The sequence below is a fragment of the Rossellomorea sp. ABR4_004 genome (assembly GCF_056159585.1).
Genome location: NZ_JBSWVM010000001.1, coordinates 1,841,078 through 1,956,420, shown reverse-complemented (window position 1 = coordinate 1,956,420; position 115,343 = coordinate 1,841,078). Strand labels below are relative to the sequence as shown.

General features: G+C 43.9%; 80 protein-coding genes, 24 tRNA genes, 6 rRNA genes, 1 pseudogene and 2 riboswitches (2 of these 113 running past the window's edge). Of the genes and pseudogenes, 91 read left to right on the top strand and 20 right to left on the bottom strand.

The window, feature by feature from the left end:
• From ACXAF2_RS10030 to ACXAF2_RS09975, 12 genes are all read left to right on the top strand, one after another.
• A protein-coding gene (locus ACXAF2_RS10030; protein WP_475138411.1) for an alpha/beta hydrolase-fold protein crosses the window boundary here: on the top strand, window positions 1-215 show its 3' end. The gene continues 538 nt to the left of window position 1, outside the view; 215 of the gene's 753 nt are visible here — the last part of the coding sequence; its start codon lies beyond the left edge, outside the window; the stop codon is at window positions 213-215.
• Complete coding sequence (locus tag ACXAF2_RS10025; RefSeq protein WP_475138409.1) at window positions 199-1,515, top strand: ABC transporter substrate-binding protein; 1,317 nt, start codon at window positions 199-201, stop codon at window positions 1,513-1,515. Before ACXAF2_RS10030 ends, ACXAF2_RS10025 begins: the two co-directional genes overlap by 17 nt.
• 67 nt (window positions 1,516-1,582) lie before the next feature.
• The gene (locus ACXAF2_RS10020; protein WP_475138408.1) at window positions 1,583-2,329 is read left to right on the top strand and encodes an N-acetylmannosamine-6-phosphate 2-epimerase; all 747 of its coding nucleotides are present in this window, start codon (window positions 1,583-1,585) and stop codon (window positions 2,327-2,329) included.
• Window positions 2,283-3,137: a MurR/RpiR family transcriptional regulator gene (locus tag ACXAF2_RS10015; protein WP_427599703.1), complete on the top strand. Its 855-nt coding sequence runs from the start codon at window positions 2,283-2,285 to the stop codon at window positions 3,135-3,137. Before ACXAF2_RS10020 ends, ACXAF2_RS10015 begins: the two co-directional genes overlap by 47 nt.
• 28 nt (window positions 3,138-3,165) lie before the next feature.
• Window positions 3,166-4,080, top strand: coding sequence for an ROK family protein (locus ACXAF2_RS10010; protein WP_475138406.1), 915 nt, complete (start codon window positions 3,166-3,168; stop codon window positions 4,078-4,080).
• Window positions 4,070-4,945, top strand: a complete 876-nt coding sequence (locus ACXAF2_RS10005; protein ID WP_324745641.1) for a carbohydrate ABC transporter permease — start codon at window positions 4,070-4,072, stop codon at window positions 4,943-4,945. Before ACXAF2_RS10010 ends, ACXAF2_RS10005 begins: the two co-directional genes overlap by 11 nt.
• A 6-nt stretch (window positions 4,946-4,951) precedes the next feature.
• Complete coding sequence (locus ACXAF2_RS10000) at window positions 4,952-5,845, top strand: carbohydrate ABC transporter permease (RefSeq protein WP_315635565.1); 894 nt, start codon at window positions 4,952-4,954, stop codon at window positions 5,843-5,845.
• Window positions 5,842-8,406, top strand: coding sequence for an alpha-mannosidase (locus tag ACXAF2_RS09995; protein WP_475138404.1), 2,565 nt, complete (start codon window positions 5,842-5,844; stop codon window positions 8,404-8,406). Before ACXAF2_RS10000 ends, ACXAF2_RS09995 begins: the two co-directional genes overlap by 4 nt.
• Window positions 8,403-9,923 carry a DUF4127 family protein gene (locus ACXAF2_RS09990; RefSeq protein WP_475138403.1) on the top strand — a complete coding sequence of 507 codons (1,521 nt, stop codon included), beginning with the start codon at window positions 8,403-8,405 and terminating at the stop codon, window positions 9,921-9,923. Before ACXAF2_RS09995 ends, ACXAF2_RS09990 begins: the two co-directional genes overlap by 4 nt.
• Window positions 9,913-10,113: a hypothetical protein gene (locus ACXAF2_RS09985; RefSeq protein ID WP_475138401.1), complete on the top strand. Its 201-nt coding sequence runs from the start codon at window positions 9,913-9,915 to the stop codon at window positions 10,111-10,113. The genes ACXAF2_RS09990 and ACXAF2_RS09985 overlap by 11 nt, the downstream gene beginning before the upstream one ends.
• 64 nt (window positions 10,114-10,177) lie before the next feature.
• Window positions 10,178-11,749, top strand: coding sequence for an FAD-dependent oxidoreductase (locus ACXAF2_RS09980; RefSeq protein ID WP_475138400.1), 1,572 nt, complete (start codon window positions 10,178-10,180; stop codon window positions 11,747-11,749).
• Window positions 11,750-11,996: 247 nt separating this feature from the next.
• On the top strand, window positions 11,997-14,357 hold the full coding sequence (locus ACXAF2_RS09975) for a family 10 glycosylhydrolase (RefSeq protein WP_475138398.1): 2,361 nt from the start codon (window positions 11,997-11,999) through the stop codon (window positions 14,355-14,357).
• A gap of 225 nt (window positions 14,358-14,582) precedes the next feature.
• On the opposite strand, the gene ACXAF2_RS09970 is transcribed toward ACXAF2_RS09975, so the two are convergent.
• From ACXAF2_RS09970 to pgaC, 3 genes are all read right to left on the bottom strand, one after another.
• Window positions 14,583-15,479 (bottom strand): tetratricopeptide repeat protein, encoded by an 897-nt coding sequence (locus ACXAF2_RS09970; RefSeq protein WP_475138396.1) that lies wholly within the window; start codon window positions 15,477-15,479, stop codon window positions 14,583-14,585.
• Window positions 15,480-15,614: 135 nt separating this feature from the next.
• Complete coding sequence (gene pgaD, locus ACXAF2_RS09965) at window positions 15,615-15,971, bottom strand: poly-beta-1,6-N-acetyl-D-glucosamine biosynthesis protein PgaD (protein WP_475138395.1); 357 nt, start codon at window positions 15,969-15,971, stop codon at window positions 15,615-15,617.
• Entirely contained in the window at window positions 15,968-17,203 is a 1,236-nt protein-coding gene (pgaC, locus tag ACXAF2_RS09960; RefSeq protein ID WP_262372017.1) for a poly-beta-1,6-N-acetyl-D-glucosamine synthase, read from the bottom strand. The genes pgaD and pgaC overlap by 4 nt, the downstream gene beginning before the upstream one ends.
• 477 nt (window positions 17,204-17,680) lie before the next feature.
• Here pgaC and ACXAF2_RS09955 point away from each other — a divergent pair, with 477 nt between their 5' ends.
• The 10 genes from ACXAF2_RS09955 to nagA all read left to right on the top strand — a co-directional run bounded on the left by ACXAF2_RS09955 (window position 17,681) and on the right by nagA (window position 28,099).
• Window positions 17,681-18,928 carry an ABC transporter substrate-binding protein gene (locus tag ACXAF2_RS09955; RefSeq protein ID WP_475138393.1) on the top strand — a complete coding sequence of 416 codons (1,248 nt, stop codon included), beginning with the start codon at window positions 17,681-17,683 and terminating at the stop codon, window positions 18,926-18,928.
• 61 nt (window positions 18,929-18,989) lie between these two features.
• Window positions 18,990-19,931, top strand: coding sequence for a carbohydrate ABC transporter permease (locus ACXAF2_RS09950; RefSeq protein WP_475138392.1), 942 nt, complete (start codon window positions 18,990-18,992; stop codon window positions 19,929-19,931).
• Between the two features lie 14 nt (window positions 19,932-19,945).
• Window positions 19,946-20,779 carry a carbohydrate ABC transporter permease gene (locus tag ACXAF2_RS09945; RefSeq protein WP_475138390.1) on the top strand — a complete coding sequence of 278 codons (834 nt, stop codon included), beginning with the start codon at window positions 19,946-19,948 and terminating at the stop codon, window positions 20,777-20,779.
• Window positions 20,780-20,808: 29 nt separating this feature from the next.
• The gene (locus tag ACXAF2_RS09940; RefSeq protein ID WP_475138389.1) at window positions 20,809-22,068 is read left to right on the top strand and encodes a Gfo/Idh/MocA family protein; all 1,260 of its coding nucleotides are present in this window, start codon (window positions 20,809-20,811) and stop codon (window positions 22,066-22,068) included.
• A 99-nt stretch (window positions 22,069-22,167) separates the two neighbouring features.
• Window positions 22,168-22,887 (top strand): GntR family transcriptional regulator, encoded by a 720-nt coding sequence (locus ACXAF2_RS09935; RefSeq protein ID WP_475138387.1) that lies wholly within the window; start codon window positions 22,168-22,170, stop codon window positions 22,885-22,887.
• Between the two features lie 65 nt (window positions 22,888-22,952).
• Window positions 22,953-24,152, top strand: coding sequence for an SIS domain-containing protein (locus ACXAF2_RS09930; RefSeq protein WP_475138386.1), 1,200 nt, complete (start codon window positions 22,953-22,955; stop codon window positions 24,150-24,152).
• Window positions 24,149-25,000 carry a tagatose-bisphosphate aldolase subunit GatY gene (gene gatY / locus ACXAF2_RS09925; protein ID WP_475138384.1) on the top strand — a complete coding sequence of 284 codons (852 nt, stop codon included), beginning with the start codon at window positions 24,149-24,151 and terminating at the stop codon, window positions 24,998-25,000. The genes ACXAF2_RS09930 and gatY overlap by 4 nt, the downstream gene beginning before the upstream one ends.
• Window positions 24,993-25,925 carry a 1-phosphofructokinase gene (gene pfkB, locus ACXAF2_RS09920; protein ID WP_475138383.1) on the top strand — a complete coding sequence of 311 codons (933 nt, stop codon included), beginning with the start codon at window positions 24,993-24,995 and terminating at the stop codon, window positions 25,923-25,925. The genes gatY and pfkB overlap by 8 nt, the downstream gene beginning before the upstream one ends.
• A 16-nt stretch (window positions 25,926-25,941) precedes the next feature.
• Window positions 25,942-26,868, top strand: a complete 927-nt coding sequence (locus ACXAF2_RS09915) for an ROK family protein (RefSeq protein ID WP_475138381.1) — start codon at window positions 25,942-25,944, stop codon at window positions 26,866-26,868.
• Between the two features lie 61 nt (window positions 26,869-26,929).
• Window positions 26,930-28,099, top strand: a complete 1,170-nt coding sequence (nagA, locus tag ACXAF2_RS09910; protein ID WP_475138379.1) for an N-acetylglucosamine-6-phosphate deacetylase — start codon at window positions 26,930-26,932, stop codon at window positions 28,097-28,099.
• A gap of 102 nt (window positions 28,100-28,201) precedes the next feature.
• Here nagA and ACXAF2_RS09905 read toward each other — a convergent pair whose 3' ends face one another.
• Window positions 28,202-30,304 carry a GDYXXLXY domain-containing protein gene (locus ACXAF2_RS09905; RefSeq protein ID WP_475138377.1) on the bottom strand — a complete coding sequence of 701 codons (2,103 nt, stop codon included), beginning with the start codon at window positions 30,302-30,304 and terminating at the stop codon, window positions 28,202-28,204.
• Window positions 30,305-30,644: 340 nt separating this feature from the next.
• Here ACXAF2_RS09905 and ACXAF2_RS09900 point away from each other — a divergent pair, with 340 nt between their 5' ends.
• The 6 genes from ACXAF2_RS09900 to ACXAF2_RS09875 all read left to right on the top strand — a co-directional run bounded on the left by ACXAF2_RS09900 (window position 30,645) and on the right by ACXAF2_RS09875 (window position 42,660).
• Window positions 30,645-31,241 carry a CalY family protein gene (locus ACXAF2_RS09900; protein ID WP_475138375.1) on the top strand — a complete coding sequence of 199 codons (597 nt, stop codon included), beginning with the start codon at window positions 30,645-30,647 and terminating at the stop codon, window positions 31,239-31,241.
• 126 nt (window positions 31,242-31,367) lie between these two features.
• Window positions 31,368-32,225: an amyloid fiber anchoring/assembly protein TapA gene (tapA, locus tag ACXAF2_RS09895; protein WP_475138373.1), complete on the top strand. Its 858-nt coding sequence runs from the start codon at window positions 31,368-31,370 to the stop codon at window positions 32,223-32,225.
• 24 nt (window positions 32,226-32,249) lie between these two features.
• Window positions 32,250-32,822, top strand: a complete 573-nt coding sequence (sipW, locus tag ACXAF2_RS09890; protein ID WP_475138371.1) for a signal peptidase I SipW — start codon at window positions 32,250-32,252, stop codon at window positions 32,820-32,822.
• 515 nt (window positions 32,823-33,337) lie between these two features.
• Window positions 33,338-34,276, top strand: a complete 939-nt coding sequence (locus tag ACXAF2_RS09885) for a DUF1672 family protein (protein WP_315635599.1) — start codon at window positions 33,338-33,340, stop codon at window positions 34,274-34,276.
• A 14-nt stretch (window positions 34,277-34,290) separates the two neighbouring features.
• Window positions 34,291-36,393 carry an SA1320 family protein gene (locus ACXAF2_RS09880; RefSeq protein WP_475138370.1) on the top strand — a complete coding sequence of 701 codons (2,103 nt, stop codon included), beginning with the start codon at window positions 34,291-34,293 and terminating at the stop codon, window positions 36,391-36,393.
• Between the two features lie 669 nt (window positions 36,394-37,062).
• On the top strand, window positions 37,063-42,660 hold the full coding sequence (locus ACXAF2_RS09875; RefSeq protein WP_475138368.1) for a pullulanase: 5,598 nt from the start codon (window positions 37,063-37,065) through the stop codon (window positions 42,658-42,660).
• 447 nt (window positions 42,661-43,107) lie between these two features.
• Window positions 43,108-43,193, top strand: a riboswitch (cyclic di-GMP riboswitch).
• Window positions 43,194-43,479: 286 nt separating this feature from the next.
• On the opposite strand, the gene ACXAF2_RS09870 is transcribed toward ACXAF2_RS09875, so the two are convergent.
• Window positions 43,480-45,555, bottom strand: a complete 2,076-nt coding sequence (locus ACXAF2_RS09870) for a metallophosphoesterase family protein (protein WP_475138367.1) — start codon at window positions 45,553-45,555, stop codon at window positions 43,480-43,482.
• 526 nt (window positions 45,556-46,081) lie between these two features.
• Between ACXAF2_RS09870 and ACXAF2_RS09865 the strand changes: the two genes are divergently transcribed.
• The 33 genes from ACXAF2_RS09865 (at window position 46,082) to ACXAF2_RS09705 (ending at window position 63,595) form a co-directional block, all read left to right on the top strand.
• A tRNA-Glu gene (locus ACXAF2_RS09865) sits at window positions 46,082-46,156 on the top strand.
• Between the two features lie 4 nt (window positions 46,157-46,160).
• Window positions 46,161-46,236, top strand: a tRNA-Val gene (locus tag ACXAF2_RS09860).
• Between the two features lie 119 nt (window positions 46,237-46,355).
• Window positions 46,356-46,431 (top strand) — tRNA-Thr (locus tag ACXAF2_RS09855).
• Window positions 46,432-46,453: 22 nt separating this feature from the next.
• Window positions 46,454-46,529: transfer RNA gene (locus ACXAF2_RS09850), tRNA-Lys, on the top strand.
• Between the two features lie 38 nt (window positions 46,530-46,567).
• Window positions 46,568-46,652 (top strand) — tRNA-Leu (locus tag ACXAF2_RS09845).
• Window positions 46,653-46,659: 7 nt separating this feature from the next.
• Window positions 46,660-46,734: transfer RNA gene (locus tag ACXAF2_RS09840), tRNA-Gly, on the top strand.
• Window positions 46,735-46,739: 5 nt separating this feature from the next.
• Window positions 46,740-46,828, top strand: a tRNA-Leu gene (locus tag ACXAF2_RS09835).
• 56 nt (window positions 46,829-46,884) lie between these two features.
• Window positions 46,885-46,961 (top strand) — tRNA-Arg (locus tag ACXAF2_RS09830).
• A gap of 7 nt (window positions 46,962-46,968) precedes the next feature.
• Window positions 46,969-47,045, top strand: a tRNA-Pro gene (locus ACXAF2_RS09825).
• A gap of 8 nt (window positions 47,046-47,053) precedes the next feature.
• A tRNA-Ala gene (locus ACXAF2_RS09820) sits at window positions 47,054-47,129 on the top strand.
• A gap of 75 nt (window positions 47,130-47,204) precedes the next feature.
• Window positions 47,205-47,278 (top strand) — tRNA-Met (locus tag ACXAF2_RS09815).
• Between the two features lie 28 nt (window positions 47,279-47,306).
• Window positions 47,307-47,380, top strand: a tRNA-Ile gene (locus ACXAF2_RS09810).
• 8 nt (window positions 47,381-47,388) lie between these two features.
• A tRNA-Ser gene (locus tag ACXAF2_RS09805) sits at window positions 47,389-47,481 on the top strand.
• Between the two features lie 27 nt (window positions 47,482-47,508).
• Window positions 47,509-47,582 (top strand) — tRNA-Met (locus ACXAF2_RS09800).
• Window positions 47,583-47,700: 118 nt separating this feature from the next.
• Window positions 47,701-47,777: transfer RNA gene (locus ACXAF2_RS09795), tRNA-Asp, on the top strand.
• A gap of 60 nt (window positions 47,778-47,837) precedes the next feature.
• A tRNA-Phe gene (locus ACXAF2_RS09790) sits at window positions 47,838-47,913 on the top strand.
• A gap of 36 nt (window positions 47,914-47,949) precedes the next feature.
• Window positions 47,950-48,033 (top strand) — tRNA-Tyr (locus ACXAF2_RS09785).
• Window positions 48,034-48,059: 26 nt separating this feature from the next.
• Window positions 48,060-48,133, top strand: a tRNA-Trp gene (locus ACXAF2_RS09780).
• A 17-nt stretch (window positions 48,134-48,150) separates the two neighbouring features.
• Window positions 48,151-48,223: transfer RNA gene (locus tag ACXAF2_RS09775), tRNA-His, on the top strand.
• Between the two features lie 8 nt (window positions 48,224-48,231).
• Window positions 48,232-48,306 (top strand) — tRNA-Gln (locus ACXAF2_RS09770).
• A 2-nt stretch (window positions 48,307-48,308) separates the two neighbouring features.
• A tRNA-Cys gene (locus tag ACXAF2_RS09765) sits at window positions 48,309-48,382 on the top strand.
• 9 nt (window positions 48,383-48,391) lie between these two features.
• Window positions 48,392-48,465 (top strand) — tRNA-Gly (locus tag ACXAF2_RS09760).
• Between the two features lie 9 nt (window positions 48,466-48,474).
• Window positions 48,475-48,551 (top strand) — tRNA-Ile (locus ACXAF2_RS09755).
• A gap of 9 nt (window positions 48,552-48,560) precedes the next feature.
• A tRNA-Asn gene (locus ACXAF2_RS09750) sits at window positions 48,561-48,635 on the top strand.
• Between the two features lie 304 nt (window positions 48,636-48,939).
• Window positions 48,940-50,491: ribosomal RNA gene (locus ACXAF2_RS09745) — 16S ribosomal RNA — on the top strand.
• A 224-nt stretch (window positions 50,492-50,715) separates the two neighbouring features.
• A 23S ribosomal RNA gene (locus ACXAF2_RS09740) occupies window positions 50,716-53,651 on the top strand.
• A 102-nt stretch (window positions 53,652-53,753) separates the two neighbouring features.
• Window positions 53,754-53,870, top strand: a 5S ribosomal RNA gene (rrf, locus tag ACXAF2_RS09735).
• A gap of 1,175 nt (window positions 53,871-55,045) precedes the next feature.
• A 16S ribosomal RNA gene (locus tag ACXAF2_RS09730) occupies window positions 55,046-56,597 on the top strand.
• 224 nt (window positions 56,598-56,821) lie between these two features.
• A 23S ribosomal RNA gene (locus ACXAF2_RS09725) occupies window positions 56,822-59,757 on the top strand.
• Window positions 59,758-59,858: 101 nt separating this feature from the next.
• Window positions 59,859-59,975 (top strand): 5S ribosomal RNA (rrf, locus tag ACXAF2_RS09720).
• The 16S, 23S and 5S rRNA genes sit together here with 24 tRNA genes alongside, the layout of an rRNA operon.
• Window positions 59,976-60,126: 151 nt before the next feature.
• Window positions 60,127-60,966 (top strand): tyrosine-type recombinase/integrase, encoded by an 840-nt coding sequence (locus ACXAF2_RS09715; protein ID WP_475138365.1) that lies wholly within the window; start codon window positions 60,127-60,129, stop codon window positions 60,964-60,966.
• Between the two features lie 281 nt (window positions 60,967-61,247).
• Window positions 61,248-61,691 carry a hypothetical protein gene (locus ACXAF2_RS09710; protein ID WP_475138364.1) on the top strand — a complete coding sequence of 148 codons (444 nt, stop codon included), beginning with the start codon at window positions 61,248-61,250 and terminating at the stop codon, window positions 61,689-61,691.
• Window positions 61,692-61,936: 245 nt separating this feature from the next.
• Window positions 61,937-63,595: a hypothetical protein gene (locus ACXAF2_RS09705; protein WP_475138363.1), complete on the top strand. Its 1,659-nt coding sequence runs from the start codon at window positions 61,937-61,939 to the stop codon at window positions 63,593-63,595.
• 60 nt (window positions 63,596-63,655) lie between these two features.
• Here the strand turns inward: ACXAF2_RS09705 and ACXAF2_RS09700 are convergent, their stop codons facing one another.
• Window positions 63,656-64,810, bottom strand: coding sequence for a c-type cytochrome (locus tag ACXAF2_RS09700; RefSeq protein WP_475138362.1), 1,155 nt, complete (start codon window positions 64,808-64,810; stop codon window positions 63,656-63,658).
• 193 nt (window positions 64,811-65,003) lie between these two features.
• Between ACXAF2_RS09700 and ACXAF2_RS09695 the strand changes: the two genes are divergently transcribed.
• On the top strand, window positions 65,004-65,834 hold the full coding sequence (locus ACXAF2_RS09695) for an SGNH/GDSL hydrolase family protein (protein WP_475138361.1): 831 nt from the start codon (window positions 65,004-65,006) through the stop codon (window positions 65,832-65,834).
• A 103-nt stretch (window positions 65,835-65,937) separates the two neighbouring features.
• Here ACXAF2_RS09695 and ACXAF2_RS09690 read toward each other — a convergent pair whose 3' ends face one another.
• Complete coding sequence (locus tag ACXAF2_RS09690) at window positions 65,938-66,063, bottom strand: hypothetical protein (protein ID WP_475138360.1); 126 nt, start codon at window positions 66,061-66,063, stop codon at window positions 65,938-65,940.
• 225 nt (window positions 66,064-66,288) lie between these two features.
• On the opposite strand from ACXAF2_RS09690, the gene ACXAF2_RS09685 reads away from it, so the two are divergent.
• From ACXAF2_RS09685 to ACXAF2_RS09645, 9 genes are all read left to right on the top strand, one after another.
• On the top strand, window positions 66,289-67,917 hold the full coding sequence (locus ACXAF2_RS09685; RefSeq protein WP_475138359.1) for a cell wall-binding repeat-containing protein: 1,629 nt from the start codon (window positions 66,289-66,291) through the stop codon (window positions 67,915-67,917).
• A gap of 333 nt (window positions 67,918-68,250) precedes the next feature.
• Complete coding sequence (locus ACXAF2_RS09680) at window positions 68,251-71,331, top strand: cell wall-binding repeat-containing protein (protein ID WP_475138358.1); 3,081 nt, start codon at window positions 68,251-68,253, stop codon at window positions 71,329-71,331.
• A 286-nt stretch (window positions 71,332-71,617) separates the two neighbouring features.
• Window positions 71,618-72,178 carry a competence protein ComK gene (locus ACXAF2_RS09675; RefSeq protein WP_475138357.1) on the top strand — a complete coding sequence of 187 codons (561 nt, stop codon included), beginning with the start codon at window positions 71,618-71,620 and terminating at the stop codon, window positions 72,176-72,178.
• A 259-nt stretch (window positions 72,179-72,437) separates the two neighbouring features.
• Entirely contained in the window at window positions 72,438-73,337 is a 900-nt protein-coding gene (murQ, locus tag ACXAF2_RS09670) for an N-acetylmuramic acid 6-phosphate etherase (RefSeq protein WP_475138356.1), read from the top strand.
• A 91-nt stretch (window positions 73,338-73,428) separates the two neighbouring features.
• The gene (locus ACXAF2_RS09665; protein WP_475138355.1) at window positions 73,429-74,787 is read left to right on the top strand and encodes a PTS transporter subunit EIIC; all 1,359 of its coding nucleotides are present in this window, start codon (window positions 73,429-73,431) and stop codon (window positions 74,785-74,787) included.
• Entirely contained in the window at window positions 74,784-75,812 is a 1,029-nt protein-coding gene (locus ACXAF2_RS09660) for a MupG family TIM beta-alpha barrel fold protein (protein WP_475138354.1), read from the top strand. The genes ACXAF2_RS09665 and ACXAF2_RS09660 overlap by 4 nt, the downstream gene beginning before the upstream one ends.
• A 131-nt stretch (window positions 75,813-75,943) precedes the next feature.
• Window positions 75,944-77,710 carry a laminin G domain-containing metallophosphoesterase family protein gene (locus ACXAF2_RS09655; protein ID WP_475138353.1) on the top strand — a complete coding sequence of 589 codons (1,767 nt, stop codon included), beginning with the start codon at window positions 75,944-75,946 and terminating at the stop codon, window positions 77,708-77,710.
• Between the two features lie 870 nt (window positions 77,711-78,580).
• Window positions 78,581-80,047, top strand: a complete 1,467-nt coding sequence (locus tag ACXAF2_RS09650) for a cell wall-binding repeat-containing protein (RefSeq protein WP_475138352.1) — start codon at window positions 78,581-78,583, stop codon at window positions 80,045-80,047.
• A gap of 201 nt (window positions 80,048-80,248) precedes the next feature.
• Window positions 80,249-81,352, top strand: coding sequence for a histidine kinase N-terminal domain-containing protein (locus tag ACXAF2_RS09645; RefSeq protein ID WP_475138351.1), 1,104 nt, complete (start codon window positions 80,249-80,251; stop codon window positions 81,350-81,352).
• 104 nt (window positions 81,353-81,456) lie between these two features.
• Here the strand turns inward: ACXAF2_RS09645 and ACXAF2_RS09640 are convergent.
• Window positions 81,457-83,222, bottom strand: a pseudogene (locus ACXAF2_RS09640) (M4 family metallopeptidase).
• 245 nt (window positions 83,223-83,467) lie between these two features.
• Between ACXAF2_RS09640 and ACXAF2_RS09635 the strand changes: the two are divergent.
• The 3 genes from ACXAF2_RS09635 (at window position 83,468) to ACXAF2_RS09625 (ending at window position 85,368) form a co-directional block, all read left to right on the top strand.
• Window positions 83,468-84,154: a hypothetical protein gene (locus ACXAF2_RS09635; protein ID WP_475138350.1), complete on the top strand. Its 687-nt coding sequence runs from the start codon at window positions 83,468-83,470 to the stop codon at window positions 84,152-84,154.
• Window positions 84,151-84,696 (top strand): signal peptidase I SipW, encoded by a 546-nt coding sequence (gene sipW / locus ACXAF2_RS09630; protein WP_475138349.1) that lies wholly within the window; start codon window positions 84,151-84,153, stop codon window positions 84,694-84,696. Before ACXAF2_RS09635 ends, sipW (ACXAF2_RS09630) begins: the two co-directional genes overlap by 4 nt.
• Before the next feature lie 69 nt (window positions 84,697-84,765).
• On the top strand, window positions 84,766-85,368 hold the full coding sequence (locus tag ACXAF2_RS09625; protein WP_475138348.1) for a TasA family protein: 603 nt from the start codon (window positions 84,766-84,768) through the stop codon (window positions 85,366-85,368).
• Between the two features lie 124 nt (window positions 85,369-85,492).
• Here ACXAF2_RS09625 and ACXAF2_RS09620 read toward each other — a convergent pair whose 3' ends face one another.
• The 5 genes from ACXAF2_RS09620 to ACXAF2_RS09600 all read right to left on the bottom strand — a co-directional run bounded on the left by ACXAF2_RS09620 (window position 85,493) and on the right by ACXAF2_RS09600 (window position 90,349).
• Window positions 85,493-86,725 (bottom strand): helix-turn-helix domain-containing protein, encoded by a 1,233-nt coding sequence (locus ACXAF2_RS09620; RefSeq protein ID WP_475138347.1) that lies wholly within the window; start codon window positions 86,723-86,725, stop codon window positions 85,493-85,495.
• A 378-nt stretch (window positions 86,726-87,103) separates the two neighbouring features.
• The gene (locus ACXAF2_RS09615; protein WP_475138346.1) at window positions 87,104-87,694 is read right to left on the bottom strand and encodes an SCO family protein; all 591 of its coding nucleotides are present in this window, start codon (window positions 87,692-87,694) and stop codon (window positions 87,104-87,106) included.
• A gap of 65 nt (window positions 87,695-87,759) precedes the next feature.
• Window positions 87,760-88,755 carry an aliphatic sulfonate ABC transporter substrate-binding protein gene (locus ACXAF2_RS09610; protein WP_475138345.1) on the bottom strand — a complete coding sequence of 332 codons (996 nt, stop codon included), beginning with the start codon at window positions 88,753-88,755 and terminating at the stop codon, window positions 87,760-87,762.
• A gap of 66 nt (window positions 88,756-88,821) precedes the next feature.
• Window positions 88,822-89,577, bottom strand: a complete 756-nt coding sequence (locus ACXAF2_RS09605) for an ABC transporter permease (RefSeq protein WP_149156444.1) — start codon at window positions 89,575-89,577, stop codon at window positions 88,822-88,824.
• A complete protein-coding gene (locus ACXAF2_RS09600; protein WP_475138344.1) occupies window positions 89,561-90,349 on the bottom strand; it encodes an ABC transporter ATP-binding protein in 789 nt (262 codons plus the stop codon). Before ACXAF2_RS09600 ends, ACXAF2_RS09605 begins: the two co-directional genes overlap by 17 nt.
• A gap of 233 nt (window positions 90,350-90,582) precedes the next feature.
• On the opposite strand from ACXAF2_RS09600, the gene ACXAF2_RS09595 reads away from it, so the two are divergent.
• The 5 genes from ACXAF2_RS09595 to ACXAF2_RS09575 all read left to right on the top strand — a co-directional run bounded on the left by ACXAF2_RS09595 (window position 90,583) and on the right by ACXAF2_RS09575 (window position 94,784).
• On the top strand, window positions 90,583-91,101 hold the full coding sequence (locus ACXAF2_RS09595) for an RNA polymerase sigma factor (protein ID WP_475138343.1): 519 nt from the start codon (window positions 90,583-90,585) through the stop codon (window positions 91,099-91,101).
• On the top strand, window positions 91,088-92,494 hold the full coding sequence (locus ACXAF2_RS09590; RefSeq protein WP_475138342.1) for a hypothetical protein: 1,407 nt from the start codon (window positions 91,088-91,090) through the stop codon (window positions 92,492-92,494). Before ACXAF2_RS09595 ends, ACXAF2_RS09590 begins: the two co-directional genes overlap by 14 nt.
• A gap of 304 nt (window positions 92,495-92,798) precedes the next feature.
• Window positions 92,799-94,178: a Glu/Leu/Phe/Val family dehydrogenase gene (locus ACXAF2_RS09585; protein ID WP_475138341.1), complete on the top strand. Its 1,380-nt coding sequence runs from the start codon at window positions 92,799-92,801 to the stop codon at window positions 94,176-94,178.
• Window positions 94,179-94,306: 128 nt separating this feature from the next.
• A complete protein-coding gene (locus tag ACXAF2_RS09580) occupies window positions 94,307-94,525 on the top strand; it encodes a DUF1659 domain-containing protein (protein ID WP_113970394.1) in 219 nt (72 codons plus the stop codon).
• A 40-nt stretch (window positions 94,526-94,565) separates the two neighbouring features.
• Window positions 94,566-94,784: a DUF2922 domain-containing protein gene (locus tag ACXAF2_RS09575; RefSeq protein WP_282138643.1), complete on the top strand. Its 219-nt coding sequence runs from the start codon at window positions 94,566-94,568 to the stop codon at window positions 94,782-94,784.
• Between the two features lie 99 nt (window positions 94,785-94,883).
• Here ACXAF2_RS09575 and ACXAF2_RS09570 read toward each other — a convergent pair whose 3' ends face one another.
• From ACXAF2_RS09570 to ACXAF2_RS09555, 4 genes are read right to left on the bottom strand one after another with little or no spacing between them, the layout of a single operon-like run.
• A complete protein-coding gene (locus tag ACXAF2_RS09570; RefSeq protein ID WP_475138340.1) occupies window positions 94,884-95,189 on the bottom strand; it encodes a PTS sugar transporter subunit IIB in 306 nt (101 codons plus the stop codon).
• Window positions 95,190-95,201: 12 nt separating this feature from the next.
• Window positions 95,202-95,522 carry a PTS sugar transporter subunit IIA gene (locus ACXAF2_RS09565; protein WP_430314205.1) on the bottom strand — a complete coding sequence of 107 codons (321 nt, stop codon included), beginning with the start codon at window positions 95,520-95,522 and terminating at the stop codon, window positions 95,202-95,204.
• Window positions 95,519-96,811 carry a PTS cellobiose transporter subunit IIC gene (gene celB, locus ACXAF2_RS09560; protein WP_475138339.1) on the bottom strand — a complete coding sequence of 431 codons (1,293 nt, stop codon included), beginning with the start codon at window positions 96,809-96,811 and terminating at the stop codon, window positions 95,519-95,521. Before celB ends, ACXAF2_RS09565 begins: the two co-directional genes overlap by 4 nt.
• A 23-nt stretch (window positions 96,812-96,834) precedes the next feature.
• Entirely contained in the window at window positions 96,835-98,142 is a 1,308-nt protein-coding gene (locus tag ACXAF2_RS09555; RefSeq protein ID WP_475138338.1) for a 6-phospho-beta-glucosidase, read from the bottom strand.
• A 219-nt stretch (window positions 98,143-98,361) separates the two neighbouring features.
• Between ACXAF2_RS09555 and ACXAF2_RS09550 the strand changes: the two genes are divergently transcribed.
• The 5 genes from ACXAF2_RS09550 (at window position 98,362) to ACXAF2_RS09530 (ending at window position 102,949) form a co-directional block, all read left to right on the top strand.
• Window positions 98,362-99,087, top strand: coding sequence for a GntR family transcriptional regulator (locus ACXAF2_RS09550; RefSeq protein ID WP_475138337.1), 726 nt, complete (start codon window positions 98,362-98,364; stop codon window positions 99,085-99,087).
• 20 nt (window positions 99,088-99,107) lie between these two features.
• Window positions 99,108-99,803, top strand: a complete 696-nt coding sequence (gene chbG, locus ACXAF2_RS09545) for a chitin disaccharide deacetylase (RefSeq protein WP_475138336.1) — start codon at window positions 99,108-99,110, stop codon at window positions 99,801-99,803.
• Between the two features lie 456 nt (window positions 99,804-100,259).
• Window positions 100,260-100,365: riboswitch (SAM riboswitch) on the top strand.
• A gap of 72 nt (window positions 100,366-100,437) precedes the next feature.
• A complete protein-coding gene (locus ACXAF2_RS09540; RefSeq protein WP_475138335.1) occupies window positions 100,438-101,451 on the top strand; it encodes a methionine ABC transporter ATP-binding protein in 1,014 nt (337 codons plus the stop codon).
• Window positions 101,441-102,106 carry a methionine ABC transporter permease gene (locus ACXAF2_RS09535; protein ID WP_475138334.1) on the top strand — a complete coding sequence of 222 codons (666 nt, stop codon included), beginning with the start codon at window positions 101,441-101,443 and terminating at the stop codon, window positions 102,104-102,106. The genes ACXAF2_RS09540 and ACXAF2_RS09535 overlap by 11 nt, the downstream gene beginning before the upstream one ends.
• A 60-nt stretch (window positions 102,107-102,166) precedes the next feature.
• Entirely contained in the window at window positions 102,167-102,949 is a 783-nt protein-coding gene (locus tag ACXAF2_RS09530; protein ID WP_475139168.1) for a MetQ/NlpA family ABC transporter substrate-binding protein, read from the top strand.
• Window positions 102,950-103,043: 94 nt separating this feature from the next.
• Here ACXAF2_RS09530 and ACXAF2_RS09525 read toward each other — a convergent pair whose 3' ends face one another.
• Window positions 103,044-104,216 (bottom strand): HEAT repeat domain-containing protein, encoded by a 1,173-nt coding sequence (locus tag ACXAF2_RS09525; RefSeq protein ID WP_475138333.1) that lies wholly within the window; start codon window positions 104,214-104,216, stop codon window positions 103,044-103,046.
• A gap of 297 nt (window positions 104,217-104,513) precedes the next feature.
• Here ACXAF2_RS09525 and ACXAF2_RS09520 point away from each other — a divergent pair, with 297 nt between their 5' ends.
• The gene (locus ACXAF2_RS09520) at window positions 104,514-105,101 is read left to right on the top strand and encodes a hypothetical protein (protein ID WP_475138332.1); all 588 of its coding nucleotides are present in this window, start codon (window positions 104,514-104,516) and stop codon (window positions 105,099-105,101) included.
• A gap of 64 nt (window positions 105,102-105,165) precedes the next feature.
• On the opposite strand, the gene ACXAF2_RS09515 is transcribed toward ACXAF2_RS09520, so the two are convergent.
• Together ACXAF2_RS09515 and ACXAF2_RS09510 are read right to left on the bottom strand one after the other, a co-directional pair.
• Window positions 105,166-105,645, bottom strand: a complete 480-nt coding sequence (locus tag ACXAF2_RS09515) for a DUF3278 domain-containing protein (protein WP_475138331.1) — start codon at window positions 105,643-105,645, stop codon at window positions 105,166-105,168.
• Window positions 105,645-105,845, bottom strand: a complete 201-nt coding sequence (locus ACXAF2_RS09510) for a helix-turn-helix transcriptional regulator (protein ID WP_374054984.1) — start codon at window positions 105,843-105,845, stop codon at window positions 105,645-105,647. The genes ACXAF2_RS09515 and ACXAF2_RS09510 overlap by 1 nt, the downstream gene beginning before the upstream one ends.
• 359 nt (window positions 105,846-106,204) lie before the next feature.
• On the opposite strand from ACXAF2_RS09510, the gene ACXAF2_RS09505 reads away from it, so the two are divergent.
• The 6 genes from ACXAF2_RS09505 to ACXAF2_RS09480 all read left to right on the top strand — a co-directional run.
• A complete protein-coding gene (locus ACXAF2_RS09505; protein WP_475138330.1) occupies window positions 106,205-107,407 on the top strand; it encodes a M20 metallopeptidase family protein in 1,203 nt (400 codons plus the stop codon).
• The gene (locus tag ACXAF2_RS09500) at window positions 107,404-108,726 is read left to right on the top strand and encodes an amidohydrolase (protein ID WP_475138329.1); all 1,323 of its coding nucleotides are present in this window, start codon (window positions 107,404-107,406) and stop codon (window positions 108,724-108,726) included. Before ACXAF2_RS09505 ends, ACXAF2_RS09500 begins: the two co-directional genes overlap by 4 nt.
• The gene (locus ACXAF2_RS09495) at window positions 108,723-109,955 is read left to right on the top strand and encodes a M20 family metallo-hydrolase (protein WP_475138328.1); all 1,233 of its coding nucleotides are present in this window, start codon (window positions 108,723-108,725) and stop codon (window positions 109,953-109,955) included. The genes ACXAF2_RS09500 and ACXAF2_RS09495 overlap by 4 nt, the downstream gene beginning before the upstream one ends.
• Window positions 109,956-109,958: 3 nt before the next feature.
• Window positions 109,959-111,269 (top strand): hypothetical protein, encoded by a 1,311-nt coding sequence (locus tag ACXAF2_RS09490; protein ID WP_475138327.1) that lies wholly within the window; start codon window positions 109,959-109,961, stop codon window positions 111,267-111,269.
• Window positions 111,270-111,463: 194 nt separating this feature from the next.
• A complete protein-coding gene (locus ACXAF2_RS09485; RefSeq protein WP_475138326.1) occupies window positions 111,464-112,993 on the top strand; it encodes an AbgT family transporter in 1,530 nt (509 codons plus the stop codon).
• A 240-nt stretch (window positions 112,994-113,233) separates the two neighbouring features.
• Window positions 113,234-115,343, top strand: partial view of a cell wall-binding repeat-containing protein gene (locus ACXAF2_RS09480; RefSeq protein WP_475138325.1) — the 5' portion only. It continues 1,862 nt past the right edge of the window; only the first 2,110 of its 3,972 coding nucleotides appear in the window; its start codon is at window positions 113,234-113,236; its stop codon lies beyond the right edge, outside the window.

The following is a 115,343-nucleotide window of genomic DNA, read 5'->3' as shown; positions in this document are numbered from 1 at the left end:
AAGCGGTTACCTATCCACTAACAGGAGAAAACCTTCCAATCCTATCTTACAACCGAAGTCTTCACAAACAACTTCAATCCATCACAGATACCATTACATACTACGAAGAAGACGAGCAGCATCTCTGGGATTTTTGGCGCAGGGACTTACCACGTGCAATCAGCTTTTTTGTTGAAACAAATATAAAAGGGGAAAGGGATGAACGAAATGTTTAAAAATGGAAAGTTTTTATTAACGCTTATGTTGGTGTTTGCTATGCTATTTACAGCTGCTTGTAACAGCAGCAGCTCAAGCTCTTCTGAAGGACAGAAAGAGGGAACGGAAGAGGAACCAGTGGAGATTGAATTCTGGACCATGCAGTTATCTCCAACATTTGATGATTATTTAAATGGGGTCATCGCCGATTTTGAAAAGGAAAACCCAAATGTGAAAGTGAAATGGGTCGACATTCCTTGGGGTGATATGGAAACAAAGATCCTTTCAGCCGTCGCTTCCAAGACGGCTCCCGACGTAGCGAACCTGAATCCTCAATTCGCTGCAAAATTAGCAGAGCTTGATGCATTAGTGAATATGGATGAAATGGTTCCGGAAGATGTAAAAAGTAAATACTTCGAGAACATCTGGGCATCCAACACGTTTGACGGAAAAACATTCGGTATCCCTTGGTACCTTTCCTCTCAAGTAACGATGTACAACTCAGAGATCTTCAAGGAAGCAGGATTGGATCCCGAGAAAGCTCCAGCCACTTTTGATGAGCTGAAAGAAGTTTCTAAAACAATCAAAGACAAAACGGGTAAATACGCATTCTTCCCGGCCCTTGATGGAAGTCATCTTTTAGAAACAATGGTCATGATGGGTGTAGACTTAACAAATGAAGATATGACGAAAGCAACGTTCAACACAGCTGAAGGCAAAGAGTCCTTCAATTTCTTCGTGGACCTATATAAGGATGGTTTAATTCCTCGTGAAGTCTTAACAGAAGGTCACTCTAAAGCCGTTGACTTATACCAGGCGGGTGAAATCGCGATCTTGGCATCCGGTCCCCAATTCCTGACAATTGTAGAGGAAAATGCTCCTGATATTTTAAAAGCAACGAAAACGGCACCAATCATCACTGGTGAAACGAATAAGAAGAATGTAGCAGCGATGAACGTGGTTGTGCCGAAGCAATCCGAGCATCAGCAAGCAGCAGTAGACTTCTCGATTTTCTTAACAAATGCTGAAAACCAAGTGGAGTTTGATAAACAAACGGCGATTCTTCCATCCATTGAAACAGCTTTAGATGATCCTTACTTTAGTGAAGAGCCGGCAGATGCTACTCCAATTGATAAAGCACGTATCGTATCAGCTGGTCAATTGAAGGACAGTGAAGTGTTGATTCCGCCAATGAGCAATTTCGAAGAGCTGCGCACAGCTATGAACGAAGCCCTTCATGCTGCGATGCTTGGAGATGTGACAGTGGATGAAGCATTAGAGCAAGCAGAGATGAAATGGAACGAAACACTATCTAAATAAGGGAAATGAAGGAAAGGGAGTTTATCTCCCTTTCTCTCATTTCAATGAAAGCACGGTGATGAAAAAAATGATTAGTAAGGAAATTGTATTCAATCAACTGAAAGGGAAGCTCGTGGTTTCCTGCCAGGCACTACAGGATGAACCATTGCACGGCTCGGATGTAATGGGGAAAATGGCAAAAGCGGCTCACGTTGGAGGCGCGTCCGGGATAAGAGCAAACAGTGCAGTCGACATTGAAGCCATCAAGGGCTATGTGGACCTACCCATTATTGGCTTGGTGAAGAGAGACTACCCCCAAAGTGATGTCTACATAACAGCCACCAGAAAAGAGGTTGATGAACTGATAGGAGCAGAGGTAGATATCATTGCCATCGATGCAACTGACAGACCTCGTCCAAACGGTGAGTCCTTGGAAAGCTTGATCGCTTATTTAAAGGCAAAAGGACAAACCATTATGGCGGACGTTTCTACATTTGATGAGGCGTTGAAGGCTGTGAAGCTTGGTGTGGATTGTGTCAGCACGACGATGTCGGGATACACCCCATACTCTCCTCAGCAATGCAATCCGGATTTTATTTTATTAAAGAGATTGGTTGATACCCTGCAAATTCCTGTATTTGCTGAAGGAAGAATCTCTACGCCGGAGGATGTGAAGCGGGCGATGGATATAGGAGCTCACGCAGTTGTAGTGGGATCAGCAATTACAAGACCTCAGGAAATCACGAAGAAGTTTGTTCAATCAATTCAGAGTAGAGGAGAGAAACAAGATGAACACACAAACGGCGTCCAAGAGCAAGTTAGGCGGATTAATTAATAGTTACTTTCCTTCGTTAACGAAATCAGAGCAAAAAGTGGCTGCAGTCGTGCTGGAACAGATGGAAAAGGCCCTTTATTATTCCGTCACCGACCTTGCCGATGTGGCGGAAGTGGGAGAGACGACGGTTTTACGGTTTTGCCGGAAGATCGGAATGAAAGGGTATCAGGAATTCAAGTTGGCGATTGCCAAGGATTTATCCTCCCTTTCACAAGAAGAGGAAGCGGATCCCAGCAAGCCTTCAGGTTTCATTCAATCGATTGCTTCCTACACAAAGAATGCCATTGATGAAACCGTTAATAAACTGGATGATGAAACATTAGATCGAGCGATTCAGCTATTATCAGGCGCAAAGTCCATCCACTTCTTTGGAGTTGGAACATCTGGACTGACGGCACTAGATGCGAAGAATCGTTTTTTACGGATCGGCTACCGGTCCGATGCAGTGATCGATCCTCATATTCAGTCGATGACGGCTGCCACAGTTGGGGCGGGGGATGTTGTCATTGGATTGAGTATTTCAGGGAGTACAAAGGACACCATTGATTCTCTGACGTTAGCGAAAGAAAATGGAGCGAATGTGATTGCAATTACGTATTACGCCAGGTCCCCGATTACGAAGCTTGCCGATGCTGTCCTCTTAAGCGGAGGGAAAGAATCACCTCTTGAAGGCGGATCCATGATTGCGAAGATCTCACAGCTGTTTGTCATTGATATGCTATGTACAGGCCTTGCCCTTCATAATAAAGAGTACTCTCTTGGAATGAAAGAAAAAACAGCAAGAGCCGTAGTGGAGAAAATCTACTAATCTCTTAATAGAGAAAGCGGGTGATGGGATGAAGGTCATCGGAATAGATGTTGGGGGAACGGGAGTCAAAGGCTCCGTTGTGAATGAAGATGGGGACATTTTATTTGAAGAAAAGATTCCAACCGATATTTCAAAAGGAAGAGATGGAATACTGGAATCAATTCACACTGTGATTGATTCTTTAATGAAGGAAGACAGTGCCATCTTGGGAATCGGCATTGGCACGGCAGGTCGGGTGAATGTTCATAGTGGTGAAATCGTATTCGCTACAGCGAATTTACCATCCTGGCAGGGAACCAATGTGAAAGAAGAAATCGAATCGAGGTACAGCTTACCTTGCGTTGTTGAAAATGATGCCAACACTGCTCTCATCGGAGAGCTATGGAAGTCACAGAGAAAACCTCAATCGGCGGTCATGATCACACTCGGTACCGGGGTTGGAGGAGCAAATGCTATAAATGGCGAGGTCTTAAATGGCTATCATCATCAAAGTGGAGAATGGGGACATATGGTTCTCGTTCCAAATGGAAAGCTATGCAATTGCGGGAAGAAAGGGTGCATCGAGCAATACCTTTCGGGTACTGCGTTAGTGCAAGCCGTTTTCACCGAAACGGAGCTCTCTTTCAGGCATGGCTCAGAGATTTTCGAGGAATATTCAAAGGGAAATCAACAGGTCAAACAGGTGATTGACCGATACTTAGATTATTTAGCGATTACGATGTATAACATCTCGGTGTCCATCGACCCGGAAATGATTTTCATAGGAGGCGGGGTCATTGATTCCAAGCGTCATTGGTGGACCTTATTCCAAGAAAAATTAAAAGAATATTGCGTTAATACGAGTGTTCACCCTGCTTCTTTGGGTAATAAAGCAGGCATGTTCGGAGCAGCTAAGCTCATATTTCAAGTGATAGAGAAAAGAGGGGAGCACATTGAAAAGTAATCCTTTAACACCGTTTCTGTTTCTGATACCGGGAGTCATCATTCTTGGTGCATTCATCTTCTACCCCATGCTTAACGCGATTTGGCTGAGCTTTACAGATTACAATATCGTTGCTGACGCAGAGTTTATTGGTTTGGAGAATTATAAAGAACTATTTGCCGATGCATTGTTCTGGAAAGTGTTAGGTCAGACCTTATTATACTTAATCATTGTTGTACCGGCACTCGTCATCCTGCCGATCTTCCTTGCGATTCTTGTGAACCAACAGGTGAAGGGCATTGGATTCTTCCGTTCAGCTTATTATGTTCCTGTTGTGACCTCGATGGTTGTTGTGGGGATTGCCTGGAAATGGGTGTATGCAGACCGCGGTATTTTAAACTACATATTGGAATCGTTCGGGTTGATTGATGAACCGATCAATTGGTTGACTTCAACATCAACGTCGATCTTTGCCGTCATGGTGGTCACCATTTGGAAAGGGTTGGGGTATTACATGGTCATTTACCTCGCGGGCTTACAATCCATACCGGATGATTTATATGAAGCAGCTGATATTGATGGTGCGACCAAATGGAAGCAAATCTGGCATATTACCATTCCTTTATTAATGCCTTCAATCATGATTGTTACGATCATGTCTTCTATCTCAGCCATGAAGGTCTTCGAAGAAATCTACGTCATGACGGGTGGGGGACCACTAAACAGTTCGAAGACATTGGTATTCTATATTTATGAAGAAGCCTTTGACAAGCTGCAGATGGGCTATGCCAGTGCAGCCGGAGTTGTCTTGTTCGTGATTACACTTATCTTTTCCGTCATAAACATCAAATTTATGAGCAAAAAAGAATCTGATATAAAGGGGTGATTCTCCATGAGTTCTCCTTCTCTTGGAACCAGCAAAGAAAATCCAACCGTACTACCTTCAAAAAGACCAATTAATGTGAAAAAAATAGCCAAACGCGCTCTTCAATACGGAACGCTCTTATTTGTCACACTCATCATGGTCGGACCATTCTTATGGCTCCTGGCGACGTCATTAAAATCAGGCAGCGAGAATATCTTCGCGTACCCGCCTCAATTTATTCCAGAAAAAATAACGTTTGGAAACTATGTCGAAGTCATGGAATTCTTTCCGTTTTGGCGGTACTTATTCAACAGTGTCGTGGTATCTGTTGTGACCGTTCTATTAAATATCGTGTTCTGTTCATTGGCGGCTTATCCTCTAGCACGGATGAACTTCCGCGGTAAGAACATTGTATTCGTTTTGATCCTTAGTACGATGATGGTTCCGTTTCAGCTGTTGATGATTCCCATCTATTTATTAGCGCTGGATTTAGGGCTTCAAAACACGTATGCAGGATTGATACTCCCTCATGCGACGACAGCCTTTGGAATCTTCCTGATGCGTCAGGCGTTCCTGACGATTCCGTATGAACTGGATGAATCAGCCCGCATGGACGGAGCGAACGCCTTTCAGATCTGGTGGAGGGTGCTCATGCCTTTAGTGAAGCCTTCTCTCGTCACACTTGCGATTTTCACGTTCATGATGGCGTGGGGGGATTTCCTCTGGCCGCTGATTATCCTGAATGATACAAGTATGTACACGTTACCTCTCGGCGTCAATACTCTTGCCGGTTCGTTCTCGGCCAACTGGCGCTATATCGCAGCCGGATCAATCATTTCGATCCTTCCAATCATCATCATCTTCGCCATCCTGCAACGACACTTCATCGCAGGTGCCATGAAAGGGGCTGTGAAAGGATGACGGGCAAAAAAGTCACATGTCATATCGTTTTTCAAACCCACTGGGACCGGGAATGGTATTTGCCATTTGAAGTATTTCGTCATCGATTGGTACAAGTGATGGATCGGATCGTTTCAGGTCTTGAAACAGGTGAACTAAAGCAATTCGTCCTGGATGGTCAAATGGCCGCTTTAGAGGATTACTTTGACGTTTGTGAAGAAGAAATGAAGGGAAAAGTGCTCCATTTAATAGAGGAAAAGAAAATCATTATCGGCCCATGGTATGTTCTCGCTGATGAGTTCCTGGTGAGCGGGGAGTCCCTGATCCGGAATCTTGAAGTGGGGATGAAGCTGGCCGGTCAGTATGGGGAATCCCAGAAGGTCGGTTACTTACCGGATACATTCGGTCATGTGAGCCAGATGCCTCAGCTATTAAAAGGCTTCGGAATTGATAACTCGATTTTATGGCGTGGTATTAAACCCGAGACGTCTGAATTTACCTGGGAGGCACCAAATGGCTCCCGGGTCTTTACGGCCTTTTTGCCGGAAGGGTACTATCAGCCATTATTGAATGAAGACAATGTAGAAGAGCAATTGAAGACATATGTGGAGAAAATCACGCCTTATGCGACAACTTCTCATGTTCTGTTAACCAACGGTGGCGACCACTTGATGCCGAAGCATGGAAATCTGCTGGGACAAATCAATGATCTTCAAGGTGAAGTGGAGTATGTATCGAGTACGTATGAAGAATTCTTAACCAATGTCCAGGCCGAGTCTTCAATTGACCTCCCCGTGTATGTAGGAGAAATGAGAAGTAATGAACATATCTATGTTCTTCCGAATGTACTTTCTACGAGAAGCTATCTAAAGCAGCAGAATCAGGAGATGGAAGACGAGCTTGCAGGATACACCGAACCGCTTGCCTCTCTTTGCAGCAAAGGGAAGTATCCGGAACGATATTTAGAGGAATCTTGGAAACTGTTAATGCAGAATCATCCCCATGACAGTATATGTGGCTGCAGTATCGATGAGGTCCATCGGGAAATGGAGACCAGGACGATGATGCTGAAGCAAAGACTGGAGTCCATCCAAATGGGGTCCCTTTCTCATGCCGGTGTCCAAGATCCGATGTTTTCAGGAACCGGATTGAGAAAGCCATTTGAAGATAATAGCGCGTTTACCGTCTTCAATCCTCATCCAAGGTCGTTTACCGGCTGGGTTTCGGGAGAAATCTGGCTTAAAGAAGATAGGTCGTTCCGATTGAAAGATCGCAATGGAGAGCTGTATATCCCGGTCATCAAGAAGAAACGGAATGGCAGACATTTTGCTTCGCCTCTCGATGCGTTTCCTGATTTTAAAGAAGGGACGTTTTACGACATTGAGTTTTATGTTGAGAATCTTCCCGGGACCTCCCTTTCGAGCTTCAGCGTGTCAGAGGGGGATTACGGGGAATTTGTGGAAACAAATCTCCAGACCGTTGAAAATGAGTTTTACTCTATTGAATTGAGTGGGGAAGGAACCATTGTGTTAGTAGATAAAGAGACAGGCAGGAAGCATGCTGGATTACAACGCTTCTATAGTTCGCTGGACGCTGGGGATGAGTACAACTATTCCCCACCGGTTCACGATGTGAAGACGTATGCTGAGCTATTTTCTTTACCAACCGTGAGGAAGTCCTCCGGCATTCAAGAAATGACTTATATGCTGAAGCTTGAAACACCTGAGGGACTTGATCAGGAAAGAACCGGTCCATCTGCAGAAACCGTTATAACTACTATACATGTCACGATTACCTTACGTTCTGGTGATCGAAAGATGTATGTGAAATACACCATCGATAACCACTCGAAGGATCAACGTCTTCGCGTTCAATATCCTCTAGGAGATTCCGCCCGGTACACGTATAGCGATACAGCATTTGATGTGGTGAAGCGAAGAACGAAGACAGAGGAAGAATTGGATGCTCCAAAGCAGAAAGAAGTTCCAGTGGTAGTCGAGCCTTCTCTTTCTTTCATTCGGGCTGAAAGAGGGTTCACGTTCTATCATCGGGGTTTACAGGAATATCAGGTTACAAGTTCTGGAGAAAAAGATGCGTTGGACGTTACGTTGATCAGGAGTGTCGGCTGGCTGTCCCGGGATGATCTAAGGACCCGTGGCGGAGGGGCTGGTCCGAATATGGAAACGCCAGAAGCTCAATGTATCGGACAATATACGTTTCATGCTGCATTTGAATTCACACCTGATAAAAGTCTGGGCCAGGTAGCAACGGATGCTCACATTTACCGTATACCGCCCAGGATTTATTCCGGGGAAACAAGAGAAAATGAGTTAACGGGTTTGATCGAATTCGATAATGGAGAAGTGCAGTGGAGCTCACTTAGACGAGTGCCTGATGGAGTGGAGCTGCGTTTATGGAATCCGACAGATCGAGTTCAGGCTGTAACGTTCAAATCTGGAGCTGAGAGAATAGAACGGGTTGATTTTCTTCATGCCCGAGTGAAAATAGTGGAAAACCTTACGGACCACCTGAACCCGAAAGAAATTAGTACTTACCTATTAAAAGGGGGAAGGAATGCATGAACAGAAAGATTGCCCTCCTGCCTGTTGATGGTAGACCTGTGACAAGAGAGCTTCCAAAGCAGATTGCATCGATCGGAAATTGGGAGGTGCTTATCCCTCATAAAGACTTACTAGGTTTTTTGAAAGAGCCGGGGGATATGGCTGCACTGGAAAAGTGGATGTGGAAAGTGGCGCCTGAAGTAGATGGATTTGTCCTTTCGATTGATATGCTCGGCTACGGCGGCCTTGTTCCGTCCCGTGTGTGCATGGATGGGAAAGAAACGATCATACAACGAATCGGCATCCTCCGTGCATTAAAAGAGAAATATCCTGATAAAGCATTGATGGCATTTAGCTCGACTATGAGAATTTCCAATAACTATGTAAACGAAGAAGAGAAGGAATACTGGTGTGACTATGGAGTCGAGCTTTGGGAGTATTCCTATCACTTTCACCGCTTTGAAAAAACGGGGCATGATGACTCCAATCTAAGGGTTCGGGAGTTACAGAATAAAATCCCTTCAGACATTCTGGAAGACTATTTATCAACCAGACTGAAAAATTATCAGGTGAATGAATCCCTGTTGGAGATGGTAGAAGACAAGACTATTGATGTCCTTGTCTTTCCGCAAGATGATACCTCTGAATATGGCCTTAATATTGGTGAGCAGGAAGAGCTCTCAGATAAGGTGGCACATCGGGAATTATTCCAGAATGTATTCATCTATCCCGGAGCCGATGAGGTCGCCAATACGCTTGTGGCAAAGATGATTTATCAACTGGAACAAGTGGAGTTTCCAACCTTTTACCCTATTTATAGTGGAGAAACAGGGGCATTGTCGACTGCAATGTACGAAGACCGTCCGATTTGTGAATCCGTGAAGGGTCAGATTTATGCCTTTGGAGGATATACAGTCGATCAAGCGGGAGAGGCGGATATCGTGTTCGCTGTCAATGTTCCAGGAAAACGCCAAGGAGATCTTGCTCTGCAAAAATTCCTTGGGGAAGTGGATACGCCTCATCGGAATATCGGTGAGTGGATCAAGCGCATCGCTCATTATCTTCGCCGGGATAAACTGGTAGCGGTAGCCGACACGGCCTATGCCAACGGAGTGGACCCGAGAATGCTCCCTAGACTGCTGGGAGAGATAGAGGTTTCCCAATTAGCGGGATTCGGGGGCTGGAATACAGCGGGGAACACTTTGGGCACGGTCGTTGCACAGGCAGCTATGGTCCATTTGCAGGTAAAGAAGCCCTCTTTTCCTCAAGAAGAGGTAAAAGCAATAGTACTTGAAGAAATGACATTGCGATTGTTAGATGACTACGTCTATCAGTCGATTGTCCGACAGCAAGTGCGTGCCGGGACAGATGAGTCAGCAGTGAGTCATGAAGAGCTTCTGAATCGAGTGAAAGAATTGTTCTTAAAAGAGTCCGTGACGTTTCTTACGAAGTATGGTCTTGATTTCCCCCTTAAAGAAATCTATCTGCCCTGGAAGCGAACCTTTGAGATTGGCTTAGGCAGGAGGGATGAATCATGACGTTAAGGATCGGTGTCGATTTGCGGGACCAATATTAGAGCAGCTCTTCTCGACGAAAAGGGAACGATTCTCAGGGGAGGGGGCAAATGGATACACCGGATATCTGGGTATAGCCATTGCCAACCTGACCCATGCGATTAATCAGCTTGGATCGAATTCAGGTGTGATTGGAGCAGGATTTATCATTTAATCAAACGTTTGTTTAATGTTTTTACCAAAGGGAGTAGCTTACTTTTTCAAAAAGAGGTGAAAAGATGTCAGAGAATTTAAAAACAGATATTGTCATCATTGGCGGAGGAATCGGCGGTTGTACGGCCGCTTTAGCTGCCTCAAAACGCGGACATAGAATCATTATGACAGAGGAAACGGATTGGATTGGCGGACAGTTGACCAGCCAAGCGGTCCCGCCGGATGAACATCAGTGGATTGAACAATTCGGCTGTACCAAAACGTATCGTCAATTTCGGAATCGGGTCAGAGACTATTACCGGTCGCACTACCCTTTAAAAGAAGAAGCTCGTCAAAATGACAGGCTGAATCCCGGAAATGGTTGGGTCAGCAGGCTATGTCATGAGCCGAAAGTGGCTCTTACCGTTCTTCAGGAGATGCTCGTTCCTTATACAAGTAGTGGGAGGTTACAGATCTACACCAACTACAAAGCCATTCAGGCCTCCGTTGAAGGAGATGATGTTTTCTCTGTAACCGTTCAACATACCGAAAACGAGAAGAGAATGAAGCTGGAGGGACAATATTATCTGGATGCAACAGAAGTAGGGAATTTACTTCCTTTAGCTGGTGTTGAATATGTGACAGGTGCCGAATCCAAACGGGATACAGGAGAGCTTCACGCACCAGAAGAGGGAAGACCACAGGATATGCAGTCGTTTACCTATGTGTTTGCCGTGGATTATGTAGAGGGTGGGAATTTCGTCATCGAAAAACCAGAGAAGTATGATTTCTGGAAAGATTACCAGGCACCATTCCTGCAACACAAGCAGCTAAGCTGGTTCGCACCCGATGCCCATACGGGAGGTTCGAAGGAATTCGCCATGTTTCATCATGAAGACATCTGGGGACTGTGGGATTACCGTCGCATCATAGACCCGTCTTTATTTCAGGAGGGAACGTATGATGGGGATATTTCGTTAATCAACTGGCCACAGAACGATTATTGGTCAGGCTCGATCATTGACGTCAATGAAGAAGAGTATGAAACACATATTCATGAATCTAAACAATTAAGTCTATCACTTCTTTATTGGCTGCAAACCGAAGCGCCTAGACCGGATGGTGGAAAAGGGTATCCGGGCGTGCGTCTGCGAGGGGATATTTTAGGAGCAGAGGATGGTCTGGCCAAGTACCCTTATATTCGTGAATCAAGGAGGATCAAGGCCGTCACGACTGTTGTGGAAGAGCATATCAATGCCAATGTCAGAGGCGATCGAGGCATCGAGCACTTTGAAGACTCCGTGGGGATCGGCTGCTACCGGATTGACCTTCATCCGACGACAGAAACCAATACTTTTTTCTATGCAGAAAGCTATCCGTTTGAAATTCCATTAGGTGCCCTGCTGCCGGTAAGAGTGAACAATGTATTACCAGCGTGTAAGAATATTGGCTCAACTCATATTACGAACGGCTGCTTTCGAGTTCATCCTGTGGAATGGAATATCGGTGAATCAGCGGGGTATCTGGCCGCTTTTGCTATTGAGAAGGGTGTTCTCCCTCGCAAGGTGAGAGAGGATAAAGTGTTGTTGGAAGAATTTCAAGAGATGCTTGTAGTGGCAGGTATTGAATTGCGCTGGCCTGAGCTAGGGCCAATTTGATTCGAACTTATGAAGTTGATGACATCTGGTAGAACCCTTTATAAAATGGTTTCTACCAGAGGGGTGTCCTCTGGAACATATAATGTATCTATATTCACTTATATCTTTTTGACTATTTATGAAGAATTAATCCAACTAAACTATCTTTTGTGAAGAATTATTCCTTTTATTCTGAAAATTATGATAGTATTTAATTGCCGCATCATGTTAGTGCATACATACAAAAACGATTATTTGGAGGTATTGTATGGAAAAGTGGTTGGTAGGAAAGAAAATGGCTGTGCCTGCTATGGCCATGGCATTGGTCGTCCCTGCATTTCAAGCCCCGGCACTACAAGTGGAAGCAGATGAAAGTGAAGCAATGAAGGTAGTCGATGAGGATGGTATCAGCATCACTGTGGATGCAGAAAACAATCGCAATAACACGAACAAGCTGGTGTTATTTGATCCTACGTTCAGTTATTTCACGGAAACCAATGGATCATCTTATGAGGTGATCCTGGAGCATGAAGAAGGCTCAAGCTATCACGTGGTGGAGTCGGGTAAAGGAGACAGTGCGATTCCTGAAGATGGCGTTGTCCTATCCACGGGTCCAGAGACGACAGATGAAATTATGACGTTCTTAAAGAGCCTTGATGAAGGAGAAACGGTTTGGATTAATGAGCCAGTTGAAAGAACCTACTCGGCTGTCCTAGATGACGTTGATCCAACAGATGAATCCAATCCGGATGGTGCGCCGTTCCCGGGTAACCGTGGAGCAAATCAACTTCTTGTCTATACACCGGCATTCGGGACCAGTACCGGTACCAATCCTTACGGGTATGAAATCACGGTAACCGGTGGAGTGGTCACGAAAGTCGGTGGAGGAGACAGTGCGATTCCGGCTGATGGGTTTGTCGTGAGTGGTCACGGAACAGAAGCCGAATACTTGAAAAATGCTGAAATCGGTATGAAGGTTGAGTATGATGCTGAAGGGAATATCGAGTTGATCCGCGATGCGTCCACTTATATATTCAAGAGCGAACAGAATTTACAGGAAGCGAAGCAAAGTATCTCTCATGCAGAAGAGAACTACATCGATGCAGCCTTTGAAGAGGCGAATGCTTCTGTCGAGCTGGCAGAAGAGCTCCTTCAAAAAGCGGATGACATTCAAAATGAGGATCCGCAAAAGGCTTTGGAATATACAGAGCAAGCCACTCAGGCTGCTTACGACGCATATTATTATTCCCTGCCATCTGAAGTAGGTGAGCAGAGAGCCATCTGGTATCGCCCTGAAGAGAAGGATCTGGATGATGTCATCACGACATTGGACCGCATGGAGGAAGCGGGATTCAATTCCCTTTATCTTGAAACAACATTCTGGGGATATACAATCTTCCCGAGTGACAAAATGGAAGACTACGGTTTGCCAAAGCAACATCCGAATTTCGCTGACCAAGACTATGGAAAGTACGGATCAGATATCCTGAAAGCCTTTATTGAAGAAGGAAAAGAACGGGGCATTACGGTTCAATCATGGACAGATGGTTTCATGATCGGTCACAGCAGCCTTGGACTTCCATCTCAGTTCAAAAAGTATCCTGAGTGGAGCGCGGTTCAACGGAATGATGAGCCGGGAACACCCGGAAGCGATTCAGGCAGTAATTATTATTGGTTAGATATTGCCAATCCAGAGGTACAAGAATTCATGCTGGAAATCTATAAAGAACAGCAGGAGGACTACAAAATCACTGGTGTCAATATAGACTATATGCGCTATCCGCACCATTCTTTTGATAAGAGTTATGGATTTAGTGCATCGAACCGCGAACGTTTTGAAGAAGAATTCGGTGTAGACCCTATGAATCTAGAAGAATCTGATGAACTATGGGAAGAATGGGAGCTTTGGTTACGTGAACAAGAGAATGCTTTCGTGGAGAAGCTTCATGATCAGAGTAAAGGAATCGACCCTGCATTTATGATGACGGCTACCCCTGAGCCAGGACCTGAAGCCGTATTGATCAGCGACTGGGTTGAGGATATCGATGGTGTTATCCCGCAAGCCTATGGCCATGACTTTAATAGTATTCAGTCTACCGTTGTAGCAAGTAAAAAGCTGACACCACCTTCTATGATGTATTACACAGGAATCTATTCCTTCTATCACCATCTGGGGGAAAAAGCAGCCGTGAACGATGTACTGGCTGCCGCCTACGGTACATCAGGAGTAAACATGTTTGCCTTTGGTCAAGCAAGTGCTCCTTCTGTGGATGCCTTGGGGAAAGGACCATGGAGAAACACTGCCGTCAATCCTGGAGAAACGCCGAAAGAAGCTGTACTGGCAACAGTAAAACAATTGAAGGAACAGACAACCTCCATTTATATTCCTAAAGGCGCAGTGGACAAAAGAGAAGGTAAAAAGCTTGAAAACAACCTGCGTAAGTGGGAGAAGATGATGGAGCGTCCTGATCATTCGTTAAAGAAAGACAAAGTAGAAAAAGAGTTTGAGAAGACGGTTGAACTGATCCAATCAATGGATAGCTTGAATGAAGTAGTAAAAGAACGTATGTTAGAAAAGATGAACAAAGTGCATAAGTGGTTGAGTTATTATTATGAGAAACAGCAGTAAATGATAAAGTGGGACCAGGAGAAAAATACCTGGTCTCATTTTTCTGATTCCCTATTAATATTATCCAACCCATGTGAACAATTGAAATTTAAAACAACATACAAAAGCTCCGCACTCACTAAAAGAGGTTAGGGATGCTGATCCATGAAAGAAGAAGTTCTGTCACTTAAGTAATACGAATTGATTCGCGCAGTGAACGACCAACCAGTATTGAATGCTTCCCTCTCAATCCCCTCCTTTTATCTTGCTCACAATCTCTCTTTTCCTTCGCTCAAGAAACTCGAGATGAGTATCATCATTCCTCAAAATAAACAATTGGATGGCTTGGTCCACATAAGGAAGTGCCTTTTCAAAATCCCCGATTTTTTCGTAATTATAGCCTATATGATAGTGAAGCTCTCCCAGCCCCCATAAATGCTCTTCTTCCAAACACCAATTTATGCCTTTATGACAATAAGCAATAGACTCTTCATAGTTTCCTATTTGGGTCAGGACGCGGGCAATATTATATAATAATCGTGTATTGATGGATTGATCATTCAAGTGTTCCATTTGTTTGAGGATATCTTCGACTTTATGATAATAATGGAGCGCCTTATCATTGTTGTGTAGTAACTTCTCCCATGTTCCAAACGTCATCAGGATTTCCAATTCTCTTTCAGAGGGTGCTTTTTTTTGATGGGCTGTCAGCTCATACGCCTGGCGCAATACGGAAAAGGCGGACGCGTGGTCTTCTTCGACCTCGAATAGATAGATGGCTTTATGCCAGCTGAGGAGCTGCAGCTTTTCGTTATCCTTGTAGAAAAATGGATTTTTTTCTTCCGTCCTTACCATTTCGATCATTTCTGTAAATTTTCGTTTAAACCTCAGAGTTTTTAATTGTCTTTCAACCTCTCGGACATAATCAATACGGGGCGTCGTTCCGATTTCAAAGAAGTAGTTCACATCCACTCCAAGCTTCATGGCGATTTGATATAACGCAGTAGCACTTGGGTAAATATCCCCTTTCTCGATCCGGCTGATCAGCGCTTGGGTGCAAATTCCTTCAGCCAAATCACCCTGGGTCAGTCCTACCGCTTTCCTTAATTCTTTAATCTTCTTTCCTATCACTGAATAATCCAATTCCTCACCCCTCTGAACAAGTCATCTTTTCCTATTTTAACAGATGGATGGGAAGGGTGAGCAGGCATCCTTTGCATTTAGAAATGCCTCGTACTTTATTGAAGGGACACACGGTTCCACGTGTATCCCTTCTATTTACCCAATATTCGTCCATTTCTGTGATTGAAGTTCCGTAAGGGTCTCATTCCTTTCAGGGATTGCTTCTTCGAGGTCTTCCAGTGTTACTTCATCAGGCATTCTACGCCTGTTTAGCTTGCCAAAACGTTTTTTATTATAGAAGCTCCACCCAAATGATAGGATCGCGATGAAAATGATAAACATGACAGTCAAAGGGAGGGCAAATTGTAAAAAGGCAATGTGACTGAATGATGTGATAAAGTCAAAGGCTGGAGTGAAAAGGAATCCGTTTAATACTATGATGATTAACCATATCAATCCACTGATGAGATGGGCAATCACTCGCTTATTCTTCTGTTTTCTTTCGATCATCATGTCTGTTTTCCTCTATCCGGACTTTCCCAAATGGCATATTCCGATTTCTTTGATGTGAGTATTCTAAAGGCTTTCGGGATGGCTGGAACCAGTGCGAATATACTGACCATCCAGTAAACCATTGGATACCATCCTGCCCACCATACGTATTGGAGGAGTTTCTCTTCGTAATGTCTATCAATGAATAAAGCGACCATTAATTGAATTAATGAGATGAAGGCAATATAGGCACCGTAGAACAGCATAGAAGGAGAAAATCCAAAGAATACTAGGTAAATGAGATAGAACATCCAAGATATTGACCATAGGATGCTCAGAGTCTGTTCGATATAAACGGGATATAATCTTCTTTGTCTGAAATCCTTAAAGATGGATCGATGCCTTATGAGCACTTCCATTCCCCCTTGCGCCCATCTGATCCTCTGATTTAATAAACCTTTTAGCGTTTCCGGGACCAACATCCAGCACAATGCTCTTGGTTCGTACCGTACATCCCAGAACCGTTCCTGAAGTTTCCAGGTGATTCCGATATCATCCGTGATTAAATCCTTGTCCCAAAAGTTGACGTCAAGAAGAGCTTTTTTCCGAAAGGCAACGAAAACTCCTGAAACGGTCATCATCTTGCCTAAAATCCTTTGAGATCGTTTAATTAAGCCTATAATGGAAGAGTATTCCACCACCTGGATTTTTCCCAATAAGGATTGCCTGTTACGAACACGAGGATTCCCGGTAACTGCCCCTACACGTTCACTATTTCTGGGAGTTGTGAAATGAGGGATCATATAGAGTAACGCATTTCTATCCAACATGGCATCACTATCCATCGTCACTACAATTTCACCTTTCGAGGCGATGGTTCCATAATATAAGGCATTTGCCTTTCCTTTGTTTTCTATAATGTTGATTACTTTTAGCCGATCAATCGAGCGGGTCAACACGGATAAAATGTCTTGTGTTCCATCAGTGCTGCCATCGTTGATCACGATTATTTCATAATGTTTATAGTTGATGTTATTTAATTCCTTAACCGTCTTCTCAATGTGAGCTTCTTCATTGTAACAAGGCAAAAGAATCGAGACGAAAGGAAGCTCCTCCAAGTTGTCTTGTATGTCCATCGGTTTTCTTTCACGTCTAATATAGAAGAGTAGACCCGAAATGATCCAAACAAGGCTCATGAACAAAGGATAAATGAAAAGAAAGTTTCCAACGGAATGTATGATTGTACTGAGCAATTTCTGACCTCCTTCACGATGCAATGATTCAATAGATAAGTAAGCGGGGCTATGAATAGTAGAATGATAGGGTCTTTTATTATTTAACGTACATTCTGGTTATGTTTTCGATAGGTTAAGTGAAAACAGCTTCTAGATGATTGAATCATATAAAGGGGGCCAATGAAACTCTTTGAACGGTCTTTCGTCGTTACTTGATGAAAATATTGTTGGTGTAATTGGGATATTAATGAAAAAGGAGTTTTGTAGAATCCTGTCGATATAATTTTTAGAAAATTTAAATAAAAACGTTCATCTTCTGGATTGAAGGTGATATACTTTATTTAACTGGTAATGACATCATTACTAAGACGGAGCATCCTCGGGTTCTTACCAGGTCATACAACGCCTTATACTTTAACTGGTAATAACATCATGACAATCAGTAAGGCAAATAGCTGTATACGAATATCACTTGAAGAAAGAGGGGGAAACATGGTGAGAAAGGGTCTTATGGTATTATTATCGTTCGTGCTTGGGGTGTTTGGGGTGCTGGCAGGGTGCAGTGACAGCTCTTCAGGGGAATCGAAGGATGGAAAGATCGAGATCAGTTATGGGTTCTGGGATAAGAAGCAAGTACCTGCGATTGAGGAGATCATTAAACAGTTTAATGAAGAACATCCGGACATTAAGGTGAAGACGGAACTGATCCCATACGGGCAGTATTTTCAGAAGCTTGAAACTGCCGCAACCGGAGGGGCATTGCCTGATGTGTTATGGATGAATGGTCCTCATATTGTTCAATATGCGGAAGGGAAGGTGCTTCTGCCACTGAGCGACCTTGCTGAGAAAGATGATTACAGCTTGGATAATTATCCCGAGTCGCTCATTGATCTGTATACGGTGAATGATGAGGTATATGGAATACCTAAGGATTATGATACGACGGGATTATGGTATAACAAGAAAATCTTTGACGAGGCTGGTGTCCCTTATCCTGATGATACATGGGATTGGGATATGTTAAAGAAAGCGGCAAAGAAACTGACGAACAAGGATAAAGGGGTATGGGGCTTTGCTGCCGTGATGGGGAATCAAGGTGGTTACTACGATTTGATTTGGCAAAACGGTGGACACGTAATTTCAGAGGATGGAAAATCGGTAGGGTTTGATCAGCCTGAAGCGATCGAGGCATTGAAATACAATATTAGTTTCATAGAAGAGGGAATGTCTCCGACTCAAGCCCAGATGAATGAAACGGCAGCATCGGATCTGTTCTCATCCCGAAAGATCGCCATGATGTTCGATGGTCCCTGGATGGTACCGGAATATAAGAAGAATCCTGATTTGGACGTAGCGGTTCTGCCAAAAGGGAAGCAGAGGGCTGTTTCGATTCATGGATTGTCCAATGTCATCGCGGCCAATACCAAGCATAAAGAAGCTGCGTGGGAGTTTGTGAAATTCCTTGGTTCGAAAGAGGCAGCGGAAGTGTTTGCCGAAACAGGTACAGTCATTCCTGCCTTTAACGGAACGCAGGAGGCCTGGTTGAATTCTGTTCCGGAGTTGAACCTTCAAGCGTATATCGACGGAGCTGAATATTCCAATCCACTTCCAAGTGTGAAGAACACAGGGGCCATCTGGCAGCATGAAACGGATATCCTCAAGAAGGCCTGGGCCGGTGAAGAAAGTGTGGAGAAGGTAGTAAAGGAGCTTGCGGATAAAGCAAATAAAGAACTGGAAGAGTAGGAAAGGGAAGAAGGGAAGAGTGTTTCTTCTCTTCATTTCCTGACAAAGGAGGAGAATAGAAATGGAACCGCTTCCTCTCCAGGTTGAAACAAAACGAAAACTTCACGTGCTTTCTTATGCAAGAACGAAGAAACGTTCTGACTATTTATGGGCGTATATCATGATCGCTCCGACGATGATAGGTCTCTTTGTTTTTTATTTATGGCCGATGCTTCAGACCTTTTACTTCAGCTTTACCGAGTGGGGGGCATTTGGGACATACGAGTGGATCGGGCTGAAGAATTATACAAGGATGCTTTCGGATGTGAATCTTCTGCAATCATTCAAGAATACAGGGATCTATATCCTATTTACCGTTCCGTTTGGTATTTTCCTTTCGATTCTTGTCGCCGTTTTGCTCAATCAAAAGATTAAAGGGACGACGATTTATCGAACGTTGTATTTCCTGCCCGTCATTACCATGCCGGCAGCGATCGCCATGGTGTGGAAATGGTTATACAATTCGGATTTCGGCTTATTGAATTACCTGTTGTCCTTTATCGGGATAGAAGGTCCACAATGGTTGACGAATCCCAATATCGCGCTGTATTCCATTATTGCCGTGGCGATTTGGAGCGGGATCGGGTACAACATGGTCATTTTTTTATCGGGCCTGCAGGGGATCCCGAAAACGTATTACGAAGCAGCCGAAATGGATGGGGCAGGTCCTGTTACGATGTTCTTTAAAATTACCTTGCCGCTACTATCACCGGTCATTTTCTTCGTGTCGATCATGTCGTTGATCGGAGCCTTTCAATTCTTCGACCTGATCTTTATGATGATCAGTAAAAGCAGTACGGCGCTTGAGAATACTCAATCCATTGTGTATTTGTTCTATCAGCATGCCTTTGTATTAAATGATAAGGGATATGCAGCAGCCATTGCGGTGTTATTACTAGTGGTGATTCTCATCATCACGGTGATCCAGATGGCCCTGCAAAAGAAGTGGGTCCATTATGATTGAGGAGGGAATGACCTATGCAGAAATCGATTCAGTTTGTAAGGAGTAAGACGTTTCTCATCCATTTCATCCTGATCATGGGCTCGATTATCATGTTGTTTCCCTTTGTCTGGATGATTCTGACCTCACTGAAAACCTATGCAGAGTCCATTCAGGTTCCGCCGGTGATGATACCGGAAGACTTTCAGTGGAAAAATTATCAGGAGGTATTCACTCTGCTGCCATTCTTCAAATTTATGATGAACACATTTATCATCACGGTACTCCGAACGGCGGGACAGTTATTTCTCTGCTCTCTGGCTGCCTATGCCTTTGCGCGGATCGTGTTTCCAGGAAGAAATCTTCTGTTCGTGCTGGCTTTGTCCGTATTGATGGTCCCTGGCCAGGTATTCCTGCTTCCCCAATACATGATCATGGTGAAGCTGGGATGGCTCAATACGCTGCAAGCCGTTGTGGTCCCAGGGCTGTTTAGTGCATTTGGAACATTTCTCTTACGGCAATTCTTCATGGGATTACCGAAGGAGCTTGAGGAGGCGGCCCGACTTGACGGATGCAACCATTTTCAAATCTATTGGCGCATTATGCTGCCACTCGCCAAGCCTGGCTTGATCGCCCTGGGGATCTTCACGATTCTATGGTCGTGGAATGAACTGATGTGGCCGATGATCGTGAATAGTTCACCGGATGCCATGACATTGGCCGTAGGATTATCTTCTTTACAGGGGCAGTATGGCACCAACTATCCGATCTTAATGGCAGGCTCATTCTTGGCTGTGTTACCGATGTTGATTCTATTTATCATATTACAGAAGCAATTTATAGAAGGAATTGCGATTACCGGTGGAAAATAAGTTGATAGGCTACCGAGGGAGGAATGACAATGAAAGCAGCACTAATAGGGGCTGGAAGCAGGGGATTTTATGCATATGGATCTTATGCCCTCCAGTATCCTCATGAAATCGAGTTTATCGCGGTAGCAGAACCGGATAAAGAAAAGCGGGAGAAATTTGCGGAAGCACATGGAATCCCTGAGAATATGAGATTTGAAGACTGGCCGGACCTGTTGGAACAAGAAAGGGTATGTGAAGCCCTGCTTATATGCAGCCCTGACCGGGATCATTATAAACCTGTCATGCGTGCCATTGAAAAGGGATATAGCATTCTACTGGAGAAACCGATGTCACCGAGCCCCATTGAAACGTTGGCCATCGCAGAAGCGGCCGAGAAGCATGACACGCTCCTCAGTGTATGCCACGTGATGAGATATGCTCCGTTCTATCAGTCTCTTAAAGAAGTGATTGATCGAAAGGTGATCGGGGATATTGTCTCGGTTCAATGGAATGAGAATGTCGGCTATTTCCATCAGGCACACAGCTTTGTCCGTGGGAATTGGCGCAATTCGAAGGAATCAAGTCCGATGATTCTTCAGAAGAGCTGTCATGATATGGATATGCTCGCCTGGTTGATCGGAACGGAATGCAAGAGCGTTTCGTCTTATGGAAGTCTCACCTATTTTAAAGAGGAGAACGCTCCTGAGGGATCGGCCCACCGCTGTCTGGACGGCTGTAAGGTGGAGAAAGAATGTCCGTATTCCGCTGCAAAGTGGTACCTTCATGACCGGGATGTGTGGCCAGCGAATGTTGTGTCAGCGAATCCAAGTATTGAAAGCCGCTTGAAGGCGATCCAGGAAGGTCCTTACGGCCGCTGCGTGTACCGGTGTGACAATGATGTGGTGGACCATCAAGTCGTCAATTTATTGTTTGAAGGGCATGTGACGGTTTCGTTCACGATGACGGCCTTTACGAAGGAAACGTATCGTAACTTCAAAATCATGGGGACAAAAGGGGAAATCACCGGGCATGACGCAAATAATGAATTAATCATCAAGCATTTTGCCGGTCAGAAGGAAGTGATCTATCCTCCAACCGTGGATGGCGGTCACATGGGTGCTGATACGAGTATCATGCAGGATTTTATCAACCGGGTCCGCACGAAGGATAAAGGGACATTAACATCTGCCAGAGCTTCTTCTCAAAGTCATTTGATTGCCTTTGCAGCGGAGGAATCGAGACTGTCTGGTGCGACGATCGAATTGAAAAGTTATATGGATGAATTGGAGAAGATAAAAGAAAATGCTTAATCAAAACTTCTATCATGGCATCAAGTGATAATTGTCGCAATTTTATGTATAATGAGTATACAAATGGTTATGACAAAGATACCACTAAAGGAGTTTAACATGATAGAAAAAGATAATCGCTTACCGTTATATTATCAGCTGATGGATATCCTTCTCGAAAAGATCGAAAAGGGTGAACTTGCGGAGCAGGAGCAGTTACCCTCTGAGCGGGAGCTGTGTGAAACATACAAAGTGAGCCGGACGACGGTGAGGCAAACGATGCAGGAGCTTGAAAAGGGCGGCTACATCTATAAGGTTCACGGTAAGGGATCCTATGTTTCGCCGAAGACCTATAAGCAGAGCCTTGTTGAATTCTACAGCTTCACAGAGGAAATGAAGAAAATTGGGAAACATCCTTCCACACAGGTCGTTTCATTTGAAAAAGTACCTTGTGACACCACCATTTCGAAGTCTATGAAACTGCCGGTGGAAGAAGAAGTATTCAAGATTACGAGACTGAGACTTGCTGACGAAGAACCGATGATTTATGAAACCTCTTATGTTCCCGTAAGGCGTTTTACCAATCTCACGAAGGAACAATTGGAATATACGCCAATGTATGAAATCTTTCGGTCCCAATACGATGTGACGATTACAAGAGCAATGGAAAGCTTCAATGCGGTCAGCGCCGAAAAACGGGCAGCCGACATGCTGAGTATTGAAGAACACTCACCGTGTCTCAGACTGGAGCGTATTACGTATGAGGATCAAGACGTTATTGAATATACCATCTCCATCGCAAGGGGAGATAAATTTACGTACACAGTTGAATTGAAGTAGGTGCTTTCGAGTATCTATTTCGCTTAACTGGTAATGATGACATTAACAGTTTTGGAGGAATGGGTATGGAACTTATACAATCAAACAAATGGGAACCAAATAATCCCGGTGCCATCCATACAACAAGAGAAATAGCTCAACAACCAAGACTTTGGAAAGAAACCGTTGAAATCCTGCTTGAACATAGAGATACACTGATGAAATTTTTCAAGAAATTGGAGGAAAGACATCCTCATCTTCGAGTGATTTTGACTGGAGCGGGAACGTCTGCTTTTGTCGGGGAAACCGTTCTTACGTCCATAAAGGCAATGGTCAAGAATAAGAAATGGACGGTAGAAAGCATCGCCACGACCGATATTGTCTCCAAACCATATGAGTATTTGAACAAGGATTTTCCGACCCTGATGATTTCTTTTGCCCGTTCCGGTAACAGCCCTGAAAGCGTTGGGGCAGTTGAGTTGGGGGAGCAAATCATTGATGATTTTTACGGAATCGCCCTTACGTGTAATCGTGATGGTTTACTGGCTGAGAAGAAGAAGGGGGATCCGGATCACTTGGTCATCTACATGCCGAAGGAAGCGAATGATCAAGGGTTTGCGATGACAAGCAGCTTTACGACCATGCTCCTTTCGGTTCTGCTCCTTTTCCAGCCGGAGCACATTCATACTCTAGAGAAGACTGTGAAGGAAATAGGTTCGGCAGGTAAAAAAATTATCGAGAAAGGAAAGACAAAGATAGAATCGCTTGCGTCCTCCACTTTTTCGAAGGTTGTATATTTAGGCTCAGGCGTTTTTCAGGGACTTGCAAGGGAGTCCTCTTTAAAACTGTTGGAATTAACGGGAGGTACGATTCCGGCATTCTTTGATTCTCCATTGGGATTCCGTCACGGCCCGAAATCGATCTTAGATGAAGAGACAATCGTCTTCGTATTCTTATCCTGTCATCCGTACACAAGAAAATATGATTTGGATTTATTGAAGGAGCTATACCATGAACAAAAGCGAGGGAAGGTGGTGGCGATCTCTTCTTATCAGGATGATGTCGCCGAACGCTACAGTGACCTGTTCTTGAGTACCGGATTGGAGACGGTTCAAGAGGATATATTCCTTGCATTTCCATATGTCATGTATGCCCAGCAGTTTGCCCTGTGTAAATCCATGCATCTGGGACTTTCCCCGGATAATCCATCTCCCTCGGGGCTCGTCAACCGGGTCGTAAAAGGTGTCACGATCTATCCTTATCAGAATGGAGGAGAAAGGGTATGATTGTTTCTAGAAGTAGGATTCTCGTGGAGGCTCAGTCGAAAGGCTATGCGGTGCCTGCCTTTAATATTCATAATCTTGAGACGCTCAAAGCGGTTCTGGAAACGGCTCTGGACCTCCGTTCGCCCGTCATGATCGCGGCTACGCCCGGTACCGTCCGGTATATGGGGAAAGAGTTCTTGGTCAAGATGATGGAAGCGGCAAGGAAGAGCTATGATATCCCGGTTTGCTTTCATCTTGATCATCATGAAAACCTGGATGATATCAAGAATCTCATCCATATGGGTGTTCCATCTGTCATGATCGATGCCTCCCATTATTCGTTCGACGAGAACATCCGGATTGTCAGGGAAATTGTAGAGTATGCTGCCCCGTTCGGTGTGACGGTTGAAGCGGAGCTCGGTCGTCTAAGTGGAATGGAAGATGATTTGGTAGTGAACGAAAGGGATCAGATCTATACCAACCCCAAACAGGCAAAGGAGTTTGTAGCGAGAACCGGCATTGATTCTCTGGCTGTGGCAATCGGGACGGCTCATGGACTTTATAAAGGTGAACCTAAGCTCGATATCGACCGCTTGTCGGCAATCCAGCAGGAAGTCGATATCCCCCTTGTTCTCCACGGGGCATCGGGATTGCCCGATGAGCTTGTCCGCAAGACCATTGAGCGTGGCATTTGCAAGGTGAATGTGGCGACGGAGCTGAAGATGGCATTTGTAAAAGGGCTCCGCAGCTATCTGAACGCAAACCCGGAAGCCAATGATCCCCGCTATTATTTCACGGATGCCGTCGCTGGGATGAAAAAGGTTGTAGCAGACAAAATCAAGCTGTGCGGCAGCTTTAATCGTGGCTAGTCCCATGATTGCAACGGTCACTTTAAATCCGGCGATAGACGTTAGATATGCACTGCCCCAGTTTCAAGTGGATGAGGTCAATCGTGTTTCTTCCATTGAAAAATCGGCAGGTGGTAAAGGTCTTAACGTCACCCGGGTTCTATCCCGATTGGGGCAGAAGGTTACGTGTACCGGTTTCCTGGGTGGAAAGAGCGGGGAGTGGATTGAAAGCGAATTATCTCATTTGAAGATACACACTTCATTTGTCCCCATTAAAGGAGAGACTAGAACGTGTCTGGCCATTCTATCAAAGGAAGGTCAGACCGAGATTCTGGAAACGGGTCCCTTAATTTCAAGCAATGAGTTAGAAATGTTTGATCGAACATTCTCTTCGATTCTGGATACCGTAGATTTTGTCGTCGTTTCCGGTAGTTTGCCTGAAGGGGTCCCTACTGCCTTGTACAGTGAGCTTTCAAAGAAGGCAAATCAAAAAGGAGTTCGCTTGCTATTGGATACAAGTGGACCGGGACTTGCCGCAGGTATCGCAGGCAAACCCTTTTTAATTAAGCCGAACAAAGAAGAATTTGCTAGGTTGATAGGGAGAACATTTGACTCTGCCGATGACATGTTACGGCATGCCCAAACTATTTGTCATAAAGGAATACATTATGTGCTTCTTTCTCTGGGGGAAGAAGGGGCCTTTTTAGTGAGTGAAAAAAGAGTTCTGAGGGCAGTGGTTCCTAAAGTGAAAGCAGTGAATCCCGTTGGTTCCGGAGATAGCATGCTCGCCGGGTTTACCTATGCGTATTCCCATGGATTCCCGATTGAAGAAGTCTTGAAATGGGCTTGTGCTTGTGGAATGTCAAACGCCATAATGGAAAAAACGGGTGAGGTTAACCTGTTGGACATTCGACGATTCATGAAGGAAATAGATGTAGTTGAATGAATAGGGGGGATGGAAAATGAGTCATATCGTCTGTTTTGACATCGGAGGAACGTTTATTAAATATGGCGTGTTTGATCCAAAGGGTCACCTTCTTTTTAAAAGTAAAATGGCAACCCCCATAAGCCATGAGATCCCTGACGTATTAAATGAAAAAGTGAAATCGCTTAAGCATGATTTTCACCTCTCTGCCATTGGCATATCCTCTTGTGGTCTCGTGGATCGTGAGAAAGGAATGATATTATTCTCGAATAATATTCAAGGGTATAGTGGAATGAAGCTGGGAGAGATATTATTTTCACTCACCAAATTACCGGTATCAGTTGAAAACGATGTGAAAAGTGCTTGCCTTGGCGAGATGTGGAAAGGTGCTGTCAAGGGTATGAGAAACGCCGTCTTCTTAACACTGGGTACTGGAATTGGCAGCAGCATCGTGATGGATGGAAGGATCGTCAATGGATCTTCGGGACTTGCGGGTGAGCTGGGCCATACCGTCATTGTTACAGGTGGGAAACCGTGCAGCTGCGGCAGAAAAGGCTGCCTTGAACGATATGCGTCCACTTCTGCTTTTGTTCAAGACTATAAGGAGGAAGCCCTGCAAAAAGGAGTTGCGGTTGAGAACGTTTCCGGCGAAACAATTATGGAGCTTGTCAAGCAGGGAGATCCAGTTGCTTTGCTCGTATATGAACGGTTTATTCATTCTATTAGTATGGGATTAACGAATGTCATCCATCTTCTCAACCCCGAAAAGATCATCATTGGGGGCGGTATCACGGAAGGTGAGGGTCCTTTTATTCAAGATATCAATAGACAATTAAGGAATGAAGTAATGGATGTGTATGGGAATGAGGATACGGTCATTGCTTCTACTCTGGGAAATGACGCAGGATTATACGGAGCCTGTTACTTGGCTTTAAACCGGATGAACATGAAAGAATCAGTGTAGGAAGCAGCACCCATGAAGGTGTTGCTTGTTCTGTTTATTTTAATAAAAGGGGATGAGGATAATGAAAGCCGTGAAGGCCGGCCGCATTTATACACCTGAAGGAATCGTTGAAAATGGGTATCTGCTCTTGGAAGAGAGGCGCATTTCAGGCGTTACTAAGAAAACTCCTCCATGTGACATCGTCGAATTCCCCGGTTGTTCCGCCATACCTGGCATGATTGACCTGCATATCCATGGCATAGCGGGACATGACACCATGGATGGGAGTGTCCATTCTTTACAGGAGATGTCTAACTCTCTTGTGACATACGGAGTAACAGGATTCCTGCCCACCACACTCACCCATGATCTGGAAAGTATCCGGAAGGCAGTTGAGGCAGTAAGTACAGCAATCGGTCAAACAACTGGAGCCGAAATCCTGGGATCCTATGTGGAAGGTCCTTATATTACACCCGAACATAAAGGGGCCCATCCCGTGGAGTACATGCGAGAGCTATCAATCGAGGAGATAGAAGGGCTGATCAATGCTTCAAATAACACGATAAAAGTACTGACGATCGCCCCTGAAAAAGAACATGCCATGGAGATCATCGATTATCTCACAGGTATGGGAATCCACGTTTCGATGGGGCATACCAACGCAGATTATGAAACAACGAATCTTGCTATCTCCCAAGGGGCAAGAATCGCAGTCCATACGTTTAACGGAATGAGAGGATTCAAGCACCGCGATCCGGGATGCGTCGGGGCCGTCCTGACCAATGATGACTGCCTTTGTGAATGCATTGCCGACCTCCATCACGTCCACCCAGGCGCCATCAAACTATTACATAAAACAAAAGGAAGCGATAAAATCCTTTTAATCAGCGATTCCATGGCTGCAGCCGACTTGCCGGACGGTCATTACACCCTCGGTACAATGAAAGTGAAAGTCCAAGATCGAATCGCGAGGACCGTGGACACCGGCTCCTTGGCAGGAAGTACAACCAACTTACTGGAGTGCCTTAAAAATATGAAAGAAGTATTGAAGGTTCCCCTTGAGGAGGTTTTACCAATGGTTGGTCTAAACCAAGCAAAGCTGCTCAATATTGACCACGAGGTTGGCAGCTTAGAGATTGGGAAAAAGGCCAATATTGCGTTGATTGATGAAAAGTGGAACGTTCGAGCAACCTTTGTCGGTGGGGAAATGGTGTGGGGTGGCCAAGGGGACAGGTTAATGGGCTCTTATTGAGAGAAGCAAGGGGACGGTTCTCTTGCTTCTTTTTTGTTCACGTTTTTCACAAAAATGGTGAGTGATTGGAAGCATAAGAACCGTCCCTATGCTTCTACTCCTCTAGTCAAGCAACCGTTCCAATATCCCGTCCCCCTTATCACTCACTTTCACCTCGGCAGACTTCACTTTTCCTTCCAAATCCAGGCCCGTTCCTTCCGGGATGAAGAAATGTTCGATTCCGTAGACGACCTGGACCGTGTTATCCCAATAGCTTGTTACCTTTCCATTTAAGAGGACATCACCAGTCTTCTTTTCGTAAGGGGTATTCCAGTTTTCATTGAATCGATATACACCGGAATATTCGTGGATTCCCTGTGTATTTTTCCTCAGCACAATGGTGATGGGGCCTTTGTCCTCGATGGAAGGTTCTTGAAGCTGGGAGATCGTGTAGTTCAATTCCACATAGTCACCTTGCAAGAGGGATCTTGGATCAACAGGCTGCAGCTCCAATAGGACCGTTTCACCATTTTGTAAAAGGGTTTCGTTTGTATAGACCTGGTACCCGATCCATCCTGCTTGAAGACAGATGATGAGGACAATACCCATCCTTTTCCCTGCAAGCAACGAGTGTGATCTTGTTTCATGCCCAACCTTCCTGTCCAGGTAAACTGCCACCATGAAGAAGAGGAGGCCGAGCACGGCAAAGAGCAGGGATTTATGAACGAGCTTCCAGGCTAAATCGTAATAGAGTTGAACGATGAGCAGGAACCAGAACACCAGCGATGAAACCCAATAGAAGGTGCGATCCTGCTTTTTGAAAAAATAGACGCATCCCGTAGCGGTGAGGAAGAACAGAGCAGTATAGATAATATGAAGCGTCGATGAAAGATTGACGGCAGTTAACGAGAAAAAGGCAAAGAATCCAATGAGAAACGCTCCATATTGGATGACGTGCTTTTGATTCAGAGCAAGGTACACTGCAACATTCAGGAGCACCATCACGACAAGGAGAGCATGAGTGCCTAAGTCCAAGGTTTGCCCTAAGAAGATCGCTGTGTTCAATTGAAACAGAACGTAGAATACAAACCTCGCGGCGAACTGTTTCTCCACATAAAACACATAGGCCAGAACGAAGAACATAACAAAGGGAAATTCATCAAACGTACTTGCGATCATCCCTATAACAATACCGGTCATCATGAGTGAATACTTTACAGGGGACGGCCAGCTGGATAGAGTACTTGGAACGACAAGGAATACCGTCGCGAATACAAATAAAGTGACCATTGAGACATCCACCATGAGAAGTGAGAGCAGTCCGAAAACAGATGCTATGATGAAAACAGAGGCAATGGTCGTGACACTTGCAACGAAAACCGCCTTTGTCCAATGACGGGAAGAGGAATGCTTCCGTAAATAGTTCACAAGGAATACACTTCCCGCTAATAAGAGAATAGCGGCTAATAACAGACCGACAAAGAAAAGGCTGGTTACATACTGTGCCATCAACTCGAACATTTTGATGATGATGAAGCCCGTTCCGAATATCGAAAGAATGATAAAGATGGATGTTTCTTTTTGAAAGTAACGATACACCCCAAGCCCTAGTGTTAAAGAATAAAACAGGGTGAAGAAAACGGAATACTCATTATCGAATGCAGTGACCATGAGGAGAAGATTGGCTGAGATCAGGCTCAGATAAAGCAGCGGTTTTGAATGGATGTAGCCTTTTTTTATGATCAGAAATAAGAGAGTGTTTACAATTCCGACTCCGAACGCGATCCATGTATGGGTGAGTGTCCATTGGGCAAATGGAGAAGAAGGGAAGAGGTAAAAATATATCGCCAAATGGATGAGTATATGGGTTAATACGTAAAACCCGCTGTACCTTGTGTTCAAGCTGAATAGGAAGGCCGGTATGGCCCAAATTAGAAACAATAAATAGCTGTCCGCGTGGGAATTGTAAAGCTGCCCGAGTAATGCAACGGACAAGCCAAAGGAGATCACCCCGCTGACCAGCAACCAGTTTGAAAGGAAATGGGCTCCCTTTAAAACACGGTCCAACAGAAAAGCTGATCCATAGAACATTACAATCAAAGATCCTCCTAAAGCGACTTTCTCCAATCGGGAAAACATCTGCCAGTTGGAAGCGAAAAAATAAAGAGCACTTTCTAATAGGAACACAACTCCGAAAAAATACGTTAGTGAAATTAATTTCTTCATACACTTCACACTCCTTATCCTATTATATGAGGGAAAGGGAAATATAAGCATGTGGGGTAGGGAGGGAATTAAACCCCTTCTCGGTTCTCTAACTTCTTCCAGCATTATTGTGCATTATAAAGAACATATTGTTCTTAATAATAAATAAAAAAGTACGATATACAGAGTTAAATAGAGAGAAATAACGTATTTTGTTCTTTTTAACGAATAAATAGCCAAATTTGGGGTTTTTCAACCTGTGACATTTGTCTTATACTTCAAATGTAAGGTTCGTTAAAAAGAACAAAAGAGACTTTAGAACGAACCAAAAAATAGAGTGAAAACGAGGAGGAATTTAGAAATGGGTATTAAGCAAAAATTAGGTTTAGGCGTAGCATCAGCGGCACTAGGATTGGCATTAGTTGGAGGAGGTACATATGCTTATTTTAGTGACAGCGTAGATACAAGTGCTTCATTTGCAGCAGGAACCTTAGACTTAAATGCTGCACCAACAGAGATTATAAATGTGGAGAATATCAAACCCGGGGATACTATGCTTCGTTCATTTAAACTATTAAATAATGGAACACTTGATATTGCAACTATTGATCTAGCTACAGACTATACTGTGGCGGATGCTAATAGTAATAATAATAATGATGATTTAGGTAAACATATTCGAGTAAACTTCCTTTGGAACATTGACAAAGTAGATGAACCGATCTTTAGTACAACACTAGCTGATTTGAAAAATATGTCTCCAGATGTAATTGAAGGTAATATTTTCTCAGCATGGTTAGGAGAACGAGGAGGGAAATTAGCTGCTGGCACAAATGACACTTTGTTAGTTCAGTACGAATTTGTAGACAATGGTAGCGAACAAAACCATTTCCAAGGAGACTCTTTAGAACTTAAATGGACCTTTGAAGGTAAGCAAGGAGCAGGCGAAGCACGCTAACATAATTGAAAGGTGGGTCCCCACCCACCTTTCTTCTATTAAATATCAATTTGATTTCCTGAAGAAGCCAGAAAAATCTAACTTCTGGTTTCTTCAAGAAATTAATCTATCACATATCCAAAGGATGTGATCTCCATAAGATACTCAAGAACAAGAAAACACAAAACCCCGACAAAAAAGTGGAAGCTGCTCTGTCAGCTAATGGCCATCTGGTATGCCACTACCATTACGACTTCATTCATAGACGGCAGCACCGGAGCCTATTTTAACGACCAAGACCATGTAACAGGTGTCATAACTGCAGGCACTTGGAGTATCTGGGATAAAAGTTCATTAAACTTCCCTGATGAAAAAGTGGATCGAACAGTAAATGCATGTTCTCCAGTAGACGTTTCAGCCAGAATTATGAATACAGGAAGTGCAATGCAAGGTACGACAGAATTCGTAGCGTATTATGCAGCCAAAGGAAATCCTAAGGACGGAAAAATCGTATTTAGTGGAGAGATTCAACCTATCAATAAAGGTGAAATAGCTACTTTAAAAGCTAATGTCAATCAATCTGGAAACTACAAATTCAAAGCACTCCAGCGCCCAGGCCACGGAAACAAAGAAGACACCAGACATGAATTATGGAGTGAAACAATTACAATAAAATGTGAACAAGAAAAACCAAAATCTCCGGATAAGGGAGGGGATGAAAGTAAAACCGAGCCTCCTGATAAAAAAGAAGAGCAGGAAGTAACCGTACCTGATACAAATAATGATCCAACTAATGAGAAAATCGAGGAAGAACCTCCACCACAGGAAGAGACAAAGCAAGAATCCGAGGAGCCTGTAGTCCCTGCTGAGCCAGAACCGGAAGTGGAAGAACAACCCGAAGTTACTGAAGCCAGTGTCCAGGATTCAGAACCACCGCCAGCCAAGGAAGAAGAGCAGTTAGAACCATCTCCTGCTTCACCTGAAAAAACTAGTAATCAAGAGTAAAAGAAAGGTAAGGTTGATGAAAAAATGAAGCTAGCCAAAAAAATACTAAGTACGAGTATAACGGTCGTTCTGTATGCGGTATTGTTTATGATGATATTTGTTGTCGTTTCATCCAAGGCAGCCGGTGGGGAACCCCAATTCATGGGCTATCAAATCAAGACAGTGTTATCAGGGTCGATGGAGCCGGATATCCAAACGGGATCAATCATTGCGGTGAAACCCGGAGGAGATATGACCCGTTTTAAAGAAGGCGATGTCATAACATTTAAAGAGAAAGAGAACATTCTTATTACTCACCGGGTTTTAGAAGTGACCAAAAGCGGAGAACATGTGATGTATAAAACTAAAGGGGATAATAATGACGCTCCGGATCTTGAACCTGTGTTATCTGAAAATGTGGTTGCAGAATACAAAGGGTTCACGATTCCCTATATAGGCTACTTCATGAATTTCATGAATTCGAAAAACGGAGCATTGATGTTCATCATCCCGGGGATTTTACTCCTTTTTTATTCAGGTATCACGATTTGGAAAGCAATCTCCACCATAGACCTTTCATCAAAAAAAGAAGATACGATCGAGAAGAATGTATCATAATCTATTTCAAGAGAAGTGAGGGGACGGACCTCTTGCTTCTCTTTTTTTATTTTCTACGAGAAAAGGAAATTACAGTGTAATCATTAATCATAATATAATTAATGAAAAAGTAGACGATGGAATTGAAGATAATTCTTTGCAGTTAACGTTTCCGGATTCCATTGTAAAGAAGTGATGTTAAAGTGGTGAGCTGTATGACCTTATCTAACTACTCCCGATCTGATGATAACGTCGGTTAGTTATAAATTTCAGGAGATTATTTTCAAGACTTATAGGTTATCATTTGAATAATTGGGGTAATTATACAAATATATGAGTCTGAAGGCATGAGGTGAATGAGCGAAATCAATAGGATAAAAGAAATGTGAAAAAGAAGTCTGCTCCCCTACTTTTTTCCTGTTTTACCTGATTGCTTTAAGTATTACCCGATTGAACTGTTAATACTTTACAGACTTTTATACAATATAAAGGTAATTCTTTAAATGAACCCATCCAATTAGGAGGATCAGACATTCATGAATACGAAAAATAAATGGATTATATGCGGAATCGGACTTTCATTATTACTTGGAGGATGTATGAATATGGATAATGCGAATGGTAATGGTGTGGATGAAAAAGAGAGCCCTGAAAAACAAGTTATGAATCAATATGTAAGTGTGCAGGAGTACAATGGGGAGGGATACACCCTGAAAAATGGGGAAGAAACAGACAAGATTGCCGAAGAAAATCGTGAAGAAGTAGAGAAAGCGGTTAAAGATTTTTTCTTGAAAGAATATAAGACAGATGTAAAGGTTCATAATATTGTGGGTAATGTAGACGGAGCTACAGTATTTGTGGAATCAACTGATCCGCTTCATTTTTACACGTATGCAGTTGTTCCAATTGATCAATCAAATGAAAAAATCCTGTCAGACAAAGTGTTTTCCCAAGAAGGACAGGTGGAGAGTGCCATAACAGAAGGTTTATACAGGGAAATATTTAAAGACGAGTTTGATCGTTTGGATGAGTATTTAGAGAAAATTGCAAATGAAGAAGCTATTACTGGAAGAACGATTGAATCCCTTCAAAATGTTGGTGGTTCAGGATATATGACACCTTATTACTTTTTATCTTCCTCCGTTTCAAATGATGAAGCAATTAAACCAGTTTTTGAGCTATATATGGAAGATCCCCAGGTCAGTAGAGAAAAATTAAGGGCTGCTTACAATAAACAAGCGTTTAATCCAACTTATTTTGAGGTAGTCATTAATTTATTTATGAAAGAGAAAGAAACTGACCCGGATGAGAAGGTATTTAATAGAGTTGTAAACGATATTGAAAGCATGGATGATATACCAAAAGGAACATACAGTATTTTCGTCAATGACAATACAGTCCTCAAACAGTCGTTTGAAGGGGTAAAAGAAAATTCGCTCGAAAAAACGACCCCAGATGAGATTATTAAAGAGTAAGGGGGTATAACTTAATGAGTAGTCCAAACAATCAAACCGGAGTCACAACAGTAAGTAATGATAAAAATTTAGTTGAATTAGCAGGATTACACGCTTATAAGGATATCCCTACGCGAGAAATTATAACTGTAAATGAAGTGGATTATTTGGTATTGGATACCGTATATGGAGACATCACGGGCTTGGATGCAATGACGGTTATCAACCAAAAGTCAAGGGAAGTATCTATTATCTATGTAGGCACTGATGCAGCAGCCGATAACGGAAAACAAGACTTACTAACCGATGCTCAACTCCTTAGTGACCTTACCCTTCCTCAGCTGGAAGCAGCACAGGATTACTATAATAAAATGAACAAAAAATATGAATCTATTGGAGGAGTTAAATCCGTTGCGGGTAATTCATTGGGTGGACCATTGGCCAACTCTGTCGCCATTAATCATCCCGAAGTTACATCCGTGACGCTTAACCCTGCACTTCTTCCAAAAGGGATGGCCGATCCCACCAAAAGCTACGATAACATCACTAACTACTTCACCAACTACGACGTCTTAACCGGAACCCTGATAGCCCTGAATCTCGATTCCCGTATCCCTGGACGGAGATACGACATCTCTACGGGAATCCCGCAAATCGGTGAGAATTTCAGTACGCTGACGAACAATCATACAGGTTATAACGACAAAGGAGCCTATGAGATCGGTCAACCAGGAGACCCTGGTTACGGCAAAATCCATGACGAAGCCGATGCCCACATCATGACAAGCATCTGGACGGGAGAACCCCTCTATGGCGGCCATTCGGATAGAATTGAAATCAATCGAGACAATTTGAACCTATTGGCTGAAGCCCTTGCGGGGGATGTCACCACAAGGTTGGGGTATGCCCAGGACTACTTGACCAATTCGCAGGAAATCGCCCAGCATGAAGGAGACCGTTACTCGGAACGGTTGAGCCGCCTGCAGATGATTTTTGAGGATTCATTTGAAAACTTGATCGGCAATCCTTTATTCATAGGAATCACGACGACGGGACATCGTCTCACCTCTGAAATCGATCATCTTATTTCTCTCTTGAATATGGCTGAAAACGCCAGTAAATCTCTCAACGGTGTGTTGAATTCCCCACCTGTCGAACTCGTGGAACATCTATTCAACCGAAGCATCAGTGTCGAGAGCATTTTCGGTCAGGCCCGGAATCAGCTGCTTGAATTCAAACAGGAGATTATCAGTCTGACAGGATTCCTGCAGAACATCCTTCATAAGGAAATCCCGGAGCTGTTTAGCGGAGGGAAGGAAACACTGGAGGACCTACTTGTGAACGAGATGCTCTCACACTATGAGATTATCAAAGCCAATAGTGTGAAAATGAATAGTCACATAGCAGAATTTCAGAGTCAGGTTGGGGACCTTGCAAAAAACTTTGGAGACCGTGATTCTTCTTTAAGTGCAAGCATCTCAGGAGGGGCTTCGGTTCAACATGAAGTAGCGATGCCGAAGAAAAACGAGTACGTGCTGGAAACGTCTAATCACATGCTCATCGGTATGAAGGTGAAAGAGATTTACCTGGATGGATCCTTTGAAGCCTTCAAGGGAGTTTCCCACCGTTTTCTATTACCGCTTTTAGGCGGTTTGACGGCTCTTGCTTTTGCCATCGAGAACACATTGGAGGTCATTTCAGCCCAAATCAAGGGTGCCATGAATGTTGCCTTGAGTGGAACGGTTCCAGGAAAGCTTATCAGTATGTTCTCGGACTTCGACGACAAAATCCGCTCGTACGTTTCTTCCGCACTGGAGCCTATAGACGAACTTGCTGCAACCATAGAAGGACTCCGGGACGGATTAACCAGGTTAACGATCGGATTTCCAGCGTTACTTGACAGCTTCAGACCTTATATCGACTCTGCGATTTTTGATAAAACGAATTACTCCAATATCCATATATACAATGTATCGGCCATGGCCATTCATGAAGAAATGGAAATGCTCTTTGACGACATCGTCCACCAGCTCAGTCAACATAAAGGAAATTCGATTCAAGCATTGTGTGAAATTTCACAACGAGTGAAAGACAATATGATACAACTTCGTCAACAAGTGGATCGTGTGACATTGTAGGGACAGGGTATCCGCTTGTTCCTATTTTTTTTTTTGGATCTATTCGCAAAGCGTTAATATGAACCTTAGACTTGAATGATCACTGCTTCTGAGCAGCCTCTACTTGAAGAAAATTCGACACGGAGGATCAATTATTCGTAAAGAGGATCAATTATTCAAAATCTGGATTAATAATTTCCAAACAGGATTGAATATTTCATTTCCGGATTGAAAATAGTCCAATCCGGATCAATTTCTCGGGGAGAGGGTTACGTATCAGGATTTATAGCCAAACCGGACCCCCTCTAATCCGATCAGCTTTCCACCTCAGCTAAAAAAGGACAATCTAAAGTCGTTCTGTGTTCAATAGCAGCCAATGAATAGCCGCGGGACCTCCAAGTCGAGCACAGTGTCGCCCCAAAAAGAGCCATTACACTATTCGAGTCATTATGATTACGATAAGAGCCATAATAAAAACTAGGAATAAAATCCCCCTTTTGTCATATAGCTACTTCTATGAATATATTGTAAAATAAAAAAAGACAGATAATTGCAAGCGCTTGCACTAGTCCGAAATAACTACCCCAAGAATCACCTCACATTTTTTTAACTACTTGCGCAAACGTTTTCACAACCATCAAGAGCACTTCTATTATTCTTTTAATCCAATTTAAGAGGGGGAAAACATGAATGGGAAATAGGACAAAGCGTCGATTCTCAATTTTTATGACTTTGATGATGCTAATAAGTCTGTGGTCACCATTTGCACCGGCAGCTTCTGCAGTGGCGGATGGAAATGCCACGGTGGAATCAGCAGAGTCCAGTGATCGCACAGTACGCTTCACGTATGATCGTGAAGACCAAACGTACGGAGACTGGAACATTTGGGCCTGGAATACAGGAGTAAAGGATGATCAAATCAATTTTGACTCTTACGAAAACGGAGTGGCGGTAGCAAACATTGCCGTTGCACCTGAAACAGAGCAATTCGGCTTTGTTCTTCGCAGTACAGAGGATTGGGGTACGGCGGAGAAGGAGTTTGGCGATCGTTTTATTAAAGTGAACCAAAACGACACCATCACCAAGGCATACATAACAAGCGGTGTCGAGGAAATCCGCATTGTTCCGGATGGATCGGCTCCAGTGATCGATCAGGGAAATGCCACGTTCTATTATCGCGATAAAGAATTATTCGCAAGCGATACGATGGATACGATTGAAAAAGTAGAGTTGAAGTACAACGGGGAAACAAAGGAAATGACGTATGAGCCTGAGAATGAACGGTTTGTACTTTCATATGACAACATTCCAAATGGCAAAAACCCGTACTCATTCTTAGTCACAAAAGACGGTGAAACGACAGAAGTAACTGACCCTTACAATACAGTGGACGGGGAATCGTTTCTTGATTTTCAAAAAGCGGATCTAACGGTTACGGGTTCAGTGGCACCTGCCGCTGTCGACTATAATGAAAACGCCGTCTTATCGGTTGACGTCGATGGACTGACAGAGGATGTGAAGATCCAAAAAATCACGGCGGATGTTTCTTCATTAGGCGGATCAGAGAAACTGGAAATCGATCCTTCATTAAAGGAAGTGACAGTAGCAGTCGATGATGATGTAACGGCAGGCACGAAATCGATTCCTCTGACCGTAGTGGATTCTTACGGGAACTATTATGAGGGAACGACTGGAATCGAAGTCAAAGCAAGACAGTCGGTCGGAGATTCGGATCTCGATTGGGATGAATCCATCATTTATTTTATGCTGACAGACCGATTCTTCAATGGGGATACGTCGAATGATGATCCTTACAATCTGAATTATGATACAAGCAAAAGAGGTACGTATCAAGGTGGAGATTTCAAAGGGATCACAGAGAAACTGGATTACCTTGATAATCTTGGTGTGAATACGATCTGGATCAGTCCGGTCGTTGAAAATATTCAATATGATGTCCGTTCCGTTGAAACGAACGGGGAATCGGATCAGCCTTATTTCGGTTATCATGGCTACTGGGCCAGTAACTTCGGTGAGCTGAATCCTCACTTTGGATCCATGGAGGAATTCCATAAGTTAATTGATGAGGCACATGATCGAGGCATTAAAATCATGGTCGATGTGGTCTTGAATCATACGGGATATGGCTTGAAAGAGATCGATGGAGAGCTTGCTGAGGATAAGCGTCCTGCAGGTTATCCGACGGATGCAGAACGTGAAAAATATAATGACATCGTTCGTCAAGGTGCCGATGTCGGTACGGATGAAGTGGTTGGTGAATTAGCAGGACTTCCAGACGTCATCACTGAAAACCCTGAAGTCCGCCAGCAAATCATCGATTGGCAAACGGATTGGATTGAAAAAGCGACAACGGCTAAAGGAAATACGATCGACTATTTCCGCGTAGACACTGTGAAGCACGTGGAAGATGCAACATGGATGGCTTTTAAAAACGCCATCACGGAAAAAATGCCTCAGCACAAAATGATTGGTGAAGCGTGGGGAGCAAGTGCCGACAACCAGCTGGGATATCTTGATACTGGAATGATGGACTCCCTTCTGGACTTCGGCTTCAAAGGTATCGCTCATGAATTTGTTAGCGGCAACCTTAAAGCAGCCAATGATAAACTGACGGCTCGAAACGGAAAGATTGATAACACGGCAACACTCGGACAATTTTTAGGAAGTCATGATGAAGACGGATTCTTGTATTCGTTAGGCGGAGATGAAGGCAAGCTGAAAGTGGCCGCTTCACTTCAGGCAACGTCGAAGGGACAGCCGGTCATTTATTACGGTGAAGAGCTCGGACAAAGCGGAGCGAACAATTATCCGCAGTACGATAACCGTTATGATTTTGCCTGGGATGATGTAGAAAATAATGACGTGTTGGAGCACTATACGAAGGTTTTAAACTTTAGAGGGGCGCATTCCGATGTGTTTGCTAAAGGGGAGAGAAAGACTGTCGGAGGTTCGAATAGCGATCAGTTCCTCGTTTTCTCCCGTGAATATAAAGAGGATTCCGTATACGTTGGTTTGAACGTGGCGGACGAAGCAAAAGAAATTACATTGACAGTGGATTCTGCGGATGCAGTCGTGACGAATGCGTATTCCGGGGAAGCATTCAATGCTGACGGAGGAAATGAAGTTACGCTGACACTCCCTTCCAAAGCAGACGGTGGTACCGCATTGTTGACCGTTGAAGGCGGTAAGGTTACAGGTGCTGAAGCAGGATCAGGTTCTGGGGGAGAAGCTCCTGAAGTAGAGCCGGTTCCGGAAAACAATATCCGAATCCACTACAACCGTACCGATGGAAACTACGAAAACTTCGGTGCATGGTTATGGAACGATGTAGCTTCACCATCGGCTAATTGGCCGACCGGTGCTACCATGTTTGAAAAAACCGACAGCTATGGCGCCTACATTGATGTTCCACTGGCTGAAGGAGCGAAAAATATCGGCTTCCTTGTTATGGATATTACAAAAGGCGATGCCGGTAAAGATGGTGGAGACAAAGGATTTACGATCCCTTCACCTGAGGTAAACGAGATTTGGATCCAACAAGGATCGGATAAGGTGTATACGTATGAACCGGTTGATTTGCCGGAAAACACGGTACGTATTCATTATGAGCGTGAAGATGGGAATTATGAGAACTTCGGTGTGTGGAATTGGGGAGATGTTGCAGCACCATCAGATAACTGGCCGACCGGTGCGGCTGATTTAGAGGGTGAAGACCGTTATGGTGCTTATGTAGACATCCCGTTAAATGAAAATGCGAAAGAAATCGGCTTCATTATGCTGGATGAGTCGAAAGGCGATGCCGGTAAGGATGGCGGCAACAAAACGTTCAATTTGTTAGACAAATATGATCACTTATGGGTGAAGCAGGGTGACGATACGGTCTACATTTCTCCACATGGAGATGTGGCAACGGGACTGATTTCTTCTGAGGTCATTTCAGACGATACAATCCGTCTGAATTTCACGATGACAGATGGTTTGACAGAAGAAGCGTTATTGTCCGGTTTAGCCATCAAAGACAGCGCTGGATCAGATGTGACAGTGCAAAGTGCTGAAATCACCGGGGACAAAACAGTGGAAGTAAAAGCGGATTTTGACCTGGAAAGACTGCCACTATCCATCACCTACTCAGGCAGAACCGTTAAAGCCGCGGCAGGCTGGAGATTACTTGATAATAAGTATGCTTACGATGGTGATGACCTTGGTGCCACTTATAAAAAAGGAAACGCAACCTTAAAATTATGGGCGCCGAAAGCTAGCAAAGTCGTCGCGAACTTTTTTGATAAAAAAGATGCCGCGAAACCAATTGGTAGTGTGGAACTGACCCTAGGTGAACAAGGCGTCTGGTCAAAAGAAGTAAAAGCCAAAGACTTAAAGGTGAAAGATCTGAAAGGGTACTACTATCAATACGAAGTAACCAATGACGGCGTAACGAAAAAAGTCTTGGATCCTTACGCCAAATCCATGGCTGCTTTTACCGTGAATACAGAAGGAGAAGCGGGACCTGACGGCGATAATGTCGGAAAGGCGGCGATCGTCGATTTAAAAGGAACCGATCCTAAGAAATTCAGCCATGCTTCCATCGATGGTTATGAAAAACGTGAAGATGCCGTCATTTACGAGGTTCATGTCCGTGACTTCACGTCCGATCCTTCGATTGAGAAAGATTTGAAGAAGGAAAGATGGGGTACGTATGATGCCTTTATCAAAAAACTTGATTACATTAAGTCAATGGGTGTGACCCACGTTCAACTGCTTCCAATCATGGCCTGGTACTACGGTGATGAAACGAATATGGGCGAACGTGAGCTTGAGTATTCAGCTGGAGGAAATGAATACAACTGGGGCTATGACCCTCACAGCTATTTCTCCCCGGATGGTGCGTATTCACAGGATGCCACCGATCCGCAATTACGAATTGAAGAAACGAAACGTTTGATCGACGCGATTCATGATAAAGGTATGGGTGTCGTGCTTGACGTAGTCTACACGCATATGGCCAAAACAAGCACACTGAACGACATCGTGCCAAATTACTACGCGTTCCAGGATGACAAAGGAAACTTCCTTGGAGGCTTCGGTAACAACCTGGCCACCAACCATACAATGGCTGAAAAGCTGATGGTCGACTCTGTAAAATACTGGTTCGATGAATACAAGATCGATGGCATGCGATTCGATATGATGGGCGACGCAACCTATCCATCCGTCCAAAAAGCCTTTGACGCCGCGGCTGAAATCAACCCGGATGCACTGTTCATCGGTGAAGGCTGGAGAACATTCGCCGGTCACTTATCAGATCCTTCATTAGAAGGAATGGGTGCGGACCAGGACTGGATGGACAAAACGGACGACGTAGGAGTCTTCTCAGACGAAATCCGTAACGAATTGAAATCAGGTTTCGGTTCAGAAGGTGAGCCGAGATTCTTAACAGGCGGAGCACGCGACATCAACACGATTTTTAACAACATTAAAGGGCAGCCTGGAAACACGGCAGATGACGATCCCGGCGATATGGTTCAATACATCGCAGCACATGACAATCTGCCGTTATACGATGTCATTGCCCAATCAATCAAAAAGGACCCGGCCATTCCGGAAAACAATCTGGAGATTCATAAACGTATACGTCTTGGAAACTCCATGATCCTGACATCTCAAGGAACGGCTTTCATCCACGCGGGGCAGGAATACGGAAGAACGAAGCAATGGCTAGGGGAAGGCGTTCCGGAACAGAAATATCATGAGCTGGAAGACGAAGAAGGCAACCCATTCGGTTACTTCATCCACGACTCATACGATTCATCCGACGCCATCAATAAGTTTGACTGGGAAAAAGCAACGAATAAGAAGAAATATGAAGTTAATACAACAACAAGGGAGTACACAGAAGGTCTGATTGAGCTGAGAAGGTCCACCAATGCTTTCCGTTTAGGCGAGCAGGAGCTGGTCAATCAGAATGTATCCCTGCTTGATTTACCTGAGATCGCCGATACAGATTTGATGCTGGCTTATAAGAATGTATCCACTGATGGTACAGGTGAGTACTATGTATTTGTCAATGCGGATAGCGAAGCACGCACTTTATCGGTGGGTGACTATGATTTCTCTAAAGGGAAGGTTGTAGTAGACAACGATGAAGCGGGAACCAAGCCGGTTTCTAAGAAGTCTGGATTTACATTGACGAAAGATACATTGACTTTGGATCCTTTAACTACCTTAGTGATTAAGGTGGATGAGAAGGGGAAGAAGCAAAAGAAACGTTAACAGGTATAATGTTCAAAAAACCTCAACCATTTTAAAGGTTGAGGTTTTTTGCTGTTAGAAAGAATTTCTTACTACTTATAGCCACATGATATGCTTCAGTCAATTCTTCAGATCTTTCTTATACCTTCATATCTCTGCTCTTCCTTCAGCTAACATTTCATTAGCATCTGCAACCATGTCGAAAATTGTTTCTCACTCCTACTCCAGTGGGGGATTTGCCCGGCAGATTTATAAGTCCTTGAGGTGGAAAAAGATAATTTTCATTTTATAAGTTTAAAATTTTAGTGAATATGGATATAGAAAGAATAAACTAGACGTATATTTCTATCATTCTTTTAGGAATAAACGGCTTATCTTTTTCAAAATGTATGATATTATTCAAAAGTAGTAAATATGATGCAGGTCAATATCTGTTCACTATGTATCACAATCAATCACTCATAATTCGTACGATAAGGGCAAACCCATTGAAAAATGGTGACGCAAAACTATAGGGGCTAATGTCATAAGGACGATGCTTGCCAGTTTTCGAAACGGACTCCTGCGACTTATGAACGTAGAGGAGAAATGATGAATATGACTCGGTTTTTATCGCATCTGAGATTCAGATGGCATACGTTGAGAATTCACTACAATCGCGTATTACTCGAAGGCTGCTTAGATTGTCAGATCAAAGAGAAATTGAAGGAAAAAATAACGTATCATGAAATGAAGCTGAATAATCTATATTAGTGTGAAAAAACGCCAATCAGAAAAAGAAGCCGCCAACTTACTACCTATAAGTTGGCGGCTTCTTTTTTTATTTAATCCCTGTTGTCCCTAAACAATGAGCCGTGACAACGGACCTGCCCCCTTGTCCCTTAACCATCCGATATTATTCTTAGTTTCAATAAGAGAAGACTCGCTGACATTTAGATAACGTATGTTTTCCTTCCATAAATAGTCAGTTGGAACCCTACCTTCCTGTTCCTCCCGAAATAGATCAAACTGATGATTACTGTAGCGGTAGATCGTGCGATTGGTCCTTTTTCTGGCATTCAAGCCGATGATGAATTTCATGACGGCGCCCCAAAACCCTGTATAGCTCATATTCTTGATAGGGCTGCTTGTAAACTGATGAATCTTCAATCTGCGGCCATTGCGAAAGGTAACGTCGGATTGTACGGATGAAGCCGAATGAACATCACCGGATAAGATGATGCAGTCGCTTTGGTTCCAGGCGGCTATCTGATGAAGTAAGTTACTGAAGCCTTTCCCATTGTACTTCCAGGCTTCTAGATCAAAATTATTTTGTACAGGTAAACCAAACGTCGTGAGGGGGAGCATGTAGTCATGGAGAAAGTTATCGATCAATCCAATTCCATAAAGAGGAGAGGGGGATACCATGATCAGGGATTCTCCTTTGTTCCATCCTGACGCTGCCAGTTTAGTCGAAATCCGGTTCCACCCCTCTCGATGAAGAAGGTTTGGACTATATCGTTCCTCGTCTATCCTTGTACCAACCTTCACAGGCTTTGGTTTATTTACATAACCGCGCTGGGTTCTGGTATCGAGAAAAACGGCTTTCGGGGTAGTGGGTGCGGTATAATGCCAAGAATCATAGTTCCAAAGGGAATGTATCCAGTTGGAGTGGGGGAGGGATCCAGGTTGTAGCGAATCAAAATAGGTTTGCATGGTTTGACCGAAATGGGTAAACGTATCAGGCTCATTCCCCCAACTTTGAAAAAGCCAGTAGGATGACAAACCGTTACTAATGACATGTCTCCCCAATGGAGCGTTCCATACACCCCTTTTCCAATCCTGTGTCAGATTCCAATCATCGGTTATATCATGGTCGTCAAACATCATATAGGTCGGTGTATTGGCTAATACTCTTCTGACAGAGTATAGACCTTCTTCCAGTTTAGTCAGTTCTTTCAACTGCTTTTGATAGCGTGCTTGAAGCTGTCGATATTCCGACTTATGCTCCTTGGTTTCTGGATCTTTAAAGACAAAATAGAATTCATTCTTATCCATTGCTTCTTGAAAGGTTTCGAACATTCCTTCCTTGTGTGCAAGTTCCCATAATGAGGGATTCCACGACAAAATATACATGGCTGCATAATCACTGAAGCTGAACAGATGATTGGCAGCTTTTCTGGACGTGAATTTGCAAAAGTGTTCCGTCATATATTGCCTGCCATTGATCTGCTTAAGTCCCTGCTTAAAAGGATCTTCTTTTAAGCGTGGTTCAATGGAACCAAGGTCTTCTTCTTGTCCCACCAGTTCTTTACCGAACCTTGTGATGATCTTAAATAGGGGATCTGCTACATCATCGGCATATATTTGATCTCCCATTAAAAATAGAGAGGATGGTCTATCGGCATTATTGAAGGTTGACGCAATGGTTTTATCCGCTTGAACCAATACATCTGTTCCAACACCGTGAAGCTTTCGACAGGATCCGTATAGAATATTCGATGTATTTCCTTCGTTCATATAAAAGGTTGGGTATGCGAGATTTTCGTAGACAATCGAGTGTGGATGAGTGGGGGAAAGTAAGTCAAAGCTGCCGAGGTCCAGTGTTTCCGCACTATTTTCAAACAATAAATTGTATCCCAGTAATTTATTAGTAGGAAAGGATCCGGCATGTGGAGATACGTTTATTATACTTATATATAAGTTCTTTCCTGCTTGTACCGTTTTCGTCTTAGTCTCACAGGCTATTCTTTTATAGTCATAAAGATGAGAATGGTCCCCTTGTTTAATCTTGAATAACTCTGCTTTAATATCATACGGCTTGCTCAATGCAATCCAAATAGAAGCTTGTGCAGTCTCCACCCGACGAACAATCGGCCCGCACAGTATCGTTGGAAGCTCCATGAATCCATCACCCCATTTATAATCTATTACCATCGTATTCAACTCCCAAAGAGATGGTGTAAACAAGCTTACACCTGAAAGTCCGTTCCTTATCACTTTAAAGCGAAAGGGACGGACCTCTTTTGGATATCTACATTTGAATTTATTGAGAAATACTAATTTCCAACTACACTATTCTTCATCATCCCTCTAAATTCCAATGCCCAAAGTTGGTTAGATATTAAAACGCTCTATATCTATGTTGATGAAAGAAAACAAGGCCTATCATTAACTGAAATGATGGAAGGAGATTAGTGGGAGTTGATCAATTTCACTAAATAGGGGAGGGATTATGAAAAGTTTTCACGATGAATTAGAAATCAATAATAAAATTGGAGAGATTATTAAATTCACTATTGATATAAACTTTAAATATGTGGTATATTCTTTTTCGGCTTACAAAAATATTAAGCTGAGTATCGTGAAAAAAGTTTTCGTTTTTTTGTTAACTAGAAGTTGACTTCTACGAAATTAGCTGATATAGTTATACATGTCCTTAAGCGGGACGCTTTAACAATACGGCCCATTGGTCAAGCGGTTAAGACACCGCCCTTTCACGGCGGTAACACGGGTTCGAATCCCGTATGGGTCACCAATATGGAGGATTAGCTCAGCTGGGAGAGCATCTGCCTTACAAGCAGAGGGTCGGCGGTTCGATCCCGTCATCCTCCACCAAGTTTCTTTACGAAAGTAAAGTAAACTTCATTTGATTTGCCCGTCAGCAAAATATCTTTCCTTGAACTGCTCTGGTGACCTGGATTCCCAATAAGTAGTTTTCATCTGAAATTAAACATGCCGGTGTAGCTCAACTGGTAGAGCAACTGACTTGTAATCAGTAGGTTGGGGGTTCAAGTCCTCTTGCCGGCACCATTTGGTTTTTTACAATAAAGATGAGCCATTAGCTCAGTTGGTAGAGCATCTGACTTTTAATCAGAGGGTCGAAGGTTCGAGTCCTTCATGGCTCACCAAAGATTTTCGTGAATGCGAAATATCTGAATTTTTTTATGCGGGTGTGGCGGAATTGGCAGACGCACCAGACTTAGGATCTGGCGCCGCAAGGCGTGGGGGTTCAAGTCCCTTCACCCGCACCATTTATTTGCGGAAGTAGTTCAGTGGTAGAACACCACCTTGCCAAGGTGGGGGTCGCGGGTTCGAATCCCGTCTTCCGCTCCAGACTTGCCGGGGTGGCGGAACTGGCAGACGCACAGGACTTAAAATCCTGCGGTAGGTGACTACCGTACCGGTTCGATTCCGGTCCTCGGCACCAAAGTTTTTTGCTTCAGCAAAATAACTTTCCTTGCTTAGTGTTTAATGAATTGTTTAGCGCCCGTAGCTCAATTGGATAGAGCGTTTGACTACGGATCAAAAGGTTAGGGGTTCGACTCCTCTCGGGCGCGCCATATATTTCGGGAAGTAGCTCAGCTTGGTAGAGCACTTGGTTTGGGACCAAGGGGTCGCAGGTTCGAATCCTGTCTTCCCGACCACCTTATTTGGGGCCTTAGCTCAGCTGGGAGAGCGCCTGCTTTGCACGCAGGAGGTCAGCGGTTCGATCCCGCTAGGCTCCACCAGGTTTTTTACGAGAGTAAACAAACCTCATTGAATCTTGCTTGATCAAGGTTCATATTGAATAGTAAACGTTTCGTGGCGGTGTAGCTCAGCTGGCTAGAGCGTACGGTTCATACCCGTGAGGTCGGGGGTTCGATCCCCTCCGCCGCTATTACTAAATACATGACGCACGATTATAAGGACCCTTAGCTCAGTTGGTTAGAGCAGACGGCTCATAACCGTCCGGTCGTAGGTTCGAGTCCTACAGGGTCCATTATACACGGAGGAATACCCAAGTCCGGCTGAAGGGATCGGTCTTGAAAACCGACAGGGGTGTAACAGCCCGCGGGGGTTCGAATCCCCCTTCCTCCTCCATATTTACCTTTACAATATTTATATCGTCGCGGGGTGGAGCAGTTCGGTAGCTCGTCGGGCTCATAACCCGAAGGTCGCAGGTTCAAATCCTGTCCCCGCAATACCATTTTTGACTCATTTTATGATTAGGCCATTACTAATTCTTGATGAGTCGCGCATGGATAGTTATTTTCGCTATCGCGAGGTAATGAAACCTATTTTACTGACGCAAAAAGCTTTGGTCCGGTAGTTCAGTTGGTTAGAATGCCTGCCTGTCACGCAGGAGGTCGCGGGTTCGAGTCCCGTCCGGACCGCCATTTTCAATTACTTAGTAATAAGAAGTTGGTAATTTGATAATTTAATCTTCTATATAATATGGCTCAGTAGCTCAGTTGGTAGAGCAATGGACTGAAAATCCATGTGTCGGCGGTTCGATTCCGTCCTGAGCCACCATTTATACTTAAGAGCCTTTAAGTATTTCTTTTATTTGGAGGGGTAGCGAAGTGGCTAAACGCGGCGGACTGTAAATCCGCTCCTTCGGGTTCGGCAGTTCGAATCTGCCCCCCTCCACCATTTTTAAATAAAACTCTCTATTATATAGGGGCATAGTTTAACGGTAGAACGAAGGTCTCCAAAACCTTTGGTGTGGGTTCGATTCCTACTGCCCCTGCCAAAGATATGTTAAACATGGCGATTGTGGCGAAGTGGTTAACGCACCTGATTGTGGTTCAGGCATTCGTGGGTTCGATTCCCATCAGTCGCCCTTTATATTGGGCTATAGCCAAGCGGTAAGGCATCGCACTTTGACTGCGACATGCGTTGGTTCGAATCCAGCTAGCCCAGCCAACGGCGGCATAGCCAAGTGGTAAGGCAGAGGTCTGCAAAACCTTTATCACCGGTTCAAATCCGGTTGCCGCCTCCAATGATTTATGCGGGTGTAGTTTAGTGGTAAAACCTCAGCCTTCCAAGCTGATGATGAGGGTTCGATTCCCTTCACCCGCTCCAACTATTTATGGGCCTATAGCTCAGCTGGTTAGAGCGCACGCCTGATAAGCGTGAGGTCGGTGGTTCGAGTCCACTTAGGCCCACCATAATATTATTCCGCAGTAGCTCAGTGGTAGAGCTATCGGCTGTTAACCGATCGGTCGCAAGTTCGAATCTTGCCTGCGGAGCCATTTTCTTCATTATAGAAAATGGAGTGGTTCTCAAATATTTTTTTGAGAAATTTTCAAAAAGAAGTTGACTTCTGCGAAGTCAACTGATAAAGTATTATTTGTTGCCATTAACGGACAATGAAAACACGACAAACTTGATCAAAACTTCTTGAAAAAAGTTATTGACACCAAGTTGATGAACGTGTAATGTAATAAGGGTCGCTTCAAACAGAAGCACTTACACATTGAACCTTGAAAACTGAACAAAACAAGACAATACGTCAACGTTAATTCTAGATTTATTTTTAAAGAGCTATTCAAACTTTTATCGGAGAGTTTGATCCTGGCTCAGGACGAACGCTGGCGGCGTGCCTAATACATGCAAGTCGAGCGGACTGATGGGAGCTTGCTCCCATCAGTCAGCGGCGGACGGGTGAGTAACACGTGGGTAACCTGCCTGTAAGACTGGGATAACTCCGGGAAACCGGGGCTAATACCGGATAACTCATTTCCTCGCATGAGGAAATGTTGAAAGGTGGCTTTTAGCTATCACTTACAGATGGACCCGCGGCGCATTAGCTAGTTGGTGAGGTAACGGCTCACCAAGGCGACGATGCGTAGCCGACCTGAGAGGGTGATCGGCCACACTGGGACTGAGACACGGCCCAGACTCCTACGGGAGGCAGCAGTAGGGAATCTTCCGCAATGGACGAAAGTCTGACGGAGCAACGCCGCGTGAGTGATGAAGGTTTTCGGATCGTAAAACTCTGTTGTTAGGGAAGAACAAGTACCGTTCGAATAGGGCGGTACCTTGACGGTACCTAACCAGAAAGCCACGGCTAACTACGTGCCAGCAGCCGCGGTAATACGTAGGTGGCAAGCGTTGTCCGGAATTATTGGGCGTAAAGCGCGCGCAGGTGGTTCCTTAAGTCTGATGTGAAAGCCCACGGCTCAACCGTGGAGGGTCATTGGAAACTGGGGGACTTGAGTGCAGAAGAGGAAAGTGGAATTCCAAGTGTAGCGGTGAAATGCGTAGATATTTGGAGGAACACCAGTGGCGAAGGCGACTTTCTGGTCTGTAACTGACACTGAGGCGCGAAAGCGTGGGGAGCAAACAGGATTAGATACCCTGGTAGTCCACGCCGTAAACGATGAGTGCTAAGTGTTAGGGGGTTTCCGCCCCTTAGTGCTGCAGCTAACGCATTAAGCACTCCGCCTGGGGAGTACGGTCGCAAGACTGAAACTCAAAGGAATTGACGGGGGCCCGCACAAGCGGTGGAGCATGTGGTTTAATTCGAAGCAACGCGAAGAACCTTACCAGGTCTTGACATCCTCTGACAACCCTAGAGATAGGGCTTTCCCCTTCGGGGGACAGAGTGACAGGTGGTGCATGGTTGTCGTCAGCTCGTGTCGTGAGATGTTGGGTTAAGTCCCGCAACGAGCGCAACCCTTGATCTTAGTTGCCAGCATTCAGTTGGGCACTCTAAGATGACTGCCGGTGACAAACCGGAGGAAGGTGGGGATGACGTCAAATCATCATGCCCCTTATGACCTGGGCTACACACGTGCTACAATGGACGGTACAAAGGGCAGCAAGACCGCGAGGTTTAGCCAATCCCATAAAACCGTTCTCAGTTCGGATTGTAGGCTGCAACTCGCCTACATGAAGCTGGAATCGCTAGTAATCGCGGATCAGCATGCCGCGGTGAATACGTTCCCGGGCCTTGTACACACCGCCCGTCACACCACGAGAGTTTGTAACACCCGAAGTCGGTGAGGTAACCTTTTGGAGCCAGCCGCCTAAGGTGGGACAGATGATTGGGGTGAAGTCGTAACAAGGTAGCCGTATCGGAAGGTGCGGCTGGATCACCTCCTTTCTAAGGAAGATTTAACTAAACGTTTGACACGTCGAAGTTTTGTTCAGTTTTGATGGTTTAATAAGGTTTTTTGCGAAAGCAAAATAACCGTCCATCAAAACTTTTTGTCTCTTACGAGATCAAAATGTGTTTGTTCTTTGAAAACTAGATAAAGATAAATTGATAGTCAAGAAATTACCGAGTATCGCCATTTTAGGTTTTAAACCTGATGTAACAACCAATTCGGTTAAGTTATGAAGGGCGCACGGTGGATGCCTTGGCACTAGGAGCCGACGAAGGACGGGACTAACACCGATATGCTTTGGGGAGCTGTAAGTGAGCTTTGATCCAGAGATTTCCGAATGGGGGAACCCATTGTTCGTAATGGAACAATATCCTTACTTGAATACATAGAGTATGGAAGGCAGACCCAGGGAACTGAAACATCTAAGTACCTGGAGGAAGAGAAAGCAATTGCGATTCCCTGAGTAGCGGCGAGCGAAACGGGATGTAGCCCAAACCAAGAGGCTTGCCTCTTGGGGTTGTAGGACACTCTATACGGAGTTACAAAGGAATGAAGTAGACGAAGAAGTCTGGAAAGGCTCGTCAAAGAAGGTAACAACCCTGTAGTTGAAACTTCATTCCCTCTTGAGTGGATCCTGAGTACGGCGGGACACGTGAAATCCCGTCGGAAGCTGGGAGGACCATCTCCCAAGGCTAAATACTCCCTAGTGACCGATAGTGAACCAGTACCGTGAGGGAAAGGTGAAAAGCACCCCGGAAGGGGAGTGAAATAGAACCTGAAACCGTGTGCCTACAAGTAGTCAGAGCCCGTTAACGGGTGATGGCGTGCCTTTTGTAGAATGAACCGGCGAGTTACGATCCCATGCAAGGTTAAGTCGATGAGACGGAGCCGCAGCGAAAGCGAGTCTGAATAGGGCGAATTGAGTATGTGGTCGTAGACCCGAAACCAGGTGATCTACCCATGTCCAGGATGAAGTTCAGGTAACACTGAATGGAGGTCCGAACCCACGCACGTTGAAAAGTGCGGGGATGAGGTGTGGGTAGCGGAGAAATTCCAATCGAACTTGGAGATAGCTGGTTCTCTCCGAAATAGCTTTAGGGCTAGCCTCATGTGTAAGAGTCTTGGAGGTAGAGCACTGTTTGGACTAGGGGCCCTCATCGGGTTACCGAATTCAGACAAACTCCGAATGCCAAAGACTTATCCATGGGAGTCAGACTGCGAGTGATAAGATCCGTAGTCGAAAGGGAAACAGCCCAGACCACCAGCTAAGGTCCCAAAGTATACGTTAAGTGGAAAAGGATGTGGAGTTGCTTAGACAACCAGGATGTTGGCTTAGAAGCAGCCACCATTTAAAGAGTGCGTAATAGCTCACTGGTCGAGTGACTCTGCGCCGAAAATGTACCGGGGCTAAACGTATCACCGAAGCTGTGGATTGACACCTCTAGGTGTCAGTGGTAGGAGAGCGTTCTAAGGACTGCGAAGCTAGACCGTAAGGACTGGTGGAGTGCTTAGAAGTGAGAATGCCGGTATGAGTAGCGAAAGATGGGTGAGAATCCCATCCACCGAATGCCTAAGGTTTCCTGAGGAAGGCTCGTCCGCTCAGGGTTAGTCGGGACCTAAGTCGAGGCCGATAGGCGTAGACGATGGACAACAGGTTGATATTCCTGTACCACCTCTTTTCCGTTTGAGCAATGGGGGGACGCAGGAGGATAGGGTAAGCGCACTGCTGGATATGTGCGTCTAAGCAGTTAGGCTGATGATGAGGCAAATCCCATCATCGTGAAGGCTGAGCTGTGATAGCGAGCGAATTATAGTAGCGAAGTTCCTGATTCCACACTGCCAAGAAAAGCCTCTAGCGAGGAAAAAGGTGCCCGTACCGCAAACCGACACAGGTAGGCGAGGAGAGAATCCTAAGGTGAGCGAGAGAACTCTCGTTAAGGAACTCGGCAAAATGACCCCGTAACTTCGGGAGAAGGGGTGCTCTGGTAGGGTGCAAGCCCGAGAGAGCCGCAGTGAATAGGCCCAGGCGACTGTTTAGCAAAAACACAGGTCTCTGCGAAGCCGTAAGGCGAAGTATAGGGGCTGACGCCTGCCCGGTGCTGGAAGGTTAAGAGGAGTGCTTAGCGCAAGCGAAGGTGCGAATCGAAGCCCCAGTAAACGGCGGCCGTAACTATAACGGTCCTAAGGTAGCGAAATTCCTTGTCGGGTAAGTTCCGACCCGCACGAAAGGCGTAACGATCTGGGCACTGTCTCAACGAGAGACTCGGTGAAATTATAGTACCTGTGAAGATGCAGGTTACCCGCGACAGGACGGAAAGACCCCGTGGAGCTTTACTGTAGCCTGATATTGAATTTTGGTACAGCTTGTACAGGATAGGTAGGAGCCTTGGAAGCCGGAGCGCCAGCTTCGGTGGAGGCATCGGTGGGATACTACCCTGGCTGTATTGAAATTCTAACCCGCGCCCCTTATCGGGGTGGGAGACAGTGTCAGGTGGGCAGTTTGACTGGGGCGGTCGCCTCCTAAAGAGTAACGGAGGCGCCCAAAGGTTCCCTCAGAATGGTTGGAAATCATTCGCAGAGTGTAAAGGCACAAGGGAGCTTGACTGCGAGACCTACAAGTCGAGCAGGGACGAAAGTCGGGCTTAGTGATCCGGTGGTTCCGCATGGAAGGGCCATCGCTCAACGGATAAAAGCTACCCCGGGGATAACAGGCTTATCTCCCCCAAGAGTCCACATCGACGGGGAGGTTTGGCACCTCGATGTCGGCTCATCGCATCCTGGGGCTGTAGTCGGTCCCAAGGGTTGGGCTGTTCGCCCATTAAAGCGGTACGCGAGCTGGGTTCAGAACGTCGTGAGACAGTTCGGTCCCTATCCGTCGTGGGCGCAGGAAATTTGAGAGGAGCTGTCCTTAGTACGAGAGGACCGGGATGGACGCACCGCTGGTGTACCAGTTGTCTTGCCAAAGGCATCGCTGGGTAGCTATGTGCGGAAGGGATAAGTGCTGAAAGCATCTAAGCATGAAGCCCCCCTCGAGATGAGATTTCCCATCACGTATGTGAGTAAGATCCCTAGAAGATGACTAGGTAGATAGGTCAGAGATGGAAGCATGGCGACATGTGGAGTTGACTGATACTAATCGATCGAGGACTTAACCACAAAGAGTCATTTTAAAATGAACAACAATTGGTCGGTATTCGGCTTTCTTGACATCAATTCTTTATCTAGTTTTGAAGGAACAACCCTTCAATTGAATATTCGTCTGGTGACAATGGCGAAGAGGTCACACCCGTTCCCATGCCGAACACGGAAGTTAAGCTCTTCAGCGCCGATGGTAGTTGGGGGATCTCCCCCTGTGAGAGTAGGACGTCGCCAGGCAATTGTGAAGAAAGAGTAGCTCTTAGGAGCTACTCTTTCTTTGTGTATTCATGATAATGTATGTTTGGTTCGAAGAACAAACAGGTTATAGGATAGCGAGTACGGCTTTTTTTGCGTTTTTATTTGTTGGAGAAGTGTTATCGAAGGCTGATCGTACAACTAAAGTCAGTCACGAAGAACTGATTATGATTAAAATACAGATAATGTCATTAGATTTATTTGGTAAACTACGCAATTCTTAAGCAAAATGACGCAATAACGGATGTAAACGACGCAATAAAAATAAAAAAGACGCAATTCCTATTTATTTTGACGCCATTAATTAATGAATCCAATAATGCTCTGATAATTGTAGCCACAACCTATATTGTTGGCCCGATTATTACGGATTGTACATATGAATAGGGTTAAATCGTTCTGTTTTAATGATATAACCTCATAAAAACTTGCAATAAATTCTACTATTAAACGATCAATCTATTAGAAATTTAAAATAAATATCAAAATTACACCTCCAAAAAACTAAAATTAGCTTTTGCCTAAGAGTGACAAACCTTACTCGCAATTGATTTTAATCAACTTCAGATCTGGAAATCTCCTTAACTCTCATATATTTGGTCATGCTGCAGAAATCAGCGTCATATTTTTCTTCGGAATACCTCATCTAAACCTGGAGATAATTAGGTGACCGGTAATCATTAGTCAAGTAGATATGTTTACTTTTTTCTCTTATGTGTATATATAGTATAGGTAACCTAAACTGAACTCACAAATATCTATCAAATTATAAAATAGATATTGCTATTAAGTGGATTTTTGTGATATTATTGTTCTTCCGCCTTTTATAAGGGGTTTTAGCTAACTCTATCCCTTTTAGGCTGGTATAAGTGTTTAATAACTTAGTAGATATAAAAGTTGAAAAACATTTAAAAAGAAGTTGACTTCTACGAAGTTAACTGGTAAAGTATTATTTGTTGCCACTAACGGCCAACTAAACACGATGAACTTGATTGAAATTATTTTAAAAAAGTTATTGACATCAAATGAATGATCGTGTAATATAGTAAGGGTCGCTTCGAACGAAGTGCTTACACATTGAACCTTGAAAACTGAACAAAACAAGACAATACGTCAACGTTAATTCTAGATTTATTTTTAAAGAGCTATTCAAACTTTTATCGGAGAGTTTGATCCTGGCTCAGGACGAACGCTGGCGGCGTGCCTAATACATGCAAGTCGAGCGGACTGATGGGAGCTTGCTCCCATCAGTCAGCGGCGGACGGGTGAGTAACACGTGGGTAACCTGCCTGTAAGACTGGGATAACTCCGGGAAACCGGGGCTAATACCGGATAACTCATTTCCTCGCATGAGGAAATGTTGAAAGGTGGCTTTTAGCTATCACTTACAGATGGACCCGCGGCGCATTAGCTAGTTGGTGAGGTAACGGCTCACCAAGGCGACGATGCGTAGCCGACCTGAGAGGGTGATCGGCCACACTGGGACTGAGACACGGCCCAGACTCCTACGGGAGGCAGCAGTAGGGAATCTTCCGCAATGGACGAAAGTCTGACGGAGCAACGCCGCGTGAGTGATGAAGGTTTTCGGATCGTAAAACTCTGTTGTTAGGGAAGAACAAGTACCGTTCGAATAGGGCGGTACCTTGACGGTACCTAACCAGAAAGCCACGGCTAACTACGTGCCAGCAGCCGCGGTAATACGTAGGTGGCAAGCGTTGTCCGGAATTATTGGGCGTAAAGCGCGCGCAGGTGGTTCCTTAAGTCTGATGTGAAAGCCCACGGCTCAACCGTGGAGGGTCATTGGAAACTGGGGGACTTGAGTGCAGAAGAGGAAAGTGGAATTCCAAGTGTAGCGGTGAAATGCGTAGATATTTGGAGGAACACCAGTGGCGAAGGCGACTTTCTGGTCTGTAACTGACACTGAGGCGCGAAAGCGTGGGGAGCAAACAGGATTAGATACCCTGGTAGTCCACGCCGTAAACGATGAGTGCTAAGTGTTAGGGGGTTTCCGCCCCTTAGTGCTGCAGCTAACGCATTAAGCACTCCGCCTGGGGAGTACGGTCGCAAGACTGAAACTCAAAGGAATTGACGGGGGCCCGCACAAGCGGTGGAGCATGTGGTTTAATTCGAAGCAACGCGAAGAACCTTACCAGGTCTTGACATCCTCTGACAACCCTAGAGATAGGGCTTTCCCCTTCGGGGGACAGAGTGACAGGTGGTGCATGGTTGTCGTCAGCTCGTGTCGTGAGATGTTGGGTTAAGTCCCGCAACGAGCGCAACCCTTGATCTTAGTTGCCAGCATTCAGTTGGGCACTCTAAGATGACTGCCGGTGACAAACCGGAGGAAGGTGGGGATGACGTCAAATCATCATGCCCCTTATGACCTGGGCTACACACGTGCTACAATGGACGGTACAAAGGGCAGCAAGACCGCGAGGTTTAGCCAATCCCATAAAACCGTTCTCAGTTCGGATTGTAGGCTGCAACTCGCCTACATGAAGCTGGAATCGCTAGTAATCGCGGATCAGCATGCCGCGGTGAATACGTTCCCGGGCCTTGTACACACCGCCCGTCACACCACGAGAGTTTGTAACACCCGAAGTCGGTGAGGTAACCTTTTGGAGCCAGCCGCCTAAGGTGGGACAGATGATTGGGGTGAAGTCGTAACAAGGTAGCCGTATCGGAAGGTGCGGCTGGATCACCTCCTTTCTAAGGAAGATTTAACTAAACGTTTGACACGTCGAAGTTTTGTTCAGTTTTGATGGTTTAATAAGGTTTTTTGCGAAAGCAAAATAACCGTCCATCAAAACTTTTTGTCTCTTACGAGATCAAAATGTGTTTGTTCTTTGAAAACTAGATAAAGATAAATTGATAGTCAAGAAATTACCGAGTATCGCCATTTTAGGTTTTAAACCTGATGTAACAACCAATTCGGTTAAGTTATGAAGGGCGCACGGTGGATGCCTTGGCACTAGGAGCCGACGAAGGACGGGACTAACACCGATATGCTTTGGGGAGCTGTAAGTGAGCTTTGATCCAGAGATTTCCGAATGGGGGAACCCATTGTTCGTAATGGAACAATATCCTTACTTGAATACATAGAGTATGGAAGGCAGACCCAGGGAACTGAAACATCTAAGTACCTGGAGGAAGAGAAAGCAATTGCGATTCCCTGAGTAGCGGCGAGCGAAACGGGATGTAGCCCAAACCAAGAGGCTTGCCTCTTGGGGTTGTAGGACACTCTATACGGAGTTACAAAGGAATGAAGTAGACGAAGAAGTCTGGAAAGGCTCGTCAAAGAAGGTAACAACCCTGTAGTTGAAACTTCATTCCCTCTTGAGTGGATCCTGAGTACGGCGGGACACGTGAAATCCCGTCGGAAGCTGGGAGGACCATCTCCCAAGGCTAAATACTCCCTAGTGACCGATAGTGAACCAGTACCGTGAGGGAAAGGTGAAAAGCACCCCGGAAGGGGAGTGAAATAGAACCTGAAACCGTGTGCCTACAAGTAGTCAGAGCCCGTTAACGGGTGATGGCGTGCCTTTTGTAGAATGAACCGGCGAGTTACGATCCCATGCAAGGTTAAGTCGATGAGACGGAGCCGCAGCGAAAGCGAGTCTGAATAGGGCGAATTGAGTATGTGGTCGTAGACCCGAAACCAGGTGATCTACCCATGTCCAGGATGAAGTTCAGGTAACACTGAATGGAGGTCCGAACCCACGCACGTTGAAAAGTGCGGGGATGAGGTGTGGGTAGCGGAGAAATTCCAATCGAACTTGGAGATAGCTGGTTCTCTCCGAAATAGCTTTAGGGCTAGCCTCATGTGTAAGAGTCTTGGAGGTAGAGCACTGTTTGGACTAGGGGCCCTCATCGGGTTACCGAATTCAGACAAACTCCGAATGCCAAAGACTTATCCATGGGAGTCAGACTGCGAGTGATAAGATCCGTAGTCGAAAGGGAAACAGCCCAGACCACCAGCTAAGGTCCCAAAGTATACGTTAAGTGGAAAAGGATGTGGAGTTGCTTAGACAACCAGGATGTTGGCTTAGAAGCAGCCACCATTTAAAGAGTGCGTAATAGCTCACTGGTCGAGTGACTCTGCGCCGAAAATGTACCGGGGCTAAACGTATCACCGAAGCTGTGGATTGACACCTCTAGGTGTCAGTGGTAGGAGAGCGTTCTAAGGACTGCGAAGCTAGACCGTAAGGACTGGTGGAGTGCTTAGAAGTGAGAATGCCGGTATGAGTAGCGAAAGATGGGTGAGAATCCCATCCACCGAATGCCTAAGGTTTCCTGAGGAAGGCTCGTCCGCTCAGGGTTAGTCGGGACCTAAGTCGAGGCCGATAGGCGTAGACGATGGACAACAGGTTGATATTCCTGTACCACCTCTTTTCCGTTTGAGCAATGGGGGGACGCAGGAGGATAGGGTAAGCGCACTGCTGGATATGTGCGTCTAAGCAGTTAGGCTGATGATGAGGCAAATCCCATCATCGTGAAGGCTGAGCTGTGATAGCGAGCGAATTATAGTAGCGAAGTTCCTGATTCCACACTGCCAAGAAAAGCCTCTAGCGAGGAAAAAGGTGCCCGTACCGCAAACCGACACAGGTAGGCGAGGAGAGAATCCTAAGGTGAGCGAGAGAACTCTCGTTAAGGAACTCGGCAAAATGACCCCGTAACTTCGGGAGAAGGGGTGCTCTGGTAGGGTGCAAGCCCGAGAGAGCCGCAGTGAATAGGCCCAGGCGACTGTTTAGCAAAAACACAGGTCTCTGCGAAGCCGTAAGGCGAAGTATAGGGGCTGACGCCTGCCCGGTGCTGGAAGGTTAAGAGGAGTGCTTAGCGCAAGCGAAGGTGCGAATCGAAGCCCCAGTAAACGGCGGCCGTAACTATAACGGTCCTAAGGTAGCGAAATTCCTTGTCGGGTAAGTTCCGACCCGCACGAAAGGCGTAACGATCTGGGCACTGTCTCAACGAGAGACTCGGTGAAATTATAGTACCTGTGAAGATGCAGGTTACCCGCGACAGGACGGAAAGACCCCGTGGAGCTTTACTGTAGCCTGATATTGAATTTTGGTACAGCTTGTACAGGATAGGTAGGAGCCTTGGAAGCCGGAGCGCCAGCTTCGGTGGAGGCATCGGTGGGATACTACCCTGGCTGTATTGAAATTCTAACCCGCGCCCCTTATCGGGGTGGGAGACAGTGTCAGGTGGGCAGTTTGACTGGGGCGGTCGCCTCCTAAAGAGTAACGGAGGCGCCCAAAGGTTCCCTCAGAATGGTTGGAAATCATTCGCAGAGTGTAAAGGCACAAGGGAGCTTGACTGCGAGACCTACAAGTCGAGCAGGGACGAAAGTCGGGCTTAGTGATCCGGTGGTTCCGCATGGAAGGGCCATCGCTCAACGGATAAAAGCTACCCCGGGGATAACAGGCTTATCTCCCCCAAGAGTCCACATCGACGGGGAGGTTTGGCACCTCGATGTCGGCTCATCGCATCCTGGGGCTGTAGTCGGTCCCAAGGGTTGGGCTGTTCGCCCATTAAAGCGGTACGCGAGCTGGGTTCAGAACGTCGTGAGACAGTTCGGTCCCTATCCGTCGTGGGCGCAGGAAATTTGAGAGGAGCTGTCCTTAGTACGAGAGGACCGGGATGGACGCACCGCTGGTGTACCAGTTGTCTTGCCAAAGGCATCGCTGGGTAGCTATGTGCGGAAGGGATAAGTGCTGAAAGCATCTAAGCATGAAGCCCCCCTCGAGATGAGATTTCCCATCACGTATGTGAGTAAGATCCCTAGAAGATGACTAGGTAGATAGGTCAGAGATGGAAGCATGGCGACATGTGGAGTTGACTGATACTAATCGATCGAGGACTTAACCACAAAGAGTCATTTTTAAATGAACAACAATTGGTCGGTATTCGGCTTTCTTGACATCAATTCTTTATCTAGTTTTGAAGGAACAACCCTTCAATTGAATATTGTCTGGTGACAATGGCGAAGAGGTCACACCCGTTCCCATGCCGAACACGGAAGTTAAGCTCTTCAGCGCCGATGGTAGTTGGGGGATCTCCCCCTGTGAGAGTAGGACGTCGCCAGGCAAATAGAAAAAGAGTAGCTCATTGGAGTTACTCTTTTTTGTTGCTTGTTTTAAAGACTATTTCTCCCTGCTACATTCGGAGAAGTTGACTTCTTCATCTATAAGTTCTACGATAATAGTAAATAAAGGGTTGATTCGAAAGGGTGGTACTCTTGCAAGGAGCTTCTAGTACTACGATTGATCAGTTTTTAACATGGCTTGAACATGAAGGGAAATCATCAAATACCATCTCGACTTACCATCAGGAGCTTAAGAAATATGAGAAGTGGCTTCAACAGAATCACAAAGAGTTAATAAACATTACTCATCGTGATGTTCAGGATTACATTCTATTTTTAGAGGAAAAGGGTAAGAGTCCAATCACGACCGATAAAATCTTGGGAGTGATTCGTACTTTTGCAAAATATTTAAAAAGACCTGATATTACGTTCGATATAAAGATTAAACAAGGAAGTAAAAAGGATGAGATCGAAACGTTGTCTAAGGATGAATGTGAAGCACTTTTATCAGAAGTAAGGGAAAGTGAAAATGAAAGAAATATAGCGATCGTATATACGCTTCTTCATACTGGGATACGGGTATCAGAGCTTTGTGCCCTTAATATAGCGGATACGGATCTTCAAACGAAACAAGTAAGCGTTACGGATACTCATGGGGATCTACGGATTATTCCTCTATCGGAAGAAGTGGTGAATTCTCTTTCTAGGTATATGAAGGCTATTCAACCACAGGAAGCGTTGTTCGTTTCCAAAACGAATGAGCGATTAACCGAGAGGTCGGTCCAGTATATGCTTAAGAAGTTCCATATAAATGCTCAAAAGCTGCGCCATACATTTTGTCAGCATCTTATTGATCAAGGTGTCAGTCTCGAAGTGGTATCAAGGCTTGCCGGTCATAGGGATATTAATGTAACAAAGAAATATGCAAGGTCACAGGTACCTGAGGCAGAATTTGAAAATGCGATCCGAAGAACGTTTTCAAAGGATTGCTAACAATTATTTGATTGGTGGTGGCAAACTTTAGGAATCCATTAAAAGATGGAATGCTCTACTGGAGCATGGATTACAGCTTGGACTCTGATAATCATAATCTGTTTTGAAAGGTTCGTGTGAGAAGTGTGGCCGGATTGTGGCCAGAGTAATCGACCAATAGCGAAAAGCAACTCTTTTATCAAGCAAGTGGTAAAAGGTTCTTTTTCATTCAAATATGTGAATTGTTTCACAAGTAAATATGGTAAGATAAACAATATCAAAACAATGTCAGGTGATGTCCGATGAAAGATCTTTACAACAAAGCATTGGCGGCTTTCATATCGCCTCTGTTTTTTGCTCTGTTTATGGGGTGGGCAATGTATACCCCTATGAAAGAAAGAGAATATGAATGTTGTTATATGGATTTTATTGATGGTTTTGTCATGACGATCATGCCTTCCATTCCCATTTATCTTGTGTTTGGACTATTAGGGGGATATCTGATTGATAAGGTGACGGATGCTCTGAAAATTAAGCGTAGAGTATATTTGTTCCAACTCATGTTGTATATCTTAGTAGCTGTTCTTCCTGGATTGTTTCTTGGCATCACATCAGATGGTTTAGGATTAACAATGGTTTTTGCCATTTATAGTGTTCCAGCTACACTCATCTATTACCATGTCTTCCTCTGCCTCCATTGCTTTGAAAAGTTTAGTAACAAAAGAAGAAAAATGGAAGAAGCCTAAACAAGGAGTTTCCTTGTTTGTATGATGGGTTGTGCCAATGAAGAATGGTATAATAAGTGAATCTATTAAACGTTTTATGCGTATCAGGGGGCCTCATGTTTACTTCTTTGTTTTTGTTACTCATATTGTTTCTATCCCTAGCCGGATGGGGATTGTTTTTCTTATATAAAATGAAGGTTCATCCTGCCTTTATACCTTTACTTCTTTTTTCAAGTGTTACGACCGTACTTTTTGGAGCCGGGTTGATGAATCGTATGCCTTTGGCAGCAAACTTCGTCTATTATTCTGGTTTGCTTTTATGTTCGATATATCTGCTATTATTCCTTATAAATAAGATATCATTTAAACCTTTGGTGCATCCTTCGCTTGTGTTTTTCTCTTTGGCTGTTTTGTTTGTGATGGTTTACATGAGGGGGACCCTCTTTTTAAACTATGATGATTTCAGCCACTGGGGGCTGGTCGTAAAAGAGATTGTAAGGGTGGATGGTCTGCCGGACGCCAGTACGTTGGTGACTTTCCAGAACTATCCGCCTGGTAGTGCCGTGTTTATCTACTATTTTCTCAATCTTTTAGGGTTCCAGGAAAGCTTGGCATTGATGGCCCAAGGATTCATGACGATGGCTGGTTTCACAGTCCTATTCATGAGGAGTTCCTGGAAGAAGCCTTGGACGGTCATCCTTCCTTGGGTAATTTCCTTTACTCTCCTATTAGTAAATGCGAAAATATTCTACAGTTTACTGGTAGATATTATTCTTGGATCAGTGGCGTTAGCGATTCCATTAGTCGCTTATTACTACCGTAAGGATTGGAAAAGACTTCTGCTCGTGAACATTCCGATTGTGATCTTGTTAATTTTATTGAAAGACAGCGGAAAGGTTTTTCTATTATTTAACGGGATTGCTATACTAGGGATACTGATTGCCTCTCATAGGGAAGGGATTGAAAAGAGAATCGATAAAGTCATGCCTTATGCTTCATTGGTTCTGCTGATGATCCTTCCTTTAGTGGTGAATTTGCTTTGGCACACGTATACGTTACAAGCTTATAGTGAGAGCTATGGAGATAATAAGTTTGCCATTACAGAGGATAAACTGAAGGACATCCAGAAATCGGAGCAGTTTTTAGCAGGTTTTGATGGAATGATGCTGGACGCTGCGTTCAATCCTTTGTCGTCGCCCCATGTGATGGCATTATTGGTGGTCAATCTGATTGCCCTTCTATTCATGGTCAGAATGAAACGTAAAACGCCTAATGAACTTGTGGCTTCGTTTGTCTTGTTTAATCTTTTTTACGTGCTGTACATGTGTTCTCTCTATTATATGTATGTGTATCTGATGCCTGAGAACGAAGCGTCAAGGCTGGCAGGGTTTAACCGCTATCAGTCGGCCATTACGGTTTATGCTGGCGGCATGCTCATGACGGTGGTTGTCTATGTATGGTCTAACTATGTGAAATCCTTTAAAAGAGTAACGGGCATTCTATTAGCAATCTGTTTCTTAATCCCTTATATAAGGCACCTGGAAATATTAGTGACTCGTCCGGAAGCACATGTTGAGCTTAGGGGTGACGTAAAAGAGTACTCTTCTGTGATTAAAACATCAGGGGTATCGGAACCTATGATTACGTATTATAGTCCCGGGAGTGCAGATGATGGAGGTTATTTCAGCTACTTGATCAGGTATGAACACCTGTCAATGAACTATTCTTTCATCAAAGGTTCTGAAACAGAAGATCAGCTCTCCTATTTGAAGGAAGTATTGATGAAATCGGATTTTCTAATGGTGCTGGAGGTTGACGAACACTTACAAGATGGGTTATCTCACTATACAAGCCATAAAATTTCGGAAGGTGTGTACCAGGTAAAACGGGAGAAGGATTTGTTTGAACTGGTGCCTGTGCAATAAAATGTAAAGCCAATCCATTGATCATTAATAATGGATTGGCTTTTTTAAACAAACGTTTGATTAATCATGGCCGTATTCTTCTAAATTTATAAGGAAATCAGCCAATAACCTCGCTTCGTCAGGAGATACAAGTCCAGCAGGCATAATGCCATTCCCAACTTCTAAAATGGTGAGGATGTCTTCTTCTGACATCCTATGACTTAACCCGACCAAGCCAGGACCTGCTCCGCCTTCCAAGTAGCTCCCGTGGCAACTGATACATGTCTCTTTGATAATATCAATCGGCAATCTTTCACTCTGTACCTGGACTACCTCAGAGAACACTTCCTTCACACTGATGGTTTCATTCATGACTAAGCGATTGTTTTCTAAGGCTTTAATTCGATATGAACTAGTAAACCCCTTGATCATTTCTGTCCCGTCCTGATAAGTGATCTTAAATTCCTCATATGTATCGGCAGTGAATTCGGAAGGGGTATTTTCTGTGATATGTTGAACTTCAACGATGAGCACATCTTCTGTCAAACCCTTGCGATTAATCGTCCTAATCGATTCCTGACTTTCCTTATACATTTTCCCATTCGGGTCTAGTAAAGGTTCGATGTATGAGAAGTCTTCCATTCTGATCGCCTCCATACCTAACACAACATAACTTTCCACTAGTTCCCTTATATCCTCATCTTTAACAGAAGGGGCTGCCACATTTTCCTCTTTGGGTTCTGCTTTGACGGGCTTAACGGTTTTCTTTTCTACTTGAGCAGAGACTGTTTCTGATTGAATGGGTGTCTCTGACATCGGGGTTACATTGTCCGAAAAGTTATCGGATTGACTATCAAATCTTGCGAATACAGATTGAATGGGAGGTTCTCCAACATTTACACCTCTCGTTTGAAAATAGGCAGTAGGGGAATAAATACTATCCCAGTTTGCCGTTACATCTACTTTCACGACAAACCTTTTGTCATCAGGATGTTGATTAAAGAGAACCCTTATGTGCATATCCTTTTTCTTGTAATCGGCCAGGTATGCGTTCAAGGTGTCTTCGCTAAAAAATCGATCATTCGCTTCAACATAGGATGCCACATCATAGGCAACTTCCTCAGTAACGGGTTTCGCTACGAAGAAATAGAGGGACCATTCCAGCGCTTTAAGCATAACGAGTCCCAGGAAGAAGAAGGAAATCAGTCCTTTGATTATATTCTTCATTATTGTCATTTTACTAACTCCTGATATTCATAATGTATTCTTCTGTATTATCGGTTACTAGTCTAAAGTATTTATGAAAAACCCAAATAAAACCAGTTATTTTGTCGTAACTTTTCGAACCGCCATCTACACGTATATACAAATTCTGTACTCTATCTCCTCTATCATATGATTCATAGACTTTACGTTATGGGGGATGAGAATGAGGAAGTTTTTGCTAGTCTGTCTGGCCATTATCACCTTATTTACATTAGCTGGCGGTAAGTACCATTGGGATCAAAGGGTTGCGGCTGTTCAGGTGAAAGGACATACGGAAAAAGTATCGGGTTATCGAACAGGTATGAGTATGGAAGAAAAAAAAGAAGAGGATAAGGAAATAGCAGCGGCTGAAGAAGTGAAGAAAAGACTGGTGAAATTAGACAAGTTGAATTATCTTCCACCGGAGTTAAAGGAAACGTTCAAGAGGAAAATTGAAGGTGATGAACCCGTTCATCTGATGATTCTTGGATCTTCTTCTACTTCTGGGAAGGAAGGGGCGTGGCCGAAAGAACTAGAAAAGGCGCTGCTCGACACGTACGGGCATGATTTGATAAAGGTGACGTTGAAGGAAATCGCTGAAAAAACGTCACAACAGGTTGTGAAGGAGGAATTACATAAACCACTGGCTGATATGAAGCCGGATATTCTCTTGCTGGAACCATTTCTTTTGTATGACAACCCTGAAATAAGAATGTCGGACCGCATTAAAAATCTTGAGACGATCCTTTCAGATTTCAAGAAGCAGAATCCTGACATCACCTTCATCATCCAACCGGCCAATCCCATTTCAGGCGCTTATTACTACCCTCAGGAAGAAGGTGATTTAGAGAAGTACGCCAGAGAGAGAAAATACGTGTACCTTAACCATTGGGATGCATGGCCCGATTACAATAAGAGTCAATTAAAGGACTATTTAACAGAGGAGAATATACCTAACGAAAAAGGGAATAAAGTCTGGCTCGAATATTTAATGAAGTATTTTATAAGGGGATAGCTCCCTGAGGTCTTCAATCCATTGGGGTTGAGGGCTTTTTTTAATGAATAAAAAAGGGCATTCTAAAAGGATAAAAAAAGTAGATGAAAACAGCGGGATCTAATTACGTGCTTAATTTTGATTCATGATAGTGTAATTTCTGGATCAGGTGTTCTTTCATTTTTTCATCAAGACAGTCTTGGACCAGGGTGTAATAGTAAGTGGCGAGAAACTTATGGATCATCTTCATAACGATCTTCACTCCCCTTATACTTTTTTATTTTATTTTCCACTATTAAGGATCTCGAATATATAGGGATTGTTATTTATTTTTATTACAAAATTTGCAGGCGTCATGGAGGGAACTGATCCCATAGAATTAGATTGCGGGTTTTGTCGATTGAAAATAGGAGGAATATCCTAGTGTTCTGGCAAATACCTTTAATTGGATTGCCAAATAGAGAGGAGAACCACTTTGAGAAAAGACCTGAAACATTCTATGAAAGTATTAACCGGAGCAATGACAATGGCATTAGTGATGGCACCAACGATGGCTCTTGCCGAACCGAAAGAAGTGAATGCGTATGTAGATTATCTGGCTTTAGGAGACTCGTTAGCGGCAGGGGTGCTGTATGACAACTCCATGGGTAAGGGATACCCTGATTTCCTTGCAGATGAATTCAAGGAAGATGGCTTTCATGTAGATTTTAACAAGAGCTTTGCCGTACCGGGTTATACGTCTAAACAGGTCTTGGCGGACATACAAGATCCTGCAAAGGGTTTACAAAAAGAAATCATGGACGCTGATACCATTACATTGGACGCAGGTGCCAATGACTTACTGCAATTGATTGAACAGAAGGATGGCAGGATTTCAATCGATCCTGTAAAAGCGCAGGCAGCCCTTCAGGAAGTGGGTGTAAATATCGCCACCACTTTAGGCATCATCCGTCAATTAAACCCTGACGTACAGGTGTATGTGATGGGTTATTACAATGCATTCCCATACTTACCACAAGAAACCCAGGAACAGTTAAAGCCTGCTTTAGATGGATTAAATCAAGCGATTCAAGCAGCGAGCGTGCAGGGAGGAGGCGTAATTGTCCCGGTTGAAGAAGCGATGGCCGATGGCTTCCAGGTAAAACTGCCGAACCCGCAAAATGTCCACCCGAGTGAAGCGGGATATGAAGCCATGGCCGACGAGTTTTGGAAGGTCATGGAGCCCGTCAGCGATACAGTCGGAAAATCAACGGCCCGTTTATACGGACAGGATCGTTACGAAACTGCGGCTGAAATCTCGGAAGAAAGCTGGGAGTCTGCTGATACGGTGATCATTGCAAGAGGAAACGAGTATCCGGACGCATTAGTCGGAACACCTCTTGCCTTTCAGTTGGAAGCGCCGATTTTGTTGACGAATGGTACTTCTTTATCCAAAGAGATTAAAGAAGAAATTGATCGTCTGGGAGCGGAACATGCGGTAATTCTAGGTGGGGAAGGAGCCGTGTCGGAGAAGTTAGAAGCGGAATTGGATGAGTTGGGATTAAGTGTGGATCGCATCGGGGGAGACGACCGTTTCGAAACGGCTGCTTTCGTCTCGAATGAATTAGGTTATTCGGATACGGCAGTGGTTGCTTATGGATATGACTTCCCGGATGCACTGGCTGTTGCTCCATATGCTGCCCAACATGGATATCCGATCCTGTTAACGGAAACTACTTCGATTCCGGAAGCAACAGGCTTTGCCCTTCAAGATGTAGAGAACACCTATGTGATCGGAGGGACAGGGGTCATCAGTGAAAAGTTAACGTTTAAGAACGGAGAGCGTTTGGCTGGTGACACGCGTTACGATACAGCTGCCGCCATCTATAATGAGTTCCAAGGTCCAACAAGCTATGCCGTAGTCGCAACAGGCAGTGACTTTGCCGATGCGCTAACAGGATCTGTCTTTGCTGCCATAAATGAGGTTCCGTTATTACTCGTGAAAAAAGATGAATTACCACCGCAAACAAAAGCATTAGTAATGGAGAACGGTTTGAAGCACTTTATGGTATTGGGAGGAGAAGGTGCGGTTGAGAGCAGTGTAGTAGAAAAGTTAGTGGAGTAAAGATGATCGAAACGATCAAAAGAGTCCTGGACTATATTTAAATAGTCCAGGGCTTTTTTTGTGTGTTAAACAATCGTTTAACAGCCTTAAGTATTGCTGTGAGAGGGTTGGATTATATTAATCAAACGTTTAATTAAATAGAGTCAGTCTTTAAAAGTAATCAGAAGGAATACAGTTAAGTTTTTTCATAAAGGAACATGTACTTAAAAACAGCTCTTAAAGCACGACAAGTGAAAGACTATATTTTTCCTTATAATATAAAATATTTCCAATTTTGCCTTTCTGTGGTTTAATAGATTCTGTAGTTTAATTTTACATTGGTGGAGGTTCTACATGAAAAAGAGGATTCGTAGTTTAGTAGCTTTGGTTTTCGTTTTTTCGTTGATTTTCAGCCAGTTTTCCGTGACAGAAATCAAGGCGGAAGAGTCTGGCGTACCGAATGAGGAAGGAACGTTGACGATTGGGACACCGGTCGACGGGGAATTCGATGTCTCTGAAAACGTTCATTGGTATAAGGTTGATCTTTCTGAAAGTGAAATGACAGATTATACCCATTTACGAATGAAGCTTCAATCAGAACTGGAATTAAATGTGACGGTTTATTCCAGTCTGGAAAATGCGATCGATAATCGTGCCTTTGATCGATATATGGGTTATTCTTTTCAGAATGAACCAGCGATCATTGACTTCCCGATTTCCTGGGTCGGTCCTTACTATATTAAGATTGAGTCCTATGGAACAGAAGAAGAGTATGCAGAGTTCGAAGAAGAGTTTGAACATATGGTGATTCCATACACGGTCAGTTACGATGGCATTACGTTACCTCCTTCAGATGAAGCCATTGCTGAGGAATGTCCAGCGGAGTTAAGCACGAAGGAGAGAGAAAATGGAAAAAATATTTTAAGAGATTTACGTACCGTTCGTGAAACGGTATTGGCGAAAACGGAAAAAGGTCAAGAGTTGTCGACTCTTTATTACAAAGCGGCTCCTTTTATCAGCTCGAAAATGGTCTTCAGTAAAACACTGCGTGATAACGTCTACCATGATCTTGTTCAATTAAAAGACTTGTTTGCCGATGTTGCGGCTAATGGCAGTGCAAGCTCATACAAAATCACGAAAGAAGATCAAAAAGCGATCAATAATCTGTACGATAGTGCACTTGAATCGACTCCTGGGTTCATCCAGGAGAAAATAGAGAACACAGGTAAGAACGTCGGGATTTCAAACCTGACAAATTCAACGGTTTCTACTATTCTGGCTAAAGCAGATCTTTCTCCTATTAAGGCTGCGAGTGATGAAACTCGTTTAATCGTAAAATTAAAAGATAAAAAAGATGCAGCAAGTATCCAGGGGAAAACAAAATCAATGGGTGTTGAATCCGTTACCCCGTTAAAGACGAAGGATTCTTTCTTCTCCAAACTGTATGTGGTAGAAGTCGATAGGGACGGTTCCGATAAAGTATCTACCGCCTCATTAAAAGCTACTTCAAAAGAGATTGCAAAGCTGCCTGAAGTCGAGTTTGTTGAGCCTGTCCAACAATACAAAGCATTGTCATCCGATGCTCAATATCCTTATCAATGGTCTCTGCAAAATAACGGAGACAATGGTGGGAACCCCGATGCCGATATTCAGTACGAACAGCTTCAGGAGCTTCTGGAAGAAAAAAATCTTGAAGATACGGTCATTGCTGTAGTGGATACGGGTGTAGATCACACGCTGGCAGATCTGAGCGATCAAGTGCTAAAGAACGATGGCTATAATTTTGTCAGCCGCAGTTCAGATGCAATGGATGATCACGGTCATGGTACTCATGTATCCGGAATCATCGCAGCAGAAGCGAATAATCACTATTCGATGGCAGGAATCAATCCCCACACGAAGATTCTTCCTGTTAAAGTTCTTGATGCTTCCGGAAGCGGTGATACAGAACAAATCGCTTACGGTATCAAATATGCAGTCGATCAAGGAGCCCAGGTCATTAACTTAAGTCTTGGAGGATCTTATAGCCGTGTCATTGAGTATGCTCTAAAATACGCTCATGACCATGGAGTGACCGTGGTAGCCGCAACAGGCAATGACGGAATGGAAGAAATTTCATACCCTGGTTCATCAAAATATGTGGTTTCTGTTGGAGCGACAAATAATATGGACCTTGTATCTGACTACTCAAACTTTGGAAACGGAATCGACCTGGTAGCACCTGGAACGGATATTCCGAGTCTGGTTCCAGATGGAAATGTGACATACATGAGCGGGACATCTATGGCGACTCCTCACGTGGCGGCGATTGCAGGATTACTTCTTTCCCACGATGCTGAGTTATCACCGTCTCAAGTGGAAAGAGTGTTAACCAGAACAGCTTTAGACATCACGTTTGATGAAGAAGATAATCCAGGTTACGGCTACTATTACGAGGAAGAATACCCATACCCTGCGGAGTTGGTCCTTCCGGGATACGATACAGTTTCCGGCTGGGGAAGATTGGATGCCGTGAGTGCGGTTACGGGTATCGATCAAGCGAATATTGGCACAGAACGAATCTTTGGAACCGATCGTTATGAAACGGCCGTGGAAATTTCAATCAAAGGCTGGGAGCAATCTGATGTAGCGGTTATTGCAACAGGGCGTAATTACCCTGATGCATTAAGCGCCACACCTCTTGCTTATCACCACAACGCACCATTATTGTTAACCAATACGACAACCCTTCCTGAGTCAGTGAAGGACGAATTGAATCGCCTGAAAGTGAAAAAGGTGATTCTGGTTGGGGGTAAATCGGTTATTACAGCGAACGTCGAGAAAGAAGTGAAGGATTTAGGAATCAAGACGATTTCACGCATCAGCGGAGCCGATCGTTATGAAACATCCGTGAAGATCGCTGAACAGTTAGGTTTCACTGATCGAGCAGTCGTGGCAACCGGGCAAAGCTTTGCGGACGCCCTTTCCATTGCCCCGATAGCGGCTTCCTTGGAAATGCCGATTTTATTAACAAAGAAAAACGGTACACCGGATTCTGTTCGCAGCTATATGGAAGAGAGCATGTTTGAGCAGTTCTACGTAATCGGCGGAGAATCGGCTATCCCGGAAACGGTAGCTGAGGAGTTCATGAATTATGAGCGATTAAGCGGAAGTGATCGATACGAAACAAATAGCAGCATCATCAACTATTTCGCTAGTGAATTGAACATGTCTACACCATTCATGGCAACAGGTAAGAACTATCCTGATGCCTTGGCTGGTTCTGCACTGGCAGCTGTAGATGGAAATCCCGTGGTGTTGACTCATCCGAAAGAGGCACAGTTTACAACGATGGATACCCTTTCCATGTTTGCTCCGGTTACCGATATGTATTATATTCTTGGTGGAGAAGGAGCCATCTCTGATTCGGTGGTTGAATCACTTTTGGCACAATAATAAATGAGGAAGCCTCCTTTCGATGCATGTGTGTATCGAATGGAGGTTTTTTTGATGACTTATCTTATCTGAATCATCACTACTTAATTATACATTTCCAATCTCATTTTTCGACACTATCTCCCAGGAAATAATCCATTTCCTCAAATTATGAGATTTTTCTCAAAAAATATACAAATATAAATGGAAATTTTCTGTCATTAGTATATAATAGTAATAAAGTCTCATGTATAAGAAGATTCTGATAAAGGAGACTTTATTAAAAAGGAAAAGGAAGGTGTTTTGATTGAAAGATTTAGAAGTGCTGGTTACTCGAAGGACTGTGGCGATTTGTCCTGCTTATGATGGGATTCATCGGTCAATTATGTATGACTACTCGGGGAGAAAGACGTTCAGTAAAAAGTCAGTTATGGAGATTTTAGACGATTCCTGTATGGCTCACCGGTCTACATATGATGGCAGGATCAAAGCCGTCCGCCGTGCTACCAAGTATTTACGAAAGACACCTCTTATGATCTGCCCGCAGGAATTCATCTATGCGATACCCACAATGGCTCCAACCGACTATGATTGCATCTGGTTATTCTGCCAGCATATCGAGTCCACTTCCACTTCAGAAGGAAAAACATACATCCAGTTTACGAATGGGGAACAGTTGGAAATCAACTGTTCGGAAAAAGTGATCACCAAACAACGTGAACGGGCGGCTGCCACCATGAATCACTTTGCCAGCTTCCCATCCCGCAGAGCTATAAGAAGAACCGATAGCGAACTATATCTTCCGGGTTTTCACCCAGGTATCCTTGATTCCACAGACATATCAAATGATTCACAGATCGATTTTTGAGGGACGGACCTCGGAGTAATAAAAACAAAAACATTAAATAATGAAAAAAACAGGAGTAGGGTGAATATACCAACTCCTATTTGTCATTTTCTTTTACCTTTGCCCCATTTTTGAAAACTTCTCCTCTTTTACCAAAAACATTTTCGGTCTATTCTAAAATAAAATTTCATATAATTAAAAATACAATTGAAATTTAATTTCAATCATGATTATAATAGAAGTAATGAAAACGCATACAGATTTCTGGGAGGAATAACTTATGAAAGATCAATTTTTTGAATTATCAACAGAGAAGGTTAATCAGAATACGCTTGGAATCGATACAGCGAGTACAGGTGAGATTCTCCGCATGATGAACGAAGAAGATCAAAAGGTCGCTTCAGTTGTTCAAGAGGTGATTCCCCAAGTTGAAAAAGTAGTAGATGATGTGGTGAAATCCATCTCTCAAGGTGGGAGATTGATCTATATAGGTGCAGGCACGAGCGGCAGGCTGGGTGTACTGGACGCGGTGGAATGTCCTCCGACCTTCAGTGTGAGCAGTGACGTCGTCGTCGGATTGATTGCCGGCGGGGAGAAAGCATTCGTGAAGGCGGTCGAGGGAGCAGAGGATGATGAAGAGTCAGGCGTATCGGACCTGAAAGAAATCGGGCTGACGCAGGCGGACACGGTCGTCGGGATAGCAGCGAGCGGACGTACTCCGTATGTCATCGGTGGTTTAAGGTATGCAAGGGAACTGGGTGCGACAACGGTTGCCCTGTCTTGTAATACAGGCTCGAAAATTTCTGCTGAAGCAAAGCATGCAATTGAAGTAGATGCCGGACCGGAAGCCTTGACCGGTTCCACTCGATTAAAAGCCGGAACTGCACAGAAAATGGTCCTCAATATGATTTCGACAGCGGCGATGATCAAGCTGGGTAAGGCTTATGGGAACCTGATGGTCGATGTGAATATCAGTAATTACAAGCTTGAACAGCGAGCGATCGGAATCATCGAGAGTATCACAGGTGCTGACAGAGAAACGGCAGCAGCAACTTTAAAGAAAGCGAACAACGAAGTGAAACCTTCCATTGTGATGATCACTCTTGGCTGTGGCTATGAAGAAGCGAAGAGCCGATTGAAAGATGCCAATGGATATGTGCGATTGGCCATTGAAAAATAGGCTTTTTGTATAGGGGTACTTGTCCTAAAACCTTCATAGAAATAAAAAGGGAAACGGAATACAAAGCAAATTTGAAAGGGGAAGCTAAAAAATGACGAATAAAGAATTGGCTGGCGTTATTTTAGAGCGTTTTGGCGGTGCTGATAATATAGCAAGCTATGAAAATTGCATGACCAGACTGAGAGTGAAAGTGTATAACGAAGATCTGGTACAAAAAGCAGACATCAAGAAGATCGAAGGAGTATTAGGATTTGTAGAAGATGAAACGTATCAGGTCATTTTAGGACCGGGTAAGGTTAACAAAGTGACAGAGGAGTTCGGGAAGCTGGTTTCAGCAGGCTCAGGTGATGTTGACCTGAAAGCTCGTGCTGCGGAACAAAAAGCGGATTTGAAAAAGAAGAACAGTACTCCATTTAAATTACTCCTAAGACGAGTGGCAAACATCTTCATTCCACTGATTCCTGCTTTGATTGCGTCAGGATTGATCACAGGATTTACGAAATTCTTCGTTCAAGCCGGGTGGTTAAATGGTGAGTCACAGCTAGTAATGATGCTTTCGATTATAGGTAGTGGATTATTTGGTTACCTCGGTATCCTGGTCGGGATGAATGCGGCGAAAGAATTTGGTGGCTCAGCGGCATTAGGCGGGTTGGCCGGTATTTTGATCATCAACCCGGCCATTGGTGATGTGACGTTATTTGGAGAAAATCTGCTTCCCGGCCGTGGCGGACTGATCGGAGTATTGATTGCGGCCATTTTCATGGCGTTTGTGGAGAAAAATGTACGCAAAGTTATTCCACAGGCCGTGGACATTATTGTGACACCGACGATTGCATTACTTGTCACAGGATTATTAACATACACGCTATTCATGCCGGTAGGTGGATTTATTTCAGATTTAATTACGAACGGACTCCTTTCATTGATTGAAATGGGTGGTTTAGTTGCAGGATTCGTCCTCGGTGCCACCTTCCTGCCCCTCGTGGTAACAGGATTGCATCAAGGACTGACACCGGTTCATCTGGAACTGATCAACACGATCGGGGACGATCCGCTTCTTCCGATTCTTGCAATGGGTGGAGCAGGACAGGTCGGAGCAGCTTTCGCGATCTTCATGAAAACAAAGAAGAAGAAGTTGAAGAGAGCGATTGGCGGTGCTCTTCCGGCAGGAATGCTTGGAATTGGTGAACCGCTTATCTTCGGTGTGACGTTACCGCTCGGAAGACCATTCCTGACGGCTTGTTTAGGTGCTGGATTCGGTGGAGCATTCCAAGCGTACTTTGATGTCGCGACGTTTGCGATCGGGGTATCAGGATTGCCGCTTATTTTCCTTGTGAATGCAGGAGAGATTCTTTACTACATCATCGGACTTTTAATTGCTTATGCAGCAGGGTTTGCTATCACGTATCTGGTTGGATTTAAAGACGAAATGGCGAGTGAGTTCGAATGATCGGAATCTCCGTTTATTTATCCGACGAAGGAGCTGAAGAGAGAATTCTTCGCGCTTCTTCATCAGGTATCAAGCTGGCATTCACCTCCCTTCATATTCCGGAAGAGTCGGCGTATAGCAAGGAGCATGTCAGTCACCTTTTATCCATTTTCAAAAGAGAAGGGTTCGAAGTGTTTGCCGATGTATCGAAGAAGACGCCCTCCTTTTTAGGATTGAACCGTTTGGAAGAGTTAAAGGAATTGGGTGTGACGGCTCTTCGGCTGGATGATGGATTTTCAACAGAAGAACTGGTGGAGTTATCACGCCATTTTCAGATAGCCATCAATGCCAGTACGGTTGGGGAGGATGAGCTTCTAGAGTGGGCATCGAGTGGACTGGAAACAGGAAACATGATTGCTTGGCATAACTTCTACCCCAAGCCTGAAACGGGATTGGATCAGGATTACTTTATGAGGCAGCAAAGACTGTTTGGAGCTTTAGACATTCCGGTTTATGCCTTTATTCCGGGGGACGGGGAAAAAAGAGGACCATTATACAAGGGTCTCCCAACTTTGGAGGATCATCGTGATCAAAACCCTTATACGAGTGCCCTTCAATTGAGGCACTACGGTGTCCAAGGTGTATTTATAGGCGATCCAGGTTGTTCACAGGAATTACTTCGTAAGCTAGCGGAGTATGACCAAGAAAATGTAATGGAGCTTTCCTATGAGGGCCGCGGTGAAGTCGAGGGAGAATATCACCTCAGACCCGACCCGGGAAGAGATGTGTATCGATTACTCGAAACAAGGACGAATGGCGATGTTCCGCCTTCTAATACCGTAGAAAGACCACGTGGCACCATCACCCGGGACAATAATTTGTACGGACGCTATAAAGGGGAAATGCAGATAGTCCGAAATGATCTGGAGAAAAACCCTGCTGTGAACATAGTCGGCAGAATTCGTGAGAAAGACCTTGATCTCCTGGAATTACTGGAGCCTGGTCAAAAGATCCGGTTGATAAGAGGGACGGACCTCGGTAGGTGAAATACTTGTATAAAAATCTTCTAATGATTTGTTCATTAGAAGATTTTTTTTGTTTCAATAGGATACATCTTCTATTCGACACGGTCCATACTAAATAGAAAACACTTCTGCCATTCAAAGGAGGGACGACATTGAGATTAAACAAGAAGCACATGCTATTCATAACGGGACTGGCTGGTTTGATGGTTCTCCTTTGGGTGTTGTTCCCTCCTGTCATTTCCGGACGGGACATGGAAGAGAGTGGTCCTTCTGCAACCATCGCCGCCCATTGGATCTTCTCAAAGCATCATATTCAATCCGGAACGATCACCGGGAAGGATCTGGTGATGAAAGACGTAAGTGGGAACGCGAATCATCTCAAGTTAATCACCCTTAAAGACCCCAATCAAAAACTCCCTTTCATCCGCTGGTCGGAAGAAGATTACGAAGATAAGGATGAGGTGGAGACCTTACAATTTAATCACAAAAAAAGTGATGCTGGAGGTCAATATTTTCAAATGGGCAAGGATGCCCCGTTGAATCATAATCGCTTTAAAAACGGATATACCATTGAGGTTGTATTCAAGCTGCCGAAACAGTTCTCTCCGAAAGACCACGGTGGAATGGGCATTCTGTCAAGGGGTGGGGAGCGCTCCAACTTATCAGTATCCGACTTTAAACAAGTCCAGTGGGAAAGTCATCCCTTAAATCTTCAACGCAGCGAGACAGAATGGTCCCTTGCCCTTGATAGTGAAGAAGACTGGTACCATGTAGCGGTCGTCAATGACGGGAAAAATACCAGTATCTATATAAATGGAGAGGCCGATTTTCGTCACTCCACTGTTGAAATGATCGGGATTGATTTGGCAAAAGGAAAGGGCTGGAATATCGGGGCATCAGAAAAAGCAGACGCTTTGTTTGCAGGGAATTTACAGGAAATCCGCATCGCCAACCGATCTCTTCCACAGAAAGACTGGCTTATCCAACAAAAATCGGGTGACCACGTCAAGAATGGGTCCAATCACTATCAATCCTTACGAACGAAAAAGAAAAATTATTCCTTTCTTTTTGTCCCGGATCCACAAAAAACGGTGCGTTATAAACCAGAAATTTTCAAAGAACAAATGAGATGGATTTCAAAGAGATTTGAAAGGTTAAACATCGCAATGACCGCATTTCTGGGAGACATGGTCGATCAAAGCGACTCGTTGGAGGAATGGGTCCACTCGTCTACAAGCGTCGGGATCCTCGACCAGAGAAAGGCACCATATGTGACCATTGCCGGCAATCATGACTATGGCAAAGGAGATCCTTATCTTAAATATTACGGGTCAGGGCGTTTTGCGGACAAATCGTATTATAAGGATTCTTCCCCAACTGGATATAGTTCGTATTCCATCATCAAAGCGGGAAGCTATCGTTACTTATTCCTATCCCTCGACATGGAACATATGAAGGAGGATATTCCTTGGGCAAAAAAGGTTCTAAAAGCACATCCCAAAACACCGACCATCCTTCTTTCTCATCAAATCCTCAACATTGAGGGGGGCACTCCCATAGAGACAGAGAGGGGGACACTTGCCTGGGATGAACTGGTCCATCCTTTTAACCAGGTATTTATGACGGTCAACGGCCATCACCACGGTTCCACTCACAGAGTGAAACTAAACGCAGCAGGTAATCCCGTTTTACAAATGCTTGTCGACTACCAGTCAAGCTATCACGGGGGCAATGGATGGATGAGGTTTGCAGAATTCGATGAAGCAGACGAAAGGATTTCGTTTAAGACCTATTCCCCATGGGTGGATAAACTGCCGAGGCCGCAGAAAACGTATTTTGATGTGGCGTATTTGACGGGGGGGCGTGATCAATTTCAGATACCGTTTGATTTTGATGAGCGGTTTGATTTTGTCCGGTGATTTACAAAAAGGGGATGAATAACATTACTGTAAAATGTTAACTGAAAAAAAGGCTGAACATAGATTCTTAGTTAAAGAAAAATCCGAACTATGAAGTGAAATTCTAAATAGAGTTTCGCATTAGTTCGGATTTTTTTACTATATAGTTTTCATAAGAACTATTCTTCAAAATAGTAGGAGATTTTAGTAGTGTTCCCGCCGCGAAAATAACGCAATTCATTAATTTTCCGTTTGTTGTTATAGCTGGTTTTCCAGGCCTGCTAATTCTTCTTCAGAAATAAAGGCCATTTTAATAATGAATATGATTCCGTCCTCTATGAAAAAGTTGTCGATAAGTATTCTTTCTTAATTAATAGACTATTCTGAAATTAATTCTATAATAGAAGTATAGGAAATATCTGTTAACAAAAAATAAGGTAGGGGGAATGATTATGTCTGGATATTATATGAAAGAAATATGGACACCATTAAAATTAGTAGGGGTAAAAATTTTTAGAACTGAAGAAAATCGGATATTTTTGAAGTTTTTTAAGAAACCAAGAAAGCGTATTTTCTAGAGACCTAGTATGTTATTCAGGTTTCTTTAGTAAAACATATGCTAGGTGCTGTTACTCTTTAGGTTAGTTGATACTTGAGATATTTCCAACCGTACATTATACAGTCAACCTTACCTAACTGTTTTTCATTCACTAACCTCACTATTTATACCAAATCTCGTATTTTAAATATTCCATTCTCCAATAAACCATTTTAAGAAGTTAATAGAACCAAATTTTCACGTCTAGAATTCACCTTTCCCAAATAATATAAGTTTGTAAACCAACATCTTGTTTGGCACTACATATAATTTAATTCGAAGGGGATGGAATCATGAAGAAAATCAGTACCAGTTTATTTGTATTTCTATTGATCTTCTGTTTTAGTGTTTCACCTTCGCTTGCTGCGGGACCGTTTGATTACCCGACCATTAAGGAAGAAATTCACTCTCTCTCAAAGGAACAATCTTCAACGACACTTGATGACTCAACCTTCACTAGACTGAAAGAAAAGATGAAAGGATTAAAGGACTCAGATGAAATGAAATTAATGGGTGAGGTGTATGAACAAGAACCCAATGACTACCCTTACCAGGCTGATTATATCCGCCTAGACGACATCGTACTTGGCACCTTTTGGTGGGCTGAAGATTTAGATTTTTACAGATTAGATATCGATGAAACGAAAGATACGTATATTTACGGAACGACATGGACGACGCTCAATAATCTTGGGTATCTACTTTTTACCCCTGAAGGAGACCCGATTTATCCAGATGAAATACTGGAAGATGGAAGTGATAAACTCCTGATTTACTACTCTCTCCCCCCGGGATCCTATTATCTTGCAGCCACTGATCTGAATATGTTCGGCGGGGACGGAGTGTATGGGCTAACCGCATTCACTGGGGAAGAAACCGTGGATAATGTGTATCGGATTTCTGGAAAAGACCGGCACGAAACCGCCATTGAAATCTCAAAGGTTGGTTGGCCTGACGGGGCCGAGACGGTTGTGTTAGCTAGAGACACCACATTCCCTGACGCTTTGGCAGGCGCCCCATTCGCTTATCAAAAAGATGCTCCGATCCTATTGAATCCAAAGGACAGTTTAAATGGCAAGGTGAAAGAACGTATAAATGAATTAGGAGCTAAGGAGGTTGTTATCCTAGGTGGAGAGGGTGCAATATCAGCCAAAGTTGCAAAGGACTTGAAGAATACCGGTTTGGATGTTCGTCGAATCGGGGGGGAAACAAGATATGAGACTGCGGCAAACATTGCAAAAGAATTAGGGTATTACAATCAGGCAGTCATTGCATACGGTGGCAATTTCCCGGATGCCTTATCCATCGCGCCTTATGCTGCTTCCAATGGAATACCGATACTGTTAAGTCCTACTGATGAATTAGCGAATGAAACGAAGGAAGCTCTGAAGTCTGTGACTGACACGATTATTGTCGGAGGAAAATCAGCCATTTCCGATAAGGTCCAAAAACAACTCGCTGAAACGAATCCTGTACGGATTGCTGGCGTCAATCGTTTTGAAACATCGGTCAACATCGCGACAAAGCTTGAAATGCCAGGAGACATCATCACGGTTGCGACTGGTCAGAACTTTGCCGATGCACTGACAGGATCTGTACTTGCCGCTAAATACTACGAACCTATCATCCTTGTAGAAAAAAATAAGGTTCCCGACCATGTACGAAAATATATTTTAGATAATGGAACGTGGTACTACACTGTACTTGGAGGGGAAGGAGCCGTTTCTGAAAAAGTGGTAGAGGAGCTAGGTGGTTTGTAGGTTTTATCAGAAAGACCAATGATCACTCCTTAGGTGGTCATTGGTCTTATTTTATCTTTGAACCCTTTCGGAATTCTTCAACTGCATAAAATACCAAAAGACTATCATGCTGTCCCTCTTTTTCTGTTATAGTAATATCAACGAATATTTCGACAATAACCGGAATGAAGGGACTGCCATTTGATGACTAGGGCTTCTACCATGCTAATAGAATTTCTTGAAAATCATTCGGACGAATTTTTACAAAATTGGCGTAAGAGTATCGTCATTTCTGATAATGATCTATACAAAGAAGAAGTGTTGAACAATGGGGTAAAAATGTTTCAACTAGTGAAACGTGCGATCGAAACACCCCTCAGTGAAGAGGAAATCACCTATCTCGCCTATAAGACCGCCTTGGAGCGGGTGAATGCGAATGTGAATATAAGTGAGTTTGTTTATAACGTGAATGTCGGGAAAAGTATCATTATCAAGTGGGTGAGTAATTCCGGAATTGAACTTCGGGACTTGCAGCCCATCATTGAAGAAATCAACGCGCTTTTCGACCGCTTCTCCTACTTGGCCGTTAGAAAATATACGGAAATTAAAGAACAACAGCTCCAGGAAAAGGAGTTGTATATCGATCAAACCCATAAAGAACGGTTGACGATCCTGGGCCAGATGAGCTCAAGCTTCGTCCATGAATTCAGAAACCCGCTCACTTCTATTATTGGGTTTACTAAGCTTTTGCAGAACGGCTATCCCGACCTACCGTATCTCGATATTATGCAGCATGAGCTGGGGCAATTGAATTACCGGATCTCCCAATTCCTCCATGTATCGAGAAAGGATTTGATTGAGAGTACAAGGGAAGAGATCATCCTGACAGATCATCTGGAAGAGACCATTGAATTTCTGTATCCGAGCCTACTGGATGGTGATGTATCCATCGACTTTCAATGCGATGCAGCCATAAAGGTGTTGGGGAACAGGGATGAGCTTAGACAGGTTTTTCTTAACCTCATCATGAACTCCATCGACGCTCTTCAGGAAGTGGAGGGACAACGTCAAATCACGATTTCATGCGAAGTGGAAGCAGGTAAGACAAAACTTCAAATCTCCAATAATGGCCCGCGGATTAAAGAGGAGACCATTGAAGCCATTTTTGAACCTTTTTACACGACTAAAGACCTCGGAACGGGAATCGGTCTTTATATTTGTAAAAAGCTGATTGAAAAGCATGACGGGGAAATCCGCTGTCAGTCGAACGATGAGTGGACGACGTTTACGATCGGGATACCTGTGGAATTTAATGTAGTTATATAATCGTGCACCGTTTTTGTTTTATATAGACTTGTTTCTATTTAGAGTCAAAAAAAAGACCTGGCAGAACAAAGTCCGCCAGATCAGCTCCACATTCCTTTCTTTACTTACCCCACACCCACCGCATCATAAGCCGCTTCCACAGCCTTAACCTCTGCTGAAGACTCACCATTTCGGTCAGGATACAGATCTCTCGCAGCCTGCACAGCGGCTTGTCTCATTTCACTGAAGCCTGATGAAGCTGTCAAATAAAGAGTCAATGCGCGGTAGTAGATTTTCTCTGCCTTCGCTTTGCCAACTCCTGTTACCGTCACACCGTGGTGTGTTCCACCATCGGTTAACAGGTAAGCCGCTTTATTGTTGATGGAGCTGTTGATATGAACGCCACCCATATCCAGTTCCCCTAAATAGCGATCGTCATAGTGATCAGGATAGTAGCCTGACTCTGTGTATCCACCGATGTATACAGACGCGGGATCCTTCATGTCACGAAGACCGTCACCTGGTGTGTTCGGCGTCCAAATATCTTCTCCAAGCAGCCACAGGTCGTCGCCAGTTTTGTTTTCAACGAATGCACCCAGAATATCTGCAATTGATTCGTTGATCGCACCGGATTCATTTTCATAGATGAGGTCGGCTGTTTTATCGATGACACCGTGAGTCATTTCATGTCCGATGACATCCAGTCCGCCTGAAAGGGAGATCATGCGCTCACCGTCACCATCACCGTACAGCATTTGCTTCCCATTCCAGGCAGCATTGCTCCATTTTTCTCCGATATGAACCGTGGATACAAGCTTCATCCCATTGTTATCCAGTGAATTGCGCTGAAATTTAGTCTTGTAGTAATCATATACTTTCCCAGCATTCACATGGGCAGAAACGGCAGCCGGATCATAGAAGAAGTTTCTTGGACTTGTTACTTCAAACCCTGTTAGACCAAATAACCCGGAAAGGAGAATGAAGGTAGTTGGTTTGGTGGCATCTGATTCGCTTTAAAGGTATGAACACCATTGGCGCGAGTGCCGTCGAATAGATAATGGGATCCATTCGACAGATCCTTTACAGCATTGAACGTATGAAGGTTTCCAAAGATGTCCATCCCTCTCGCTTGAGCCGGTTCTGCGACAGGAGGAAGTGCTTTCGTTGTAGCTTTAACAGAACTTGTTGTTGTAGCTGTTGGGCTCGCTTTAAAGTCTTTTGTTGCTTCTTGAATTTTATTGAAATGATTGATGACTTCGCCGGTGGTCGCATCCACAAAGTAGTGGAAATAGCCAGGAGCCGGTACAGATGTAGATGCTTTTACTAAATAAGATAGAACATATTTTCCTTCATGGGGATAGATGATCAATTCCGACTCGATTCCATCATAGGCATCGACTTTGCCGATCTCCCCATCTATGCTTGCCTTCACTGTGGCCATTGCTTCTTCTTTAGAGATGGCTGCTTCTGTCGGAACTGCCGACTTTGATAGATTTTTAGAAATTTTACCGAAGAACGCTTTCACATCATTGTTTGTATCCAGTGCGATTGTTTGTTCTGAACCATATACAGGAACCCCTCCCAACTGCTCGACTGTTCTAAAATGATAGGAACCTGTTTGTTTGTCGGCTTCTTGTTGGATGATCTTGAATTGATCCTTCACCGCATCAAGGGATACGATGGTTTTTGCTTGTGGATTGACGACCTTCGCTTGTAGGAATTGATACAACACATCTTCTTTCGATAATCCTTCAGGGGCATCCCACGCCTCTACTATGTAGGAAGGACTGCTCTTCACTTGATCATTCGCCAGCACGTTGTAGCCTGGTGCTGCAAGACTTCCAAATGCAATGGAAGCTGCAATCAATACTGGCAGTGCTCTCTTCTTCATCTTCTTTTGTTTCAAACCAATCACCTCTCCAAAAAAGTAATGTAGAACATCTCCAATTATTCAGAATAATCAAACCTTGGTCAATTGGGTTAATGGGATTGGCTCTATAGAGGGGTTCTTAGATGGAATCTGACATTCTTACTGAAAAAACGACCCCGATTCGACAAGAAAATGACCCGATTTACAATCCTCGCAGGCTCTTATACGATTAGTACCAATGAAGCAGTCAAGGAGGCGTCGTGGAAATGAAAGGACGTTTCAGTAAACTAGTTATTCCAAGTCTATTGATCTTAAATCTCTCACTAACTGTTCACTTATTGGGAGAAACGGAAGCTTCCTTTTCGAGTCAGAAGTCACCTGAAACCATGACGTTTTCTGCGGCATTTGTGTTTCCATCAACCATTAAGCAGCTCGAGAGAAATGCAAGATACCATGTCAGTGAGATCGAGAAACTTTATAGGGGATATCAGAAGTTGAACCTGGAAGAGATCCTTCTTTTAACAGAAACATTGGTCTCTCTTGATCAAGAGTTACAATGGCTCTATAGGGAGTTAGAGGGTTATTATCAACAAGCTTTAAAGGACCCGGAAGAGTTCAATTATGTCATAAAAGGGTTTGGTCGGGTGGACAAGCTGATAGTAGAATTGGACTCTTCAGAAAGATTGTCCCATCTACAATCGTATATAGAGGGTTTGAAAGATGAATCTCAACAAGAGCATCCTAAGCAAGTTGAGGAAGAGGAAGTTGAGCCTCCTAAACCCGAAGCCGAAGTTGATCAGGATTTTACTGGTGAAGAAGAGTCTGAGCCGGTAGTCATTGAAACTGAATCCGAACCTAAGACTGAAACAACCGAAGAAGGAATAGAATCAACTATTAAAAACTCTGAAACTACTATCGAAAACAACCATGAACCAGGAGGCGGGTCACTATGAAGGGAGTATTCTTAATACTCAGAAAAATAATGGTCGGCATATCATTCTTCGTATTCTGTTTACTTGCTTTCATCGTTCTATCATCAAAAGCATCAGGCGGTGAGCCTACCATCTTAAACCATCAATTTAAAGTCGTTCTATCAGGTTCCATGGAGCCAACCTTTCAGACAGGATCCATCATTGTAATTGAGAAAGCCAAGAACAATGCTGCCTATAAAAAAAATCAGATCATCACCTTTCAATCCGAGGATAAGTTAATCACCCATAGAATCATCGATACGAAAAAGAGTAACGGGCAAACCCTGTATATCACAAAAGGGGACAACAATGACGCCCCGGATCGGGATTATGTGCTATCTCAAAACATCGTAGGAAGCTACAAGGATTTTACCATTCCATATATAGGCTACCTGGTAAACTATGCTTCATCCAAAATCGGATCTGCCCTTTTGCTTTTTATCCCGGGGTTACTGCTGGTTTTATCAGCGGCAAGATCCATTTTTATGACATTCAAGGAAGTAGAAATGAAGACCACCGGTTGATCCTATTATTTGTTGACAGAGGCAAATAGTAGATTAATAAATAGACAACGCAAAGGGAGGAAGAAAAACATGAGTTTTGCAAAGAAGGTAAGCAAGGGAGTATTGACGGCAGCTTTAGGATTTTCATTAATGGGTGGAGGTACATACGCATATTTTAGCGATACAGTTGAGAATCAGAATACGTTCGCAGCGGGTACATTGGATCTGGCCGTGAACCCGGAAGTCGTCGTCAATGTGGAAAACATCAAGCCTGGTGATGAAATCCAGCGTGAATTCACATTAGAAAATAATGGAACATTGGATATCTACAAAGTGCTACTAGGGACGAGCTATACAGTTGACGATGTAATGTTGAATGAAGCTGCAAACGCAGATGACATGGCCAAGCATATCAAAGTCACCATCATGTACAATCAGGGAAGCGCGTATTCACCGGTAGTGGAAACCTCCCTATATGAATTGAAAGATCAAACACCGGATCTTACGGCCATGAATACATTCGTAGGCAGTGAAGTCGTTCCTGATGGTATTCCCGCGGGTGGCAAAGAGAAAATCATGGTCCTGTTCGAATTCGTGGATAACGGAGAAGACCAAAATGAATTCCAGGGAGACGCCCTGCAAGTGAATTGGACGTTCAATGCGGAGCAAGGTGAAGGGACTCTTCATGAATAAGTAATCTAAACCCCTGGAAGGGATTCCAGGGGTTTTTTTAGTGTCTGTACCAGGTGAAAATCCAGCATATTGTACCTGGTACACTTGTTATGACAACTGTGCCAATCACCGCAATGGTCACCAATTATCTCATTAATCGACTCGATAATTGAACCGCTTTTTTAAACTCCTCGGATTCTACATAATATTCATAGAGCACCTTTCCGAACCTTTCAATCAACAACACATTCTTCGTTTCAAAAAAATAGGGGAGTGCTTTGTTTTCGAGATAATAAAAGTAGTCATCGTTCTTATTGTCCATACGGAGAGAAAAAAGGTCAAATAAGATAATGAATAGAGTACTGTTTGCGCTTTTGCTTTCTGATAAACCGTGTTGGATGTGTTTCTTTATCAATTTTGAATGTACAAGATTTCCTTCAATGCAGGCATCCGTATAATTACATAATCGCCGCAAATAAGGCATAGACCCTTTTTCAGCCAGATCCAACGCTTCTTTAAAGCATTTTTTGGCAAGGGCATATTCTTCCCGATTGTAATACTCATACCCTAAGTTATTTAAGAGAGTCCCTTTTTGATCTAGATACCCAAGTGAATCACTGTCCTGAATCAGGTTCTGATACCTTTCCACCAGATCTTCAAATTCGAGATACACTTCACTGCTGAGCTGAAGGAGCATTAAGGTCTCAGCCTTTATCGCACCGGTGTAATTATTCGTCTTTTTAAAAAAACTGAGGGCTTTACCGGCATAAAAGTAGGACATCACTTTATTTCCAATACAGTGATAAGCAATCGATATATGATAATAGCACTCTTCATTCTTATATGTATCCATATCTATCTTCTTTAAGACTTGCACCGCTTTTTGCTGGTTTTCATCCGTGTTGTCTCTTATATAGATCAGTCCTCGAACGTGAAGGAACAGGTTGGTCTCATAGGCTGAGTGAGGGCTTGAACCCCTTTGGATGGAATCCAGAATGTTCGAAGAAAGGTCATCTTTATTATGTAGAATATAGTACCTCGCCCTAAGTAAGTGATAATAGACTCCATATTTCGAGGACTCGAGAAACGGAGACTTTTCAAGTTCGGATTTCATTTGTTCCACGAGATTCATCCTCCTCATGATGATACTATTATGCCAGAGCTGAAGCTGCTTTTCGACTTGGTGAAAAGAGGTAATCTCATGATGAATGTCGATCCCCAGGCGTTCTGAAAACAGTGAAATAATATCGTCGGAATAAGCCGTTTTACCCCTCTCGATCTTACTGACATGCGTCGTAGTGCATATCCCTTCCCCCAATTGAGACTGGGTGAGACCTGCTTTCTCCCTATAAAATCGAATGATTTCCCCTGTGTGCATGGTGAACCCCTCCTTTTAAAAAATCCCTTTATGACTAGTATTTGGTAGGGGGAGGGGGTTTTCCTGCTTTGGGTGTAGTGGTGAAAATTAAATGAGTGGTATGGCACGGTTTTTGGTAGAATTTGGGTTGGGGGGGGGGAGCGTGAATAATAAAGATTAATCGACAAGAAGGATTAATCATTTGAAAATCGGATCGATTATTCCCAATTCCCAATTAATTACTTGAAATCAGGATTGAAAAAACCAAATGAGGATTAATCTACGGTGAAAGTGGATTTATTATTAGAGATATGTGAAATTAACCTTCTAATTCAAACAGTTTTCTCCGAGAATTAGTGGTTCCCACTTAAAAAACCTCCTCGACATCACTCGAAAAGGTCACTTCAACTTCTCAATATCATCAATCATCTCTTCATAAGGAGGATTGGACACCCCTTCATACTGCTTCAGCAAAACCCCATTTTCACTCACTAAATAAAAAGAAGTTCCATGAACAAACTGATCAGAACCTTCCACTTTAGCAGCAGGAGTTTTAAAGGAGACATTGGCGAAGGATTCAATCTCGTCACGAGAGTATCCCGTCAAGAAGCTCCAATTCCCTTCATCCATTTCATATCGTTCACTATATTCTTTCAACACTTCAGGAGTATCATGTTCGGGGTCCACACTAATCGATACCAGCTGGACTCCCCCATCCAATCCCGCTTCCGCTATCTTCTTTTGAAGCTTCGACATATTCGCCGTCATCGGAAGACAAACGGTATCACAATTTGTAAAGATGAAATCAGCAATCACAATCTTTCCCTCATTCAGGTCCCCTAAAGATGTAGTCTCCCCATTCTGATCCACAGCAGCCAAATCACCGACCTCTACTTTCATAGGAAAAGACTCCTCAACATTTTCACCCTGGCACCCTGCCAAGAAGAATAGAGATAAGACAACCATAGCAATTATACATTTAAATCCCACTCAACTTCCTCCTTTTGAAACAGAGGTCCGTCCCTCACATGAGAAGAGGGACGGACCTTGTCAGGTTAGTCTATGAATTGTTTGTCAATTAAATCTGTGAATTCCGGTTTTTCTTTCAGGAACTTCAGTTCATAGGATGAGTCGGCAAATGCTTGAACGGCATCGGAGTCCACTTTGTAAGTGAAACCGATTCGTTCCCATGCCTGATCGACGACTTCTTTACTGAGTTCCTGGCCGGTTACGTCTTTTACGTCTTTAATCGTGATTTCTTTTGCTTCTTCCGGATTTTCAGCGATGAAAGAAGTTGCTTCTTTATGAGCGTCCACGATTTTTTGAATGGTGTCCGGGTTTTCTTTCACGGATATTCCAGAAGCTACAAGTACGGAAGCAGGAAGTGTTTCACCGAATGAAATTTCGTCATAATCGATGATGATGTTGGCGCCCGTTTCCTGTTGAATCACAGCTGCCCAAGGTTCCGGCGCTACGGCTATATCGACTTTCCCTGATTTCAGCATGTTGGCATATTGTGCCGGGTTTCCTGTTACGTGTTTCATGGTCCCGCCGATACGTTGAGATTCAATTCCATGTTCTTTCAAGAATGTTTCGACCTGTACATCATGCGTACAACCGACGGCGGGGGTGATGAAGGATTTACCTGCAAAATCGTCCACGGTTTTCACGCCGCTTTCCTTACTTGCTAGAACCACGGTTCCACCAGTGGATCCCCCACCGATGATTTTCACGTCAGCCCCTGTCATGTAGTTGTTCATGGCTGGACCAGGTCCGACAAGTCCGGCATCAATTTCACCTGTTTTCAATGCGGTCATAAACGATGAGCCATCCGGGAAGGTTTTGTATTCAATCTTTGTACCGTCACCCAACTGCTCCTTATAAAATCCTTTGTCCTTCGCAACCATAGCGGGAACGTGGTTAATATTAGGGAAGTAACCGATGACGACCTTCTCGCTTACGTCTCCGCCTGAGCTTTTTTCAGTACCGCAGCCTGCCAAAACACCAAGGAATGTAAAGAAAATCGTTATGAGTAAAAATGCTTTTTTCATTTTGTAACCTCCTGTTTTTATTAATGAGGCAGTGATCATCACCTGCCACAATTTTTTCGTCTATGGTTAAGACTCCAATCCCCAACGCTTAATCACTGATTTTTCAATGCGCTGGAAGATCAGCTGATCCACGATCGCCCCGATGACTCCAATGATGATCATGACGGCAATGACCAGGCTCATGTCACCGAAGTCTGATGCGTATCTGAGAGTGTAGCCGAGTCCGGGACCGGTGCTTAAAAGTTCCCCGGCCATCAGTGCTCTCCAGGCGAAGGCCCATGCAAGACGTGAACCGGTGACCACATAAGGGATCGATGCAGGGAAGATGACTCGAATGAATAAGTCCAAACCTCTCGATCCCATCGTTTGTGCTGCTTTTAAAAAGAGTGGGGAGACGTTTTTTATACCCATTCGAATGTTGAGGGCCATGACGAATGTTCCACCGAGAATGACGACGAAAATGACGGCTTTTTCATTGAGGCCGAACCACATGATGGCCAGTGGAAGCCATACGATACTCGGTACACTCTGAAAGGCCAGCAGTAATGATCCCAGCGTATCGTCGGCCGTTTTTGATTTGGCGAGAAGAACGCCGATGCTGGTTCCGATAACGAGGGAAATCCCCAATCCGATGAATAAACGTTTGAAGCTTGCAATAAGGTCAATGATCAAGGTTTGATCGGCAATCCCTGTAAATAGGGCCTGGAAAACGGAAGTAGGAGAGGGGAGGACAACTTCTGTCCATAACCCGAATCGTGATCCCGATTCCCAGAGGCCTATAATGAGGGCAAAGAAGATGATTCGTTTAAGAGCTGTGTTCATAGGCCAATTCCTCACTTATCACTTTGTCGATTTCCTTCTTTAAATAGGTCATGATATGTTCTTCGATTTTCACCATTTCTTCTTTATGAGCATCCCGGGGACGGGGGAGATCCACTTTGATATCTGCCAAAATCGTGCCGGGGCGGGTACCCATGACGATGATCCGGTTTGAAAGCTTAATAGATTCCGAGATACTGTGAGTGACGAACAGGACAGTTTTCTTTGTTTCCATCCAGATCGTTTCAAGCTGGTGGTGAAGGCGGGAGCGGGTCTGTTCATCCAGCGCACCGAATGGTTCATCCATGAGAAGGATTTCCGGGTTCATGGAGAGAGCACGTGCAATGGCCACCCGCTGCTGCATTCCACCTGAAAGCTCATGAGGGTAATGATCCTGATAGTTTCCCAGCTGGACCATATGTAAGTATTTTGCGGCTTGTTGTCTTGCCTCTTTCTTAGACATCTCTTTTTTCAGAGGGAACGTTACATTGTCACGCACATTCAGCCATGGAAAAAGTGCCGCTTGCTGGAATACCATCCCCCGGTCTTTTCCGGGTTTCTTGATCGGATTTCCATCTACAAGAATCTCTCCAGAACTCAAGGCGGTCAGTCCTGCCACGATGGAGAGGAGAGTGGATTTACCGCATCCTGAAGGTCCCAGGATTGAAACAAACTCACCCTTATCTATCCCGAGATTAATATCCTTCAGTACATCGGTTGGTTTTCCTGACTTATCGAGGTATTGCTTATGGAGATGGTTGATCTGTATAAACATGTCATCACCCTTATCTTATAATTCATATTAGTTTAGTCGGAATATAAATAATGTAATTATAGTATATTGGGGATGGTTGTCAAGGTTTCCTTTATTTTGGAGAGCTGGATAAATGACGAGCTTGTCAACTTAAAAGTACATTTTGTAAATTAAATGAAAAAATATTCAATAAAGTGAAATATTTGGTTATTCTCTATCGTCTAATATATAAAAAGAAAAAGCGGGGGAATGGGATGTCCAACAATAGGATGGTTGCAGAATGGTTTCACCTCTATAGTGATGCAATATATACGTTCCTGGTATATCGGATGGCCTCGACTGATGTGGAAGATCTTGTTCAGGAGGTATTCATTCGGGCACTGAATTCCGTGGACTCATATGAAGGAAAAGCGAATCCGAAAACATGGTTATATTCCATTGCCAGGAATCTTGCCATCGATGAACTTAGAAAGAAAAAGAGGAATAAATGGTCCATTACTTCTTTTTCCCAAAAAGATCATGAAGCCGCTACTTTAGAAACACCAGAATCTCTTTATTTTCTAAATGAAGGAAGTCGCGAACTTCTAACCACTATTCAGAAACTTAAATCTAATTATCGGGATGTATTGGTTTTAAGAGGAATAAATGGCATTGATGTAAAAGAAACGGCCACTATTCTAAATTGGACTGAGAACAAAGTACGGATTACCTATCACCGTGCGTGTAAAAAGCTGCAATCCATAACAGGAGGATATACAAATGAAGAATCATAATGAAGACAATCTAGCAAAAAAACTTCCCCCGCTTCAATTAAATGACGAGTCGAAAGAACGGATTCATACAGCCATACTTCATCATGAACCTTCTCCGTCTTCACGGAAGAAAGGTTGGAAAGAGGGCAGATTTAAAAGCATTACCGCTGCAGCTGTAGGGTTACTGGTTTTTTCAATCTTAACGGTATATATCATTTCCGAAACTGACAAAGAAAAAGCAAATCAGTTATTCGCTGACGCAGAGAAAAACATTCAAGCGGTTTATGAAGAAATGGAATTGAACCTGCAAGAAACGGAAGAAGGCGAATTACTAAAAACGATTGAACCTTCTGAACTAAAGTCGGCTCAAGTATCTCTCGGAAATGCTGAGAAGGAAATGTTGAATAGTGGCGAAGAAAAGGAAAGGGATCTTCGTCAACATTTAATCCCGATGATGAAGGAAATAGAGGAATATAACCAAACCGTTCCTGTGGCCAATGAGCTTCAACAGGACATTAATGACGTGAGAAGTCTCCTGGAGAAAAGTCCTTTAGAAGAAAAAGTGACAGAAAAGGTAGCTTCCATAAAAAGCGAACAGGCAGAAAAATTAAAGGTATTCGAAAAACTTGAGAGTTCATCCCTTAGAACTTTTTTTACTAAACAATATTCCACACAAGTGAATCGTATTGATCAAACTTTCAATCAATATAAAGAAGTACAAGAAGAAATCCAAAACCTAAAAGATATTGCAGAAGAACAATCCTTAAACGAACAGGATTTCTCAAAAGAAGCAGAGAGATTGATGAAACAGGTTAACCTTTTGCCGGATAATCAGACGACTGCTGATATGAAAGAAGAAATACAGTCAGCAGAAGATACGTTCTTTCAGGTGAAAGACAAAAAGCGCCTTGAAGAAGAAGCGAGTCTTGAAAAGGAACAGGAAAACCGCGCCGAAACGAGAAATGGTTCTTCAGCTGAGGTAGAAGATAATGATACAAAGCATGAAAGCCTTGAAGATGAATTATACCCGATGGAATTTACTATGACCGATTCAAACGGACATACGTTTAAGCTAAGTCGTGATTTCGAAATCCATAAAATCGGAAAGGAATATGATGAAATTGCGAAAAGGTACGGAGGGCGGTTCTACTATACTCCTAACTCGGATATGTCACATGTCATTATAGGCAGAAAGATCATAGCGACCGTTTCTCTCGTGTCTGCAGCGGATGTGGAATATAAGGACCTCTTTATCGATTTGATGTCACTTCGATCAAAGAAATATACAAGGGACCAATTCGCGTCCATCGTAGAGACGGTCATTCAGAGTGGTGAGCCCTATAAAGTTGAAGAAGGGGACTCAGGGGAATTGCTCTCGGTGAAAAATGGAATGTTGGTTTATCATGGATGGTAGAGTGACTAATGTCAGAGCTATTTATGTACTCGATTGATTATAGTATAGGATGATTTTATCTATTCTCACTGATTTACCCATTGCCAAGAAAAAATGTTGAATTCATTTTTTGAAAAAGGTCAGAAAAAGCAGTTATTGAATCGTGATTTTGAGAACCACACCTTTTGGGATAAGGTGTGGTTTTTTTCTGCTCGGCGGGTGGTGTCGGTATGAGAGTTTATGAATAGTCGTTTTTAACCAGTGGTGACAGGGTAACACTATAATAAATACCATTATTTTCTTTAATTATTAGGAGGGACCCGATTTGATCAGCCAAACGAGAGATATTGTTCAGAAGTCTTTGGATGCTTTATTAGAGGACGAATCTTTTTTACCCGAAGTGAAAGGTGAGACAAGAAAGAAAGCGTTTACGTCGCTGACGTCCATTCTGTCGACACCGAACCACGTACATAAATCGTATTTGAGGATTCCGTTGGAGGATGAGAAGGTGGTCAGGATCCCGGCTTTTCGTGTTCAGCATAATAATGCCCTGGGTCCATATAAGGGAGGGATCCGTTTTCACGAGACGGTGAATGAGGAAGAGGTTGTTAATCTGGCTTCCTTGATGACGTTGAAGAATGCCCTTCATGATGTTCCGTTCGGTGGAGGAAAAGGCGGGATCATTTTGAATCCCCGTGAGTATACGGAGAAGGAGCTTCATCTGATCGCGAGGAAGTATGTCCAGTATTTCAGCGATGTCCTTGGACCCGATAAAGATATTCCTGCTCCCGACATGGGATCGGGGGAACGTGAAATGGACTGGATGATGGCGGAGTACAAGAGCATCCGGCCGGGGATGCCTTATAGAGGGAGCTTTACGGGGAAAAGTGTGGTGAACGGCGGATCGTTGGGCCGGAGAGAGGCGACGGGAAAGGGTGTGTTTTTTACATTCCGCTATCTCGTTCATGATTTTGTGAGGGAACAGAAGAGTCTATTAACGAAGACGGATAATGTCTTTGCGAAAACGGCTCTCGATTTCGAGGACCGACCCTTGACGATTTCAGTGCAGGGGTTCGGGAATGTAGGGTCGGTTGCGGCACTTGAAGCCTATCAATCCACTCATTTACAGAATAAAGTGGTGGCGGTGAGTGACCGGAATGTGACGTTGTTTAACTCAGATGGTCTTGATATTCCGGCTTTGGTCGAGTTTACGATGAAGAACAAAGGAGATCTCCCCACGAAGGATGAACAGTTGAAGGAAATCGGCGTGAAGGCTGAGGTCCGTGGTCGTGAAGAGGTTCTGTACCTGGATGTGGACGTTCTGATGCTGGCGGCGTTAGAGGATCAGGTGCACAAGGATAATGTAGAAAAGGTGAAAGCAAGAATCATCGTGGAAGGGGCCAATGCTCCAATCACAACGGAAGCGGATAACTATTTAAGTGATAAAGGAGTCATTATCATCCCTGATATCCTGGCCAATGCCGGAGGGGTGATCGTCTCCTACTTCGAATGGCTGCAAGGACGGGAAACACAGTTCTACACAGAGGAAGAAGTATTCAACCTCCTCTATGACAAAATGAAATTAACCATGGACACCGTCCTGCCCCTATTCTTCGGCGACCCATTCCCACTGCGCCAGAACTGCTACATCCACTCCGTCATGAAACTATCCACGGTCCTATACAGGCAAGGGAAACTTTATTAAGAACAAGGGACGGACCTCCATTCCTAGGAGCTGGTACTAGGAGTCGAGGTCCGTCCCTCTTTTTTTCAAACGGGGGTGTCCTTCACTCTCCTTATCCCCTATATAAAGGGTGAAGGGAGGTGAGGCACATGGCAACAGCGGATTTGAAATCTACGAGAATACGACTGGCTTATAATGATGGCTTGGATGAGAAGGGGAATCCTAAGATTGTGTACAAATCGTACAGCTACATCAATGCACTGGCAACGGCAGATGAGATGAACAGCGCGGCTTTATCCGTGGCAAGTCTTTCATCAAAGGGATTAAACAACATCGAGAAGGTCGAAACCTTCGACATTAACGAGTAAACGGTGATCGATATTTTAATAGAAAGGAGGTAGATGCATCATGGCAAAAGTATTGGAACTGGAATTTACAACCGAAACGGGAAAGTCAGCTAAGCTATCGATCAATGACCCGATCGAGCCGATTGATACGGTGGCGGTGAAAGCAGCGATGGATAACCTGATCGCGACCAATGTGTTTGGAAGTTCGAACGGGATGTTTGTGAGTGTGGAAGGAGCACGGGTAGTCGAGCGTAATGTGACGGATTATGATGTGATGTAATCGAATGAAAGTGTTCTCCTTAATTGGGGGACACTTTCTTTATGTTCTGCAACTTAAAAAAGAGTGACCCATTACAGGTCACTCTCAATCTCGGAAATGTTATTTCCCCAACAAATTCACAGCCTGTTCCAACACTTTCTCACCATTCATCATCCCATAAGACATCCCATCGATCACATCTACCTTAATATGATGGGGCTCTGCTTTTTCAATGATTTTAGATGATAGGTAGCGGACTTGAGGGCCGATGAGAATCACATCAAGTGTATCTAAGTGATTACTTAAGTCAGCTTCAGATGTAGCATTAATGGTGGCTTCAAGGCCTTTTTCTTCAGCGGCTTTCCGCATTTTTTGGACTAACATACTCGTTGACATTCCTGCCGAGCAGACCAGCATGATATTCATAGGAAGCACTCCTTACTTGGTTTGATGGATTTCGATGATTTCCTGGGCCAGTTCTTTGACGGTGATGGCGTTCATAAGATGATCCTGGGCGTGGATCAATAGAATCGTAGGATTCTGTGTGTCACCACTTGCTTCTTTTTGAAGTAACTGAGTTTGATAGTGGTGAGCTTGATGTACTTCTTTCGCTGCCTCGGCCATTTTTTCCTCTGCTGTCTCGAATTGTTTTTTCTTGGCGGCTTGCAAGGCTTCCATGGCGGAAGACCGGGCGTTTCCAGCATGTAATATAATATGAAAAGATATTTCTTCTAAGGTCATTTGTTGTTCAGCATTCATGCGATTTTATCACTCGTTTCAGATGTTTTCTTTAATTGGGCACGTTCAGATGCAAGCAGGAATGGGATGTACATAAGTGTAGCGATTGTCAGGTTCACAAGTTGTAGCACGATTCCACTCCAAGATCCGCCCGTTACCAGGTAGCCACTGATGATCGGTGGTGTCGTCCAAGGAACAATCGCGACGGTTTTAGGTACAATTCCTAAGCTCAGTGCCAGGTAAGATGTAACGGTCAATACGACAGGTACAAGTAAAAACGGGATAAACATAAGCGGATTTAACACAATCGGAAGACCAAAGATGACCGGTTCATTAATATTGAATACTCCAGGTGCAGCAGACAGTTTTCCGACTGTGCGGTAATGCTTCGTTTTCACCACAAGGAAGATGGCGATGATCAAGGCGATCGTCGTACCGGATCCACCCATGTACACGTACGCATCGAAGAATGGCTTCGTCACAATGTAAGGAACGTCGAAGGCACTCATCCCGTCTGCAAAGAGCTGCTGATTTTTCTCAATTAACGGTAGATAGATCGGTTCGATGATCGGACCTAATATGTTCGTGCCATGTAAGCCGAAGAACCAAAGGAAATGATTTAAGAAGGCTACAACTATGGCTGATGGCAGTGAGTTGGATACAGCTTGCAGTGGTTCCTGAACCACGGTGAACACGATTTCAAAGATGCTTTTTTCTGCAAAAGAAGTTAAGAGAGCTTGAATAAGTCCAACAAGAATCAAGATAATCGTTGCAGGAATCAGGGCTTTGAATGATTTTACAACACCTTCTGGCACACCATCGGGCATACTGATCGTAAACTTGGAACGAATCAACACTTTGAATAATTCTGTGACAAGAAGGGACGTGATGACGGCGACGAATATCCCTTGTGCTCCGGTCCAGGCGTAGGAAATCCCCCAGTCTTCGGTTACCGGCGTGAGGATGATGAGTGAAGCGATCGATACCAATGCTGCAGATAACCCATCGATATGATAGGACTTCGCTAAATGATAACTGATGGATGCAGCGACGAGCAGTCCGAGGATGGCGAATGACCCATTCCACATATTCCCCCCAACGGATTTCCAGCTTTCACCGAATACAGAAACCATAAAATTTTGAAAGGCATCAATCGGCAGGTTATTTAATAAAACAGCCAAAGATCCCACGATGATCAGCGGCATGATCGAAACGAATCCATCACGGATGGCAACGAGATGTCGTTGGGACCCGATTCTTCCTGCAATAGGCATAAACTTGCTTTCCATAAACCCCATTACTTTACTCATTTCTCTTTCCCCCATTTACTAGATTAATTGAATTGCGGTAAAAACTCTTTGTGAGCTTCCAATAATTCATCGACTAGTTGTCTTGCTACCCCTTCGTTCTGTACTAGCGGATTCATTACCATGGCCTGGTAGACATGATTGTACTCACCGGACATTGCTGCCTGAATGACGAGCTCTTCGAACGCTTTCATCTGTTGGATGATCCCTTTAATTGATGAAGGAAGCGGTCCAATGACGATTGGCCGAGGTCCGTCCCCCGTAATGACGGCGTTTACTTCGATGACAGCGTCGTGAGGCAGGTCCGGGATGGTTCCATTGTTCAGTGTGTTGACGGTTTGGATGTCCCCTGAGTTGTTGTAAATGCTCGTCATGAGGCTGCAGGCAGCATCACTGTAGTAGGCACCTCCTCGATTTTCCAGTTCTTTTGGTTTTTCATTTAACTCTTCTTTCATATATTGTATGAAAAGTTCTTTTTCAACTTTTCGAACAACCTCTGCCCGTGTACCGTTTTCTCTATAAGCTTGAAGGTCCTTTTCCAACACAGAGTCCCGTTGGAAGTAGTATTGATGATAAGGATTGGGAAGCATCCCCAAGGCTTGTAAAAATTCCTTAGACCATCCGAGGGAGACGATGTTGGCCGGTGAGTAATCCACTTCTTGATGGATCAGTTTTTGCAGAATTTGATCGGTGACATCCTGACCATTGACCCAAACCCTTTTTCCAAACACAAAATGATTCATCCCTACAAATTCAATTTGTACTTCATCTGTAGAACAATTCATCATCTCGGCCACGCTGTTCTTCATGTTGAAAGGAATATTGCACACCCCGATGACCTTATGATGTGTACTGTATTTCAGCAGGGCTTCCGTAACAATGCCTGCCGGGTTGGTAAAGTTAATAAGCCATGCATGGGGACAAATCTGTTGGATGTCATGACAAATTTCCATTAGGACCGGAATGGTACGCAAGGCCTTGAATATACCGCCTGCTCCATTGGTTTCCTGACCGATGACGCCATGACTTAACGGAATACGTTCATCTTTTTCCCTGGCTGAGAGGCCGCCTACCCTGATTTGTGTTGTCACAAAATCAGCGCCTATCAAGGCATCACGCCGGTTAAGAGTCCATTCCAATTCAATCGGCACACCTGCTTTTTGAATCATTCGACGAGCAAACTGTCCGATAATCTCAAGCTTCTCTTTTCCTGCTTCGATGTCTACAAGCGTTATGTCCGTGACAGGAAAAGATGTGTATCGGTGGATGAACCCCTCGATAATTTCTGGTGTATAGCTTGATCCTCCTCCGATTATGACTACCTTTAATGACATTCTGTCGATCTCCCTTCACTTTGAAAGCGATTTCTTTTTTATAATGTATCATACAAATTTTCGCTCGTCTATATATTGTAGTGACAAATTTAACTTTTATGACTAATTTTTATTTATTTGTAATAACAAATTATTTTTATGATAAAATGATTAGGAATAGAGAATTGAACGTGGATGTGTTATAACAAATATAGGAAGAAAGTGGAAGGGAGAAACAGAATGAAAGAGACACAAGAAGCAAAGGCCTTGCATTCGCATGTTAAAGAAGAAATCATCCACATGATTAAAAATAAAGAATACGCGCCGAATACAAAACTGCCGACAGAGGCGGAGTTTTGCGAAAAGTTCAATGTCAGTCGTACAACGATCCGGACGGCGCTCCAGCAGCTGACACTTGAAGGATACGTTTATCGTGAGCAAGGAAGAGGAACCTTTGTCGCAGAAGAGAAAGTCAGTCAAATCCTGTCCTCGACGATCGACAACTACACAGAGCAACTGCGATTACAAGGTAAGAAACCTAAGATCAAGGTGCTAAGCATGAATGTCATCCCGGCAGAATCAACAGTGGAAAAAGCGTTGGAATTGAAGAATGGAGATCCAGTCAATCGTTTAGAGAGAATCCGTTATTCAGACGGGCTGCCACTGCAATATGAGGTGGCCTATCTGCCCTGGTACAAGACGCCCGGGCTTGATAAAGACGAATGTGAAAGATCTCTTTACAAGCTCCTGGAAACACAGTTTGATATAAAAATTAAGAAAACCGTCGAAACGATCGAGTTATTTTTAGCAGATGAACGAGTGGCAGAAAAGCTTGAGGTGCCTGAGGGGACACCTTGCTTTATGATCGAGACGACGGCTTATGTTGAGGATGGATCGGTGATTGAATTTTCCAAAGCGATCTTCAGAGGAGATAAAGCAAGCTTTCTTGTAGAAAGAACCTATTAGCGAAAAGGGGATGGGGGATTATGAGGAACGTGATCGTCAATGCAGATGATTTTGGTTTATGCCGGGGGGTGAATTACGGCATCGTTGATAGTCACCGATTTGGAATTGTCAACTCAACAACGATGCTGGTCAATATGCCGGGGACTCTGCATGCGGTGGAATTGGCGAAGGTTTATCCGGAATTACAGGTTGGGATCCATTTAACGCTGACATGCGGGAGACCGGTTTCTGGCGGAGTCCCATCTCTTCTGGATGAGAGAGATTTTTTCCGTTACACCAGCAGGATTTTTGAAGAAAAAGAAATCAATGTGGATGAGGTTGAAATGGAGTGGGAGGCTCAGGTGGATAAATTTCTATCATTCGGTTTGCCCCTTTCTCATATTGACAGTCATCACCATGTTCATAGCTTTCGGCCTTTGATCCCGGTGGTGAAGAGATTGTCGGAGCGATTTGGGGTTCCGGTCCGGAAGGTACCCTGTGATGAGTTTGAAGCAATGAATGTGTTAACCGATCGTTTCTCGATGGACTTTTATGGTGACGGAGTGTCGGTTGAAGGATTGAAGAGGATATTGGACAGCAGGGATGAAGGTGAGACGCTTGAGATTATGTGTCATCCGGCTTATGTTGATACATACTTGAAAGGGAATTCGTCTTATTGTGAGCAGAGGTTGAGGGAGTTGGATGTGTTAACGGGGATTAAGGAGTGGACGTTCTAGTTTTCGTTTGATTGTTTGAGAGATTAGAATATTTGTTGTGAGTTGTTATGACAAATGATCGGGGTGCTGCTATGGAAGGCAGTGCCTTTTTCTTTTGGTAATGGAAATTACTCTCGTTTGGAGGTGGGAAGGAATGTTTTGGGATAGTATGTATGGTTTTTGAGCCTTTGAGATGGTGTTAAGGAGAATTTTATCTGAAATTCATGTGAAATACATGGATTGATAGGGTGAGAGAGGTTTATTATCGACTTTAGAATATATTATCAACTGTAAAAAAATAGATAATTATCACCACCAGTCCAAACCCAATTTCTTCCCACCCAAAAAAATCCCTACCCTAGTGCACCAATTAAGATAACGCTTACATAAGAACGACTGAAAAATTCCCTATTGACTTCCATTCATATCCCCAGTATTATCCTCTATAAGATAAAAATTTAGAAAATTACATACTTTCAATTATCCAGAGTGACCGAGGGATCAGGCCCTATGACGTCCGGCAACCTCCAGTATTGGAACGGTGCTAATTCCTGCAGAATGATTTCATTCTGAGAGATAAGTCGAGATAAACAGGCGATGCTTCTTTCAGTTGAAAGAGGCATTTTTTTATTGGATTAAAAAAGGGGTGTGCACGTTGATCGAGATTCGAAATCTAGTTAAAACCTACAGTACAAAGAAGCAAACGGTGGTCGGTGTCGATAATGTTTCCGTAAAGATCGATAAGGGTGAAATCTTTGGAATCGTCGGATACAGTGGAGCGGGGAAGAGTTCACTCATTCGTTGCCTGAATCTATTAGAAACCCCTACATCGGGAGAAATCATCATTGATGGACAGGATTTTACAAAGCTCACGTCCAAACAATTAAGACTCGCCCGCCAAAAGACGAGCATGATCTTTCAACATTTTCACTTGATCAAATCCAAAACGGTGTTTGACAATCTGGCCTTTGCCTTGAAAGCGGCTAGTGTACCGAAAGCGAAAATCAAGCCCAGGGTCGTCGAGCTCCTTGAGATGGTCGGTCTTTCAGATAAAGCGGACGCCTACCCGGCCCAGCTCAGCGGAGGACAAAAGCAGAGAGTCGGGATTGCTAGAGCCCTTGCGAATAACCCATCCGTATTACTTTGCGATGAAGCGACTTCCGCACTCGATCCGAATACGACGAAATCGATCTTGAAACTCTTGAAAAAAATCAACAAAGAACTGGGTTTGACGATCGTGCTCATTACCCACGAGATGGAAGTCGTGAAAGAGATATGCGACCGGATGGCCGTGATGCAGGACGGGAAAATCGTGGAGGAAGGTCCGGTATACGACCTGTTTGCCGAACCGAAGCAGCCTTTAACAAAGCAATTCATTGAAACGATCCTTCAATTTGAACTCCCGCCGCACCTCGTGGAATCAAGGAAAGGAAAACTGATCAAAATCCAATTCAAAGGATCGATCGCAGAGGAAAGCGTCGTATCGGAAGTGTTCCAGAAATACAAAGTGCGGGGCAATATCCTGCACGGCAAGATCGAATATATTCAGGAAGTGCCACTGGGGATTTTTATCATGGAACTGATCGGCTCCCATGAAGAAATCGAAGCCGCGATCCGGTTCATCACGCTGAAGACGCAGAGCTTGGAGGTGCTTGAGAATGCTGCCTGATTCATTGACTGTCATTTTACCAGAATTGAATAAAGCCTTTTTTGAAACGGTGTATATGGTGGGGATTTCACTGGGAGTTGCGATTTTAGTGGGATTACCACTAGGGATTCTTCTTTTCGTAACAGATAAAGGCTTGTTTTTACAAAATAGTTTGATCAAAAAGGTCGTTGGATTTGTCGTCAATATGGTGCGGTCGGTTCCGTTCATCATTTTATTAGTCGCACTCTTACCGTTAACCAAACTATTGACCGGAACCACGATTGGACCGACGGCAGCATCCGTATCACTCTCTGTTGCGGGAATTCCGTTTTTTGCGAGAATGGTAGAAACGTCTTTACGTGAGATTGATAAGGGTGTCATTGAAGCTTCGGTTTCAGTGGGGGCAAGCCCTTGGATGATCATCAAGGACGTGCTGTTACCGGAAGCTCGTCCAGCGGTGATTCAAGCAATTACGATTACAACGATCAGTTTAGTTGCCTATTCAGCTATGGCCGGCATCGTTGGTGGAGGTGGAGTGGGGGACCTGGCGATTCGCTTCGGATACTACCGTTATGACAATACCGTGATGATCACAACCGTCGTCATTTTAATTTGTTTGGTTCAGCTCATCCAGTATACGGGTGATGTGTTTGCACGATTAGTCGATAAACGATAACTACTTTAGGGGGAACAACAAGTGAAAAAATGGATTTTATTCGTAGCATTAGCAGTAACAATGAGCATTCTTGCAGCTTGCGGCGGGGACGAAGCAAGTTCAAGCGCGGAAGATAAAAAAGAGGTAACCATCGGAGCCACATCCGGGCCTTACAGTGATATGGTGACAAAAGCGATCAAGCCAGGACTTGAAGAAAAAGGATATACGGTGGAAGTGAAGGAGTTCAGTGATTACATCCAGCCGAACAACGCACTGGCCCAGGGAGATCTGGATGCGAACCTTTTCCAGCATAAGATCTACATGGAAACCTTCGCGAAACAGCATACCATGGATTTATCCGAAGTGATTGTCGTACCAACGGCGCCAATGGGGATCTACTCACAGAAGTTTGATTCGATTGAAGACATCAAAGAAGGCAGCGCCATTGCGATTCCAAACGATCCGACGAACGCAGCACGGGCGTTTCAGATTCTGGAGGATGCTAAGCTGATCACGTTAAAACCGGATACAGATCCATTGACTGTGTCAGAAAAAGACATTGCGGAAAACGTGAAAAACCTGCAGTTCAAACCGATCGAAGCAGCACAGCTTCCAAGAGCCGTTGACAGTGTTGATCTGTCTGCGGTTCCAGGGAACTACGCACTTGCAGCCGACATGGACTTACTTGATGCACTTCAGCTGGAAAACATGCCTGATCAGTATCGAAACCGAGTGGTTGTCAATACGAAGGACGTTGATTCACAGCTGGCGAAAGACATCAAAGCAGTCGTCGAAGCAGAAGAATTCGAGAAAATCATCGACGAAGAATTCAAAGGCTTTGGTAAGCCTGAGTGGATGGAGTAGAGTGAAGTAGAGGGACGGACCTCTAATCGAAATTTTTAATATAGAAAAGCGATAGGGACGGGCTTCCGCAGAATGCGGAGGTCCGTCCCTTAATTTATAGGCAGCACTTCTTATATTTTTTACCGCTGCCGCATGGGCAAGGGTCGTTGCGTCCGATTTTGTCTCCGTTTTGGACGGGCTGTGGAACGAGGAGTGGTTGCTCTTTCATTGATTGGTGTTCCACGTCTTCAATGAAACTTCTCCACTGTGGAAGTTTCGGATGATCGATCCCATTCATGATGCAGTTGACATAAAGGGACTCTTCCAGGCAAAGCATTCCTGCATCATAGCCTTCTTCGATGAACGCTTCGATTTTTGGAATCGCGTCTGTTGATAACTGTTGGCATAAATAATCTGAAATCAGTGTTTTTGCGGTAATGTCATCTGTTTGATCAAATAATCCCAAGAGCGCATTTTCCGCTTCTTTGGTTTTGATTCTTCCAAGTACGTCCAGTGTATAGAAATAAGTATTACCATACAGTGCCACTTTTTCAACCTCACGCACTACCTGCTCCGATCCTATTTTCACCAGGGCATTGGCCACTTCCTCGAATAATAAATCACTTTCATCTTCATCTTTAAAGAGGTTCACTAACTGATGGACGACGCTTTCTTCACGAAGTTTACCAGCCATATAAATGATGTATATCCCGTGAAAACCATAGAACTCATTTTCTTCATCATTTTCTTTCAATCCATTCCGTACTTCCCAGCTTTCAATACCGTCACTTTTTATTAACTCCGTGATGATTCTTTTACCATAGTCAAAATGAGCTTGGCTATATTCATGAACATCCAAATAATTCGTGACACTTGCGAGCTCCATATAGAGTTCCTCAATCGTTAAAGAAGGCAGCTTCACGATTTCTGCTAATTGGGTTTCACCTACCAAACGTTTTACATCATTCTTCTGTGTAATCAACAAGTTGGTATCGGCATTTAACAGTAACTGGGTATAGAACAGCCAGTCTCCCTCTTTTTTTTCCAGGCGGTTTAAACGATGGATGACCTCTATCAACCCCTCCTCATTCAAAGGCATGTACATTAAGTAAGGAAGAACCAGTGAGGAGAATTCCGAAACCGACCCGCGGTCAAAGGCTTCCAATCCCGTCATAAACGTATCCCCATCAACTAAATAGGTATCCTCCAGCATTTCTATCGCATATCTCTGTACAAATGGATCCTCACTCAAAAAATAAGGCTCGACCCTTTCAACAAAACCACTCATCCAACCATCCTTTATTAAAATGTTTTCTTTAAGTGTAAAGGGTGGGAGTGGAAAAAGGAAGAGGGACGGACCTCTAGGATGTCAACTTGAAGAAAGGAAGTGACGACATAGGACTTTTAAACAATGTAGAGGTCCGTCCCTCAAAATTACTAGTAACATTGTGTTTATAGTAATAAAGTAATGATAGTTTACAATATTAGTTAAAAATTACTGTTTTCAGTAAAATAATCCATTTTGGAATAATGATATGTTAATATCTTCCTTGTGTTGAAGATAATTACAAAGGAGAGGACAAAAATGAAAACAAGAAAGTTTTTAATGGGTGCTTTATCGACGGTTGTATTAGCAGGGGGGATTTCAGCCACTTTTACAAGTGCATCCGCAGCTGGAATGGTATCTTCAAAAATAGTTGCTACGAATTCTATTATAGAACAGGAAGCGGATATTGATAGATTGGCAGATGATATGCAATATCTCTTTGAAGAAGCTACTAATTTACAAGATGGAACCTACATAATGGACGAGCATTTAATTGCTGAGAAGTTTGGAGAAGAAAATGTGGCTTCGATTGCTGCCTTCGTTAAACTTGTTAATGGAGAAGAGTTAACAGAAGCAGATTTAATTGGAGTTCCTGCACCTGCAGAATTTAAGATTGATAAAAAGATGATTATACAGAGAAGTTCATGGTCAGAATGCGTTGGAGACAAGATTATTGATGCGACAGGTATAGGCTTCATCAGCGGTGGATTATGGAAGCTGATTGAACGAAAAGCTTGGCAGCAAGTGGCAATCGAACTTGCAAAAGTAGTCGGGAAAAATGCCATCAAAGGTGGAGTCATCGGTTTTGCTGCAAGTCTGGCATGGTATGGGATAAAGTGTAAATAAGCTTGGGTCATTACTCTCGAAGAGGTGTGTTGAATCTTTATACCTCTTAGAGAGTGATATTCAATTACCATTTATTATCTTCCTCTAATTCACCATTCTTTTTAAATGAATGTTTAAGAGAAAAATAATTCAAAAAGAACATAAACGTCCAGACAAGGAAAGCTAACCCCAATAGGTCTACCCAACCTTCTTTGGCTTTAGGGATTCCCGTAAAGAGTAAATAAATGACGCTAAATATTACTGCAAACTTTAGTGATTGAAAAACAATACTTCTTACTTCTTTTTTATATTCTGTTTTGTTAAATACATTTGAATATTCAATGCCAGAAACCATATAACGGATAATGGTATACATAACCACCAAGCCGGACAGGACTGCCACAACGATCTCATCACCGATTTGATTAATAGGAAAGAAGCGTTTTACGGCTAAAAAAATGAAGGATATTGCTAGTAAAACGACGGCGGACTCGGCAAGGAAATACAATACTCTTTTCTCCTTATACTCATCGTTTGGCAAGAAAATCGATAGCCATGATTTCATTAATGTTGTTCCTCCTCCCAAAATAATTCATCCAATGTTTTATCTAATGCTTTAGCGATTGATATACACAGTTGAAGGCTGGGGTTATATTTTCCTTTTTCAATTAGTCCAATCGTCTGTCTTGTAACCTTAATTTGTTTAGATAACTCCTCTTGAGTCATATTCTTCTCAATCCTTGCTACTTTCACCTTATTGTTCATAGAACCTCCCTTATTAAGTTGAATGCAATATATATGTTACAATATGCAATTTATATATTACATACATAAATGAATCATCGCAAGAGATTTCATGGTTATATTTGGAATTGAATCCTTAGACCTACATTTGAAATTAGATGAAGTACTAAATTGAGGGACGGACCTCCAACTCAAAGCAAAAATAGAAAAATACGATAGGGGCGGACTTTCTGCAAAATGCAGAGGTCCGTCCCTATTCTTTATAAAAAAACTTCCCCTTCCACATAGGATTTTCCAACTTTATATCGAATATATCTATTAACGGTATTATTAAGGAACTTTTCCTTAAATAATCATTCGACCGAAAAAGGAGATTTTTCATGAAGTTAAAGCAGCTTGTCCAATCCGTAGAGAATGAAGTCATTGATTTACGAAGACACCTTCACCAATATCCTGAGGTGAGTGGAGAGGAATTCGAGACATCGAACACGATTCAGAAAAAATTAGCAGAAGAAGGAATCCCTTTTAAAACGGGCTATGCCAAAACAGGAGTGCTTGGCATCATACAAGGAGAAAAGCCAGGAGGCACGGTCGCATTAAGGGCGGATATCGACGCACTGCCAATCCATGAGGAAAATGATCTTTCCTACAAGTCCACCATCCACAACAACATGCATGCCTGCGGTCATGATGCCCATACGGCCATGCTCGTTGGTACAGGAAAAGTATTGAATCAACTGAAATCGGAAATAGCAGGTACGATTCTACTCGTCTTCCAACCGGCGGAGGAGAATGCCCCTGTAGGAGGTTCTCAGCAAATGATGGACGACGGGGTATTCGACGAATATACGCCTGACGTCATTTTCGGGCAGCATGTTTGGCCGGATCTGCCAGTCGGGGAAATCGGAGTTCTCCATCATGAAATCATGGGGGCTTCGGACCGCTTTAAGATTACGGTTAAAGGATCTGGTGGACACGCGAGCATGCCCCATCAGTCCAATGATGCCATCATTATTGCCAATAACCTCATCACCCAGCTACAAACGATTGTGAGCCGAAATACGGATCCCATTGATTCGGCCGTCCTCACCATCGGAAAAATCGAAGGAGGCTACCGCTACAATGTTATTGCCGATGAAGTCACCCTTGAAGGGACCATTCGAACCTTCAAACCGGAAGTGAAAGAAATGGTGAAGGACCGTTTTCACTCCATCATTGAAGGAGTCGGAAAAAGCTTTGGGGCCCGCATGACCATCGACTATTTAGATGGATATCCCGCGACGGTCAACACACCTAGATGGGCGGATGAAGTGCGTAACGCTGCCCAAAAAGTGCTTGGGGAAGAAGCTTCACCAGTGGTCTCACCGTCTCTTGGAGGAGAGGATTTCTCCCGCTTTCTGAAGAAATATCCAGGTGCCTTCTACTGGCTGGGAACATCTGTGAAGGATACAGAACCGCAATACCCACTCCATGACCCAAGATTTAAATTAAATGAAAGTGCTTTGCCTAAAGGGGTTGAAGTGATGGCCCAGCTTGCACTGGATACCCTGAAAAAGCTTGAAAAAAGGAGTCTTGAAAGATGAGAACTGTTGAACAATTTATTAATGAAATCTCGCCGGCACTCACTGCCTTCAGACGCACCTTTCATCAGAAACCCGAACTGGGGTTCACTGAATACGTCACCACCTATCTGGTAGGAAAGGAATTAATCAACCTCGGCTTCACCGTTCACCTTGGAAAAGATGCACTGGAGTCCACGGAACGAATGGGGGTTCCCTCACCAAACGATTTAACCAAACAAGAAGAACGTGCCATAAAAGAAGGCGTGGAAAAGAGCTGGCTCGACAAAATGAAAGGCGGTCATACAGGATTGGCTGCCACATTTGATACAGGAAAGCCCGGTCCTCATATGGCGTTCCGTTTTGATATCGATGCCCTGCCCATAAAAGAAGCGAATGATCCTGATCACCACTTTCCAATGAAAGAAGGCTTTCGTTCCCAAAATGAAGGAATCATGCATGCCTGCGGTCATGACGGTCACGCTGCCATCGGCCTGGGTGTGGCAAGCTTCCTGTCAGCATACAAAGACCAGCTTTCTGGAAGGTTTACTCTTCTCTTCCAGCCAGCTGAAGAAGGTGGGCGGGGAGCAAAAGCCATGGTGAAAAAAGGCTGGCTTGAGAATGTCGATTATTTTGCAAGCGGTCATATCGGCATTCGGGATACGAAGCTTGGGCGAGTGTATGCTACGACTCATTCTTTTCTCGCTTCCTCCAAAATCAACGTCACTTATAAAGGAAAAGCGGCCCACGCAGGTCTCGAGCCTGAAAAAGGGAAGAATGCTTTATTGGCAGCTGCTGCAGCAAGTCTCCACCTTTACAATATCCCGCGCCATTCTGACGGGGCGACAAGGGTCAATGTTGGGAAGCTTCAAGGGGGAGCTGGCCGAAACATCATTGCCGATGAAGCTCATCTTGAAATGGAAACAAGAGGGGAAACGACTGCCATCAATCAGTACATGCAGAAGGAAGCCATGCGGATCCTTCAAGCATCGGGAGACCTTTATGGTGTGGAAACCGGTATCGATGTGGTGGGTGAGACGGTTGAAGCAGCATGTAACCCTGAATGGATTCAGTGGTTAAAGGAAGTCGGCAAGGAAAGTCCATTTATTTCCGAGATTCACGATGGTTTACCTTTAAAGGCATCAGAGGATGTTACTTATATGATGAATGAGGTGCAGAATCAGGGTGGCAAAGCAACCTTCATGGTATTCGGAACCGGATTGAAAAACGGACATCATCATCATCAATTTGATTTTGAAGAAGGGGTCTTAACCGTGGCAGTGGATTCCTTCGCACGTCTTATTCTAAAATTATCACACTTAAAAGAGGAGGTTACGAGTTGAAAGAATGGTTAAGTACAACTCTAGAAGCTTTAAATCTGGTTGATACGATGGAACAGCCTGATGGTTTTACGAGATTAGGATATTCCAAGGAAGAGACTGCTTCCATGAATGTGTTTCGCAGCGCTGCAGAAACATTGGGGCTATCCGTACAGAGGGACCTGGCAGGGAACCTATTTGCCAGGTGGGAAGGGGAGACCAATCAAGTTGTCATGACTGGATCTCATCTTGATACGGTTGAAAACGGAGGAGGTTATGACGGGGCAGCGGGTGTCCTATGTGGGCTGGGAGCCGTGAAAGCATTAAAAGAGCGTGGATTCAAACCCCATCACTCCATTGAAGTGGCCTGTTTTGCCTCTGAAGAATCAGCACGTTTCGGCGTTTCTACCTTGGGAAGTAAAAGTGTTGCAGGGATTCTTGATAAATCAGTAGAAAACGTAAGGGACCGCCACGGGGTCAGCATTAAAGAAGCCGTGGAATCAACGGGCCTGGACTGGTCATCCATTGAAAAAGCTGAACGCTCTCAAGAGGAGATCCTCTCCTTCATCGAGCTCCATATTGAACAAGGGACCAAAATCGAAGATCATGGTGCTCAATTCGGAATTGTCCGGGGGGTAGCCTGTCCGATCCGCTTGAAGGTAAAGGTGGAAGGAATGGCGGGTCATACGGGGACGACACCAATGGGGAAACGGGCGGACGCCCTTGTGGCTCTTGCTCCCCTTATCACATTTGTTTCCGAAGAGGCGGAAAAGCTATCAAAGCAGTCCCGGAAACCACTTGTAGCAACCGTCAGCACGATGAACGTAAAACCGAACGTCATGAATGTCATCCCGGGTCATGCAGAAGCGGGAATCGATATTAGATCGGTCGACGATGACCTAAAGAGATCCATGGCCGATAAAATAATTGAACAGTGTCGAAGCTTAGAGAATGAATTTAATGTTACAATCAACGTAGAAACTCTTGTAGATAATCCTTCTATTCTATTAGATGAAAAGCTGACAGCCAGAGTCAAACAAGCAGGGGAAACCCTGGGGTACAACACGTTTGAAATGGATAGCGGGGCAGGGCATGACGTCATGAATATGGCAGCGAAATGGCCTTCTGCTTTAGTATTCATTCCCTGTGAAAAAGGGATCAGTCATCATCCAAAGGAACATAGCTCGTTAGAAGACTTGTATGCAGGAGTCGAGATTCTAGCTGAAGTATTGCGGCAAGAAGCAGGTGAATGATAGTTGATGATAAAAATTGGTGTCATCGGCCCGGATGATTCGATTCAACGGATCAATCATGTGGCCACTCATTTTGACAATATAGAACTTATGAATTTTCCCTATCACGGGGTGAATGAAATACAAGGAATCCTTGAGAAGAACCGCGGTCTGGTAGATCAATGGTTCTTTTCGGGACAATCTCCCTTCTACTATGCGCTTGAAAAAGGTTGGATCACGGAAAAGGAGGGGAGCTTTCCGCCTTTACATGGATCCAGTTTCTTTGGAGCATTATTAGAAGCGCAAATGAAAGAACAGACTCTATTAAATAAGATTAGTATAGATACCATTTCAAAGGAGGAAATTGAAACCGCGGTTCAATTTCACTCATTTGATCAACTAGAGATCTCAACCTATCCATATGAAGGATACCGGAGTGCTGATGAACTGGTAGACTATCACCGTTCACTCTACGAAAAAGGAGAAATTGAAACGGCGATCACGTGTATCCAAAGTGTTCAGAAGCAACTCACTGAAGCAGGCATTCCTTGTTACCGTGTCGTACCGACGAATTTATCCATCCGGATGATACTGCAGTACTTATTAGAGAGGGCACAATCGAGGAAATATCAAAAATCCCAAATTGCCATCGTTGGAATCGAAGTCATCTATTCCACCCAGACATTGGACGAGTCCCATTTTTCTTATAAAATGAAGCATCAAGAGCTGGATCTGAAACGCAATCTTCTTGATATCGCCCAAAAGATCAATGGTTCCATGGTTCAATTAGGGGACGGATTGTTCTTCGTCTATACAACGAGAGGGGAACTCGATCTTCATGAGAAGGAGTCGATTTTCACTTCTTTGACTCAGGAAGTGAAGGCCCATACAGATCTGGATATCCGTGTGGGATTAGGGTTTGGAGTGACAGTGTTGGAAGCGGAACATCATGTCCGTCTTGCTTTTCAACATGCGAGAAAGCACGAATCTTCCATCGTCATAAGTGTCAATGAAGACAAGACGGTAACGGAAATTCTTCCGTCGTCGGAGTCCATTACCTACACTCTCAATAACTGGGGCAATGAATGGAAGGAAGTCTTTAAAGAGGCTACGGTCAGTTCAGCCATCGTCTCAAAAATCCTTTCTCTTTCCCGTCATTACGACAAAGAGGAAATCACGTCCCAGGACCTTTCCCGCTGGCTGAAAAGCACCGAACGGAACGGACGCAGAATCCTTACGGAAATGGAACGGATCGGGATTGTGGAAATCAGCGGCGAAGAACAAAGCGGCGGCAGAGGAAGACCAAGGAAGTTATATCGTTTTCAACTTAAATAACTGTATCTTAAAATCCCCTTATTCTATCTATGAGTAGGGGATTTTTTATGATCACCTATTCAGTAATCCGTAAATTTAAAATTTTCTCATAAATATTAAAAAATAAGAAGGATTTATACAATCAATATCGAAATACTTATTAACGGAAGTAAAAAGGAATTATTCCTTAAAACATTATTTGAAGGAGTGACCTCATGACAAATCCCAATTTAGAGCCGAATCCACCTCAAAAGGAGAAGGGATATCTTCGAATTTTAGGTGGAATCGAAAAGGTAGGGAATAAACTCCCTGACCCATTCATGTTGTTTGTGTACTTATCTGTCTTTATTGTTTTATTTTCCTGGTTTATTTCAAGTCTGGGTGTGACCGTTATCCACCCGAAAAACGGAGAAGAGTTAGCGATCAAGAGCCTGGTCTCCGGGGAGGGACTCCAATACATCCTGACCTCCATGCTCGATAACTTTACCGGCTTCGCTCCACTCGGCCTCGTACTGGCAATGATGCTGGGGATCGGATTGGCGGAAAAGGTAGGACTGCTGGAAACGGCAATTAAGAAAACTGTTTTGAACGCTCCAAAAGGACTGATTACATACGCCGTTATTATGGTAGGGATCATGGGGAACCTGGCGTCAGACGCAGCCTTCGTTATCATTCCTCCACTTGCCGCCATGATTTTCTATACGGTGGGAAGGCATCCACTGGCGGGACTCGCTGCCGGTTTCTCCGGAGTAGGAGCCGGTTTTACGGCAAATTTTATCATTACGGGAACCGATGCGTTACTCGCAGGGATTTCAACCGAAGCTGCCAAAGCATTTGAAGTAACGGTCACACCGGTGGATAACTGGTACTTCATGATTGCATCTGTTGTTCTTCTTACAGCTGTAGGAGCTTTTGTCACAGAAAAAATTGTTGAACCCCGTTTAGGGACATATAAAGGAAAAGTAGATAAAACATTAGAAGAAGAAAGTCCTTTAGAAGGAAAAGGACTCCGAAATGCAACCCTGGCAGGATTAGCATTCATCGTCCTGTTAGTCGTCTCGATTGCCTGGCCGAACTCTCCGATGCGAAATGAAGAGGGGGGACTCATTCCTTCTACCTTCTTATCTGGAATCATTCCCATCACGCTCTTCTTCTTTATTGTGATCGGGGTTGCTTACGGCGTTACAGTGAAGAAAATTCAATCAAGCAGGGACGTTCCCAAGTATATGACAGAAGCCATGAAAGACATGGGCGGTTATATCGTATTAATCTTTGCAGCCGCACAGTTTATCGCTTACTTCGATTGGACGAATTTAGGGACATGGGTAGCCGTCAGCGGCGCGAATTTCCTCGAATCGATCAATATGACGGGACTCGCCGCCATCATCGGATTTGTCCTGTTGACAGCATTATTGAATCTATTGATCTTTAGTGGTTCCGCTCAATGGGCATTGGAGGCACCGATCTTCATCCCGATGTTTGCGACACTTGGGTATAATCCGGCGTTTGTACAAGCCGCCTACCGTATTGCGGATTCATCCACGAACATCATCACCCCGATGAACCCGTATATCATCGTAATTCTCGCCTTTATGAAGGAATACGATAAGAAAGCGGGGCTCGGAACCTTGATTTCACTGATGCTTCCTTATACGATTGCGTTCTTATCGGTATGGATCGTGTTACTCCTGACATTTGCGTTATTAGGTATTCCGTTTGGTCCTGGAGTAGGGGTTTACCTGTAATAAGTTAAATTAACACCATTTAACTAAAAAACAATCATAAGCCCGGTTCAAGAGCTGTTTATCCGCTCCAGAACCGGGCTTTGTCAACTTTTATAGTTCGAATTTACTTTATATTAATGTAAGCGTTAACAAATTTCAGTTAATTTACCCTATTTTTACACTATTATGACAAATCCTGTTGTATACTGGTAGATGGTGGCGAATCTACCACTTTACTAAACTACGAACAGGGGGAAGAAAATGAACGGGAAAACAATGAAGCGTCAATTGTTAAGTGTAACAGTTGCCTCAAGTATGGCCTTAAGCATGTTTGCACCTCCTCTATCTCAGCACGTATCAGCTGCAGACGAGGCGTTTCAGGACTTAATCATTTCTGAATATATCGAAGGATCCAGTTACAATAAAGCAATTGAACTATATAACGGTACTGGTGAAGCCATTGATTTATCGAGTTACTCCTTGGAATTACATACAAATGGTGCAGCAACAACGGATAAGACCTTTCCTTTAACAGGAACTCTTAATGCAGGGGAAACTTTGGTACTTGCCCACAAACAAGCTGATGCAGCCATCCTTGCTAAAGCGGATATTCAAGACAGCAATATTATCAATTTCAACGGGAATGATCCCATCACTTTAAAGAAAAACGGCACGGTGATTGATTCAATCGGACAGGTTAGTTCAGAAGCCGACTTCGCAAAAGACGTCTCGATTGTCCGAAATGATTCTGTGGTGTCAGGGGATGCAGACGTTACAGATGCATTTGATCTATCCGTAGAATGGACTGATCAAGGCAAGGATGTATTCAGTGATCTCGGTACGCATCTATCAGATGAACCAGCTCCTGAACCGACACCAGTCGAACTATCCACCATCGCTGAAGCACGCACAGCGCCTAAAGGCACGGTTGTTAAAGTACAAGGTATCGCAACAGCATCCTTTGAAGCAGGCGGACAGACGAACCTGTTCATCCAGGATGGAACAGCTGGTGTCATCGTCCGTGGCAGCGGTCTTACTGCCGAGCCAGGGGATGAAGTAGTAGCTGAAGGAAAACTCGGCGACTATTATGGGATGCAGCAAATTGAAGCGACTGCTTCAAACGTTGAAATTACAGAAGAAGACATGGGCATTCCTTCACCAGCTTCTCTTATCTCTACAGACCTCTCAGCTGAAAATGGTGAAGATTACGAAGGAATGTTTGTTGAATTTACGGATGTGACAGTGGAATCCGTAGACAGCAACGGTAATTTCACTGCAGCAGACAGTTCCGGTGAGTTCGTCATCAAACCAAATGATAGTACGATGCTTGAAGTTGGCAAAACGTACGAAATCCTTCGCGGAGTGGTTGATTATAACTTCGACGAATATAAACTGGTCCCGCGTAATACGTCAGATGTCATTGAAACAGCCTTCTCTGTAACGGCTGATCCTGCTTCGGGATCTGTTGTAGAAGGAACGGAGGTTACACTTCAAACGGCAACTGAAGATGGAGCCATTCACTACACAATGGATGGAACGGACCCGACAGCTTCCAGTGAACAATATACAATACCGATCGAACTTTCTGCGGATGTAACGATTAAAGCAGTTGTTGTAAAAGAGGGAGACACAAGCGATGTTTCTACTTTCACATACAAAATCCTTAAATCTGCAGATGGTTTAAGCATTCATGATATTCAAGGAGACTCACATGCCTCTCCTTACGAAAATATGACCGTCTCAAACGTTCAAGGAATTGTGACTGCAAAGGCAAGTTCCAATGCATTTTATATGCAGGAAGAAACACCAGACGATAATCTGGCGACTTCTGAAGGAATCTATGTTTATGCAAAAGGCAATTCTGTCAAAGTCGGAGACAAAGTAAATGTGGCGGGTCAGGTAAAAGAGTGGAGAGAAGATGGCTACGATGATGCTAAAGATCTCCTGACAACTCAAATCACGGCATCAGTCGTTACTGTGGAATCTTCAGACAATACAGTACCTGCAGCCATCATGATGGGGGTAGACCGTGTACCGCCGACTGAGATCATTGAAGATGATGAAATGACCTCTTTCGATCCCGAAACGGATGGACTGGACTTCTATGAAAGTCTTGAAGGAATGCTCATTGAAATCCCGGATGCCACGATTACAGGTCCGGTAAAATATGATGAACTCCCTGTAGTGGTTAACACTAGCGAAGATCAACTTCGCACAAGAGCGGGGGGAGTATTGATTTCTCCTGAAGATTATAATCCTGAACGCATGCTGATCGATGTGGACGGCATGAATATCAATGTGAAAACAGGTGATATGCTGGATGGTTCCGTTACCGGAAACGTAAGCTATGATTATAGCAACTTTAAGGTCC

Bases quoted from the DNA above. Each gene is read 5' to 3' on its own strand.
- ACXAF2_RS09600 (WP_475138344.1), bottom strand. From the start codon at position 90,349: ATGTTTATACAGATCAACCATCTCCATAAGCAATACCTCGATAAGTCA.
- ACXAF2_RS09605 (WP_149156444.1), bottom strand. From the start codon at position 89,577: ATGAACACAGCTCTTAAACGAATCATCTTCTTTGCCCTCATTATAGGC.
- chbG (WP_475138336.1), top strand. From the start codon at position 99,108: ATGAGGAACGTGATCGTCAATGCAGATGATTTTGGTTTATGCCGGGGG.
- ACXAF2_RS10015 (WP_427599703.1), top strand. From the start codon at position 2,283: ATGAACACACAAACGGCGTCCAAGAGCAAGTTAGGCGGATTAATTAAT.
- ACXAF2_RS09500 (WP_475138329.1), top strand. From the start codon at position 107,404: ATGAGAACTGTTGAACAATTTATTAATGAAATCTCGCCGGCACTCACT.
- pgaD (WP_475138395.1), bottom strand. From the start codon at position 15,971: ATGATGATCGAAAGAAAACAGAAGAATAAGCGAGTGATTGCCCATCTC.
- ACXAF2_RS09575 (WP_282138643.1), top strand. From the start codon at position 94,566: ATGGCAAAAGTATTGGAACTGGAATTTACAACCGAAACGGGAAAGTCA.
- ACXAF2_RS09570 (WP_475138340.1), bottom strand. From the start codon at position 95,189: ATGAATATCATGCTGGTCTGCTCGGCAGGAATGTCAACGAGTATGTTA.
- ACXAF2_RS09975 (WP_475138398.1), top strand. From the start codon at position 11,997: ATGGAAAAGTGGTTGGTAGGAAAGAAAATGGCTGTGCCTGCTATGGCC.
- ACXAF2_RS09635 (WP_475138350.1), top strand. From the start codon at position 83,468: ATGAAAGGACGTTTCAGTAAACTAGTTATTCCAAGTCTATTGATCTTA.
- ACXAF2_RS09985 (WP_475138401.1), top strand. From the start codon at position 9,913: ATGAATCATGACGTTAAGGATCGGTGTCGATTTGCGGGACCAATATTA.
- ACXAF2_RS10020 (WP_475138408.1), top strand. From the start codon at position 1,583: ATGATTAGTAAGGAAATTGTATTCAATCAACTGAAAGGGAAGCTCGTG.
- ACXAF2_RS10010 (WP_475138406.1), top strand. From the start codon at position 3,166: ATGAAGGTCATCGGAATAGATGTTGGGGGAACGGGAGTCAAAGGCTCC.
- ACXAF2_RS09645 (WP_475138351.1), top strand. From the start codon at position 80,249: ATGCTAATAGAATTTCTTGAAAATCATTCGGACGAATTTTTACAAAAT.
- gatY (WP_475138384.1), top strand. From the start codon at position 24,149: ATGATTGTTTCTAGAAGTAGGATTCTCGTGGAGGCTCAGTCGAAAGGC.
- murQ (WP_475138356.1), top strand. From the start codon at position 72,438: ATGAAAGATCAATTTTTTGAATTATCAACAGAGAAGGTTAATCAGAAT.
- ACXAF2_RS09870 (WP_475138367.1), bottom strand. From the start codon at position 45,555: ATGGTAATAGATTATAAATGGGGTGATGGATTCATGGAGCTTCCAACG.
- ACXAF2_RS09565 (WP_430314205.1), bottom strand. From the start codon at position 95,522: ATGAATGCTGAACAACAAATGACCTTAGAAGAAATATCTTTTCATATT.
- ACXAF2_RS09935 (WP_475138387.1), top strand. From the start codon at position 22,168: ATGATAGAAAAAGATAATCGCTTACCGTTATATTATCAGCTGATGGAT.
- ACXAF2_RS09625 (WP_475138348.1), top strand. From the start codon at position 84,766: ATGAGTTTTGCAAAGAAGGTAAGCAAGGGAGTATTGACGGCAGCTTTA.
- ACXAF2_RS09530 (WP_475139168.1), top strand. From the start codon at position 102,167: ATGAGCATTCTTGCAGCTTGCGGCGGGGACGAAGCAAGTTCAAGCGCG.
- ACXAF2_RS09885 (WP_315635599.1), top strand. From the start codon at position 33,338: ATGAATACGAAAAATAAATGGATTATATGCGGAATCGGACTTTCATTA.
- ACXAF2_RS09525 (WP_475138333.1), bottom strand. From the start codon at position 104,216: ATGAGTGGTTTTGTTGAAAGGGTCGAGCCTTATTTTTTGAGTGAGGAT.
- ACXAF2_RS09590 (WP_475138342.1), top strand. From the start codon at position 91,088: ATGAAGAATCATAATGAAGACAATCTAGCAAAAAAACTTCCCCCGCTT.
- ACXAF2_RS09595 (WP_475138343.1), top strand. From the start codon at position 90,583: ATGTCCAACAATAGGATGGTTGCAGAATGGTTTCACCTCTATAGTGAT.
- nagA (WP_475138379.1), top strand. From the start codon at position 26,930: ATGAAAGCCGTGAAGGCCGGCCGCATTTATACACCTGAAGGAATCGTT.
- sipW (WP_475138349.1), top strand. From the start codon at position 84,151: ATGAAGGGAGTATTCTTAATACTCAGAAAAATAATGGTCGGCATATCA.
- ACXAF2_RS10000 (WP_315635565.1), top strand. From the start codon at position 4,952: ATGAGTTCTCCTTCTCTTGGAACCAGCAAAGAAAATCCAACCGTACTA.
- ACXAF2_RS09930 (WP_475138386.1), top strand. From the start codon at position 22,953: ATGGAACTTATACAATCAAACAAATGGGAACCAAATAATCCCGGTGCC.
- ACXAF2_RS09980 (WP_475138400.1), top strand. From the start codon at position 10,178: ATGTCAGAGAATTTAAAAACAGATATTGTCATCATTGGCGGAGGAATC.
- ACXAF2_RS09990 (WP_475138403.1), top strand. From the start codon at position 8,403: ATGAACAGAAAGATTGCCCTCCTGCCTGTTGATGGTAGACCTGTGACA.
- ACXAF2_RS09995 (WP_475138404.1), top strand. From the start codon at position 5,842: ATGACGGGCAAAAAAGTCACATGTCATATCGTTTTTCAAACCCACTGG.
- ACXAF2_RS09580 (WP_113970394.1), top strand. From the start codon at position 94,307: ATGGCAACAGCGGATTTGAAATCTACGAGAATACGACTGGCTTATAAT.
- ACXAF2_RS09710 (WP_475138364.1), top strand. From the start codon at position 61,248: ATGAAAGATCTTTACAACAAAGCATTGGCGGCTTTCATATCGCCTCTG.
- ACXAF2_RS09610 (WP_475138345.1), bottom strand. From the start codon at position 88,755: ATGAAAAAAGCATTTTTACTCATAACGATTTTCTTTACATTCCTTGGT.
- ACXAF2_RS09690 (WP_475138360.1), bottom strand. From the start codon at position 66,063: ATGAAGATGATCCATAAGTTTCTCGCCACTTACTATTACACCCTGGTC.
- ACXAF2_RS09680 (WP_475138358.1), top strand. From the start codon at position 68,251: ATGAAAAAGAGGATTCGTAGTTTAGTAGCTTTGGTTTTCGTTTTTTCG.
- ACXAF2_RS09700 (WP_475138362.1), bottom strand. From the start codon at position 64,810: ATGACAATAATGAAGAATATAATCAAAGGACTGATTTCCTTCTTCTTC.
- ACXAF2_RS09940 (WP_475138389.1), top strand. From the start codon at position 20,809: ATGAAAGCAGCACTAATAGGGGCTGGAAGCAGGGGATTTTATGCATAT.
- ACXAF2_RS09510 (WP_374054984.1), bottom strand. From the start codon at position 105,845: ATGAACAATAAGGTGAAAGTAGCAAGGATTGAGAAGAATATGACTCAA.
- ACXAF2_RS09550 (WP_475138337.1), top strand. From the start codon at position 98,362: ATGAAAGAGACACAAGAAGCAAAGGCCTTGCATTCGCATGTTAAAGAA.
- ACXAF2_RS09485 (WP_475138326.1), top strand. From the start codon at position 111,464: ATGACAAATCCCAATTTAGAGCCGAATCCACCTCAAAAGGAGAAGGGA.
- ACXAF2_RS09620 (WP_475138347.1), bottom strand. From the start codon at position 86,725: ATGCACACAGGGGAAATCATTCGATTTTATAGGGAGAAAGCAGGTCTC.
- ACXAF2_RS09520 (WP_475138332.1), top strand. From the start codon at position 104,514: ATGAAAACAAGAAAGTTTTTAATGGGTGCTTTATCGACGGTTGTATTA.
- ACXAF2_RS09535 (WP_475138334.1), top strand. From the start codon at position 101,441: ATGCTGCCTGATTCATTGACTGTCATTTTACCAGAATTGAATAAAGCC.
- celB (WP_475138339.1), bottom strand. From the start codon at position 96,811: ATGAGTAAAGTAATGGGGTTTATGGAAAGCAAGTTTATGCCTATTGCA.
- ACXAF2_RS09660 (WP_475138354.1), top strand. From the start codon at position 74,784: ATGATCGGAATCTCCGTTTATTTATCCGACGAAGGAGCTGAAGAGAGA.
- ACXAF2_RS09950 (WP_475138392.1), top strand. From the start codon at position 18,990: ATGGAACCGCTTCCTCTCCAGGTTGAAACAAAACGAAAACTTCACGTG.
- ACXAF2_RS09665 (WP_475138355.1), top strand. From the start codon at position 73,429: ATGACGAATAAAGAATTGGCTGGCGTTATTTTAGAGCGTTTTGGCGGT.
- ACXAF2_RS09555 (WP_475138338.1), bottom strand. From the start codon at position 98,142: ATGTCATTAAAGGTAGTCATAATCGGAGGAGGATCAAGCTATACACCA.
- ACXAF2_RS09515 (WP_475138331.1), bottom strand. From the start codon at position 105,645: ATGAAATCATGGCTATCGATTTTCTTGCCAAACGATGAGTATAAGGAG.
- ACXAF2_RS09875 (WP_475138368.1), top strand. From the start codon at position 37,063: ATGGGAAATAGGACAAAGCGTCGATTCTCAATTTTTATGACTTTGATG.
- ACXAF2_RS10025 (WP_475138409.1), top strand. From the start codon at position 199: ATGAACGAAATGTTTAAAAATGGAAAGTTTTTATTAACGCTTATGTTG.
- ACXAF2_RS09695 (WP_475138361.1), top strand. From the start codon at position 65,004: ATGAGGAAGTTTTTGCTAGTCTGTCTGGCCATTATCACCTTATTTACA.
- ACXAF2_RS09945 (WP_475138390.1), top strand. From the start codon at position 19,946: ATGCAGAAATCGATTCAGTTTGTAAGGAGTAAGACGTTTCTCATCCAT.
- ACXAF2_RS09650 (WP_475138352.1), top strand. From the start codon at position 78,581: ATGAAGAAAATCAGTACCAGTTTATTTGTATTTCTATTGATCTTCTGT.
- ACXAF2_RS09900 (WP_475138375.1), top strand. From the start codon at position 30,645: ATGGGTATTAAGCAAAAATTAGGTTTAGGCGTAGCATCAGCGGCACTA.
- ACXAF2_RS09905 (WP_475138377.1), bottom strand. From the start codon at position 30,304: ATGAAGAAATTAATTTCACTAACGTATTTTTTCGGAGTTGTGTTCCTA.
- ACXAF2_RS09880 (WP_475138370.1), top strand. From the start codon at position 34,291: ATGAGTAGTCCAAACAATCAAACCGGAGTCACAACAGTAAGTAATGAT.
- sipW (WP_475138371.1), top strand. From the start codon at position 32,250: ATGAAGCTAGCCAAAAAAATACTAAGTACGAGTATAACGGTCGTTCTG.
- ACXAF2_RS09705 (WP_475138363.1), top strand. From the start codon at position 61,937: ATGAATCGTATGCCTTTGGCAGCAAACTTCGTCTATTATTCTGGTTTG.
- ACXAF2_RS09505 (WP_475138330.1), top strand. From the start codon at position 106,205: ATGAAGTTAAAGCAGCTTGTCCAATCCGTAGAGAATGAAGTCATTGAT.
- ACXAF2_RS09915 (WP_475138381.1), top strand. From the start codon at position 25,942: ATGAGTCATATCGTCTGTTTTGACATCGGAGGAACGTTTATTAAATAT.